Origin of the sequence: Bradyrhizobium sp. LMTR 3 (assembly GCF_001693485.1) — a bacterium.
Lineage (GTDB): Bacteria > Pseudomonadota > Alphaproteobacteria > Rhizobiales > Xanthobacteraceae > Bradyrhizobium.
In genome coordinates this window covers 671,868-787,210 of sequence record NZ_MAXC01000012.1, presented here as the reverse complement: position 1 = coordinate 787,210, position 115,343 = coordinate 671,868, and the positions used below count along the sequence as shown (strand labels likewise).

Genomic DNA, 115,343 nt, shown 5'->3' with positions numbered 1-115,343 from the left:
GGATGGGAAGCACTTTCGCCGGTTATTGGAATAACACTGAAAGAGAGCAAAGTCGCAATGTGGCCTGGGGAGTGTCGGATGATTACGATGCTGAATGCTTGGTGATATAAGTTGCAATTGCGCAGGTGCACGCCGCCAGCGCCGCGATCAACTTATCAGAAGCTCGCGAACACGCGCTTCCACTGCAGAGGACAATCGTTGTCCGGCCGGGGTTGCGGCCCGGAGAAAGCGGCGCTGCGACGGTGTAGCCGCGCAGAGCACCCCTGGTGCGATCTCGTAATGACGTTGTGTACGTTTTGATGAAACTTAGTGAAGCGCTAAGCGAGATTGATCGCACTCGCCGCATCGGTGAATTCTCGGCTGCAGTGCTGAAGCACGACAAGCAGCTGCGGATGGTGGACCACGCAACCTTTCTGCAAAAGGCCGCCGCGGATTTCCAGTTTCGATTTGTGGCATGCTTCGAAGAAGACATCCGCGCCGGGAAATCGTTGGGGTACGCTACGACATGCAACGCGGTGAGCCGGCAGGCCGGAGGTCAGGCAGGTACCCAAGCGTGCGAGCGCATAGCTGCATGTATATCGCGGCTTGATTACGCTCTGATTAAGGAAGTCGGGCTCAGAGCCCTTTCGTTGTTCGCATCATCATTTGGTCGACACGCAAGAGTGGCGGATTGCCGTAGTGCAACGATCAGAATCGCCGAATGTTGTCACGATGAAAGCCGGGCGCTTCAGGAGTTGAACAGCCAAAGTCTAGGATTGCTGGTGAACGGTTTCAGCAAGTGGCCAGAAGAGACGGCCTCTCGCCAAGCCGCGATCGCAGTCGCGGGTGAGGTGTTTCGCCGTGCAGACCGCCATGCCCAGCTCTCTGAGTTTACCCCGCGGGGACTGGCGAACCTGGTGCACGGTTTCAGCAAGTGGCCAAAAGAGGCTGTCTCTCGCAAGCATATTCGCGATTACGGGTGAGGTCCTTCGCCGCGGCGACCGGCTCTCTCATTTCAATCAGCGGGACTTGGCGAAGCTGGTGAACGGTTTCAGCAAGTGGCGAGAAGCGGCTGCCTGTCGCCAAGCCACAGTGGCGATTGCGGGTGAGGTCCTTCGCCGCGGGCGATCAGCTCTCTCATTTTAATCAGCAGGACCTGGCGAACCTGGTGAACGGCTTCAGTAAATGGCCGGAGGAGCCCTCGGCAAGCCACAGTCGCCATCGCGGATGAGGTCCTTCGCTGTCCCGGCCGGTTCTCTGGTTATATTCATCAGGGACTGGCGAACCTGGTGAACGGTTTCAGCAAGTGGCCAGGTGAGGCGGCCTCTCGCCAGGGCACAGTTGCGATCGCGGGCGAGGTCCTTCGCCGAGCCGACGGTTCTCTGATTTAACTCAGCAGGGACTGGCGAATTTGGCGAACGGCTTCAGCAAGCGGCGGGAGGAGGCGGCTTGTCGCCAAGCCACAGTCGCGATCGCGGGGGAGGTCCTTCGTGTACCTCAGCTCTCTCAGTTCACTCACCCTCACTTGGCGAACCTGGTAAACGGTTTCAGCAAATGGCCGGAGGAGGTGGCCTCTCGCCAAGCCGCATTCGCTATCGCGAGCCTTAGCCGGGCCGTCCGGCTCTCTGATTTATACCCAGCAGGACCTGGCGAACCTGGTGAACGGTTTCAGTACATGGCCTGAAGAGGCGGTGTGCCACCGTGCGATAGGAGATATCGCTAGAGCTAGAAGGCCAATATTTCAATCACGATTCCTACAAAAGAGTCGCAGCAAGGAAGCAGAGATACGCTGGATCAAGCGAGCGCCTAGGAGCTCGAGCAGCGCCTGCGAAAGATCAGCAACGAGGTTGCACACCGCCAAGGACATCCGCCACTGGGGAGCCGAAAGGGTATTGCCGCTGGGCAAGCACACCCTTCTGCGAGAGCCGTGTCCGGTTGAAGACGTCAATTTTCAGAGTCCGATAATGAGCAGGTAGTAGTCCGTCGGCGAAGCACATCGTTTTCCTCTTCGAGCAGCCTCGCACAGAAGGTCTTGTGGCACGCCGATTGCTCGGCGACGGTGAAGAATCCGTTATGACAATGACGATGTCGCAGGCACCGGCCCGGGAGTTTAGATGAGGGACTTGCTCAGTTGATCCAAATCAATGCCATAACTGCTGCACTTTTGAGTGCGGTCACGAAATTGAAGTCACGTCCTTCGTGGTGCCGCTGTCATTCGGCCAGCAGCGGCAGTCTTCCTATCGCGTCTGATCGTCGGCCGAGAGGCGCATCCAAGTGGGGCTTCGGTTTCGGGGCGCGCTGGCGAGCCTGCCTTTCATTCCGCCTTGTCCGGAATGGTCGCGTATGAGGCGCTGCGCACTGCCTTCGTAGGGCGCGGCAAGCCGTTCCAGCAGGGCGGGTCGAGGTGAGACAGAGAGCTCCGATCGGCGCGCAAGATTTTTCAACGAAGAGAACGGAGTACAGGTGCCCAGCCAACTTCCACAGCGTGGTGCTGCGCCGTGGCCAGAAAATTTGAAGCGGGTTTATGACCGTCGTGCACCAGGAGAAAGCGGATGAAGTTTGGACTGTTTTATGAACACCAGTTGCCGCAGCCTTGGGAGGACGGCAGCGAGCGAAAATTGTTCAGTGATGCGCTGGAGCAGATCGAACTGGCCGATCGGCTCGGATTCGATTACATGTGGGAGGTTGAGCATCATTTCCTCGAGGAATACTCCCACTCATCCGCACCCGAGGTATTTCTGGGGGCCGTCTCCCAGCGTACAAAGACTATTCGCATTGGTCACGGCATTTGCCTGTCCTCCCCGAATTACAACCATCCGGCGCGGGTGGCGGAGCGCCTGGCCACGCTCGATCTGATCTCTGGGGGACGCGCTGAGTGGGGGACCGGAGAATCCGCGTCGCTGATCGAGATGCATGGCTTTGGGATCGAGCCCGAGCAGAAAAATGCTATGTGGCGGGAAGGCGTCGAGCAGACCGCCAATATGATGACTATGCGGCCGTATCCCGGGTACGACGGGCAATTCTTCACAATGCCGACCCGTAACATCGTGCCAAAGCCGGTCCAGAAGCCACACCCACCGATCTGGATGGCGTGTTCACGGCGCGAAAGTATTTTGCGTGCCGCGCGTCATGGGGTAGGGGCGCTGGTTTTTGGATTTGTGGAGGCGTCGCAAGCGAAAGTTTGGCGCGACGAGTACTATCAGATCATCAAGTCCGATGAGTGCGTGCCCATTGGGCATTCGGTAAACGCCAATATCGCCGCTCTCAACGGTATGATGGTTCATGAGAACGCCCAAGAAGCTATGCGTCGAGGACTCGATGGTTTCAAGTTCTTCGGCTATTCGATCGCGCATTATGCGGTATATGGCGAACACCGTCCTGGGCGCACGAATTTGTGGCGGCGCTTCCAATCGATCAAGGACGAGATGAAGCAGACGCCAGGCTCAGGCAGCATCGGACAGCCGAGGAGCGTTCGCGAGCATCTCATGGGGTATGCTGATGTCGGTATCGACCAGATGATCTTTATCCAGCAGTGCGGCATGAATAAGCACGAGCATATCTGTGAGGCACTCGAGCTGTTCGCCAAAGAGGTCATGCCTGCTCTGAAAGAACGGGAAGACGAGCGCGTCCGACGTAAAGAAGAGGAGCTGGCTCCCTACGTAGAGGCGGCACTTGCCCGCAAGCCATCGATGCCCGAGCTGAGCGAGTCGGACATCCCGAATGTCGAGGCGATGGGCATCGTGCTCGAGCGTTGTACAGGTAAGGACTACGCCGCGGCGGGTGGCACTTTTGCGGACCCGACCCGCGGAGGCGCCATTCCGATGGCTTCACGCGAGTCCTTCGCCAAGTCGACCAATGCCGACTGATAGCACCACGATCGGATCTGCCCGAATGGGCGGGTGGGTTGGTGGCCGGCAGCCACCGAGGAAATCGGCCACCCCTCGCTCACGGTCCGAAAAAGCTTGTGTGCTGGCCCGCACCACGCCGCTGTGTGAGGCATGATTGCCGCGGAACTGCGATCAAGATTAGCGCGCGCGAAGCGCGATCACTCCCAGGATTGTGGCGGTTCTCAAGTTAGCGCCGATTGGACTTGGATCAGATTTCCCGAGCGGTAATTGGGTCGTGTCGCAGCCGTTCCCGCTCGGGAAAATTTCGATGTGCGGAACCTCATTTGGGCCGTAGTTTTCCCGATCGGTAAATTCAGGCCTGCTAGAGTGCCTTTCGGGGCTAATATTCCCGCTCGGGAAAAATGACATGACCATCTCGACCACCTCAGAACTCGGCGAGACGATCCGGAACCGGCGGACCTCCTTAGGTCTTCGGCAGCAGGACCTCGCCTTGGCAGCGAACGTCGGCGTCCGGTTCATCGTCGACGTCGAGAATGGCAAGGAGACAAGCCAGGTCGGTCTGGTCCTCCGCCTGCTGCACGCGCTCGGCATCCGGTTGGCGGCGGAAATGAGCCCTGTGCCGGCGGTTCGGTCGGCCAGCGAGGAATCCGAAACCTTCGACCCTGATAACTTTACGCCGTCATGACGAGCACGCCGAAAGTGGGCGGCACCGGCGAGACCCTGGAAGTCTGGTGCGGCGACAAGCTCGTCGGGCTGCTGCGCCGGCGCTCGGAGCAAATTCAGGACATCGAGTTCGTCTACGATGTAGCGTGGGTGAAGGATCCTCAGGCGTTCGCCGTCTCGATCCGCATGCCGCTCGCTCAGCGCGTTCACGAGCCGGACGTCGTGTACCGATGGTTTTTGAACCTACTGCCAGAAGGCCGGACGCTGAGGACGGTGGGCACCATCCTCAAGATTCCGGAGGCGAACGTGTTCGCGCTCCTTGAGGAGTTGGGAGAGGATCTTCCGGGCGCACTCGAAGTCTACCGGCCCGCCGACCAGCGACCGAAGCGAACGCCGCGTTATAAGCGGCTCACCGAAGCGGAGCTCGCCGCCGCCATTCGGCGCCTTCCGGAGAAGCCGCTTCTCGTCGGCGAGGAGGGCATCCACATGTCTTTGGCCGGCGCGCAGGACAAGCTTCCTGTAGTCCGGTATCCGGACGGCGGCGTCGGCCTCGCGCTCAATGGCGCGCCGACGACGCATATCCTCAAGCCGGCCAACAAGCACTTCAGCAACGCCGTCGAGAACGAGGCCTTCTGTCTTCGCTTGGCGGCCAAGGTGAAGCTACCCGTCGCCGAATGTACGATCGGAAAGGCGGAGGATTTCGACTACCTGCTGGTGAAGCGCTACGACCGCGAGCCCCACGGGCGAAGCCTCCGCAGAATCCATCAGGAGGATTTCTGCCAGGCCACGGGGCACATCCCGTCGACCAAATACGAATCCAATCCGGCGACCAAGCTGCGTGGACCGACCCTGAAAGACTGCTTTGACGTTCTGCGGAACACGCAGGCAGGCGCCTTCAACGCCGCCCGTTTCGTCGATTTCTTTGTCTTCAACGTTCTCTGTGGAAACTTCGATGCGCATTCGAAGAACTATTCGCTGCTGCTGCAGCCGAGCGGCGCCGTCTCCATGGCGCCGCTCTACGACGTCATGAACGGCGACATCTATCCGGACGTCACGCGAAACCTGGCGATGAAGATCGCCGGCAAGAACCCCGGTCACTGCATCTACGCCCGACATTGGGATCGGATGGCGGAGGAAAACCAGCTTTCCGGCGCGCAGGTGAGGCGCCGCGTCGGCGAATTGTCTCAGGCTGTCCTCGATGCACTGCCCTCCGTCGTCGAAGAGTTGAACGCGCTTAAGAAGTCTCCGGTCTACCAGCAAATCTCGGACTACGTCGCCGGCTATTGCCGCGACATGCTACGGAATCTGAAAAGCGATGCCGAGGACGAGCCCGAAAAGAACCCGGATCCCGAGGCCGCTACGCGCCCCCCAGGATTCTCTTGAACATTTTTGCAGAACTGCGTCGCGGGGGTGAGGTTAAGCTTACTCTTCGACGTTGATGGCACATAGGTCGCGCGCCGCAGGTCAGGAAGGGCTAATGTGCACGCTCATCTCATGCTGAGCGGCGCGTGAGTTTTCAATTATCCGTACTGAAAATATTAGCCGGCAGCCGAGGGGCACGCCACGATCCGGGTCATAAAGCAATATCTCGAGATCTTCTACACGAGCGGATCGGATTGGGTCGCACGCATGAAGCGTCTGACTGCTCTCGCGCCAGATCTCGACACCTTCAGTCAGCATTTGGACGTCCGCCAAGCTGAAGAGTAGCGCATCATGGACGACCGTCGAGCGATTCTGGAGGCGCTAGAACATCCGCAAGCGGAAGAGCCGGAGAAACCCGAGCTGGTCGAAGCCACTTCGAGCAAGGCCCCGGTGACCGCGTTGTCGCCGCAACGGCAGGCTTGCCGAACGAAGCGCGCCCCGCGACGTAACGCGAGGGCGTAGGAACGCGCCTAAATTTCGATCTTTGGCCCTTACGAGGGCGGTGCGCGTCGACGATCCGCCTGGCGCTGCCGAATAGAGGGCACGTCATCGCTCCGGAGAGCCTATGGAGGGCGAGCTCCCCCGCCGGGTAATCTCACCGCCACTAGGGTCTGTACTCAATAAATATTCCGGTCTGGGCTGATTTGTGATTCAAGCTTCCAAGCGAAGGGGGCGAAGCAACTGTACTGCCTGAGCGAGTTGGAGTGGAAGCGGATCGAACCGCTGTTGCCACGCGGGCGGCGCGGGGCGCACCGCATGGATGACCGGCGCGTGATCAGCGGGATTCTTCACATGCTGCGATTGGGCGCACGCTGGCGAGACTGTCCGCTAGACTACTGGCCGTACACAACGATTTACAACCGCTTTAACCGCTGGAGCCGCCAAGCTGTGGAGCAATATTCTCTACGCGTTGACCGGCTCGCTCGCGCGGCGGGCGCACCACGCGAGCATCCTAAAGGATGATCTGGAAAAATGGGTACCGGTTTTCGGCGAAAGGATCGCGAAACGTTGCCGCGGCAATGCGGCCTCGCCGGCCTCCCGCGGCGCGGGCTTAAGCGTTTACGGCGTGCTCGCTGAGGAACGCCTGATAGGCAAGCCGGATGCCGTCTTCGAGCCGCGTCGTGGCACGCCAACCGAGCTTGGCCAACCGGCTGACGTCGAGCAGCTTGCGCGGCGTGCCGTCCGGGCGCGAGGTGTCAAAACTGATCGCGCCGGCGTAGCCGACGGTTGCCGCCACGACGCGGGCGAGTTCGGCGATCGTGATGTCCTCGCCGGTGCCGATATTGACCAGTTCGTCATCCGAATAGGTCTTCATCAAATGGATGCAGGCATCCGCGAGATCGTCGACATAGAGGAATTCGCGCCGCGGCGTGCCGGTGCCCCACACCGCGACCTCGCTGGCGCCGGATTGCTTCGCCTCATGGAAGCGGCGGATCAGCGCCGCGACGACATGGCTGTATTCGGGATGATAATTGTCGCCGCGGCCGTAGAGATTGGTCGGCATGACATTGATGAAGTCGGCGCCATACTGGTTGCGATAGGCCTCCACCATCTTGATGCCGGCGATCTTTGCAATCGCATAGGGTTCGTTGGTCGGCTCCAGCGGGCCGGTCAGCATGGAATCCTCGCGCAGTGGCTGCGGCGCCAGCTTGGGATAGATGCAGGACGAACCGAGGAACATCAGCTTCTCGGCGCCATGGACATGCGCCGCGTGGATCACATTCGTCGCGATCGCCAGATTATCGTAAAGGAATTCGGCGCGCAGCGTGTTGTTGGCGACGATGCCGCCGACCTTGGCGGCGGCGAGAAACACCACCTGCGGACGCCTGGCGGAGAACCATTTGTTGACCGCCGCCTGATCCCGCAGATCGACTTCATTGCGGGCAGTCGTCAACACTTCGACGTCTTCACGCCCCAGCCGGCGCACCAGCGCGGAACCGACCATGCCGCGATGTCCGGCGACGTAGACCGTCTTGCCTTTCAGCTCAAACGGTATGCTTGCCACCTGCCGCCTCCCGCCGTGCGTCTGCGAGGTCGCTCGCGACCATCTCCTTGACCAACTGGGCAAAGGAGGTCTTCGGCTTCCAGCCGAGCTTCTCCCGGGCCTTGCTGGCGTCGCCGATCAGAAGGTCGACCTCCGTGGGCCGGAAATACTCCGGATCGATCCTGACCACGGTCTTGCCGGACTTCTTGTCGACGCCGGTCTCCTCGACGCCCTTGCCGCGCCATTCGATGCTGCGGCCGACTTCGGCAAAGGCGACTTCGATCAGTTCGCGCACCGAGCGCGTCTCGCCGGTGGCGAGCACGAAATCGTCGGGCTTGTCGGCCTGCAGGATCATGTGCATGCCCTCAACATAATCCCGCGCATGGCCCCAGTCGCGCTTGGCTTCGAGATTGCCGAGATAGAGCGCCTCGTCGAGGCCGACCTCGATGCGGGCGACGCCACGGGTGATCTTGCGGGTAACAAAGGTCTCGCCGCGGATCGGGCTCTCATGGTTGAACAGGATGCCGTTCGAGGCGAACATGCCGTAGGCCTCGCGGTAGTTCACCGTGATCCAGTAGCCGTACAGTTTCGCAACGCCATAGGGCGAGCGTGGGTAGAACGGCGTGGTCTCCTTCTGCGGCACCTCCTGCACCAGGCCGTACAGTTCTGAAGTCGAGGCCTGGTAGAACCGCGTCTCCTTTTCCATCCCGAGGATGCGGATCGCTTCCAGCAGCCGCAGCACGCCGATGGCATCCGCATTGGCGGTATATTCGGGGCTCTCGAAGCTGACGCCGACATGGCTCTGGGCGGCGAGGTTATAGATCTCGGTCGGCCTGATCTGCTGCATCAGCCGGATCAGGTTGGTCGAGTCGGTCATGTCGCCGTAGTGCAGCAGGAACGGCACGTTGTTGGAATGCGGGTCCTGGTAGAGGTGATCGATCCGCGCGGTGTTGAACGAGGACGACCGCCGCTTGACGCCGTGGACGGTATAGCCGAGCCCGAGCAGATATTCGGCAAGATACGCGCCGTCCTGGCCGGTGACGCCGGTGATCAGCGCCACGCGCCGCGTTGAGTCCAGGGCCGTCATTCTCTCTCCGGTTACGCGCAAGGGAGGGCCGTCATTTGCGAAGTCTAACTGAAAGTCGATTCAAATCAGGCGGTAGGCCGCAGAGTCAGCATCGACCGTGCAATTAGTGCTGGAGCCCACCTTTTGCCTTGTGCTGTGGTGCGCGATCGCATTCTAAAAAGGCACGAGTTGATCGAGAGGTGCACATATCCATCCGCTTATCGTCACGCCGGCACATGCACTATATATACATTGATATACATTGCGCAGGAGGGGCGTGCGTGTAATCGAGAATTCAAAGACAAAGTTCAACGGACCTCCGCGAGGCCCTGTAAGTAGGCAGCTGCCGAGCGCTCCAAAAGTTCTCGACAGGACTGCTGCTAGGCTTCGGCAGGCCTTCTCTAAGAGACTGCATATTTCCATGGAACCCACATCTTCCTTAACAGTACATCAGCAGATTGTCTCTCTTCTTCAAAAGCCGGATCCCGTTATCTTGGACATCGGCTGCAACGACGGAACCGATACGCGAAAGTTTGTCGAGCTCTGCCCGCAGGCTCAGCTCTACTGCTTTGAGCCAGATCCCCGAGCGGCTGCTCGCTTCAAGAAAAACATGGATCGGTACCTCGACAAAGTGAAGCTATTTGAGATCGCGATCAGTGACAGAAATGGCAGGATCGATTTCCATCCAAGCAATGGAAGTGGAGATGCGAAGGACTGGGATCTCTCTGGCTCAATACGCCGGCCCAAGAATCATCTCGTGGAATATGACTGGGTTCGGTTTGATCATCCCATCTCAGTTGAAACTCGACGCTTGGATGACTGGTGCAGTGAGGCGAAATTAAAGCGCATCGATTTCATTTGGATGGACGTGCAGGGAGCCGAATCCGATGTGATCGCTGGCGGCAGACATAGCTTGAGCAACACGCGCTTCATCTACACTGAATACAGCGACCAGGAGCTCTATGAAGGGCAGCAGTCCCTGCAAGCCATTCTTGACTTGCTACCATCGTTCGAAGTCGTGACGCAGTATCCCCATGGAGTCGAGGGTGATGTCTTGCTTAGGAACACGAGCCTGTAGAATAAGCTTTGAGTGCGTGCACAAGGCCGCCGAAGACATAGTCGGCCTCGATCAATATGGCCGGACGCTGATCGTACTTACTTGCAGTTCGGGTCGGCGAGCAGGATTACGACGAAGAGGATGAACAGACGTGATCGAGAGATGGACGCCACGGTTCCGGCTCCTCACTGCCTGCGATCAGCTCTTCGATAACAAGGCTCTCTTGAAAAGATAGCAGAACATGGTGCTGTCCTTCAATATGAGGACAGTATTATTTCTCCCGCCCAATTTTAGACAACCTGAAATAAGTGTCGGTGAATCGCTTTGAAGTGCGTTAAGTCCTGTTCGCCGGCGGGAGTTCTTCATCGCCTTGGTGTCGCTGATTTCGCCTGGGAGGCCGCGAACTCTTTTGTCGGAGATCGCGCTTGTTTCTTCACGACAGTGCGGGGATAGCAGAAGTCGCCGGCAACAGCGGCATACATTCTGGGCTACGCTTTGCGATGGCGGTTTTGGCAGCGGCTACAACTTCGCTTTCTGTTGCTAGGTGATACGGCCATGCGAGGAACACGATCATCGCTGATTGAGCCGTACGATATCTCGTCGATTGGACCACCAACACGCCTGCCGACTTTGGCGTTAGGAACGGTTGTGATTTGGTTACCATCAGTCAGGATGTCGCGAGCAGCCGTTGCACCCATTTGGCTCGATGATGAGCCGGAACAACGGCCATCCGTCGGATAGCTGGTGAAGGCGCAAGTGGTGATTGAGTCGGTCACATTGAAACTGTCGTCCAGCACGATGACGAGTGGGCGCGGCTTACCTGCATAATTCTTGCCGCAAGCGACGGTCCAGATCTCGCCGCGTCTCGTCAATCCAGGTCGGACAGGTCGTCGATCAGCCTGATCGTTGCGGCATGGCTGCTGGCTGCAACAGCAAGTGACTGACGATGGGCCTGCATGCGGAAAGATGGAGACCGCACATCGGGTACCCAAATCCCGAAGGGCCGCAAGCCCGACAAAAGAGCTTGAATCTCACGTTGCGTCAGGTCGTAGGCTTGAAAAATGTTGACCAAAGCCCATCATTAGCAACTCAAGTTTGAGTGCCACGCGACGTTAGCATTGAGAGATTCGTGTCTTCGCGAGCATCCTCGTGACGCTTTCAGTCAGTGTGCGCTTCGAGAGGCTGAGTCACTTCGCGTGATGGCAGGTCGAAACAGATCGGAGTGAAGTTCGAGGATCTACAGATCCAAGAGGGGTCGTAAGAGGGCTCGGTCGTGGTGCGACATGGGACTTAGATCAGTCCGTGCAAGTCGTTGGGGCGGCCGGCCTCCCGTGAGGCCCATGTGGGTGAGGCGTAGGCCGCACTGGCTGAGCCGGGTGGCACGTTTCGGTCTTCTTAGGGGCGCGCACGCGCAGCCGATCTTTGTAACACGTGGCGAGCGCGCCGAATTCTTAAGTGCGGTACCCACTGCGAAGGAGCTTAGCCTCTGTGATGCCTTGCGCTATCTCCTCCTTTCGTGGGGAACGTTGGGGAACCTCAGTCTACTGCTCACCGCGGCTGTTGCACCGGCATGTCACAGCATGTTCGTGTGATTGCGGACCGCCATGCGTGCAGAAGTCGACGCCACCGTTTTCGAGTTCGTGTCACGGCGAAGCGCCCAATCGGTGAGGTCGCGGATCTGGCAAATGTCTCGAACCTTCGAGATCGTATGCTCAAGGTCGTCTTTGAGCCTTGCTCTGCTTACCGCAGCCCCAGAAGTAGATCCTGCAAGTCGACGGAAGCTGTCTCGCGCCAAGTTTCGTGAGCCCGCATGATGTGGCCCTCGTGGCAACACAGGCGCGGAAGCGGAGCGGCTTTGGCCGGACCTTCGACGGCGACCACAACGTCGATAACAGGCGAGCCAACATTCAGAAGGAAGCATTTCTTGACTCAGGCCGAAAAAGACGTGGTCGAGCACATGCTCGCATCATTAGCCATGAGCTCGCTGCAAAGTGGCATTGCGCCCACCAACGAACAGGTTGCGCACCATTTTGAGCTATCATGCGAGAGGGTTGGACTTGTCGTTACACTTGAATCTGCGACCCGGATCTTCAATTGCATCGCACGTGAGATACACAAGGCGCAGTCGGTGCTCGAGTTCATCGGTCGCGGCACGGATCAAATGCAGTGAGCGAACGGAATGGAGCTCGTTGCACGTGCGCGCAGCACAAAGTCGCCCTCGTGGGTCGGCCCCACACGTTAGATTACACATAGACCACATAATTCTGCTCGAGGTCCACAAGCAGAGTACCAACCCGCCTCCGATCTCTGCCTCACCGTTTGTTCAAAGCCGTACCCGTCCACTCTGAGCACTCTGCGACAGCCCCGATAATGTGATGCAATTTGGCCAGCCAGGTGTGGCGCGAGGGCTGTTGATCGCGAAAGCGGGTCGCGTCAGCGCAGAGCTCGTCCGATGCACGCTCGATCGGTCCGATTCTTCCGTCAGAAATATCGAGCGTCGCAGAGCATGATTTCGTCTGTGACGCTGCGGGCCTTGAGTGGCCTGCGGTCTCAGGTTAGCTATCGTAAAGCAAGTGCAGATTTGCAGCTTCACACGTTTCCAGAACAAAGGTTCGCCCAATCTATGAAAACGCTCACGACGTTAGGGGCTGCTATCGGCGCAGCTTTGGCACACGACATCAGCTTTTCTGGCGGATCAATGTATGACCCGTTTCCCCTCCCATTTCCGGCTGAAGACGTCATGTTGGGGAACGTATCGCTTCGTCGTCGGCGTGAGTTCGCCTGGGGACGGCATCACGCTCATGAGGCACTGCGTAAATTGGGTTTCGCTCCTGTTCCGATTTTGTCGAGAGTAGATCGGGCTCCTCTTTGGCCTTCGGGAGTCGTCGGGAGCATTTCACACTCTTCATTTGATTGCGGAGCTGTTGTCGGAATTTCCAAGAATGTGCTCGCTCTGGGATTGGACATTGAAGATCAACAACCGCTCGAACCGGACCTTTTGCCGTTCGTATGCACCTGCGAGGAAATCGAGGGCAAGGAGTGGTCCAGCAGTCGCTTCGGCCCGAAATTGTTGTTCGCAATAAAGGAAGCCGTATACAAATCATATGCGCCGGCAACTGGCGAATTTTTGGATTTTCAAGATGTCAGTGTCAGAACGAATGACCAGTGCGGGGTCTTCGAGGCCGTAATTGTGAACCCAGAAAAGCCTACTAGTTTTGGCAGTCGAACCATAAAAGGAATCTATCGCCCATTTGTCGGAGGAATTCTAGCACTAGCCGTGCGATTTCGAGGCGCGTGATGCAATCTCGGCTCCTAAAATGCCGGAAGGCCACAGGAGACCTTATCGAGTTTGCCTTGCAATTGAAGAATAGTCTTCTGTTCTAATAAGCAAGTGAGGCCGGGCGTTGATTCCGATAAGAAGCTTGATATGTGTGACTCCGTAGCGCCTGGTTCCCCTGATCCCACTAGACAAGGTCCTCCAACGAGCCCTTTCTGATCGAATGCGACCTGAGATGCCGGTCAATCATGTGGGTTCTCAATCAGGAAACCAAGTATCGCCTGGCAGGTCACAACTAGCTGCCGTTATCCGGGTTTCGAGCGATGATGCCCACCGTCGCAATAGCGATGGCCATTAGGGCCAACGTCGAACCCCTATGCAACTGCGGGATGCGCAACATCGATCTCGTGAGAGCGACGCAGGCGAGCTTCAAGCAACAGCCAGGCCAGAGATGATCAATTGGTGGGCGACGGTTTGCCGAGTCGCGATTCGCCTTGGCCTGCGCACGCTTCCGTCCGGAAGCAAACGCGCCGATCGATTAGAGGAGGGGTGCTGCCATTCGGCGTGCCCGGCTCGACGGCGGAGTTACCCTTGGCGAGTTGTATCGGCAGCATGTATTTCAGTTCTGATGCTCAGGCTGGTTCGAAGCGGGCAATCGGCCGTCAGCATTGTGCTGCGTGAGACACCTATCGCTTGCTGTCGTACCGAAAGGGAGAACGGAAGCGTTTCAAAGCCTTCTTCATCAATATGGAAAAGCCGAGCGAATTCATCGGCGGTTCTCTGTCCGTTAAGTGACGAAAAGCGCGAACGCGTCGACCCGCGGGGTGAAACGCCTGCATCAGCGTGTAGTCAATTCTCGGATGGTGTCTCAACTGGAACAGCAAAGCCCGCCTTTACGCGATCCAATACGACCATTGTTTTGAAGCTCTTGATGTCCGGGTTCACATAAAAGAATCGCCGGGTGAACTCCTCATAATCTTCCATGGTGGGCGCGGTGACGTACAGGACAAAGTCCGCGTCGCCGGTGACGTAGAAGCCGTTGACGACCTCAACTGACGATCTGATGGCCTTCTTGAATCTATCGATTATATCTGAACGCTCTCGCTCCAGGGTCACCAGCACCAGCATTTGAATGGGTCTGCCCACCGCTTTCGGCGAAACGATTGAAACATCGGCCTCTATAATGCCTTCCGAACGGAGCCTCTTCAGTCGGCGTTGACACGCGGTAGCAGAAAGCCCTGCCATTGCGCCGATCACCTCGGACGTTAGGCGGTTATTCTTTTGCACGATCTCGAGGATGCGGGCGTCTATCCGATCGTATCGCATAATCGGCTCCCCGGGCTTGAGGTGAATTTCATCCCGAAAATCGTCCAAAATATCCCAAATGCATGCGATGATTTCAACAAATGACCGCGTGGGCGATCGCACCGTCCTGGCCGCTGGGTGATGACTCTGCTCTGCCAGGAGCCGATCATCCTGCCGGAGTAAGATCGGGCATTGAACCTTAACGTCGAGGTGTGAATGGTATGAGGCGTTACTGCGATCACCTGCTGCTCCCACCTTCGGCAAAGATCGTCCGCTTTAAAGAAGCGCCTATGCTGAAATTTCAAGCTGGCTCTGCTTTTTGTTTTGCATCCGGAGATTGCGGCCTCTCCGCTCTGACTTGCTGACGGATTTGCTCAAGCTGGCGGCCGATCGCGGCCTTCCGCAGGCAACGCGATTGCGCCAAAGACCGCGCACAATGTTCACACCCTTCTGAAAACGTTGCTCCACGATGCGGGCCTTCTCCTCGCCTATCCATCGTCGTCGCCGCCGGCGCCCCGGGGGCCATCACCTCGATGCAATGATAGGAATCAACACCCTGCCTAGTATCTTGCATCGCATTTGCCACCATTTCACTTCCATTGATCAACTCAGTGGGCTGGATCGCAGGGGAGCCGAAGGATAGGGAGGATAGGAGCTCATGCTGGTTAAGTTTGGTTAGGTGTTGAGCGGCACAGGCACTGAAGTTGACCTGAGCCTCAACGTGAAGGGAAATGTGGTCGCCAACAGCTGATCGAAAGCAGAACACTGTTCAACCAGGCGTTGCTCGATGATTTTTCGCTGCTCATCAGGCAACTCGTTTTGAAGCAACTTACGACAACGCCAAATGTCGTTCCGCACTGATCTCATCTCACTTAAGCTATCATCAATCGAACTGCTCATAGATGTGGCACAGTGTGGAACAACCAACCCTTGAAAACTTGTCAACAGCGTCATCCTTTGGCGAAGCCGCGCACCGTGGCTTCATCGCGAATTTTCAGGTGTGTTTGGGGGTGACCGGAAGATCAGGCCGACAGTGGAATCCATGTCACCGAGGTAGCATCGTAGATGCAAGCCTCGCGCGCTATCTCGGGGCCACCACAGATCATAGGCTCTCAATCGAGCCAAAATGGAAGCTTTGCGATGTTCGCCTCTAACCGGGCATTCCGTAGATAGCCTCCCTACATTGTCTTCACCGTTTCACCATGCGTCTTCGCCGCTTCCACCATGCCCGCAGGTGAGGTGCAGCGATGCCAAATCTGATGTGCACGTTCTTGGCGAAGCAGCTCGCTGAGCGCTTCGCGAGGATTGCTGAATTTAACGAATGTCTAGATCCTGATTAATGCAATGAGCTGCGCATCTACGGTTAATTTCCGCGTTTTGGCGCCTTTTTTGGTGAATTCAAGCGGCTGGAACGCGTTGGGTTGCGTGTAACAGCACACGGGAAGTCGCCACTGCCAATACAGCCAGGCCAACAAGCTTCAACGGACGAGCCATTTGTTACCGGCGGAGTTTGCGAGATGTCGATCTCGGCCGTCCTGTTTCATTACGGAGCCATAGGAAGCTCACTCTCCACATTTGTTCCGATCATCGTCGTCTGGATGGAAGGAGTGCACTATGAAATCGCTAGTTATTCGGTTTTTACGCGATCGGTCTGGAGCTACCGCCATAGAATACGGTTGATAACGGCGGGTAAAGCTGTCGCTGTCCACCGACTGACTCAGCTCGTCACCTCAGGTAGCGTGTGTGGATAAGCCACTGATTCGAGTCTACATGACGATTCGCGGGTCCCTTCGGGGTACGTTTCGTCGCAGTGAGTTCCGGCTGCTTACGTCCCGCTGTGAATGATACTCAGGCAAGCTGACGACGAACTGACGGGCAGGTGTCACCCAGCTTAGAGGACGAAGGGCATCGGCCCAACGACGAGTTGATGGTGGCGTGCGCTTCACCAATGATGGTCGGACTCAATCTTCAATTTGATCATGCTGGCCGACGCTGTTTCATCGACCTCAGCCTTTGCTCTCAATTCTGCCGATCGGCGCGCGGCGTAACTTGTGCGAACTTGCCACTCCTGGTCCTTCGGCCCATTGGGGGCGAGGCGCTCAAGCACATCGCCGAGTTCTATGTCCTCGAGAAGGACATCCGTTGCTGTAGCCCCGAGGCGCCGTCTCGTTCGGCAACAGAAAAGCCAACCGCTCGTGGAATCTATCAGCGGGTGGCTCCGCGCAACGCTCGCGTTGGCGGGCTGAGGCGCCCTGGCGGACACCGCACTTGAGAAGCAGTTCGACAGGGGAAGGTATTGAATCCGTCGAGGAAGGGCGCCCGAACGCGGGATTTGAGCTTCAACGCCAGGCTCATTGCATTAATCAGGATGAAAGTTTCCTTACAGTCCCAATCAATTTTTCGTTACGTGTCAGCGAGGTGACCGTCGCATGTCGGGAGAGGGGGCCGCATTATGACCGACCATGTGTCCACCGTCCGCCAAGCGCTTGGCGGCTCAAGAGATGCAGCGCTCACGAAGGTGTCCGGCAAACAGCGGATGCTCGACCGGCCTGTTAAGATGCGTCCTCGTACGCGCTCCTTTGTGAAAAATGCGATCCTCGCCAGTCTTTCTCTGCAAGACCTCGCGGCAATAGGCGAGCTCCTTGAGCCGATCGTGCTGAAAGAACGCATGATCCTGCAGGAGCCGAAAAAGCATCTTGATTACGTCTATTTTATCGAGTCGGGCCTCGTCTCGCTGAGAATTGTCGCGGCGGAAAGCATCCTTGAATCGGCGGTGATAGGACATTGGGGTGCCGTCGGCGCTTCGCTCTTAGTGGTAGGGCATATCTCGACGCACCAATCTGTTGTGCTCTTTCCCGGAAGTGCGCACAGGATCCGTGTCGAGGATTTGCGTCGGGTGACGAAGGAGCGTCCTGAAATCCGAGAACATCTTTTTCGGTACGTTCAAGCGCTGACCTTGCATTGCGCTCAGACGGGATTGTGCGGGGTTCGGCACGATCGCGAACAGCGGCTCGCGAGCTGGCTCTGTTTGGCGAGTGATGCTCTGAGCACTCACGTGCTTCCAATTACGCATGACTACCTTTCGCTCGCGTTGGGGTTGCGCCGCGCTGGTGTAACCGAGACGCTAATCCGATTCGAAGAACAAAGGTTAATTCGCAAGATGCGTGGCGTCTTGCAGATCCATGAACGCAAGGGTCTCGAGCAAAAGGCATGTGGCTGTTACAAGCTTCTTTCAGGCGCGTATGCCCTTTCTGAGTCCCTCAGCAAAAGAGCAGGCGGTTAGCAAAATCGCCCAGGCGCTCAGTGCATCTTGCAGACGCGCTGCCGGCGGCAGTGTTGTCTGCCCGGTCGCATTAACATGCGCAGATACACCGTCATGCCGTTTTCGGCTTCGAGGCAGTCCCATACCGGATTGGTCCACATGCACGTCCTGCGTCGCCTTTGGAAAGGGGACTTGCCGCTGCGGCAGGCGTTCTGGAATTGAGCGGTGGCCGGCGGAATTGCGGTCAACGTGCTCACGTCAATTTTCTTCCTGGCACTGATCATGGGCGATCGTAGTGTAGCCGTTGTGTCGGCTACGCAACTGCAGTACCCTACAATATCGTCGCAACGGTCGGCATCTGGCGATCGGCCGCACGAAGGGCGTCACCATTGGGCCGACCTCGCGCGCATCGGTACGGTTGCTGGAATGATCTTGTTAAATGTCATCTGATCGATGACCATTTCCGAACGCCACTAAACGGGCTCTGCATTAATTGTGTCTCGGTGCTGCAACAACCGTTCTGTTCCTCATTAGGAACAGCAAAATATGACTCCACAGTCCTTATTGCGGAGATCAGTATCCGAAATATCGGGCAGGCGGATCGAGCGTTTTTATAATGGATTGTTTAAGCCCGAAGGTCGCAGCGCGAAAATGCCTGCAACCTCTTTTCGCTCGGACTCAGACCAAATATGAACTGAAGAATGGCCTATTTGATCTTTGCCCGCGATGGTGCAAGCTGCATTGTATTGAAGCGAGATAGTCGGGACGGAGCCGAAAAGAAAGCGCGCGAGCTAAGGGACCTTGGCTGGTTCGATGTGCAGATACAAGAAGCCGAGCCAGCCCGAGCGACAGCCCCAAAGGGCTCGGATGGCAATTGAGGTTCGCGATCAGGACGTGCCGCGGGCCTCCAGGTCAAGCTTCCCTAGGAGTCGATCTGCTTAGGCAGGTCATTAATCGAGGTCCAACAAAAAGGGCGCTGTAGGACGGCCTAAAGTTACCTTTTGATGTCCCATCACGGGATAGTTGGTAAAATTTAGCGCTTGTCTCTGACTATTGATTACGGCCGTGCTATTGACGCTTCTCGCTCTTTGGCATGCTGCGCAGTAGCTGTCTTATCCGCTCGTCGCGATCCCGTTTGAGAAACTCGCGCTCGCGATGCTCGAATGCCGAGATTCCGCGCTCATGGTCGATGTCGAGGCGACGCGAGCTATCCGGCAGGCCGAGGTCGGAATTCGTTCAAATACGCCATAAGGATTATGCGTTTTGGTCCTTAGGACTCCAGAGCGACTTTCAAGCGAGCTTTCTCTAGACGATGCCTGAGTGCAGTGAGCCTATTAGCGAACTCACTCAGTTCGTGAAGACCGAAATCACCAAAAACAAAATCATCGAGGACTTCCTGTTGTGCAGCGACGCTAGCGAGATGCTTGTAAGTCTTGTCCGTCAGTGACATCTGGACGACCCGGGCATCGCTTGTGGAGGTCCTACGCCGCAGGAAGCCCTTCTTCTCCAGCAGCTTTGATTGGGTCGTGACGAATGAAGGGTCGACGTGCATAAATTTCGATACCACGTTGACCGGAACACCGTTTTCTCTGTCCAACTCCGTCAAGGCCATCAAGATCATCCACTGTGGCCCAGTAATGCCAAGTACATCGGCCCGGAATTGGCGAAGTTCCTCCAGACATAAATTGATCGATCTTATTTCCCACATGAATCGCCGGACCACCTCCTGACTCTCAGCACAGCCACTGTCGACCGCTCTTGCTAGACTAGGCATATCCTGAGGCATCATATGTCAGCAGTTCATCCTTGGTTCGTTTCCCCTAGCGCAGATTAAGAATACGGACAATGCTGTCCGCGCGAACCCACAGCGCGCTCAGATCGTTCGGGCACTCGGCGAACTTCCGGATCACCTTGGCGTCACTGCAATCGAAAACCGGGGGGCTGGGTTGCCGCGAGCAAAAGTGGACAATTCGGTGTGGTGAAATCGGTCGAAAAAAGCGCGGGACCGCAGAATTTATTCGCCGACGCCGGACGCGTTGCATTATTCAATATCGATATCTCGTTACTATGCAGGCCAAGCATAACCCTGTTTCACGAGCCCGACTGTTTTGGGTGTCGGCAATACAATCGCGAGGTCAAACCCATCTCAATCGGCGAAACGGCATAGGAGTGGGACATGGCTAGGTATTTCTACCGCGGCACGCCTCAGATGCGATCGCAGGGCGCATGTCCAGCCCCAGCGTCATGTCGGCGGATGGAAGCCCCGACTGGGCGCGCTTTTCAATCGTATCGACAACCTATGCCGCTGGAGAGGGCACGAGAGGAATTCCCCGACGCATACCGAACGCTGACGACTTCCCACGTTTCATATTTTTGTCGGGCCGGGAGATCTACTCGAGTGTGGCCACTTCGAGTGCTTTGGCGCCAGCGGGGAGGCTGGCTGCGCGCCCAAACGCGGAGGAGCACGCTGCGCGGCCACCGAAGCGGCTCAGCACGAAGTACTTTGCCTGACCGCATTGCAGTTCAGCCGACGGCGAACGATCAATTCGTTTGGCCGCCCCTTGCTAGCTCTCTTACGCTTTACATGTATGAACGCCGCGCATTTGCTGAATGCAAAAAAAGACCGCGCGAACTTTACACACGGCCAAGTCAGGGAGGAAACGCCCCATGGGCCTCTGAACCAGAGCTCCAGGAACGAATGACCGCATAACGATTTTCTTGCGTCGCTTGGCGGAGAATCTCGCTCAGTTTCGCATCTTTCGCGCAAAAATGACCGACTGATCGCAGCTATTCCTCGAAAGCATCGTACGGCATGGCAGTTTGCGCTATATCGGTCGCAAATTAATGTCCCGTTAATAGGAATCCAAACAACCAGATTGCGTTCGGGTAATCGCGCGTGCTCCTAGCCTGCGAGTTCAGGATTTCGAAACCAGTCTAATTGATTTGCCGGTCGTTATCGACCGAACGAAGTGGGTCAACTCCCGTTTAGCTCAATATGGATAACCCCCGTCGGACGCGCTAGCCGCTGCGCCGGGGGCATAAACATTGGTGTGGCGTGAAGGGGTAGATTTTTGAGTAAGCCCGTTTCGAGTGTTAGTTGAATCCACTTAACATTGAAACGACGCACGGCAGCAATCGCAAGATCAACTTAATTCTGTCACAACACGCCCACGTTGAACGCGTATCTGCGGCGTGCTGCATCGCTGCGCGCGAGTGGAATGCTCTGCTGCGTTGAGTACGCTGAACACGCAGACCGGTGCCTCTGCGCAAGCAACCTAGCCACCAGGCAGCAAGAGAAACTGCGAAAAAAGAAAGAGGAGCTATACGATGGCGGGCGTGTTTCCTGTTCAAGGGTTTGGGTTCCTCTCAAACTATAATGGTGCATTCGTCACCAGTTCCGCGCTCGCCGCTATGAAGGCGATTGCGGGAACGAATGCAAATTCGATTGAGCTCGCCCCCCGACTTTTTATGCAAACCAGGACATCGAACGATGTCTTCGCCCATCCCGCCAAGACCGAGAGCGATGCTAATATTCTTCAGGCCATGGCAAATGCCCAGGCGCTCGGCCTTTCAGTCACGCTGAAGCCCATGGTCTCCGCCCTAGATGGCGGTCTTGCGTACGTACTTAATCCGAGCGATCCCGCCGCCTTTTTCCTTTCCTATAAAGAGCAAATGGTTCACATGGCGGAGCTCGCCGAACAAGCAGACGTCAGCATGCTTGTGATCGGCAATGAACTCGGCAAGCTCTCCGGCCCGCAATATCGAAGCTACTGGGTCGACCTCATCGATTCCATACGCGCTGTGTTCCACGGCGAGATCACCTATGCAGCCGCAACCGACGAAGCCATCAATGTCAGCTTTTGGGACAAGGTCGATGTCATCGGCATCAACGCCTATCCGCCGCTGACGACGACGACCGAGCCGACCGTCGAGGAGATGGTCAATGCGTGGAACAGCATGTCTACGGACGACTACTGGGCGAAGGTGATGAACCACATGTCGCCGGTCGATTTCTTCCACTCGCTTGCCCTGCAGTATGACAAGCAGGTGTTCTTCACCGAAACCGGCTATCGCAGCGTCGACGGAACCAATATCAGCCCGGGCGGCTGGGCCGAAGGCACGACGCAGGACGTCCAGGAGCAGTATGACGCCTTCAATGCCTTCTTTCAGGTGTGGGGATCGGAAGGCGGAAGCTGGTTCAGGGGCGCGTCGATCTGGAACTGGGACACGAACAACAAATACTCGCCGATCGGCTACTCGCCCCAAGGCAAGCCTGCGCAGGAATTGATTACTGAATGGTACGGAGGACAGCACCAGCCGCCCGGCCAGAATCTGACTGGTTCTCCCTCTGCCGATCTGATGGATGTGGGCGGCGGCAATGACGTGCTGTCGGGTGGGGTCGGCAACGACACGATCAAGTCGGGCGGCGGCGACGACAGCATTACCGGCGGCCCCGATATCATTCCGAAACTCGCGGAGACCACTATCACCGTGACGGGCTATGGCTCCGTCGTCGACGGCGTCGGCGCCAAGATGCAGCTTCTGATCAATGGGCAGCAGATCGGCAATACCGTCGAGTTCCGAAGCGCCACCGATGCATCGGGCTTCCAGACCTTTACATTCACCTTCGCCAACCCGGCGACAGTCTCCAGTCTCGATCTTGCTTTCGTCAACGATGTCGCCAACGCCAATGGTGACCGCAACCTCTACATCAAGGACATTACCGTCAACGGTGAGCATCTTGCCGTCACCGACGCCGTCAATCCGAGCTCGCCGGGAACGTGGAATCTCTATCAGAACAAATCCATCCACTATGACATGACCGCTCGGCAGGACCTGTTCTTCGGGTCATCGACGGACGATGACAGCCTTGACGGAGGAGCCGGCAAGGATGCGATCAACGGCGGCGCCGGGACGGACATGATCCAGGGCGGTGCGGGCAACGACACCATCAACGGTGGTCCGGGCGCGGATGTGATTCACGGCGGAGCGGACGCCGACACGATCAACAGCGGCTCCGGCATCACCACGGCGACGGATCAACTTTATGGCGATGACGGCAACGACATCATCAAGGCTGGCACCGGTGACACTGGTGCCCTGCTCGACGGTGGCGCCGGCAAAGACCAGCTTTATGGCAGTTGGGCCGCCAATGTCATGAATGGCGGTGATGGAAACGATTATCTCTCTGGCAGCGGCGGACTGGATACGATGCACGGCAATGCCGGCGACGATCAGCTGAAAGGCGGCCCTGCGGCAACCCAGATGTTCGGAGACGATGGCAACGACAGCCTGCAGGGCGGTACCGGCAGCGAGTTCCTGTATGGCGGCAGCGGCAACGACCGGCTGATCGGTGGCGGCGGAAACGATTACCTGGCTGGCGGGTCCGGCAATGATACGTTCGTTTTTGCCGCCGGCTTCGGCAAGGACACGGTCGCTGACTTTCAGAATACCGATGGTGTCCAGGACATTATTCAGATCGACAAGACGGTATTTGCCGACTTCAGCGCGCTGCAATCGCATATGGCCGAGGTTGGCACGAGCGTCGTGATCACCTTAGACGCTAACAACACGATTGAGATCAAGAATACGACCGTGGATCAGCTCCACGCGAGCGATTTCTTGTTTCTCTGAAGGAGACTGCAGGCTGGGGCAAAGGCGCGTCTTCAAGCCGTGCCCACCATCTTCGTCCAAGTCGCGCCTTCATTCGGTGGCAGCTTTGCTTTGCGCTCCTTGCTGTAACGGGCCTTCGATCAGTCAATCCTTTTTGCGTTGTCCGCTCGCCGGGGTCTCGCTTCTGTACCGGACTTGGTTTCGAGAAAGCTGGTGTTGTCACCTACCGGAAAACTGTTGTGCGTCTCCTCTCAGGCTGCCGGCGCGGCGGCGTTGAAGGGGGTGCGGTGACGAGCATGCGGGTGCATGACTGAATTGAAAACGGTCGAATGTGCTTGTCAGCTTTAAAGCTTCTGCGCGCTGCAAAGCAGCCGCTTGCCCAGCGAAAGTAGGTGTTCCTGTCCGGTGGAACAGAGGAAGACCTAGTGCGTCTTTCGGCACGGGGATGCGAGCCGTGACGTGAGGGCCTCAGGCTACGTACACGGAAATCCCAAGTCAATTCAGCCTAAACTCATCCCACTCTATGGTGCTAAGGACATGCTGCTATTCGGCGGACCGCTGACGCGAAGATGTGGACCTCCTCTATTGTATTATAGTAATGCGGCGAAGCACGAACGATTTCCGGAAGTTTTCTCCGCGTCGCATCTAATGGTGTACTTGTTGGTGGGGAGACCGACACATTGATTTGTTCTATGGCAAGACGACGCATGACCTCACGTGCACCCACGTTGTCAAGAGTGAACGACACGATTGAGGCGCGACGTTCCCCAAGGTCATGGATTGACAATCCAGGAACTGCGCGGAGCAAGGTGCGCAACTCATCAGCAAGTAGACGACAACGTCGTTCGATCTTGTCGATGCCGATTGAAAGTGCGTAGTCGACTGCTATTCCAAGCCCGAGCCGCGACGCATAATTCGCCTCCCATGTTTCGAATCGTCGAGCGTCGGATCTGAGTTCATACCTCTGCGGTCCAACCCATGGTGCTCCGAACAGATCGATCATCGCCGGTTCGATGTCTTTCAGGAAATCGTGACGTACGTACAGGAAGCCTGTCCCTCGTGGACCGCGCAGGAACTTTCGGCCTGTTGCGGTGAGCATGTCGCAGCCAAGTACAGAGACATCGATCGGCATCTGTCCGGCCGCTTGGCAAGCGTCCAGCAAGTACGGAATCCGATATGCGCGAGCGATCCGTCCGACGGCCTCGGCCGGATTCACGAGACCACCGTTGGTGGGCACCCATGTGATGGCGATCAGTCGTACGCGAGCATCAATCATGCGTTCGAGCGCTTCCGGGTCGAGAACATGATTTGCGTCGTCGGGTATTATCTCGACCTGTGCTCCGCTTCGACGTGCAACCTGCAAAAAAGCGACATAGTTTGCCGCAAATTCTGCGGAGGTCGTGAGAATCCGGTCACCCGGGCGGAAGCGTAGCGAGTAAAAGGCGCGCTGCCATGCCAGGGTGGCGTTCTCGGCCAGCGCGATCTCCTCCCGCTTCGACCCAACGAGCCGGGCGATGCTGTTGTACACGCCGTCGAGGCGCGTGCTGTTTTCGGCGCTTGCCTCATATCCGCCAATTTCGGCTTCGCGCTGCAGGTACTCGATCATGCCCCCGACAACCGGCTTCGGCATCAATGCAGCGCCTGCATTGTTGAGGTGAATTCGATTTGCGACGCCGGGTGTATCACTTCGCAAGCGATCGAAGTCGGAATCGGAAAGATCCTCGAACCCTGTATGGCTCGTCGACTGCTGCACCAGAGATCACTTTCTTTAATGGCTTGCTCGAGCCCGGTTGAGCACACGATGCTCTTCGATCATCAGCAATTCCTTTGAATCGTAACTGGAGCTTGAGGCCCAAACCAGTCGTTTTGGAGTGAACAACGCCCAATTCTGCCATGGAATGGCTCAACGTTTGCGGTAATCGCCATCGGCTGTCGGCAGAGTATGATCCCATACAACGGTAATTATTTGCCGGGAGGACGAATTGGGACCGCCCCTGAAACCTGTCAAGGCCGCATCGACGGACCCATCCAGCCATCTTCGACCGGTCCTACTGCGTGCGTCGCGCGGCTTAAACCGGATTCCTTGGTGGTGCGACCGAAACGCAGGGGATGAGCCACTCCGCCTGCTTCGAGCCTGTCCGCGCTATGCTCCTACCCGCCTAATTTCGCTGCCGCGCACAGCCGAGCGGCTAGGCCTCGGCGAAATCTGGATCAAGGACGAGACACAGCGGCTTGATATCGGCAGTTTCAAGGGACTCGGCGGAGCCTACGCCGTGCTGAAGCTCGCCATGAGGTACGTCGGGAGACGGACGGGGCGCAGGATTCTGCCGGCGGAGCTGCTAGAGCTTGACGTACGCACCATGCTTTCAGGGCTCACATTTTCCTGCGCTTCGGACGGCAATCATGGCCGTTCCGTGTCGGCTGGAGCGAGACTTATCGGAGCACGGGCCGTCGTGTATCTCCACGAAGGCGTGAGCGAGGAGAGAGCCGCTCATATCTCGCGGCTCGGCGGTGCGATCGTCCGTGTTGCCGGAGATTATCACGATTCCGTCGAGGCGGCAGCCAGAGCTGCTTCTCAGGATGGTTGGATTGCTGTCCCGGATACAGTTGGCCCCGGAGAGGACGACACCGCCTGCACGTTTGTGGTCCAGGGTTATTCAATCTTGATCGACGAAATCATTGCGGCGACTACGGGACAACCAACGCCGTTTACTCATGTTCTGGTTCAAGCTGGCGTCGGAGGTCTTGCGGCAAGCGTGTTCGGGCATGGCTGGGCGCGAGGTCTACTCGGACCCGACACCCATCTGTGGATCGTGGAGCCAGAGCGGTCGGCATGTCTTTACGAGAGCGCTCGCGCAGAGAGGCCGGTACGTCTTCCGCCGGGGCCGTCTACGAACATGGCCATGCTCGAGTGCCAGAGCCCGTCATTGCTCGTCTGGCCCATTATCGATTCCTTGGCCACAGGCTTCCTCACGATCACAGACGAGCAAGCCGCCGATGCGGTCCGTCTACTCAATGGGAGTGTATCCGACGACGCCCGTCTTCGGGTCGGCGAGTCGGGAGCGGCGGGACTGGCCGGTCTCATCAGAGCGGCGGACGAGGATCGAGATAGGCTTGGGCTCGACCGGTCCTCGAAAGTTCTGTTGTTCGCGACCGAAGGCCCCACCGATCTCTCAGCCTGGAGCGGAAGCCGTTAGTCGGCGGCACGAAACGCTTGCGTCTGCAGTCAGGAGACGTCGAGATTAATGCGTGTAGTAAACTTGACCGTCTGCATCGCAACGAACGTAGTGAACGATTTTATATTCTTATCGGGAAAAAACGCCCTTTCAGTGAAAGCCCCATACTCTTCCATCGAACCCGTATTGACGACCAATATGAAATCGGCTGACCCAGTCACATAATAACATTGCGTAACTTCAGGATAAGCGCTCATTCGGCTCTTGAAGGTGTCGAGAAGAGCGAGATGCTCCTGTTCGAGAGCAACCATGACGATCGACGTCACCCGTTTTCCGGCGACTGACGGGGATACGATCGAAACATCGGACATAATTGCGCCGCTCTCCCGCAGCCGCCGTAGTCGACGTAGGCAAGAAGTTGGCGACAGGCCTACACGCTCCGCAAGCTCTTCGGAGGTCTGCTGATTATTCTCCTGAAGCAACATCAGCAACTTGAGATCGAGACGATCGAGATCTGCGCGCGTGATAGCCACCTAGAGATCCCTCAAAATTGCAATTATCCGGCACGTAAAGAGCAAAAATGGCGAATTCCGCCACCAGCACGTCACATTATATGCACGAGAAGTGCCCGAGCAAGTATCGTCAGCAGGGCAAGGGAGGACAGCCATGGTCGACATCGTAAGGCGCAGACTTCTTCAGGGCACCGCGTTGGTCGGAGGCCTTGCGGCGACCCGCTCGCTGTTTCCCGCTCCGGCGATCGCTCAAATTCCGAAGGGCACCGGTCAAGTTGTCGTCTACGACGGCGGCGGATCCTGGGGTGAGGCAAAGCGGATAGCCTACTTCGAGCCTTTCGAGCGCGAGACCGGCATCAAAGTGATCGCGCAACCTCGCACCGATACGGGAGCTGCGCGCGCGAGCGTTCTTGCGGGAGCGCCTCGCTATGACGTGATGATCTTGCCAGGTGGTAAGGCGCCGACTTTCGAGCGAGACAATCTGTTGGTTCCTATCGATTATGGCTATTTCGACAAGGCCGACCTCGATGCGTTTAGCCCCATCAAAGTCGGCAAGTTCACCGTGCCGGCGATCGTCTATTCGCTATTGATCGCGTACGACTCGTCGAAATTTACGTCCAACGCGCCGAACTCTTGGGCGGACGTATGGGATGTTCAGAAGTTTCCAGGGCGCCGTTCTCTGATGGCAGGTACGTGGGCCTCGGACGGCGGTACGTTCGAGGCAGCGCTGTTGGCGGACGGCGTTGAGCCATCGAAGCTCTATCCTTTGGACTGGGATCGCGCGTTCAAGAGCCTCGCGCGTATCAAACCCAACATCGTGAAATGGTGGAATACGGGCGCCGAAGCACCTCAACTTATTATCGACAAGTTGATCACAGCCGGCAGTGCCTGGAACGGCCGGCTTTCCGCCGCCAACGAGCAGGGCGCGAAGATTGGTTACACCTGGAATCAAGGCATGCTGCAATACGATAGCTGGGTCGTGTTGAAAGGAGCGAAGAACGCCGATAATGCCTTCAAGTTCCTCGCCTTCTCGGCTCGCGCCGAAAGCCAGGCCAAGTTCGTTCAGCATATCCTGTATGCGCCTCCGAATTCGCGGGCCTTCGAATTTATCCCGCCGGAACGGGCCAAGCTTCTGCCCACGTCGCCAGATGCGCGCAAACAACAGTTCGTTCAGGACTATGAGTTTTGGAACGCGCCAGGTGCTGGCGGGCGTGCGAACAACGAAATTGCCGTCGCTCAGTGGGAGCGATGGCTCGCAGGTGCGCGGTAAATCGCGATGTCCAATCCGAGTATGACGATATCACCAACCCGGAGGTGGCCCATTGGGCGGGATAGACTCGCTCCCGTCCTACTGCTCCTTCCGATCGTGGTATTGTTCACGTTCGGTTATCTGATGCCGCTGACGCAGCTCGTGCTCAAGAGTCTGCAATCGGATGGGGTTTGGTCCCTCAAGAGCTATGTCGAAATCGCGAGCTCGTCCTCATTCTTCTGGATCGTTCTGAGGACCCTCACGCTCGCCTTGACCGTGACCATCATTTGCCTAGTCATCGCATATCCGCTGGCCTACACGATCTCTCGATGTTCGCGAGGAGTGGCGACGCTCTTGCTCTTCCTCGTCACGCTCCCCTACCTCACCAGCGTTCTCATCCGCACCTACGCGTGGATCGTGCTGCTCAGCCCGAGTGGGCCGATAAACAGAATGCTTCTCGGGCTGGGCATCGTTTCCGAGCCGCTTCAGATGGTGTTCAATTCCGTCGGAGTCTATATCGGAATGGTCCAGGTCCAGCTTCCGCTAATGGTATTTCCCTTGTATGCGGCGCTGACACGAGTCAATCCGAATTTGACCAAGGCCGCGCAGAGCCTGGGAAGTCCGCCGACCGATGCATTCCTCCGCGTTACGCTTCCGGCATCGATGCCGGGGCTGGTCAGCGGATGTACGCTCGTTTTCCTCTCCTGCCTGGGCTTCTATATTACGCCGGAGCTTTTGGGAGGTCCGGACGACTACCTCATCGCGCAGGGTATTAGCCTGAGGGTCCTGATTCTCGGGAATTTTAACGAGGCGGCTGCTCAATCCTCGCTGCTGCTGCTGGCCGTGATCGTCATCTTTCTCGTATTCCGGCGCCGGATTGCAGAAGAGCTAGATGATCGTCCGCGATCGGATGACATCAATGTATCGAGCGCGCTTGCTTTCGGGTTTGCCGTGAGCCGACCTCTCGTAGAGCGCATCTCAACGCTGTCGCATGGTGCCTCCTTGCATCTACATGAATTGCTCTCGAGCATTCGGAAGCCATTGCTCTACGGCTGCGCCGGATTTGCGCTTCTGCTGCTCGTTCTTCCGTTCGCGGTGGTCATTCCGCTGGCGTTCAGTGATGCCCCCTATCTGACGTTTCCGCCTCCAGCCTATTCGCTACGGTGGTTCTCCCGGTTGTTCAATAACACCCAGTGGCTGGATGCGCTGAGCTTTAGCTTGCGCTGGGCCGGCCTGTCGGCGCTCTTGAGCGTTGTTGTTGGCGTTCCGGCGGCGTTCGCATTGGTCCGTCATCGCTTCCTGGGACGGCTTCCGATCTACCTTCTTCTGATCTCGCCGCTGATCGTTCCACATGTGGTCATGGCCGTGTCGCTATTCTTTGCGCTCGCGGGCTCTCCGCTGATCGGCTCTCCGATAGCATTCGCCCTCAGCTACACAATGATCGGAGCGCCATATGCCGTGGTTGTCATGATAGCCGGACTGAAGCGATTTGATCGTACGCTTGAGCGAGCGGCGTCAAGCCTTGGTGCGAGCCCCTTGACGACCCTGCGCACCGTGACCCTGCCTCTGTTGTTTCCGACGCTCGCGAGCGCGGCGATATTCGCCTTCATTGTGGGCTTCGATGACGTGGTGTTTGGCCTTTTTCTAAGCGGGCCATCCGCTACGCCGTTGCCTATGCGGATGTGGGACAACATCCGTCTGGAGATCAGTCCGCAAATCGCAGTGATCGCGGTCTTGTTCTTGGCCGTGCTGGCTATTCTTTATCTCCTGCGTCTCTTTGTCGGAGCGGCAATTGAAGGTCGCCGGACGCAAGGCGGAGGTCGAACTTGACCATCGTGTGGTTTGGACGTGCCACGTCGCTTTGGAAGAGCCCGCGGGGGTGACCAGGCCGGCGCGCTCGCAAACTGAGCTGAGAGAACTGATCATGCTTTCCTTGATGAATGCATCGGATGGATATCGAACCATACGGTTTGCTAGCGTCGGACCTTTCTGGGGATCCAAAGGCTTGTCGGAGGAATGTGCATGAATCGCGATCTCACCTTTTCTATCGGTGAGTACAGGCGGCGATTGTTCTCAGTGCAGGAGCTGATGGCCGATCGTGGCCTCGATTGTGTGATTCTCGACGAACCGGAGATGATGGCTTGGTTGTCGGGGTACACCGTCTCTGAGAACCTTTGGCGCGCATGCGTCGTTCCGGTCTCGGGAGAGCCGTTCCTTTTGGTTCGCAAGCTCGATATGCCGCCGGCCCGTCAGCGGAGCTGGATGGAAGATATCGTCGGCTTTGGCGACTGGGACGATCCGCTGGTCGCCTTAGTGGATGCGTTGCGCGACAGAAAGATCGCTCACGAGAATATCGGTGTCGAATTCCAGTCGAATTCGTTCACTGTTCGGCGCTACCAGAGCCTTCGCGAGCTTCTGCCCGACTCCGACTTCCGCGATCTCGAACGCTCCGCATGGAGTCTCAGGGGGCGTAAGTCCTCCGAGGAGATTGCCCATATGAGGCGTGCGGGTACCCTCCTGGACGCCGCTCTCCAAGCGACGGTGAGGGAGGTCGGGTGTGGAAAAAGCCAGCGTGACGTCGCCGCAGTGGCCGCGAGCGCGTACTACAAGCTCGGGTTTGACGATGGCTTCGTCGGCCCGTTGAATGTCGGGTCCGGCTGGGACTCTCTACACGGATTTCTGGAGGAGCGACCTCTGGTCGACGGCGACATCGTTCACATTGAGCTCTTGCCACGCCTGCGCTTCTATACGGTACGCATCATGCGCTCTGTCATCGTGGGACGCGCGACAGATGAGCAGAAGGTCGCTGCGGAGAAGCTGATTTCACTACAGGACCAGCAAATCGCTGCACTTCGTCCCGGGGCGCTCGCCGCTGATGTCGATCACATTGTGCGGGAGGGTATGGTTGCGGCCGGTCTGCGTAGTACCTACGACAATATTACGGGCTATACGCTCGGAGTGACGCCACTCGTCTCCCAGCACACGAGCGATCTACATCGCTGTTTCACACCGCGCTCGGATTGGGTGATTGAGGAGGGAATGGTCTTCCACATGTATACCTCGGCCGCAGGTCTTGCGATGAGTGATTCCGTTGTGGTGACCAAGAGCGGCGGTGAACGACTGACTAAAACGCCACGTCAGATCTTCGAAACGGACAAAAAATGACGATCATTGCAGCCATGACCGCCGAACATTCGGCTACAACGCCTCTATCGACCGAGGGTAAGCGCGGTGCAGTGTCAGTCGACGCGATCACCAAGACGTTTGGCTCGGTGAAAGCCGTCGACAACGTTTCGCTCTCGATACAGCCTGGCGAGTTCGTCGCACTGCTCGGATCCAGTGGATCGGGCAAGTCCACGCTACTCATGATGCTTGCCGGCTTTGAGGCTCCTAGTTCTGGAGATATCAAGCTCGATGGTGTCCGGATCAACGATGTTCCCGGGCATCGTCGTGGTTTCGGAATAGTGTTCCAGAATTATGCACTTTTCCCGCAAATGACAGTTGCCGAGAACATTGCGTATCCTCTTCGCAGACGGGGCATGAGCGGTCGCGATGCCGAGCGTGAAGTCACGAAAGCGTTGAAGCTGGTTGCGCTTGACGGTTACGGTGCGCGGCTTCCAAGCCAGCTTTCGGGAGGGCAGCAGCAACGTGTCGCGCTAGCCCGCGCACTGGTGTTCCGTCCACCCCTTCTGTTGATGGACGAGCCACTCGGGGCTCTGGATCGAAAGCTCCGACAACAGCTCCAGATGGAGATCAAGCTCATCCATAAAGAGGTAGGGAGCACGATAATCTTCGTCACTCACGATCAGGAAGAGGCCCTGTCCATGGCCGATCGCGTCGCCGTGCTGGAGCGTGGTCGTCTGCAGCAGTTCGGATCGCCTCGGGATCTGTACGAGGAGCCGGCTACGGCCTTTGTCGCCGATTTCATCGGCGAGATGAACTTCTTGCCGGCGGTGATACGTCGATCCGGTCAGAATGTTGGGGTGAGTGCGCCTGACCTTGGGCTGCTACTCGACCTGCGGAAGGATCAGGTGCTCTCTCAGGAGGATCGCGGTCTGCTCGCGGTTCGTCCCGAATTTATTCGATTAGAGGCTGACGACGCTGCGACAGCGACGGTGCTGGAATCCGCGTACACGGGCACGAACCAGAGCGTTCTGGTGCAAGTGGGAGGGCTTAGGCTGACGGCGCGGACTCCGGTTCATCCAGGGCGGCCATTATTCCAATCCGGTCAGCGGGTCCGCGTTGCGCTTGAGGCTGCGCATACTCGCGTATTTCCAGCCGCGCGTTGACCTCTGACCGTCCCGCATGGTGTAGCAGGAGCTACTCGAAATGACTCGGAACGCCGCGATCGCGCGCGCGAGAGACCATCTCGATTCAGGATGCTTCAAGGCCGTGCTGTCGCGCCTCTTAGCCATTCCTTCCGAGAGTCAGAACCCCGAGCGAAAACTGCAGATCATCAAGTATCTCGACGAGCTCCGGCGCATCTTTGAAGATTTCGGCTGTGACTGCCGGCTTTTGACCGTTGGGAACGCTCATTTCCTGTACGCCGAGCGCATAGAAGGTCGAAAATTGCTGACGGTGCTGGGATATGGCCATGGTGATGTGGTTTGGGGTCACGACGATTGCTGGAGCAAGGGGATTTCACCGTGGCTTCTCGTTGAGGCCGATGAACGCTGGTATGGGCGTGGTGTCGCGGACAATAAGGGTCAGCATGCCATCAATATCGCCGGTCTTCGCGCCGTTCTTGAGACGAGAGGTCGGCTAGGTTTCAACGTAAAGTACCTCATAGAGATGGAAGAAGAGATCGACTCGCCCGGCCTCCGCGAACTATGTACGACGCACAAGGAGCTACTGTCTGCTGACCTTCTCGTTGCGTCCGACGGACCGCGGTTGTCTGAGCATCGGCCCACCATATTCCTGGGTTCGCGCGGATGTCTCACGTTCGACATTTACATCAAGGCGCGTGCGAGCGCACACCATTCGGGCAATTGGGGTGGTTTGCTTTCTGATCCCGCAATCCAGTTTGCACATGCGTTGGCGACGATCGTCTCTCCGACCGGCCGCATTCTGATTCCAGAATGGATTCCGAGTGAGTTGCCTCAGTCCCTACGGCGGGTGCTTGCTGATTGTGTCATTGACGGGGGACTTGGAGGACCTGAGATCGATCCGGGTTGGGGCGAACCGGGACTGAGCCCAGCAGAGCAGGTGTACGGCTGGTGCTCGTTCGATGTTCTCGCCATGAAGTCGGGAAATCCGGAAGCACCGGTCAGCGCCATTCCTCCGAGTGCCTGGGCCCGCTGTCAGCTCCGCTTCGTTGTCGGCGTCGATCATGAAGATATTTTGCCAGCGCTTCGGCGGCATCTGGCCCGACACGGCCTCGACGCGGTTGAGGTGGCGCCAAGTCCCGACGACGGCTTGTTTCTAGCCACCCGCTTGGATCCTGAAAATCCTTGGGTGCGGTGGGCCGAAGCTTCGATCATCCGAACGACGGAAAAGGTGCCGGCCATTCTGCCCAATCTCGGCGGATCGCTCCCCAACGATATTTTTGCCAGTGTTCTGAGTTTACCAACGCTGTGGGTGCCTCACGCGCATCCTGGATGCCGACAGCATGCCAGCGACGAGCACCTGCCGATCGAGCTGGTGCGTGAAGCGCTTGGGATTATGGCCGGCTTGTATTGGGATCTTGGTGAGCAGGATACCGTACCGGAGGCGTCAACTAGTTTGGGCTCAACCAAGGTTCGCTTCGGTCGACTTCCTTGAGCCTGATCGTCGTTGCCTCGGATGAACTAACACTGCGCCTCCGTTCGAAGTGCTAACGCTGCCGCTCGAGGGCCCGGCTGTTGCACTTGACGGTAACCATTTTGCTAACGCGAAATCGGCAAAGCCGCATACTGCCGCTTCGGACTAACCAGCAGGGGCTGCTGCGCAGAGCCTAAAATTCAAAGCGAGTGATAGGGGGCTTTGTACGAACCGATCCGATCTGTCGGGGCAATGCGCTAGGGTGAGGAGCGAGATCATTCGTTCGTTTCGTACGGTACTTGCCGGCGCAAAGCCCTCAGTTTGCCATTGGTGTCTGCGTGAGAGCGCGTCGAATTCGTCATCCGCGCTCACATGGTCGGACAAACGTTCAACATGAATCATGCCGATGGGAATCCGCAATGAAGTATTGGTAAGACAGACGAATAGCGAGAGCTGGAGCGGTGCAAGCAAGAAATTGCGTATCTCAAACAGCTGGTTGTGCAGCTTTCTGACGCTGTCCTACACAACATCGTAGAAGGCGCCGATGACCGGAAAATCGGAACGGACGTGAGCCTCTCAGCGGCCTGACGAATCGCAAGTCGGCGGAACACTCTCCTTCATCTTCAAAGCCGTATTATGTGAGACCGCAGTCCTTCGAACAGAACGATCGGGAGCCGCTGACCGCGCGCGCCCATGTCCTGCTTTAGGACGCCATAGAGAGCGTCGTCATCGTGGGGAAAGTACACACAACTGGATGAATCAGAAGCGTTGTCATATGCGTAATCTTAGCGTTAGAGCCCGTCCGTATCGGAAGCGAGCGCGCATTGTGCCACGATCTCGTCGCGGCGGGTGACCTCATAGCAGCCGAAGGCCAGCCCTCGAATCGACGGACAATCAGGTCCTTGCTTGAAGTCGGACCGGCACATCTTCTTGAGAAAGATGTCTGGGTTGTTTGGTGCTTGAACGCACTCTTTTCCTCACCGCTGGGAGAGCACCTCGTTTTCAAAGGCGGAACATCCCTTTCGAAGGCATACGGCGCAATCCGCCGCTTCTCGGAAGACGTCGACCTTACCTACGACATTCGGGCGATAGCTCCAGATCTTGTGAAAACAAGCGAGAGCAATCCCGTCCCTCAGAGCCGCAGTCAGGCAAGAAGTGGAGTGACCAGGTTCGCGAGCGTCTTCCAGTTTGGGTGAAAGAAAAGGCGCTTTCCGTTGTCAGTCAATGCCTCGAAAACGACAAGCTGGGTGCAAGGGCGGAAGCCGGCGGCGACAAAATCTTCGTAAGATACGATCCCTTGGAGACAGGCAATGGCTATGTGAGCCCCAGCGTCATGCTTGAATTCGGCGCAAGGTCCACGGGCGAGCCGAGCGAGCTTCATGACGTGGTTTGCGACGCCGCCCATTATCTTGAAGCTCTCGAATTTCCAATTGCCAAGCCGAAAACCATGAAAGCGGAGCGCATCTTCTGGGAGAAGGCAACTGCGATCCATGTTTTTTGCGTCCAAGGCAAACTACGAGGCGAGCGTTTTGCTCGCCACTGGTACGACATTGTAAGATTGGACGAGGCAGGGATCGCCAATGCGGCTTTCAAAGACCGAAAGCTTGCCGCAACGGTGGCAGAGCACAAGACATGGTTCTTCTCGGAAAAGGACCGTGCAGGAGCCGTAATTGACTATCACAAGGCAGTCGGGGGCGTCTTGAAGCGCGTTCCCGAAGGACAAACGCGAACCGTGTTGGAGCAGGACTACAATCACATGGTCGAAGACGGGCTTTTGCTCGATGAGCCCGAAGCATTTAATGACCTAATGCGGCGGTGTGCCGATATCGAAAAGCGAGCGAACGACGCGACTTAAGAGCCTCATTACCTGGCAGAATACGCAGGCCATGGCATGCGCCCGTCGCCTTCACCTGGGAAGAGGCGGTCGAGCAGGCAGGCGGAGAAGCAAAGCGTCTCGCTGCAATCGAGCTCAACAAGCTGCACGACCAGCTCCGCAGCCTTCGCGTGAAGGCTGACGGAATGAACCAGAATGGCGTTGTTGCCCATTTTCTGGGGATCACCGGAGTTGCCGGCGTCAACACCGAGTTCGATCTGGAGCTGAACCCGGCCGGACTGCTTGGAGAGGTAAATTCCGATGAACCGGTATTTCGGGCCCGCGCGAAGGCGGTTTTTTTTCAGGCGGCTTTTCTTCGCCCCTGGCCGCTGGCGGGCTGGATGCCGTGGTGCACATCGAGGTGCAACTGACGCGTGACGACGTCGTCGAGGCCGTGCCGCGCATCGAGGTGCCGGCGCTGCCGCATCTCGCATTTCACTTCCCCCATATCTCGCTTCCGGATACCCAGCGCTTCGGCCAGCCGATCGCGAAGATCAATTGTCGGGTTCTCAGATCGCCTCTCAAGGCCACCAATATATCAGCGGTCACTGCCGGCATCTAGGCAAGTTGCTCTTGGGGCACCCGAGGTGCGAGGCTAGTGCCAGTCATGCGGAGCGCGTCTGCCTCGCAAATCAACGCCGCGGCGCTACCGCTTGCTGACCTTGCATCGGCAGCATCAGAAACGCATCCGATGTTGTTATGCTGTAGTGCGAATTCAGGGAGCGCAACATCACCTTTGGCTCAAAGAGGCGCCGCAGCTAGGGGCGTTCTATTCTGCCGAACTGCCGCTCGATGCAGACTTTGGAGTCCGCGCTCATGCACTCCTTTGTTTCCGATTCCCTCCTTGGCTCGAGTGGAGGCTGAAGCATGCGGCGTTCTGCATCGGACCGAGCACGTGGCGTCACGCCGCCTGCTGTCCACTGATCGGGACCGTTCGGGAGCAGGTGGGATCGCTATGCCGTGAAATCCATCGAAGGCGACCCCCCAATGCAGGATTTAGGCGTAATCACGCGGGTCATTGCATAAATCAACATTACAATATTGTTACAGTCAGACCCACACCAACGACAGGCGCTCGCAGAGCGCATGTTCGGCGGGTGTTACCTCGGCGAAGCGTCGATCTTCGTTGGGGTCGGTTCCAGCAGCTTTGCAACAGAGCACAAGGTTCTAAGGAATCTGAAGCCGAGACGACACACTCAGGTGAGAAACGGGATTCTTCGTTCGTTACGTACTGTGTTTGTCGGAGCAAAGGTGTGCCCAAATTTGCCATTGCGTTCTGCGATGGCACGCCCACTTGGCAGGATGTGGGCTGGCAAAGCCAGCCAACCTGCCCGGCGTGAACCTGGAGGAAAAACTCATTATCTTAGCAACGCAGATGCCCGGCGGGCTAAACGAGTCAAGCGATTTGAGATGTTGTGAATGGTCAGCGGCCGGGTTGATTGCTGCAGGCGGGGGCACAGGCCGATCTTGAAAGCCAAAGCAGTTGAGGGTGTGAACCTATCGGTCCGACGATAGTGCATCGAGAGCCTCAGCTGGTGCTCGCAGTATTATTTGGAAAACCCGTGCAGACACTTCGTACTCGCGCGGACCCGCGGGTAGTTTCGCGGGAGTGTGAGATGAGCAATTTCAACCAGGAACGCGTGCTGAGCGTCCATCACTGGACCGACAATCTCGTCAGCTTCACCACCACGCGGGATCCGTCGTTCCGCTTCCGTAGCGGCGAATTCACCAAGATCGGGCTCAAGATCGACGAGAAGCCGCTGCTGCGTGCGTGCAACCTGGCCAGCGCCCATTACGAGGAACGGCTGGAATTCTTCTCGATCAAAGTGCCGGGTGGTCCCTTAACCTCGCGTCTGCAGCAACTGAAGGAGGGTGACGAGATCATCGTCAGCCGCAAGGCTAGGGGGACGCTGGTCATCGATAATCTCGAGTACGGGCGCAATCTCTATCTGATCGGTACCGGCACCGGGCTTGCGCCGTTCCTAAGCGTGATCAAGGATCCTGCAACCTATCTGCGATTCAAGAATGTCGTGCTGCTGCATGGCTGCCGCCGTATCGCGGATCTCGCCTATGGCGAGATGATCACGGGAAAACTGCCGAGCGACGAGCTGGTCGGCGACTTTGCGCGCTACCAGTTGATCTATCATCCAACCGTGACGCGCGATCGCTTCTGCAACCGTGGACGGATCACCGACCTGATCGTGTCAGGCAAGCTGTTTTCAGACATCGAGCTGCCGGAACTCGACCCGCAGCATGACCGCGTCATGATATGTGGCAGCCCCGCCCTGGTGCGCGATGCCCGCGAGCTATTGGTGGCGAAGGGGTTTATCGAAGGCAATCACGGCGAGCCGGCGCAATTCGTGTTCGAAAAGGAGTTCGCCGAACGAAATAATTTGAGCTCTGCTAGGCCAGGGGGTCTACATCCATCATGACGGGCAAGTAGGAATCGCCATGAAGCATCTGAAATGACAGACGAACAGCGCGAGCTGGAGCGCTGCAAGCAAGAGATTCTTCGTCTCACACAGCTGGTTGCGTTTCTCAAACGGCAGGTTGTGCAGCTTTCTGAAATTATCTTTCAACCGTCGTAAAGAGCGCCAGGAGCGGAAAATCGGAAGGCTTGTGAGTCTCTGAGCGATGCCGAAGTGCGCTCTGTTTCCCAGCAGCGTGGCTTCCAGGCTTTGGGAGGCAGGGGACCAGCCACTCCAGTTCCGTGGGGACGGGCTCTTAATTTTAGTCGGAGGCGCGGTCTGTATATGAGGGCTAATGTTCAATCGTGACGGTGAATTCTGGTCTCAACTTGCGGCATATCTCTACGCTGTGGTTGTCGCGTTGTCTGTGTTGTGCGGCATTGGTCAGCTTCTAACAGGGCCAATCTTGAACTATTTCTCAAACTCAGATGAGCGAGCATCGGGCATCATTTTTGGATGGACCGCACGCAGCCCAAGCGAATGACTGGCGGGAGCGGTCGAACGGAATGCGCTAGCGGTCCAACCGGGAAAATGGCATTGCAATGAAGTCATCTCCTCTTCTACGTTTTTGGCAGGACAAGGTTGGGGCGAGCTCAATTGAGTACGCCCTGATCGCGGCTGGGATTTCTGCTACGCTTGTCCTTGCGCTGAATGTTCTTGGCTCCAACCGCAATGTTGATTGCAGTTCTGCACCTTCATCAAACGTTTCGACGCGCCAGTTCGACAAGTTGAATCTCGAATCCAGCAATGATAGGCAAGGCAAATGACCGTCAGCAAATACCAGATCAGGCACGAGCTGCGGCAGCTGATCGAGACGCATGTCAGCTCCTCGAGCACGTTCGAAGACTACGTGCTAATCACATGAGAGAAGAGGCGAAGAACCGGCTGGAGCTGGACGCGAGAACTTCCCGGACGAGGAGGTCGACGCCTCTCAATTGTAGCGCGGGCCCGAGCGCTTCGCACCGATGGTCAATCCTCGGGCGGAGGCTCAATTGGAATACAAAAGGCCGCCCCGCCTTGAGCTTCTGTTGCAGAGTGGTGTTGTCATCATGGCAGTGATGAGTTCCTGTAAGCTGCTGCTGTTTGCGCCCACGTCCATATCGGCCTCCTGCTGACGGATCACGCGCCACAAAGCGCTCACCGCGTTCGCCGGCCCTTACCCGCAATGGCTCGTTCGCGCCCTGCCGCCAAGCGGCGGCATTCCTCGCGAGGCAACAAGATCGCTCAGCCTGCCATCCTCCGCTGACGCTGCGGGCCAGAGGCTGCGGGTCGGTCGTTGCGGCGCTCAGAGATCGCCATCGAGGCCGCGCTGGTCGCGGTCCCCCGAGAATTTTAGCGGGACATTCGCGTTTGTCCCCGTTCCGCCTGTGAATTTCGGCGCGAGCCCGCCGTCATTCGCCGCAGATCAGCGGGAACATCGGGGTAGAGACGATTTGTCCCCGCCCTGTCCCCTCGGCGTCCCAAGCCGGCTTCTCCGGGATCAATCGGGGCGAAATGACTCTGCTGGGGCAACTTCCAATGATGGACAATTACCTTCCGAGCGCGCGCGTCGGCGATCGATCGTATCGGTAGCCGCATTGGCGTTGCTCGCATTGGCGCTATGCGGACTGATCTGGGGTTCTGGCAACCATGCGCCGGGCTGCGACTATGTCGCGGCTTGGTGCAATCGGCAGCGATCGGACGCACCGCGGGTTTTGCGCGACGTTTCCTGTTCGCAATCGGCGTGGTGGCTGTCTACATCGCCGATATGCGTTCCCCCCGGATCGCAAATGAGGAAGTTTAAGATTGCGCTTGCCGTCGCCCTGGCGACGGGCTCCTATTTTTCGCTGGCATACTATTTCAAGGTTAGCTACGTCGAAGAAGTCCCCAACCGCGACGATATCGCTCCGATCTATCTAATTTTGCCGACGGCGACGCCCGGCTCGTTCTTCGCCTGCTTATGGCTTCCTGTCCATGTCAAGCGAGTGGTCATTTACGAGCGGGGCGTTCCGATCGGCTACTCCAACGCGATCTATGATAATCCGTTCAGAACCTACTCCTCTGCTGGCAGGCAATGGAAAAACGTCGAGTTCAACACCAAAGGCGAACACGTACGTCGATGGGTCATGTGGGACAACGAGACAGGCCACTGACGATGCCGTCGGGAGCCTGATCGATCAGCATTTGCACGCCGCGATACCATTCCTGTCAGGTCGGCACCGGTGCCGGCGCGATCAGTCTGGGCTCGAGCTGCTCGTAGGATAGCGAGGTCGCCTCGGCGATCTGTTGCAGGATGTCTCGCTGGAAGGCTTCGTAGTCCGTGGGGTCGGCGGCACGCTCGCGCGCCAGACAAGAGAAGTGTGTCGAAATCCGATTCGCCGGTAATCGACACCTCCATTCTTATCCCTGCTCATCCACAACGCCACCCGATGCGCGGCAATGTCTTGCCGCTCGCCAAGAAAAGGGGTGGCGATGCCTTATATCGATTCAGGTGGAATAAGGCTGTATTTCGAGGAATGTGGGCGGGGCTATCCAATCATTTTCGTTCATGAATTCGAATCCGACCTGCACAGCTGGGAAGCGCAGATCCGTTATTTTTCGCGTGGCTATAGGTGCATTGCCTATAACGCGCGTGGATATCCACCGAGCGACGTTCCTGATGATCCCGCCATATACGGCTGGCAGGTCGCCGTAGAGGACATCGGCATCGTCATGCGCGATCTCTCGATCGGGCGCGCCCACATAGTTGGATCTAGCATGGGCGCCTATGCTGCTCTGCTGTTTGGGTTGCGATACCGCGAAAAGAGCAGCGCGATTGTCGCAGCCGGAGCAGGGGCGGGATCTCCAGCCTCGGATCGTGAAAGGTGGTTGAAGAACACGTCTGTTCTCGCGCGCGCATTGGCGGCGCGAGGTATGGATGCCATGGCAGAGAAAATGGCACGCCACTTCACGCGAATTCAACTGAAACACAAGGATCCGAAGGGCTGGCAGGAGTTTGTAAACCGGCTCAAGCAGCATTCGGCGCAGGGTATGGCCAATACCTTGCTCCAGTGCCAAGCCGTGCGACCGTCCTTGCACAACTTCCGCGATGAATTTTCACGGATGACGGTGCCGGTGCTGCTCACCGTGGGTGACGAAGACAAGCCATGTTTAGAAACCGGCCTGATGCTCAAATCCACAATTCCCGCCGCCGGCATTTGGGTGTGCCCCAATACGGGCCATGCCATCAATCTCGAAGAACCTGCAGCCTTCAACGCGCAGATTGAAGCGTTCTTCAGCGCCGTCGAGCGAGGAAGCTGGGGTCATATCGACCGGCGGAAACAGCCCGTCTCGGGATATGAGAATTCAACGGCCGCTCGATTGAATTTCGACGGAGCGCTTCCATGAAGTCATGGATCGCTATCTACCTTTCCGAGCCCGTCGCCGCGCGGCTCGCAGTCGCAGCGCAACGTCCCGGGGCCACCAAATCGGAGATCATTGAGGCTGCCCTCGCTGATTTCTTCGGGCCAGATCATGACGTCGATGATCCCTCGGTTGATCGCCGGCTGAACGCCATCAACCAGAACCTCGAACAGCTTCATCAAGAGTTGCGGATTGTGAGTGAGACTGTTGCGCTTCAGGCTCGATTTCTTCTCGCCGTCACGCCTCCGCTTGCAGCCGCCGACCAACCTGCCGCCTGTACCCTGGGACTCGCGCGCTTCGACGAATTTGCTGCACAGGTGACAAGGCGGGTTCATCTAGGAACGTCGCTCATCAAGGAAACAATTGAGCGGGTGAATTCGACTGATCCGGCGCATTTTGCAACACAACCGGTGAGGCAAGAAGGGTCGGCCCGCTCCACACACCAGGAACCAAACGGCGTTGCGGCGCCTGTCGCCGGCAACAAACCACAATCTCCGCCTGTTGCTCGAGGCGCAGCCTTCGATCGCGAACTCGATACAAGAGCAGAACAAACAATGGCTGGCGCGATATGGCGGCCGTTTCTGGCGCCATGGCGTGCTACGGGGCCGCAGCTGTCACGAGCCTTCTCCACAGATTGGCTTTTAGTTTTGCGCGTCTTCTTACCCTTCGTCGCAGCTTACTATCTTTCTTTTCTCTTTCGCACCATAAACGCGACCATAGCTGCACCATTAACCTATGAGTTTGGACTGGGTGCCGACGACCTCGGTCTCCTGACGTCCATCTACTTCCTGACCTTCGCGGCCGCCCAGATTCCTATTGGGGTGTTAGTGGACCGATACGGTCCACGAAAAATCCAGAGTGTCGTGCTGATGGCCGCAGCCGCCGGGGCAGCGCTATTTGCCGTCTCCGACAACTTTTGGCTTCTTCTTCTCGGCCGAGCGTTAATCGGCTTTGGCGCTTCTGCAGCATTGACGGCCGGATTGAAAGCCGTCGTTCTCTGGTTTCCCGCCGAGCAGGTGCCTCTGCTCAATGGCTTGATGATCATGCTAGGGTCCTTTGGCGCCGTGACGGCAACATTGCCGGCCGAATACCTGCTCGTGTCGATCGGCTGGCGGGGATTGTTTGAGCTCTTAGCCATTGCATCGGTTGGATGCGCCCTCGCAATTTTCCTTCTCGTGCCAAAGGGCACGTGCTCATTCGCCGCGAAGGGGACTACCATTGGACTACGAATGATTTATTCAGACCCTCGCTTCTGGCGTTTGGCGCCGCTCTCTGCAACCTGCATTGGTACGGCCTGGGCTTTACAGGGGCTGTGGGCTACCCAGTGGTTCGCCGATGTCGAGGGCCTGGACCGATCGGAATTGCTTCGCAATCTCTTTGTCATGGCAATCGCATCGAGTGCGGGCGCCCTGGTTCTAGGCGTTGCGGCTCAAAAGCTTCGTCGACACGGGATAAGCCCTCGACCGCTCTTGGGCTTGGTCGCACTTCTGTTCTTCGTAGCCCAATTGGCAGTGATCCTGCGAGTACCTTTGCCATCATCTGTTCCGTGGATGATTGTCGCTGCCTGCGGGGCGGCGACCGTCCTTAGCTACGCGATTTTGGGCGAGTTTTTCCCAAAAGAGCTTGCTGGACGTGCCACCGCGGCGCTCAACGTCTTTCACATCGGTTGCGCCTTTCTGGTCCAGTATCTGGTGGGTTTCTTGATTCAGTATTGGACACCTCAGCAGGGCCACTACCCGGAAATTGCTTACCAGATAGCCTTTGCAGTCAACCTTGCAGTTCAGCTCGGAGCATGGTTCTGGTTTATTATCCCTGTACCTCTACGAGGCAGTGGTGCCGGGAGCGAGCGGCCGCTCTAGAAGCTCTGCAAGATGTGGACGAAAGCGGCGCCGCCGAGATCCACGGTTGGTGTGGGGCGCTCTTCAGCCTGACGTTCCCGGTTGCTGCGAAGTTGCTATTGCTGGCAGGGCCACTCAACTCTTCAGCCAACGTCTTCAAGTGGAGCTAGTCTTCTTGCGTCAGCCATGTGGTAAACTGCTCAACACTTTTGGCTTTGCGCGCTGAGGGGTTGAATAGGCCGTAGAACCCAGCGCCAATAATGCGTGATTGAGGAAAAAGAATTCCAAGGCGCCGTTCTGCAACGTCGAGCGAAACGAGAGCCTCCGGCACAAGAGCAATACCATAGCCATTGATTGCTGCCTCTATGCAGAGGAAAAAGTAGTCAAAGACTTGGCCACGCGGCGTCTGACTGACATCTATACCAGCCTTACGGAACCAGTCCGGCCAAGCCGAGATACGGCTTTTCATGTGCAGCAGTGGGCACCGCGTCAAATCCTTCGCATGGCGTACTTTCAATTCGGACAGCAGCCCTGGCGAGACGACCGCCACGGCTTCGTCATGCAGAAGATGACGGCAAGCTAATCCGGCCTTTTTCATAGGATAGCACCGGATGACAAGATCGCTCTGGTCGACGCTCGACTCGAACTCATCGGTGTTAGAGGTTTCAAGCCGGATTTCGATACGCGGATTCAGTCGCTGAAAGGCTGCGATACGGGGGATCAGCCATCGCATCGCAAACGATGGCGTCGCGTTGATGCGGATGCAGTGTGCGGAGCCGGAGCTGGCAAAGTCCTCCGAAGCAACGGCCAACAGATCGAGGCTCTTGCGTACATCATGAGCGTAAGAACGTGCTGCAGGCGTCAATTCAATGCGGTTGCCAGCCTTCCGCACCAATTTGCAAGAGAAATATCCTTCTAGCAGCCGCAGCTGTTGGCTGACAGCGCTGTGGCTGACATTCAGTTCAGCGGCAGCTTGCGTGACGCTTTCATGTCGTGACACCGCCTCAAAGGCACGAAGAGCGGTAAAAGGTGGAATTTTGCGCATGCTTAGGTGTTAGATTCTCTAACATTGATCTCAATAAATGATACCTTCCAGATGACGAAAAAACGCGGTTATCTCGCGCGATTGAAAGTTTTTCGACGAAAACCACAACAAGGTTGATTGTAAGAGATTCTCCAGCTGTTGTAAGGCTGCGTTGCAGGTTGTCAGTTAGAAATAACGATTAGATGGCAATTTAGGCTGTTAGCGGGGCTCACAATTCGCACGGCTTTTCCGAGTTCGCTCGAAATCCTGTTGAATGGGTTGCATAAAATAATGCCGGTACATCCGCGGGCAGGGCCTTTACGTTCGCCTCCACCTCGGCCACCCGGTCTCGAGCGCCTGGCTGTTCTGGCGGAAGCTCGTGCGACCTGCTAGGCCGAGCAGCTTCTTCGCCAACGGCGGCGGTGGGGTCATTAGGAAGCACGTGATTATGTTCAAATGGTAGAGCCGGAATGAGCCCGGTCGAATGCATCTTCCAGGAATTTATTGATGCCATCCAAACCGCAACCAGCGAGGATGAATTCGAGCGCGTCGCAATGCGGCTGACACAGAGGCTTGGCTTCCAGCGATTTGCCTACCTGCGCCTGACCGGCGAGACGCCCATGTTGATCTCGTCCTATCCCAAATCCTGGACCAGCCGGTACTTCCAACTCGGATATCAGCAGCTCGATCCCGTGGTGCGCCGCGCGCGTGCCGAGCACGCGCTGTTCAGCTGGGGAGGCGAGGCGTCAGCCGTGGCCGGAAATCGCGAGCAGCGCCGGTTCTTCGATGAAGCGACGACTTTCGGAATTAGGTCAGGCATAACTGTGCCAATCAGGGGTGGATTTGGCCGAATGGCTGCATTTACGCTGGCGACGGGCGACCGCGATCTTCACCCCGAGCGGCTCGTGGCCGACGGGAAGGATCTCATACAACTCGTCGGGTTGCACTTTCATTGTTATGTCGCCGCCAGACTTGACGTACTCTCTGCCAGTAAACTCGTCGCAAGTGAGCTCAGTCAGCGCGAGCGCCAGTGCCTTGCATGGATCGCGCGCGGAAAAACTGTCGCCGATATCGCGGTGCTGGTCCAGATTGCACCGCGAACTGTCGTGTTTCATCTTGATAACGCACGCAGCAAACTAGGTGCAGCATCAATTGCTCAATGCGTCGCCGAGGCGCTGCGGCGCGGTTTGTTGTCCTAATCATCCACACACTCCCATTTCGCGAGATGCACAACAGACCTGGCGCTCGTCGCGCCGGGCATGTTGTATTGTGTTCTGTCCAAAATGGTCTAACGTAATCAAACTGAACAAGAGGTACCTGTAAAATTTGACAGGCGATTAGCAACTCTCTTTCTGGTTTTGAGGCCTCCCGATAATTTCAGGAGGTCGCTATGCATGCCATCGCACTTCACACCTCTCAATTTGGTCGTCATCTGGAGTTGCTCGCGGCGATGTACCGGCTGCGGCGCCGTGTCTTCAAGGATAGGCTCGACTGGTCAGTGTCGGTCTCGGGTGAATTCGAGCTCGATGTGTATGACACTCTCGGACCGACTTACCTCATTCTGGTGGCAGACGCCGGAGAGCCGGTTGGTTCGGTTCGTCTGCTTCCGACGACCGGACCAACCATGTTGGCCGATACCTTTCCCGTTCTGCTCGGCGGGACGCCAGCGCCGCATGCCGAAAGAATTCTCGAAAGCTCACGCTTTTGCGTCGACACCAGTCTTGTTGCGGAGCAGGCGGCCAATAGTCTCAACCGCGCGACGTTTATCCTTTTTGCCGCCATGATGGAGGCAGCACGCGGCGCGCGCGCAGACAGCATCGTGACAGTCACTGATACACGTATGGAGCGCATTCTCCGGCGAGCGGGCTGGCCATTGAGACGGATCGCTGCTCCGCAGCAGGTCGGATCGACCATAGCGGTCGCCGGCTTTCTCGACATGTCAGAACAAACGCTTCACAGGATGTACGAACAAGCCGACGTCAACGGCCCCGTGCTTGTGCCAGCGGATCTTGTTGACGCGGCCGCCTGATGCCCCGCGAGCAGCATCCAGCAAAAGTAATTTGATACGTAAATGCTCGCAGACCCACGACATAGTCGGGTGGTTTTGATCAATATGACGCGCGGCGAGACGCCGGCTTCGGCCGGACTTGCCCCGCGGCATGTCAGTTTCTCATTGCTGCAGACAGGCATGGAGATGTTCGGCGTCGCGTCGACCCTCATCGGCGAATGCCAGCCGTTCGGGATAAAGGGTCAGCAACTCGTGCACTCGATGGCGCAGCTGGACGTGGACGCTCTTTCCATTTGGCACGATCGGCGGTTTACGGACAATCTGGCTTCACGCGAAACCGGTATCATTTTCTTTGGAGGAGGTTGGCTCGAAGAGGATGTCTTCATTGCCGCGCTGCAGGCCGCCGAGCGTGGATATGACGTACGCCTCCTGTCGGACCTTATCGCGACGCGTGTCGATGCGGATCGATCACTTGCGTTGGATCGGATGGCGCTTCATGGCATCTTGGCGACCACGGTGCGCCAGATGCTGCTGGAATGGGCGGTATGTTTGCATGATCCGCTTTTGACGCAAAAGGTTCAGAAGCTTCTATCGTGATCTGGATTGCCATCGGACCCCTAAAGCCGGGGCACCCCGTTCTCGTGAACCTGCAGCCGCCGAATGAGCGCCAAACATTTAGCGCCGCCCCGCAAGCCCACCAGGACACACCAAAGGGCCAAGGACGTAGATGGCTTCCAAACTATTCAACGCTACCAAACGTTTCGCATCGACCCGAGCTATACTATGAACGGGCCTTCGTCAGTCCACTAGCAATAGGGTAGGATACAGCAAACATCTTGAAAACGTACTGCTGCAACATTGCTCGCGATTTTGCCGCCTTCCTACTACCCATATCAAAATTGTACGAGGCGCGCCGTCTGCTAACATTTGCAAATGGTCAATTTCGAGCGGCTAGGAAAGGGCTGGCGCGATGACGGCATGTAGAGCTAGGGCCCCACCTGGTCCGATAAGGAGGAAAACCTTCTTTGGATGGAGCTCGACAGGCTTGCGCGGCTTTTTGGCCTCATCGCGGTGCGCGCCGGCGATGCGATCATGAACGTCCCGCGCCTCCGTTCAACACAAGGACGATGGTTCGCCAGTGACAGTCGCGGACCTTGAAGCCGACCAGATCATCCGTTCGTGTCTTGCGCGAACGCTTCCCGAATTGTCGGTCGTCACAAGAAACATGCGGCTCGAAGCTTATCGCAAGCGAGCGCCGTGCTCGTCGATCCTCGCGACGGAATCATGGAATTCGTCAGGGGCATTCCCGAATATACCCTTGTTTAATTGCGGACGGCGAGGCGGATGTCTACCCCCGACTAGCACCAACGATGGAGTGGGATACGGCTGCCGGGCATGCGGTCCTGCTCGCGGCCGGCGGCAGGGTTGTGGACAGAACATACGCTATGGTAAGCCCGACTTCCGCAACGGTGACTTTGTCGCTTGGGGCGGACGCGCTGCGTCAAACGGCAGCTAACGAACAGATCTGCATCTAAGAAGGCCATATGCTGCCGAAACATCTGCGTCGCCTCGAAGCTGAATCGATCGAAATCATGCGTGACGTGGTCGCCGAGTTCAAGCGGCCGGTCATGCTCTATTCGATCGGCAAAGATTCGAGTGTCATGCTGCACATTGCCATCAAGGCATTCTATCCCGCGAAGTTGCCCTTTCCTCTGCTTCACGTCGACACGACCTGGAAGTTCCGCGAGATGATCACTTTCCGGGATGAGACGGTCAAGCGCCTCGGCGTCGACCTGATCGTCCACGTGAACAAGGACGGCATCGAGTGCGGGATTAATCCGATCGATTCGGGCTCAGCTCTTCATACGCAGGTGATGAAGACCGACGCCCTGAAGCAAGCACTCGATTTCTATCAGTTCGATGCTGCGTTTGGCGGAGCACGACGTGATGAGGAAAAGAGCCGCGCGAAGGAACGGATCTTCTCCTTCCGTTCGGCCGGACACGTGTGGGACCCGCGCAACCAGCGACCGGAGCTCTGGAACCTCTTCAACACCCGAATCAACCAGGGCGAAACTATGCGTGTGTTCGCAATGTCCAATTGGACTGAGGTCGACATCTGGGAATACATCATGCTCGAGAGAATCCCGGTCGTCCCGCTCTACTTCGCGAAGCAAAGACCCGTGGTCCGGCGAAACGGCGCAACGATCATGGTCGACGACAAGCGATTGCCGCTTCAGTCGAACGAGAAACCGGAGATGCGGATGATCCGTTTCCGCACGTTGGGATGCTATCCCTTGAGTGGTGCTATCGACTCCGACGCGACCACGATCGAGGATATCGTCGCGGAAATGGAGACTGCGACGGTATCTGAGCGCCAGGGACGCTTGATTGATGGCGATGAAGCCGCTTCGATGGAGAGAAAGAAGCGGGAAGGTTACTTCTGATGCCGTCCAAAGCGACAACCAAGCTTGTCCAGGCCGGAACGAAGGACCAGCTGCGATTTATCACCTGCGGTTCGGTAGACGACGGAAAGTCGACCCTGATCGGCCGGCTGCTGCATGACAGCAAGATGATTTACGAGGATCAGCTGACGGCGCTGGCACGCGATAGCGCCAAGCATGGCACCACCGGCAATGACATCGATTTAGCGCTGGTCGTCGACGGGCTTGAAGCCGAGCGGGAGCAAGGCATCACGATCGATGTGGCCTACCGCTTCTTTACCACCCTGCGCCGCTCGTTCATGGTGGCCGACACGCCCGGCCACGAGCAGTACACCCGCAACATGGCCACCGGCGCCTCAAACGCCCAGCTCGCCATCATCCTGATCGATGCCCGCAAGGGCGTGCTGGTCCAGACCAAGCGTCACTCCTTCATCTGTTCGCTGCTCGGTATTCGCCATGTCGTGCTGGCAGTGAACAAGATCGACCTCGTTAGCTACAAGAAGGAGGTTTTTGACCGGATCGTCGGCGACTATGTGGCCTTCGCTGCCGGTCTTGGCTTCACCTCGAATGTTGCAATCCCGATTTCCGCCCGCTACGGCGACAACGTCATCAACCGCTCCGGCAACACCCAGTGGTACCAGGGGCCTTGCCTGCTTGATTATTTGGAGAGCATCGATATCCAGTCCGACGCCGCGGGTCAGGCTTTCCGCTTTCCGGTCCAGTGGGTGAATCGGCCCAACCTGGACTTCCGCGGCTATGCCGGGACGGTGGCTTCCGGAAGCATCTCGGCAGGAGATGAGATCATTGTCGCAGCGTCTGGACGGACTACGCGCGTCAAGCGCATCGTGACCCAGGACGGTGATCTCCCCCGTGCTGAGGCTGGCGATGCCGTCACCATTGCCGTCGAAGACGAGATCGATATCAGCCGTGGCGACCTTGTGGCGCGTCCGACCGAGCAGCCGGAGGTCGCCGACCAGTTCGCCGCTCATCTGATCTGGATGGACAAGGATCCGCTCGTCGCTGGACGCAATTACATCCTGCGCATTGGAACGCAAACTGCAGCGGCCAGTATTACCGCAGTCAAGTATCGGATCGACGTCAACACACGAGAGCACCTTGCGGCTAGGACGCTTGGCCTCAACGAGATCGGTTTCTGCAATGTCGCGACCGCACTGCCCGCGGCTTTCGATCCTTACGGGGTCAATCGCAAGACCGGATCATTCATCGTCATCGACCGTTACACCAACCGCACGGTCGGCGCCGGCATGATCGCGTTTCCGCTGCGGCGGGCTACCAATATCGCTTGGCAACCGCTTTCAGTGGGTAAGAGCGAGCGCGCCGCGCTGAAGGATCAGAAGCCTTGCATCATCTGGTTCACCGGCCTGTCCGGCGCCGGCAAGTCGACGATTGTCAACATTGTCGATCAAAAGCTGTTCGCAATGTCTCGCCACACCATGCTGCTGGACGGCGACAACGTACGGCACGGATTAAACCGGGACCTCGGCTTCACCGAGGCCGACCGCGTCGAAAATATTCGGCGTGTCGGGGAAGTCGCCAAGTTGATGGCCGACAGCGGTTTGATCGTGATCTGTTCGTTCATCTCACCCTACCGGGCCGAGCGAGACATGGTGCGCAGCCTGGTTGCTAAGGAGGAGTTCATCGAAGTATTTGTCGACACGCCGATCGAAGAATGCGCGCGACGCGATCCCAAGCGTCTTTATTCCAAGGTGAAGTCGGGCAAGCTCAAGAATTTCACCGGCATCGATGCGCCCTACGAAACTCCGATAAGACCCGAAATTCATCTCAGGACCATGGGGCGGACGCCCGAGCAACTGGCGGAAGCCGTGGTCGATCTACTGAGGGCCCGCGCAATCATCGGCAATCGCTAGAATTTGCCGAAATTTGCCGTCCTTGCCTGAACTCTTGAGCCGATGAAAGAAAAGAACGAGAGTCCAATCCGCAAGCGCTTGCCGTGAGGACCAACCACAACGGTTCGCACACCTGGTCGATACGGGGCTCCATGCCCCGCCTGTTCGCACGCGGCAACGGCATCATGCTGCCCGTGATCCGTGGTCGATGTCGAGCCTTAAGCTTTGTGTTGATCGCCGCGGCGATCGCGTTCCTGCCGGTAGGTCACCTGATTGCTTCGCAATAATTTTCTTTTACAATCTGCGGCGAACGCGGCGTCGCTCAAATGCTCCAACTTTGGTTACCCATTTCATTGAGGGCACGCCCGTTCCGCCAGATATTCCACTATCAGCCGGTGTGCTTCCCAGGGACACCGCAATGAGAACGAACGACGGGAGTTTGATGCGCGACATGTGAAGCCGCATGCCCCATCGCTACGCCCCGGCGGTGACCGGATCGTACTGACAAATCGAAACAGTCGACAATTAGACAGGAGCGCCGAAGTCCGGCGATTGAGTACTCATGTCCCAAGCCGACGTCATCAAAGTATCTAATCAAACCGTGGGCATCGTCGTCCGCGAAGAGCGCGGCTTTCGCTTTTTCTCGTCGGAGCGCACTTTTGACAGCCTTGATGGCGGTCATTTCGCTCTGCGCACGCAGCGGAGCGGGCGGCGAGGGCGCTTGTCGAGCGGCGCGCCGGCAACTGCGGCATTCAGTCTGGGCCTCTAAGCAACCGAAAGATCGTCCACACAACGCGGGGTCTCTTTTTGATCGCCTGCTCCTCTAAAGTCAGCAGATCCCGGTAGATCAGCCCCAATTCAGCCCGCCATGCGGAAGCATGTATCCCAATCCGATCTTCGGGTAGGCACAGCACGAGCCACGCGTGTAGGCGTAGAGCACGGTCAACTGCGGCATCCGCTAGGTCGTGTGGACACTCATCGCATCGATAGCATGATGGCTGCGAGAGTGACGACGGCGCAATAGTTTCGGGCGGTTTCTTCGAAGCGGGTTGCTACGCGCCGGAACTGCTTGAGCTTGCTGAAGCAGCATTCCACAAGATGTGGCTGAGCGTAAAGATGGTTGTCGAGTGGATATTTGAGCGCCCTCGACGGGTTGTTGGGAATGATAGCCAGCGCACCCTTGGCGCGATGGTTTGGCGTAGGTGGTCCGCGTCATAGGCCGTGTTAGGCATGACGACTCCCGCGGACAACCCTCTATCAAGGCTGCGGCTTGTGGTGCATCACCTTCCAACCCGCAGCCCGTGTGAACCGCACAGGGCATCCTAAGCCTCGAACGGCCATGTGGACCTTGGTGGTCAGGGCATCGCGAGAGCGGCCGAGGGCTCGATCTTCAGGGCCCCTTTTTTAGCCCCGGCAGCGTGCTGATGGGCTCGGACGATGGTAGAATCAACGATTAGGTATTATGCTGAGCTAGCAGCGCGGGCGGTAGGGACAGCGCCTCCATTTGGCCCTAAAATACCCCGGCGCCGAGTCGCCCGAGCTGCGTCTAATTAGTTGCATAATCGTCGGTGTGTGGAGCCTAGGCAGCGCGGGGTCTCGCCTGGGACCCCGCAGCCAGGTGTTAGCGAGAGCCGTTCCAGCCAGCCTCATCAGCCGAAGTTTGGATCAGGCCGCAATCGCCGTTGGAGTGCCTGCCGATCCGCCACGAAATTGTCGAGGTACAGCAGGTCTGGCCACCGTCTTTGCGCCAATCATCTAACCAGCTCGCGCGATCGACTGGTCATTCCTCGAGGAACGGTACGGCGCGGTCTACGAGGACAAGTCGGGCCGGCCGCAGCTGCCGACCCGGCTGATGGCGGGTCTGGCCATCCTCAAGCACACTTACAAGCTCTCCGATGAGGTGTTGTGCGCGCGCTGGATTGATCCGTCCACGACACAGACGCCGCAATCATAACCGTTCCGCTGCTGGGCGATGCGGACTGGCTTCAGGCGGACGATAAGGGTAGACGTTAGCTGGCCCAATGCCGGCCGCCGAGTGGGATGGTCGCTAGATTAGTCACTGCCGTGACGATCTGCTGTTCGCCGCCGCCTTTGAGCGTCTCGACATCTTGGTCAAGCGACTTGTCGTCAAGCCGAGCAGCAATTGCTGGCTTGTTGTTCGCAAAGAGCCACTGGCTCAATTTGTGACGATGGAATCACGACGCGCGATTCGACAAAATCATGGAAATGAAATTGCAAGCTTTCAGGCCCTCAGACCCGAAAAGCTTGCAATCTCAAACCTCGCTCCGCCCCAAAAATCGACTCCCGCTCAATCGCTTGGGAGGCTCTTCACGGACGAGTTTCCAACATGCCTAGGAATGGTATCGGGCGACACGAGGCGGGACTCGCTAATTTTCTCAGTCCACAATCCAGCCGGGGCCGAGCCGACAACGGTGGCGGACGTCCTCAAACTGCCCCAAGGACGGGCAGTATTCTAGCCGCATTGCGAGTGAGATTGCTCGCCACAATAGACGCATCGGCAGCGCCACCTCAAGAACGACTTGCGTCGCAATTGCCCGACGAGCGGAGCAAGCCCGAGGGCAGGGCTGCCAATGGTCCAACTGCTGGCGACGAAATTCGACCATGAGGAGCATAACCAAGGGCATCGACTTCAGTTCAGCTGGCATCTGCGCCAGAGTCTTTGTTCCCCGCGGCCATACGGGTCGGTTGTAGGCGGAGTTTCACTCATGATTATGCGTTACGAAGAAAGCCGTGCCTTTGCAAAATTGGTAGCAGCTCATGATGATCATGAATGATGTAATCCGGCTGCGCGCTCTGCAAGCGCGACTCGGAAACAAACCCACCCGTAATGGATATGCTGATGAGCCCCAGCTCGCGTGCAATATGCGTCTCAATGGGCATGTCACCGATGATGAAGGTTGAATCTGGCTGCAGATTGTTTGCTTGCATATGCAGCCTAAGCCGTTCGCCTTTGCTCATACTTTTGAATTGAGTGGCGCGGCTTTCGAAGGCTAGAACCTCCTTGACGCAATCGTCGATGCCAAGCCTGCGAATTTGGGAGCGAAGAGGGTCAACTATGTGGTTGCTGACAATAATGGTTGAGACCGCCTGTTGACGTGCCGTTTCCAAAATGCGGCGGGCGCCTTCGCGCAGATCGGCCTTGCTCGCCAGCGGTTCGTAAGTGTCGTGAAAAATAGCGCTGCCGTCGCTATCCACGATCGCGACTTCACCTTCCGACATTCCGAGATTGCGGTAAAGGACTGAAAGCGGGAGCTCGAACTTTTCCCGAAATGTTTGGATATCGATATCAGCGCGACCAAATCGGCCTAGAATGATATTCATCGTTTTCAGCAACGCATCTGTATCGTCGAGCAGCGTGCCGTTCCAATCGAATACTAGATTAGGTTTCATGATGTGACCTCAGGCAAATGCTGATTCCGGGAGGGGAAGGTCGGAAATCAGCTTCTTCAAATTCTTGTTCGCGCGTTCTTGCCCCGCTGGCGTTGGCATCTCGAACGTAAACGGCGACAAGTCGATGCCATCATGCCCTTGCGGTAGCGCGGATACGAGAACTTGGAAGGGCAGATAAGTGATGCCCGCAGCATTGATGCATGCGGCGATTTTGCTTTCGATGATCCTGAGCATTTGCTGTTCGATGTTATGAAAACGCAGGCTTTGCTTCCGCTGCTCGGGTGACAGAGTTCTCCATACTTGCCAGAACGCCAGCTCGTCGATCGTGTCGATACCAATGCCGTAGTAATTTGGCGCCACTATAGGCGGTGAGCCGATTGCCCAATGCACAGCCTTGGCCCCGGCGGAAAGCAGCATATTCGTGACGGCCCGACTTGTATCGCCGCGAATGAGGGCTTCATCGACCATGAGTATGGAGCTGTCAGCAACGTCCTTCTCTGCGACACAGTATTTTTTGGCTATAAGAGATCTGCGCTCTTCAGCGATACCTACAAGCGTCCTTTGAGAAAATTGTGTTGCGACGACTTCGTGACGTCGGATGGTGGCACCGTATTCGGCCAGTGATGCAAACAGACCATCAGCATACGGCCCTCCCGTTCGTGGCATGGAAGAAACGATAATAGGAGCGGACCCCACTTCTGCTGCCAGTCGCGGCGCAATAAGTTTACCAAGAGCCACTCCGATATTGTAACGGGTTTCGAGATGAGATTGTCGTTTCGACGTGTTGGGGCTTCCTAGGTAAAGCGTTTCGTAGGCACATAGCCTGGTGTTATGTCGAGCATCGCACACCGAGTGATCAAGGCATACTCCCGTTTTTCCGTTCACGCACTTGATGTGGCCTGGTAAAATTTCGCCTGCTTTGCCTTGTAGTCCGGAAAAGGCGCAGTTTTCCGAAGCAAAAAGCAAAAAGCCGTCGTCGGTTTGCATGAATTCCAAAGGTCGCAAACCATGTCGGTTACGGAAAGCAATGAGATTTCCTTCACCATCCAACAAGAGTGCGCTAACGGCGCCATCGATAGAGTTATCGATCTTCCGAAACAGTCTTTGATGATTCACCGGCAGACCATGCCGCCAATAATCACTTTGACAAATGTGCTCAATCAGCTTGAGCAGGAGCTCGGCATCCGTTTCGCCGGCAAGGCTATGCCCTTGGGCGAACAGTTCTTTCTTAAGTTCATCAGCATTGACCAAAGCCCCGTCTAGAGAAATCGCCAAATGGCGGCAACCGGCTTTGTTGTTGTGAACAGGCTGAAAGTCGCTCTCGTCATGTTCCCTGCTAGACGGGCTACGAACGTGTGCAATCGCGACGCGAGGCCTTAAATTCGCATACTGTTCATTATAGCCGATCGTTGTTAGTTCGCGTGGCGGCTGAGACGACTTTGTATATTGAACGCGTTTTTCGTGCATGAAGGCTGCAAGACCGAACCCCGCCTGTCCACGAAGTGCAAGTTTCGGAAGCATGTGCTTGAGCCGATCATAAACCGTCTTTTGTGAATGGCTTGAAGGCAAGAGAACAGCACCAGCAACACCGGACATGCTATTTATCCTTCAATGACGACCATTCTTATCGCCGTCATTCGACACCGCGTGTGTCCTGTTCAACCAAGACACCGCGTCCTGAATCCGACACTAAGGCAGATGTATTCCGCCGGCGCGGCGCGAAGCGCGCCGTTCTGCTCCCTTTTAGCAAGGCCCGTGCCAGTGTCTTAAATGGTACGGCTCACGCGGCAGACCGGCAGATTGCTACGGCTGGAAATAAGAGCATTTTGCTCAAGCGGCCGCGATCCGAGCTGTTGGAACTAGGACACGTTGGCTGAGGCGCGACACGTTTTAGGCAAATAAGCGTCACGAACTGAACGTCCGTATCGGCGCGGCGCTACGGCGCGATATCTCACCCGGCTCACTGACACCACCTTCGTAAGCGTCTGTCTGTGAAAGAAGCCCGCGTCAGCCGAAGAACACCAGTTATAAAAAGAGGAGATGGCTCTGTTCCACAAAAAGGGACCGCGATGCAGCTCATTGAGTATGCGGTCTCGGTCGAAACTGGCCGGCTTACACCGCCGAACATCGGCTGCAACAGCCAGAGGGCGCTTTTCGCTGGTACAAGTGCACGTCCGTGCCGCTCAGAATCTGGCGGTGGCCTTCGGGAACGGTTCATTTGCATCAATGTGCATCACGACAAACTTTGTGGCCGCCACAACGGCCCGTCGAGGCGCATCGGGACGTCAATTGCGGCCGCTGGGCGTCATTCTGAACTGGTCGGTCAAGCAGCTGGCCGAGCGAAGTGGGATGTCCTTGCGCGCTCATTCGCCCGGCCCGAGGAGTACAAGGACACTCGCCGGAAGTTCGACGAGTTGATGGAAGTAGTTTCCGCCGGTTGGCAAGCCAAGTATCCGGCCGCGGTAGATTGAACGCTTTGCCGGCGCAGAGCTCTGATCACCTTCCGCCGTCCTCTTCAGTTGACCCATTCTAAATTCCCCGATAGCTAGGCGACCGCTTCTCAAAAAACGCGTTCATTCCCTCTTGCTGGTCGGACGTCGTGAATGCGTGCCTGATGGCTTGTCGTTCAAATTCTAGACCGGCGTCAAGCGCGGTTTGGTAGGCGGCGAGTACAGCCGCTTTAGCCAGTTCCGTGGAACGGGGCGGCTTGTGCGCGATAGTTTCGGCAAGCTCGAGGGCGCGGCTCTGTGCCTTGCCCTCTGCCGTGACCTCAGCAACAAGCCCAGCCTGATGGGCTGCGCGCGCAGAGATGGGTTCTCCGGTCAGGATCATGAGCATCGCGAGCGATTTGCCGGCCACTCGGGTCAATCGCTGGGTTGCTCCGTCTCCCGGCAATATCCCGATGTTGATCTCCGGCTGCCCGAAGCTAGCGCCTTCACCGGCGATCACGATGTCAGCCAGAAGCGCGAGCTCGTGACCACCGCCAAAGCAAATGCCCTCGACCGCGGCAATAAATGGCTTGGGGAAATTGGCGATATCCCGCCAAGCAGAACGTCGCGCGGAATTGTCGATGGCTTCGAACCCTCGTTGCCGCATTTCCTTGATATCGGCGCCGGCAGAAAAGAACGCATCGCTGCCACGAAGTACGACGCAGCGCACCTGATCATCCAGCGCAGCCTTGCGAAGAGCGGCCGCGAGTTCCGCGATCAGATCATTGTTCAGCGCGTTTCGTTTGGATGCCCTATTCAGCGTTAAGAGCACGACGTGCTGCAGAGGAGACGTCCAAAGAATGAGGTCGGAGTTGGCGTTCAACGTAGCACCTTTGCAGGTTACGGATCAGCGCCATTTACACCGAAATCGTTTTCGCGAACAGCCGTCCTGCAGCCTAGCCAGCTTGCCACTCCTCATCGGGGGCGCTTCGGAAGGCGGTCGGCTTTCGGTGGTGACGCGGTGGACGACCGCACTACCAGCCGGTACGGCAACAAGACGCTCTTGGGGACGGGTCTTCCTGCGATCGCACTGATGAGATAGTCGGCTGCGCCCCGACCGATTTCAGCAGCGGGAATACTGATCGTCGTTAGCGGCGGATCCACCTGTGCCGCCAGCTCCACATCGTCAAAACCGGTAATCGAAACCGCCCGCGGCACGCTCAAGCCCATCTTGCGGGCTTCCGTCATGGCGCCGATAGCCAGCGTGTCGGTGGTGCAGATCACGGCGGTCGTGCCGGGATGGTCAGTGAGCAGTTGACGAAGTGCCTTTCGTCCTTGCGCCAGCGAGTGGTCGGCCCTGATGACCTGAGTCGGCTGGAGTCGGATACCGGCTTCAGAGAGAGCGCGCTGGATGCCATCAAGTCGGGCGCGCGAACGGTCATTCGATGGTAGAATGTTGGCAATTGCACCGAAACGAACGTGTCCCAGGCCGAGAAGAAATTCGGTCATTTCGCGAGTGGCGCGTTCGTTGTCGATGCCAATAGCAGGAATGCCGCCGCCCGCCTTGGAGACGTAAGTCGTAATGACGGGGACGCCAGTTTGCTCGACCAGAGTTCTCAGCTCCCGACCGTGCGAGCCCCCCACCAGCACAATGCCGTCGATGCCACGCTCGATGAGGCTCTGCATCTCCTGCAACTCGCGGCGTTGATCATATTGTGAATTGGCGATGAATAACGTGTAGCCGCTTTCGCTTAGCCGGTTCTGCAGGGCCTCCACGCTTTCGGCAAAGATGCCAAGGCCTAGCGTGGGAACGATCGCGCCGATCGTCCGCATGCGTCCCGATTTCAGTGCCCGGGCCGCGCTATCGGGCGTATAGGAGAGATCGGTGATGAAGCGCATCACTTTATCACGCAGTTCGGGCCTGACAATTCCTGGATGATTTAGAACGCGCGACACCGTCGCCGGCGAGACGTTCGCCTCTCTAGCGACGTCCTCGATCTTCACCCTGGGCCGGGACCGGCCTTTGGGGTCGGCGATCGACTTCTTGTCCATCTGATCTGCTCGGATTGTCCCAAAACGGGCTGTTAACACCATTCGAGTTAAACCACCGGGAGGGCCGCTATCTCAAGCGCACTGTGAACGAGATCGGTGGTTCCGTTGAACAGTATGCGCGCGCCTAAGCCACATCAAGCAGAGCGCGCCGGCGGCCATATTCCGAAAGTGCGGCGCTTAACGCGCTTGACTCCGCTGGGCGGTGGGACCAATAATCCTGAAAACGATTTCAGAAGCGCGGGATGTCGCCGACATTTCGTGAGATAGTTAGAGAGAGCCAAAAAGAACGTATGGTCGATCTTCTCAAGGGCATTCGCGTCCTCAGCTTCAACCACTTCCTGATGGGCCCGATGGGTGTGCAATTTCTGGCCGATCTCGGCGCCGACGTGATCGCTGTGGAGCCGCCGGACGGCGCCTTCCAGCGGAAATGGGGCGGGGCGGACAAGCAGGTAGATGGTCAATCGATGCTGCTCCTGACCGGCAATCGCAACAAGCGTAGTCTAACGCTCGATCTCAAGAAGCCGGACGCGGTTGCTGTTGCGAAAAAACTGATCGCAACGTCGGATGTCCTCACCGAGAATTTCCGGCCTGGCGTGCTCAACAAGCTGGGGCTTGGCTATGAGGACGCCAGGAGCATCAAGCCAGATATCATCTATGCCGCAGCGTCCGGATATGGCGCAGACGGGCCGTACGTCAATCGACCCGGCCAGGACCTCTTGATTCAAGCGTTGGCGGGGCTTGCAACCATCACCGGAAGCCGCGAGCACGGCCCGCGCGCCGTAGGTGTTTCGGCAGTTGATCATCACGGGGCGGTTCTTTTTGCGGCTGGCATCCTGGCCGCATTGGTGAGGAAAGCGCGCACGGGGCAGGGGTGTCGGGTCGATGTCAGTCTGTTGTCAGCAGCCCTCGACCTGCAGATGGAGTCCTTCACCTGCTATCTCAACGGGCAGAGACCGGACGATGTGCGCCAGCCGGGTCCGATCGCAGGATGGTATTACGGCGCACCTTACGGCATCTATGCCACCCGTGACGGACACATCGCGATCTCCCTCGGATCGCTCGACGTGCTGGCGGATGTGTTTTCGCTTCCCGCCGATCAGCGCGTTCCCGACACGGAAGCTTATCGGCGGCGCGACCAGGCATCGGCAGCAATTGCGGCCAACATCGCCAAACGCACGACATCGGAGTGCCTTGCGCTGCTTGAGGCTCGCGGAATCTGGCACGCGCGCATCAATGACTATTCAGATGTCGTCGTCGACCCGCAGGTCATTCACAACAAGAGCTTCCAGGTCGTGAAAGGGGCGACGGGGGCTCCGATTACCCTCGTCAGCCATCCCATTTGTTACGACGGCGAGGTGCCAGAGGTACGTTTGCCGCCGCAGAAGCTCGGGGCGCAGACGGAAGAAATCCTGAAGGAGCTCGGCTACGATGCTCGGCAATTGAAGGATCTCTACGACAGGGGTGCCGTCGGCTCTGTGACATCTCTTGATCCAAAAGTGCTTTAGCTACAGCAACGTTTGAGGGCGCGCAGGCCCTTGTCTCCTCTATGTCCCCCATCGCGCTAGCTCATCGTGAGCAGGAAACCCGCTGGATGCAGCAGGTGACCGCGGGCGCGACTGGTAGCTGTCGCACGTACTGCTCGCATGGTGTCGTTCGGGGATTTCGAGGACCCGCGATCATCAGAACTAAACGGCGGTACAACAGCTTTGCATGATGGTGTCGCGGCGATAGACCGGAGCACGAAAATGGCGTCATATCGGTCCGACACTGAGCGGGCTCGGTGCATTTGCTGCCATGTATCCGATCGCGATGGACAGAAAGCCAACCTGAATGATCCGCATCTTGAAACGCGTGGTCTGACATATCCGTGGTTGAAATGGAGGCCACAGAAATCGCCAACCAATGCATATAAATCATGTTGGTGGCCTAGCCATGATGATGGATTTGATCTTTCGAGCTGCCGCTCCTTTCTCGTGGCCTCGATAATCCGCGAACCCGGACGCAAGCTTCGGCTGCCCGGCACGTGTGGGCTTATTCTTCCAAACCAGTAGAAGATGCTGTGCCTGCATTAGCACAGTATGCGAGTACTTGTACTTTTCGGCATTCGTGCGCAGCGGCTCGTAGAACCCGCGCACTTGTCAGCGCAGAAGTGAGTGTGCGTCGCAGCGAATGGGTCGCCGCACCATCCAGATTGCACGTAAGAAAGTACAAGAAATTCGGAAATGCGTCCTAACGCTCTCCCGCTCCGTTCGCCGATACTTCCGCTTAATCGGCGTCAAAAGCGACAAGGCGCTGATTAGCGTCGTCAGCCGCCCCGTGTGTTACGACGGCCAGGTGCCGGAAGTAGTTTGCCGCCGCAGAACATTCGGGGCGCAGACGGAAGAAATCCTGAAGGAGCTCGGCTAGGCGCTCGGCAATTGAAGGATCTCTAGGAGAGAAGCTGCCGTTGATTCTGTGGCATCTCTCAACCGAACGAGAACATAAGCTTCTGTAGAAGCGCGCTTTGCCGAAGAGGAGGAATGCCATGGGACTAGAGAATAAGCTTGCGCGCGCGCTTCTTGTCGGCGGCGGCTTTTGTGCCGTTTGCTCTTCGACATCGGCACAAGCAGAAACAGCGCTGAGCATCTGTTACATCAACCATCCGGTGCAAGTCGCAAACGTCGCGATCCTAGAGAAATGGGCGGCCAATCAACGCGTTAAGCTGAATAAAACGGTGACGTCCTACACCGTCTATTTGCCGAAGATCACCCAGATGTTGACCTCCGGGGCCAATGACCAATGCGACATCATCTGGAACAATGACGACTGGGGACAGGATCTCGCCCAGTATCTTGAACCGCTTGAGGATGTTCCCAATGCGCGCAAGGTCGAGGTGGGGCAGCTTGAGCCGTTCCACACTGCCGACGGAAAGACGACGGCGGTATCGATGACGACGACGGCCGGCATTCTGTTTTATCGCACCGATCTCATTTCCGAGGCGAAATTGCCTAAGACATGGGACGATCTCGTCAAGATCAGTCAGACCCTGCAGTCCGAAAAGAAGGTGAAGTGGGGTTATGTCGGCGGCATGAGTTACACCAACACTTTCTTCAGCTTCTGGTGGACGCTTTGGAACAACAGTTGCGACGTCTATGCACCCGCCTATGAGCGCGACAACAAGAAGCTTGCGGCAAACGGTTGGAAGCCAATGATCTACTCTCCGTGCCAGGTGCAGACCGCGGAGTTTTGGTGGGATGCTCTCAACAGCAAGAAGATAAGCCCGCCCGGCATGACGACCTATTCGCGCGATGAGGCAAATGCGATCTTCCAGGCCGGTGACGCCGCCTTTACTGTGGCCGATACTACTTTCCTCGGCACCTTCAATAACGCCGAGAGGTCATCGATCGCAGGAAAGGTCGGCATTGCGCCATTTCCGGTCGGCCCCATGAGCAATGGCGTCCACACCTGGATAGACGTGTGGGGCTGGTCAATCCCAAAGACTCTTCCGAATGATCGCAAGACGGCGGCCAAAAAGCTGCTTGGCGCCATGCTCGGCGATCCCGACGGTCAGATCGAGCAGTGGAATCAGACCGGAGGCCCGCCGCCGAACACCGACGTCTGGCGCACACTCGAAAAGAACGACGCGACCTGGCGCAGGCTCCACACGATCCTGTTCAAGCCTGATCATGTCCATGCTGCCTACTATTTCCGCAACTGGGCCACTGTGCACAAGGTCTATTCGGACACCCTGATCCGCGCGATGAAGGGCAAGCGTGAGGATATTGCTGCCACCCTTAAGGCCGGCTCCGATGCCATTCATGCCGGCGCTACGGCCAACGATTGATGACCGCTCGTTCCACGAAATTTGGAGTCGATGAGAAAGAGCGCTTCATGCTTTTTCTCATCGCGCCGGCTGGCATCGTTCTCGTTTGTTTCGAGATCATTCCGATCTTGATCGGAATGAATGCAAGCTTCCGCGAATGGTCGCTTGTTAACCCGCAAAGGACCTGGGTCGGCCCAAAGCAGTACATCGCCGTCTTCACCGACCCTGTATTCTTGAAGATGGTTCTACCCAATACGTTTGTCCTGATGATTCTCTCGGTCGGCGTATCCGTTGCACTCGGCTTAGCACTGGCATCATTGCTCAATCGTCCGTTCTTTGGCCGGGCAATTATGCGGACCATCATCTTACTGCCGCTGACGATTGCGCCTGTTATCACCGCGACCATGATGAGGTGGTCTTTCAACGATCAGTTTGGTGTAATTACGATTTTCCTCTCATGCCTGGGCCTTCCCGATGTCGCCTGGCTCTCCGATCGCTGGCCGAGCTTTGCGCTGGTCATCATGACAGACATATGGATCTGGACACCGTGGTTCACCATCATCCTGCTGGCCGCCATGCAGGGACTGCCGCCCGAACCCTTCGAGGCCGCGCGGATCGATGCCGCAACGCCGTGGTGCATCTTCAGGCGCGTTACGCTCCCAATGCTGCGTCCAGTGATCATCGTCTGTGTCCTGATCCGCGCAATTGACGCGTTCCGCACTTTCGACCAGGTCTGGATTCTGACTGGCGGCGGGCCTGCCCGATCAACGGAAGTGTTCAGCGTCTACGCCTATGTACTGGCTTTCGTGGATTTGGACATCGGTCGCGCCGCGGCCGCTGCCGGGATCGGCGCGCTCATCATGCTGTTTGTTGGGGTTGGCCTCTATAGGCTCGTTAACCGTAGCATGGAGGTGTCGCGATGATTGCGCTCGCCCTTCATGCGCTGCGGCGTGCTATCTTCGCGATCAGCATCGCCGTGATCTTCGTTGTGTTCGTCGGGCCGATTGCGATACTTGGTGTGACATCGATCCGTCCCGCGTCTGGCGTATTCTACATCTGGCGCGGCACAAATTTCACGTTCAACAACTTCGTCGAGGTGCTGCATCAGTCGCAGGTGGTGGAAGCGATGTGGAACAGCTTCGTGCTTTCGACGTTGGCCACCATCCTGTCGCTGGGCATCACGGTCGGCAGCGGTTACATGCTGTCGCGCTTCGGCGGCTGGATCCAGCGCAGCTGGTTCGCCACCATCTACATCTTCCGTACCGTTCCCTACATCTCTTGGGTTCTGCCGCTTTATCTGGTCAATACCCGCCTTGGGATCTACGACACGTATATCGGTCTGTTACTGCCGCACATCGCGGTGCACGTCTGCTTCTTCTCATGGCTGATGAAGGGTTTTTTCGATGGCATCAACCCGTCGATGGAATATGCGGCCCTGATCGACGGCTGCACCCGATGGGGGGCGTTCTACCGAGTCGCGCTTCCTGCCGCGATGCCGGGGATAGCTGCGCTTGCGATCCTTTGCTGGCTCTCGACGTGGAATGAGTTTTTGTTCGCCCTGATCCTATCAGGCAAGCGTACGCCCCTGATCACGTCGACTATGGCGCAATTCGTCACCGAGACCGGAACGGAATGGAATTTGATGAGCGCGACAGCCGTGCTTGCGATGATGCCAGCGCTGCTGGTGACCATCTTTGGTCAGAAATACGTCATTCGCGGGCTGCGCATGTAACCGGCGCGACTCAAGAGGAAGGTTCATGGCAGAGGTCACTCTACAGGACGTCGTAAAAAAGTACGGCACATTTAAGGTTGTGCACGAGGTAAACCTCAATATCGCAGCCGGTGAATTCGTGGTGCTAGTCGGTCCATCTGGATGTGGCAAGTCGACGACGCTTCGCATGATCGCCGGTCTCGAGAACATCAGCGCCGGGACGATCCGGATCGGAGACAAAGTCGTCAATGATCTGCCGCCAAAGGATCGTGACATCGCGATGGTATTTCAGAACTATGCGCTCTATCAGCACATGACGGTGTTCGACAATCTGGCATTCGGGCTGCGAAACCGGAAAGTCCCGGAAACGGAAATTACGAGCGAAGTCACCCGCGCGACGCAAATGCTCGGTCTGGAGCCGCTCATGGCACGCAAGCCGTTTCAACTCTCCGGCGGCCAGCAGCAGCGTGTGGCTCTTGGACGGTGTATCGTACGGCGGCCACAAGTCTTCCTGTTCGACGAACCCCTCTCGAACCTCGATGCCAAGCTGCGTGCGCAGATGCGGATCGAGATCAAGGCGCTGCGCGAGCGCGTGCCTACCACATCGGTCTATGTCACCCATGATCAGGTTGAGGCGATGACGCTTGGTGACCGGGTTGTGGTCATGAAGGAAGGCTGGATTCAGCAGATCGGCACGCCGCTGCAGATATACAATCGACCGGCCAACCGGTTCGTCGCGAGCTTCATCGGGGCGCCTGCAATGAACTTTATGAAAGTCGAGCTTGTCGAAGAACTCGGCGTCATGTCGGCGCAGGCGAAGGATTTCAAGGTCGAGTTGCCGCTCGAACAGGCGGCGGTCCTGCGCAAGCATGGCGCCAAGACGGTGACTCTAGGTATCCGGCCCGAGCATATACGGTTTGGAATTCCTTCAGACAATGCGGGCTCATCCTTCAGCGGCGTCGTCACCGTCACCGAGCAACTTGGTTCGGAACAGGTGATCGCTCTCAACGTTGCGGACAGCACGATAATGGCATCGCGTATTTCGCCCGAGACGGAGGTCAGCCCTCATGCCAGCGTGCAGATGTGGGTGGATGCCAAGGCGCTGCAATTCTTCGACGATAAAACGGAAATGGCGATTAGATAGTCGTCTGTACGCGTCATGCACTTTGAATATCGAACAGCGGAAAGGCAAGAACAATGACTGTGATGCAGGCGAACGTCGGCGATAGCGTTCGATTTTCGAAGACGGTCGGAGAGTCCGATATCTATCTCTTTGCGGGTCTGACCGGTGATCTTTCGCAAAATCACGTCGACGACGAATTCATGAGCCATTCGATTTACGGCAAGCGCATTGCCCATGGCGCGCTGATGGTCGGATTCATTTCAACGGCCTCGACCCGAATGATTGAAGAAAGCCTGCGAAAGGGCATCGATACGACGCCCGTATCGCTCGGCTACGATGGCGTGCGGTTTCTGAAGCCCGTCTACATCAACGATACGGTGACAGTGACCTATACCATCAGCGAAATCGACCAGGAGCGCCGCCGCACGCTTGCCAATGTGGACGTCACCAACCAGCATGGCGAACTCGTCGCCGTAGGCAAGCATCACCTCAAATGGACGCGCAACGCGACGAAGCGGCCTACGTTCTAGGCGATACCGAAGGCGATCGCACATTTATGTAGAGAGAAGAGGTGGCCGGAGAAGGCAACTGGAGGAAATGGTGAGCACAGCCAAACCGCGATGGGAACAGGCAATCGAACGGATGCGCTGCCGAGTCGATCAGACGCTCGAGAGCCTGCAATCGGAGTTCCCGCACTGGGCCGAGGCCGCGACGGGAAAATGGACGACGACTGTCGACGGCGACTGGACCGGCGGCGCGTGGCCGGGCATGTTGTGGTTGTTTGCGCGACGCACGGGGAGCTCCAGATACCTGGATGCTGCCCGACTGTGGAGCAGCCGGCTAGAGCCGCGGGCGCATCTGCAAACTGCGTTCAAGGGCTTTGGGTTCTACTACGGCGTTGCACTTGGCGACATCCTGTGTGCAGACAAGGATGCCGCGACATTGGCGCTGGATGCTGCCCAATCGCTGAAGGGTCAATATGACCCGAGGCTCGATCTCATTCCGCTTGGTGGTGACGCCGAGGAGTCGGAGGACGTAGGCAACTCCTTCAGCAGCATCGATTCCTTGCAAGCGGTTCCTCTCCTGTTCTGGGCGGCAGAGAAGACGGGGGAAGCATCGTTCGCTGACGTCGCCGCGCGACATACCACGCGGGTGCTGGATATTCACATGCGGCCTGACGGTTCGATCGTGCAGTCGAGCGAGCTCAATCCAGCGAACGGCAAGGTCGTCCGCCATTTTACCCACAAGGGCTTTAGCGAGAGCAGCGTTTGGGCGCGGGCCCAGGCTTGGGGTCTCGTCTATGCCGCGGTCGCGCTTGCCCATCGTCCGCAGGAAAAGCGCTGGATGGAGCAGCTGATCGCGGGCGCCGACTGGTGGCTGTCGCACGTCCCCCCCGGCCTGGTGGCGTTCTGGGATTTCGATGATCCGGCAATCCCCAATACAGAGACCGATACGGCGGCTACTGCGATCGTCTGCTCGGCGCTGCTCAAGCTGGGGCGGCTTGCGCCGTCCGCCGATCTCCGCGCGAAATATCAGGATGCAGGCGAGCGCATCGCGCTCGCTCTGATCAACGGCTACCTTACGCCCGTCGGGGCAGGGGAGACCCGCTCGCAAGGCATGCTGGTCGGCGCCTGCTTCAATAAGCGGCGCGACGCTCGTTTACGGGATTCGGCGACCAATGCTGAGACGATCTTCGGCTCCTACTATTTGCTGGAAGCGCTGAACGTTCTGGATGGTTTGATCGAGGCGGAAAAGATCTAAACATATCGATCGAAGTCACCTCTCGCGATACGTGGAAGCATGTTATGACAAGTCTAGACTCTCCGGTCTATAGCGGCCTGTTTCCGGTCGCTCCCACCCCGTTCACGGAGGAGGGTGGCCTCGACCTCGAAGGACAGAAGCGTCTACTGGACTGCATGATCGACCAGGGCGTCGACGGCATTTGCATTCTGGCCAACTATTCCGAGCAGTTCCTGTTGTCGGACGAGGAGCGCGATACGCTGGTCGATCTCTGCCTGTCGCACGTCGCTGGCCGCAAGCCGGTGATGGTGACATGCAGCCATTTCAGCACCCGGATCGCGGAGGAGCGGGCGCGCTATGCGACCGAGCGCGGCGCGAGCCTGTTGATGCTGATGCCGCCGTACCACGGCGTGGGCCTGGGGACGGATGAAGCGGGCATGTTGCAGCATTTCAGCCGTGTTGCCGAGGCTGCGAAGATTCCGATCATGGTTCAGGATGCGCCGCTAAGCGGCGTGACGCTGACGGTGCCTTTTCTGGCGCGTCTAGCGCGTGCGGTGCCGCTCGTCAGCTATTTCAAGGTCGAAGTGCCCTTTGCCGCGGCAAAACTCCGCTCGCTGATCCAAGCAGCTGGCGAGTCCATTGTCGGTCCATTTGACGGGGAGGAGGCCATTACCATGATGGCCGATCTCGACGCCGGTGCCACCGGTACCATGCCGAGCGCGCTGCTTCCGGATCTGTTGCGCGATGTCATCGACAATCACAAGGCGGGACGTCGCTCAGATGCCGCGGTCGCCTACGCGCGCGTCCTGCCGTTGATCAACTTCGAGAACCGGCAATGCGGCTTGCGTGCCGCCAAGAGCGTGATGGCGGAAGGCAAGGTCATCAAATGCGAGGCGGTGCGCCATCCGCTCGAGCAGATCCATCCGGATACAAGAGCCAGGCTAATCGAGCTTGCGCGGGAAGCAAATCCTCTGGCATTGCACTGGGGACGCTGACGCCGAGACGCGGCATGCGAGCACTGGATTTCGGCTCGACCGTTGATGAAAACTTGGGCTGGGGAATTTGCAAGCTGATCCGCTACCGGGAGCGCATGATGTGTGCGCTCCCGCCGTCTACTCTGCTGCCTCGACCGATCGCGAACTGCTCATCAGGTTTCCGGAATTTCGATCTTCTGAACGTGGCGCAGCCATGCAACTCGATAGAATTGATGCTCGTCTTCTTGACCTCGTACAGCGCAACAATCGCCTGACCAGTGAAGAGCTCGGTGCGAAGGTGGGTTTGTCTGCATCCGGAGTTCAGCGTCGACTGAAGCGCCTGCGATCACAACGCGTCATAGAAGGAGACGTTTCAATCGTCTCGCCAAAAGCAATCGGACGGAACGTGAGCCTGTTGGTTCTCGTTTCGTTTGAGCGCGATCGGACCGATATCGTCGATCGCTTTAAGCAGACAATCCGCAAAATGCCAGAGGTGATGAGCGGCTTCTACGTTACCGGTCAGACTGACTTCGTTCTCCTAGTAACAGCAAATAATATGGAAGAGTACGAGCAGTTTACTCGGTTTTTGGTAGACGAAAACCCAGACATAAAGCGCTTTGAAAGTATGGTCGTTTTGGACAGAGTCAAAGCCGGCTTCACTTTACCAATGGCTTCTATCGCATGCTGGTGACCAAGCTAGGCTAGAGCGCAGCGGTTTGAGGTCCAGCTGGAGAGGCCAGCTGGCGGCCGAGCTCAAGCCGTGCGGCTGTAATAAAGCGCGTGTGCAACGACGGCTGAATGTTGCGATCGTTCAGAAAGTGTAGTCGATTGATTGGGAGCGGGTTTGGATATTCCTGGAAGTGGCGCGTGCTGGGCAGATCAGCTCGCGAAAGGCCAGTTCATCTCACGCGAGTGTCGGCACCGCCGTCAGCGGTCGGAACTTACCGGGCAGCATGACGCGGCACAGGGCCTCGGTGAAGAAGAAGTCGCCGAACATGGTCGCGCTGCGTACACCCTCATTGTGCGGCTTCGAGTAGCAGGAATTCTTTAACAAGCCGCGATGCAACGGTTCTCGCGCGAACTCATCGCTGCACAGCGCTTCCAGCATCGCCAATCCCTTCTCAGTCCACGCCGAAGCAGCGGCGCCATCGGGATGCAACCGCCCCAGCTCGAGTAAGGCGGATGAAATCACGGCCGCTGCCGCCGTGTCCTTAATGTCGGCATCGGCCTCCGTCGCATCGAAGTCCCACGGCGGGACCTGACGTCCAGCGAGCCGCTTCATATAATAGTTTGCAAGCTGTTCGGCGAGGTCTAGATATCGGCGCTGCCCGGTCTCTCGCGCGGAGTTGACGAAGCCGTAGATGGCCCAGCCCTGACCGCGGGTCCAGGCGGATTCGTCGCCCGCTCCCTGGAACGTATAGCCGCGCTTCCGCGCGCCGCTCACTACGTCGTACTCCACCGCATGGTAGGTGGAATGATCGGGACGAATGAAGGCCTTTGCGGTCATGTCGGCGTGCGCTTCGGCGGCCAGGCGATAGCTGCGATCGCCGCTGTAATTGGTTGCCCAATACAACAGCGAGAGATTGGCCATGGTGTCAATGGCCGAACTGCATTGCCCGCGCGGGTCGTCCAAGGGCCCCCAGGAGGCGAGATATGCGCCGCTGCGCGTGGTGATGATCCGTGCGCGCAGCTTGTCGGCCGCCGTCATGGCGATATCCGCATACCAGCGATCGCCCGTGATCGCATATGCGGGAATCGCGCTGCTGTCAAAGATGAAGCCGATGTCATGCGTGTTGGGGTCGTCCGCGCGCTGAGCCACGAGCCGCATGCGTTCGCGCGCCCAGATCAGGTATTTCTTCTCGTTGGTATGCAGATAACAGGTCAACAACAGGCCAACCCAGAAGCCGCACAGCCAGTTGCCGTGGCTCCAGGCGTCGCCGCTATAGCCCGCCGACAGCGAAGCCGGCAGCTTAATCCAGGAGCCGTCCGGTGCTGTAACATGCGGAAATTCGACGCCCAATGTCGGCTCGTCTTCCGCCACTTTGCGGGCCATAACGTTCAGGACCTCGGTGAACAGTCGCCGCTGCGCGCCAGTGAGTTCGATCGAATTTGTGGTGGTGTCCGGCATGCTTCTTTCCGAGAGAAAACAGGTGGGTGAGATCTTCGCGACGAGCCCCCGATGGGTTGAGGACTGCCAGTTTCGCTTTGTTTATTCGGCGATGGATCAAAAGTTCAGTGTAGCGAGGCTTTGGCGGAATTCGATTGGCGAGCGGGTGGTGTGCTTCTTGAAACAGCGGCTGAAGTACGCAGGATCCTCGAAGCCGAGACGATCTGCGATCTCAGCCACGCCGATGTCGGTGTGCAGCAGCAGCCGCTTGGCCTCCAGCATGATCCGCTCGCGAATGAGCTGAGCCGCGGTTAAACCAAGGGCTTGCCGAGTGGCTTCGTTGAGTGCACGCTCGGTGACCTTGAGAAGCTTGGCATATTCCGCCGTCTCGTTGATGTTGCCGAAGTTCTTCTCCAGCGCGCTCTTAAAACGGCGTGATAGGAGCAGGTTTCGGGACGACAGGTCGGCGATGGCGGGAGGTACGGCTATCCGTGACATCTTCATGAGGAAGATCCGCAAATAAGACCAGATCACATCCTCATGCCCGGTCTTCTCCGCCGTGTATTCTTCGATTATGGCGTCCATGATCTGGCGGAAACTCTCGGCCTGCATATCGTCCAGATAAAGCGCGTTGTTGAGATTTTCGAGACTGTAGATCGGAATGTCGATGAGCGAATGCCGGTTGTGGACTCTGAAAGCGAAGAATTCCGGGCTGAAGCTGATAGTGTGTCCGAGCGTGTCTTCCGAGAGCGTGAAATCGTGGATTTGCCCTGGCGCCATGAAGAATAGGCTGTTCTGCCGGACCTCGTATTTGACGGAGTCGATGATGTGGCAGCCGGTTCCGCGTGTTACCCAGACGATTTGATAGAAGTCGTGCCGATGCGGGTAGGGCAGCGTCGATTTCAGCTTCTCTACTGGTGCTAAATGGACGTTGAGCGACTTGATCTCGGAGCCGTAATCGTAGTGCTCGATCTTCACGACCGGCGGTGAACAACAAGGGTGGCGGTGCGCTGACTGGCCTCGTGAAAAAAAGGAGCCGGTTGTCGCCGGTCGTTGGCCCAGCCTCGCTCGAATTGGTCCTTCTACGTTTTCCATCGGCTTTGCAGCTACAACTGTAGGTTACCGTTGAAGTCTGAAAACGATTTCAGCCATTTTATAGCCTCAATGGCGGCAATATGCCAGCTCCGTCTTCAGCGAATCCGTCGTCTCGTGAATTTCTGCTGCAGTGCAACGAAGGCCCTATCTGAAACGCAGATACTTGTAAGCCGAAAGTCCGCTAAGGACGGCCTCGCCCGTCTGTTTGCGGACCATCGTGTCCACGATCAAAATCCGCTTGGCTTCCTTCTTGCCAACGATAGTGACCTCCGCCGTGATCTTGTCATCGATAAAGACTGGCTTCAAAAACCGCAGCTCCTGTCCGACAAAGACAAAACCAGGTCCGGTCAGCTCGGTGTGCGCGCGCGAAACCACCGCCGCGGTGAGCAGGCCATGCACTACCCGTCTGCCGAATGGGCAACGCGCGGCGAACTCGTCATCCATGTGCAGGGGGTTGAGGTCTCCGGAGAGATAGCCGAATGCGTCCACTTCCGTTCCGGTGAAGGTGCGCGTCACTGTATGCGTTCGGCCAATATCGAACTTGCTGAAGCTCGGTAGTTGCCAGGATGCCGGCTTTGTTGTGATGCTCACGACGCGGCCTTCTTGGCGATGGCTATTCCGGCATCAGACAATGCGTGGATTTCGTCCGCTGCATAGCCAAGCTCGGCCAGGATTTCCCTGGTATGTTCGCCTTGTCGAGGCGGCAATCGCCGTAGCGATGGCGCCTCGCCGTCGTAGCGGACCGGATGCGCTAAGAGCCGCACCTCGCCCGCTTCAGGGTGATCGACCATCATGATCATCTTGTTATATGCGACCTGCGGATCGGCTTCGACCTCCTCATAGTCATTCACCGGCGCGTACCAGATGTTGTGGGCATCGAAGATCGCCATCCACTCCGCCGTCGTACGGGTCTGCACGCGCTCATAGACAATGTGATGGATTTCGTCCCGCCGACGCATCGGATCCTTAGGGTCATTGAAATCTGCCAGCTGCGGACAGTCGAGCGCCGCCGCCATCTGTGATGTCGGAGTCAGCGAAATCGCGATCCAGCCATTTGCGGTGCGATAAATCCCGTACGGAGCGGGGTGGAAGCGGCTGCCCAGCGGCGGGTCCGTGCGCGCCCAGAGCCGGCCCTTGTTAAGGTAATAGGTAAACGGCTCAATCTGCAGATCCAGGGCCGCATTGAGGAGGTTGCTCTCCACGAGCGCGCCGCGCCCGGTGCGCTGACGCGAGAGCAGCGCCGAAACTACGCCGAACGCTGCAAGCGCGGCGGCGTGCTGATCAACAATTGCAGAGCCGACCGGAGTCGGGGGCGCATCAGCCCCGCCCGAAAGCATCGTCATGCCGCTCATAGCCTGCAGCAACATGTCCTGGCCCGGCCGCTTCGAGTAGGGGCCGGACGATCCATAGCCCGAGCAGGAACAATAGACGAGGCGGGGGTTGACGGCTTTCATGTCTTCATAACCAAAGCCAAGCCGCTCCAGGACGCCCGGACGGTAGTTTTCAAGCAGCACGTCGGCTTCGCGCACCATGCGTAGCACGATCTGTCTCGCCTTGTCGCTGCGAAGGTCTAGCGAGATGCTGCGCTGATTACGGTTGCCGAGCAGAAAGAAGATGCTGACACCTTCCTTGAAAGCATCTAAGCCGGACCAGCCGCGCTCAAACGCACCCCCCGGCGGCTCGATCTTGATCACGTCAGCCCCGGCATCAGCCAGCATCTGCACGGCCGCGGGACCCTGCAGAAAATGCGTGAAACTCAAAATCTTGATGCCTTCGAGCATAGAAACCCCGTCCCGGATCCGCGCAGTCGTTGTCAGATTTCACCACTCACCAGAGTTGGTTCATCACATGAGAAGTTCGGGCGAAATGATCATGTGCCATATTTTGCATGTGCCTTGGAGTGCCGCCTGCGCGATCCGCTTTTTGAAGCTTGTGGTTCTGGCATATTCATCGTTGAGGGCGCCCGTAAAATCGGCAACGACGCTGGCGAATGCGCCTGGACTCATGCGCTGTCACGCCCTTTACGACATCGGCGGCATCGCCCATCGAGCAACAGTCGATCTTACATAGCTTGGCCATGATATTGGATTTGAGCATTCTAGCTGGCATCTGATAGGCATCGCCATCCGCGAATCTGGAAGCAAGCTTCGGCCGCCGCGAACGTATGAGCTTACGTTTCCAATCCTAGAAGTGATCCCGTGCCAGGGTTAGGACAGTTCGTGCGAATATTTGGACTTTTCAGCAGTCGCGCGCATGAGGGCTCGCTGAAGCATGCGTGCCGGTCAGAAGGGATTTGCTTCACAGCGAATAGATCGACACATCTATTCAGGTGCTGATCTCACGTAAAAAAGTACATGCAATCCGGAGAAACGTCCTAACGCAGCACGCTGCCTGCCAATACTTTCGCCGCGGCCTAGGGTTAGCGCTGGCGCATACCCCGGCCGGCTGAGGGAGGGGATTGTGCACGACATCATCATCGTCGGCGGTGGTTCGGCGGGTTCTGCCTTGGCCGCTCGCCTTTCAGAAGATCCGGATTCCCGTGTCCTGCTGCTGGAGGCGGGGCCGCGCGACTGGAATCCTTACATCCACATGCCTGTCGGCTTCTATAAGACAACCAAGGGATCTCTCACCTGGCGCTACCAACTCGCGCCTCAGGTGCATCAAGACGGGATCACTCCTCTCTATCCGCAGGCTCGGGTGCTCGGCGGCGGCTCCTCGATCAACGCGCAGGTTTATATCCGAGGCAATGCGGAGGATTTCAATAACTGGGTCGACATGGGCTGCACCGGCTGGGGCTATAAGGACGTCCTTCCCTACTTCAGGCGCTCGGAGAGAAACGAGAAATTCTCCAGTCCGTATCATGGCACTGAGGGCCCTCTCAGCGTCGTCGACCAGCTGCACCCACACAAGCTGAGCAAGGCTTTCGTGCAGGCCTGCCAGGAGTACGGCGTACCATTCAATCCCGATTTCAACGGCGCGGCCCAGGCCGGTACGGGTCTTTACCAGACGACAAACTACGAGGGCCGCCGCTGCAGTGCCGCGGTAGCCTATCTTAGGTCGGCGATGAAGCGGAAGAACCTGACCGTGCGCACGAGCGTAATGGTCAGCCGCATCCTGATCGAGAAGGGGCGGGCCGTCGGCGTCGAGATCCTCGACAACGGCCGGACCACAATACAGCGAGCCTCGCGCGAGATCGTGGTGACGGCCGGTGCGATCGGCTCGCCCAAGCTGCTGATGCTGTCCGGCATCGGCCCGTCAGCCCACCTGCAGAGCCACGGCATTCGTACGCTCGTCGACTTGCCCGGCGTCGGCCAAAACCTGCACGACCATCTTGACGTCTTCATGATGTACAACGTCAAGGACGTCGAATCATACGACGCCTATAAGAAGACCACCCGCAAGATCATGCCAGGCATCCAGTACATCCTATTTCGCAATGGGCCAGTGGCTGCCACCATCGTGGAGGGTGGCGCCTTCTGCTGGACCGATAAGACGCTGGAAGCGCCGGACCTGCAATACCATTTTCTCCCTGGCACAGGCGTGGAGGAAGTCAACGACACGGCCGAGACAGTGACTGGCAACGGCTGCACGCTAAACGGATACTTCATGCATCCGCGCGCTCGCGGGGCGGTGACGCTGAAAAGTGCCGACCCCCGTGTCGCCCCATCGATCGACCCGAACTTTCTTGGCGATCCCTACGACGTCGAGCGCACGATCGATTGCGTCAAGGTCGGACAGGAGATCATGTCGCAGCCGGCAATGGCGCGCTACATTGTCAATGAGTTCATGCCCGGCTCAAAGGTGCGCACGCGAGCCGAGTACCTGGCCTTTGTTCGCAAGATCGCGCGATCCGGCTACCACCCGGTCGGCACCTGCAAGATGGGCCAGGACGATATGGCCGTGGTCGACCCGCAGCTCCGCGTGCGTGGCGTGGACGGCCTGCGCGTTGCCGACTCTTCGATCATGCCGCGGCTGGTCTCCGGCAACACCAACGCCCCCAGCATCATGATCGGCGAGCGCGCCTCCGATTTCATCAGTGGCAATCGTCCCCCCGTCTCGCAACCGAAGTTTGTTTAGGCGGGCTGAGCGGGCCGCCGAGACTGCTTCAGGGGAAGGAAATTACGATGAACTATGTTTCCACCGTCCGTACCTACCGGCTTGACGTGCATGGTTATGAAAGCGGTGGCGCCGAGACGATCGAGCGCGCGTCGCCGGCCTCGGGACGGTTGGTGTCTCGCTTCGCCCGCGGCACGGCCGCCGATTGCGAGGCTGCGATCCGCGTTGCCCGCAACGCTTTCGACCAGGGGCCTTGGCCGCGCATGTCCGGCGCCGAGCGCGCCGCTGTCATCCGCCGCTGGGCCAACCTAGTGGAGGAGGACAAAGAGCGGCTCGCGCGTATCGAGGTTGACGAGGTCGGCAAGCCGATCCGCACGGCGCGCGGCGACCTCGACGGCGTGGTCGACCTGTTCCAGTTCGCTGCCGGTCTCGCCATGCAGGTGCACGGCGAGACCTTCACGAATCTCGGCCCGGACAAGACGGCATGGGTGCATCGTGAGCCCATCGGCGTCGTGGGCATGATCATCCCGTGGAATTTCCCAGCAATCATCTTTGCTCAGAAGGTGCCCTATGCGCTCGCTGCCGGCTGCACCGTGGTGGTGAAGCCGTCCGAGTTCACCTCCGGCACCGCGCTCGAGCTCGCCCGCCTCGGCCGTCAGGCCGGCATTCCTGAGGGCGTGCTCTCGGTCGTCACCGGCTATGGTGATCCGGTCGGTGAGATTCTGGTGAAGAGCCCCGAAGTCGACTTCGTCTCGTTCACCGGCTCGACGGCGGTCGGCCGTCGCATCGTCACCAATTCGGCCGAAACGCTAAAGCGCGTCTCGGTGGAGCTGGGCGGCAAGTCGGCCAACATCGTCTTTGCCGACGCTGATCTCGACGACGCGATCGACGGTTCGTTGTTCGGTATCTTCTTCAACCAGGGCGAATGCTGCTGCTCGGCGGCTCGCCTGCTCGTCGACGAGACGATCGCCGACATGTTCGTCGAGCGGCTTGCCGCCCGCGCGAAGGCGATGAAAGTAGGCGACGTCCACGCCGACGACTCGGAAGTGGGCGCGATGATCAGCGAAAACCACTTCAACAAAGTCTGCTCCTACTTCGACAAAGGCAAAGCCGAGGGTGCAAAGCTGCTCGCCGGCGGCGAGGCAGACCGTTCCGGCGGCGGCCTGTTCGTGCAGCCGACCGTGTTCGACTACGTCTTACCGAGCATGACGATCTTCCGCGAGGAGATCTTCGGGCCAATCCTATCGATCAGCCGCTTCAAGACGCTGGAGGAGGCGGTCGCGCTCGCCAACGACACCAACTACGGCCTAGCCAACACGATCTGGACCAAGAACTTCGACACCGCACATATGGTCGCGCCGCGCCTGCGCAGCGGTACAGTGTGGATCAACACCACAATTGATAACGGACCGCAGACGCCATTCGGTGGCTACAAGGCGTCCGGCTTCGGCCGCGAGATGGGCCAGCACGGGTTTGACGAGTTCACCAACGTCAAGGCCGTCGTCGCGCGCCTCGGCAAGCGCACCCCCTACTACGCGACGAGATGAGGGCGCCAAGGTCGATCTCCCTAGCAGCCCGCAGCGCCGCCTCGCCCCGCACAAGCTGGAGTTGTTCTCTGTACTGAGCGCAGCCGTCAAGTTGAGCTGCGGCTATCTAGCCCTTGGCGCCCGAGGTCTTCGACTTTGTGAATGGCTTCGCTCTGCAAGTTGCCCATCGGCCTGCGATCCTCGCTATCGAGATTGCCTAGGCTGCCGCGCCAGCTGAAAGATCGGCGCATCACGTCTTTCGCCTCGACGAGGTTGAGGAGTCGGTCGCGGCGAGGAGGCGGCCTGCCGCGGCGCAGCGGCTCCTGAGCGACCGCCTCGGCTTTGGCGGGGAAGGGGGAGGGCCGCCCCCACACGAGCAGCAGCCGCTTGGCCGCGCGCTGCAGGCGCTGCCGCTGAGCGCGGAGCTTCGTCGCGCTTGCCTGCGGTAACTCCGCAGGACGCTGCATGTGTCATAAAGATCTCTGCGGTCGGGCGGTTGACCCTTGCAATGCCATGGCGGCGTGGCCGACGTGTTCGCCGAACCGAGGCGGTCACCGACATGTTGCCGCCCAGCTGGTCGGCTGCGATCACCCTCGCCGCGTCGATACGCACAGCATCGTCATGCCGCATCAACCTGACCTTCAGCGAATCGTCGCTCTTCATCTGCGGCAGCGGCGTGAGCGACCAGTCGGAGATGCCGCGGGTCACGACGGCGCTTGAAATGCATCATACCGTCTGTAAACTCGACGCTGATCGAGGTCGTCAGATCGATCCGCAACATCAGCTTAGCGTCGTAGACCGCTTCGTAAATGCCGGGGGTGAAGTCACCCTCAACGGCGTCAGAAAGGCAGGCCGTCGTCGCGCCGCAAGCCGTAGAAGGTCGTCTGACAGAATCCGTCTTGCTGGCCGTCGAAAGGCACAGCGCCTTGGCGTCACCCTCCAGCGCGGCGGCTCGTTCAGCCACCGAAAGGGTGCGGCTCAACTGTCATCTTCTCGCCTTTCCCTAAGAAAGCTGTCTGGATGCTCTAGGCAGAGGTGATCGGGATGCCTAGCGATCGTTTCCGTCCTTCCAATATCGGGTCGCCCCGCAGCTCTCCCTCTTCACTAGCGTCGGCGGAAAGGTGATGTTGATTGGAGAGCGGCCGGCCTCCATGCTCATCCGGCTGAGGCTATTGGCCACGATCTTGCCGAGTTGGTACGCCGGCGTCGCGATTGTTGTCAGAGCTACCGGCTGGTCGGCCGCCTCGGGGATATCGTCGTAGCCGACCACGGCGATGTCCTTGCCAACCATAAGGCCCATGTCGGAAATCGCGTTCATGATGCCGATCGCGACCAAGTCGTTGTAGCCGAGGAAGGCGGTCGGCCGGTCCGGCCCGTTCAGGAGTCGGCTTGCGGCCTCGCGTCCGAATGCCTTGGTGCTCCCGCCATTGACTATGAAGCCGTCTTCGACGGGAATGTTGTGCTTCATCATCGTTGAGATGAAGCCGACGTAGCGCTCGTGGAAAGCGAAGTTGTTGACGTAGCCGCCCACGAAAGCAATTCGGCGGTGCCCTAGCGCGATCAAGTGCTCGGCTGCCATTACCGTGCCGAGCATCGGATTGCCGCCTATATAGTCCAAGGCACCGTGACCGATGTTGCGCACAACCAGAAGATGGGGGATGTCGGTGTTGGCGAGCTTCTCCAGGTCTTCGGGCTGCGCCCCCGACGCGGGAACGACGATAACGCCATCCACGGACGACTGTGCCAGGTTGTCGAGCACGAGCGTCTGCCGCTCGATCTGGTCCTCCGTGGAAGCGATAGTGACGATCGCCTCGGCCGGATCCAAGGCGTCTGTAATGCCCTTATAGAGCTCGTGAAAATATGGGTTGCGAATGTCGTCGACGACCAAGCAGTACATGCTCTGCCGCCTCCGACGCGGGCGACCCTCGATGCGCCGCGGCTCGTAGCCGACCGCGTCGATCGCCTCCATCACCCGCTCGCGGGTCGGCTTGGAGAGCTGTCCCTTATCGTGCACGACGAGCGACACCGTGGCCGGCGAGACGTTCGCCGCCCTTGCAACGTCGTGGATCGTCGCTCTCTTGCCAGGGATCTCGGAATTGACCATCGACTTCGCCTCGGCGCCGGCAGTGATGTCCGTGGACCGATGCTGCGGCACATCCATGTTATGCGGCACCGTGCAGCATTTGCTCCCCGCGGACCAAGGCTGCGCCCTTCTCGCCTATCATAATCGCAGGGGCGTTAGTGTTGCCGCTGTTCAGATACGGCATGATCGAATTGTCGATCACGCGAATCCCGGCCATCCCGTGTACGCGCAGTTCTGGATCGACCACAGCGTCCAATCCCGTGCCCATCCGGCACGTGCCGGAGGGATGATAGTCGACGGAAGCATATTGTCTAACATACGAGATGATCTCTTCGTCGGAATTTTTTCCTGTCCCCGGAAAACGTTCTCGCTTGATGTATCTAGCGATCGCAGGCTGTGCGAGGATCTCCCGGATGCGGCGAATGCTCTCCAGCGATATCCGGCGGTCGTACTCGTGGTCAAGGTAGTTCGGGTCGATCAGGGGAGCGTCCTCCGGATTGGCCGAGGCGAGCTTCACCGTGCCGCGGCTCTTCGGCCGCATGGCGCAGGAGTTGATCGTGAGCCCATGCCCTTCCAGGCGGGTCCGCGCCGCGTTGACCACATAGGCGGGCAGCACATGGGTCTGTATGTCAGCGCGTCCGCCGTCGACGCTGATGAAGCAACCGGCCTCTGCGACGGGCGAAGTCGGCGCGCCGGTCCGATAGAGGAAGTACTGGATGCCATGCTTGATGTTGCGCGGGAACTCATGCTGCCTGTCATAAGAAATCGGCTCCTTGAGATCGCAGACCAAGTACGAATTGAGGTGGTCCTGGTAGTTGCGGCCCACTCCCGGCAGGTCGTGCAATGGCGTGATGCCAAGCGCCTTCAGTTCGTCCGCGGGCCCGATCCCGGAAAGCAGCAAAATCTTCGGCGAACCGATCGCGCCAGCGCTGAGCAGTACCTCGCGGCCGCAGTACGCGGTTTGAGCCCTCCCGCGGCGGCTGTACTCTACGCCCACGACCCGATTGCGTTCGACAATTAGCCTGCGCGTCATCGCGTGCGTGAGGACGGTGAGGTTGGGCCGCCTCATCGCCGGCCGAAGATAGCAGACGGCGGTGCTCGCCCGACGCCCATCATACTGGGTCACCTGATAGAGGTTGGTGCCGAGCTGCGTGTCGCCATTGAAGTCCGGATTAAACGGGTGCCCGGCCTGTTGGGCGGCGCGCACATAGGCCCATGCCAGCGGATTAGGCGAGCGCTGGTCGCTGACGCGAAGCGGCCCATCGCTCCCGTGGTAGCGATCCGCGAACTTCTGGTTGCTCTCCGCTCGCTTGAAGTAAGGCAGCACGTTCTCATACGACCAGCCGGAATTGCCATCCTGGGCCCAAGAATCGTAGTCCTCCTTCTGACCGCGGATGTAGATCATGCCGTTAATTGAACTCGATCCGCCGAGGGTTTTGCCCAACGGGAACCACAGACGGCGGTTGTCGAGGTGCTTCTGCGGGACAGTGGAGAAGCACCAGTTCACGCTCGGCTTCTGCAGCTTAGCGAAGCCGCCGGGAATGTGGATCATCGGATCCCGATCGGGGCCCCCCGCCTCGAGCAGAAGGACCTTGATCGCCGGATCAGCTGTCAAGCGGTAGGCGAGAACGCACCCGGCCGAGCCGGCCCCAACGATCACGTAGTCATACATTTCGGTCCTCCGAGATGCGCGCGCCGGGCGCCCGCGCGCCCAGCGCGCTAATGAAATGACGTAAAATGCTGGCATTTTTAGTAAAAGCATTCAAGCTAGTTTTCTGCACCCAGTGTGGCGATGGGCGAATTTTAGGTGATGAAAGGACCTATATCGCGATCATTTCAGGGGCTGAGAACTGATAGATCGAGTTTTATGGCGGTATTTTACTAAAATGCGCTTGACAGCGGGGCAGAGCTAACCATCATGGGGCAGCTGGTCAGCGGGGAGGCTGCCGGCGAGAGAGCGGGCTTCCGGTTCGGCCTCAGCGGCCGCTGGAAGATCTCTTTTGAAAACGGCCGGTCAGGCCCCAGGGAGGATGTTGGAGATGAACAGACGTCAGTTCAGTCTATTCATGGGCGCCGCAGCGCTCGCGATGACGGGCAGCGCCGCCGCCGCGAATGTGCGGCAGAACCCGTTCGGCCCACCCCCGTGGACCATCGGCTTCTCGCAAGACACGATGGGACATCCTTGGCGTGCCTTCATGGTGACCAGCGCGGAGGCGCGGGCCAAAAAGTACCCTGAGCTCATCAAGGAGTTCATCTTCACGGACGGGAAGGGGACCAACGAGAAACAAATCGCGGATATCGAGGATCTGATCTCGCGCAAGGTCAATCTGATAATGATGAGCCCACGCGAGGCGCGGGCATTGGCGCCTGCCGTCCAGGCGATAAAGAAAGCAGACATTCCGCTTATCGTCCTCGATCGCGAGGTGGTCGGAGACGACTACAATGTCTTCATTGGCGGCAACAATCTTCATATCGGCGAAGAGCTCGGCAAGTACGCCAAAGGCAAGCTTGGCGAGACTTGGAATTATCTGGAGCTTGAGGGCGTCCCGGGCGCTACGCCCACGATCCAGCGCCATGAGGGCTTCACGTCTGTCCTCACCGGCAACAAGGGCATCAAGCGTCTCGACGGACAGCCCGCCAATTACGATCTGGCGCCGGCCATTCCCATCGTCGAAGATTGGCTCACGCGCTACCGTGGTCAGTTCCGGGCTATCTATGCTCACAACGATCCCATGATTCTTGGCGCGATCAACGTGCTCAAGGAGGCCGGCTTCAAGCCAGGCGAGGTCTTTCTGATCGGCGTGGACGGCCAACGTGAAGCCTTTCAAGCGATCAAGGAAGGATGGCTGCAGGCCACCGCGATCTATGCGACCGGTGGTTCCATCGGAGTCGATATGGCCATCCGCGTGCTGAAGGGTGAGCCCGTGCCGAAGCGCATCATCACCGAGACGCCAGTCATCACGCGGGAAAATGTCGACGAGTATTACAAGGCGGACCTCCAGTACGTCCGCTAAGAGTCGCCGAGAGTGGCCAGATCGTGGGTTACGCCCCACGGTCTCATCTCCGCCGGGCTCGTTACTTCAATAGACATGGGCTATTCACGCGGCGCGCAGTGCTTGGTTCGTCCGCCTGCTAGCCCGAGTGGTCGTTTGGTGGCATTGCTCCCATCGCCGAGTGAGGCATCCTCAATGACAGTTGCGTCAATTGATCGCCCCCGTGAACGAAACGTGCCCAAGCCTGTATTCATCCAGGCCAGGGGCATCACGAAATCCTATCGCGGCGTGAAGGCGCTGCGCGGCGTCGACCTCGACGTCCATCCTGGCGAGACTCTCGCCGTGGTTGGCGAGAACGGCGCTGGCAAGTCGACCCTGATGAAGATCCTGTCCGGTGCCGTGGAGCCGAGCGGGGGCGAGCTCCGGATTGACGGCGAACCGGTGCGGCTGTCGACGCCTCAGGAGGCGCGATCGCGCGGGATTTCGACGATCTATCAGGAGTTGATGATCGCGCCCGCGCTGACCGTGCTCGAGAACGTCTTCCTGAGCGACTTGCGTCGCGGCCGCTTCGGCCTGCTCGACTGGGACGGCATGCGGCGAGAAGCTCAGCGCATCCTTGCCCGCCTCGGCTTCCCTGCGTCGGTTGACACTACTGCGAAGGAACTCAGCGTCGCCGAGCTCCAGCTCATCGAGATCGCCAAGTCGCTGATCCACCGTTCGCGCCTCATCATCATGGACGAGCCGACCGCATCGCTCGCTAAGGAGGAGGTTGACAATCTCTTCCGCATCGTCCGCGAGCTCAAGTCAGAAGGCATAGCGATCATCTTTATCACCCACCACCTGCACGAGATCTTCGAGATCTGCGACCGGGCCGTGGTACTGCGCGACGGCTCCTATGTCGGCCAAGCGATGATCACGAGCCTAACCGAGGATAAGCTTGTCACCATGATGCTCGGCCACGCGATCAGCGAGGTGCAGCAGCGTTCGTCCAGCGCGGTCCGCGAGAACGAGGTCGTGCTGTCCATCAAGGATCTGCGTCGATCGCCGGACCTCCAGGGTATCAACTTGCGCCTGCGCCGCGGCGAGATACTGGGCATTGCAGGACTCATGGGGGCGGGCCGCACCGAGTTGGTGCGCGCGATCTTCGGTGCCGATCGTGTCGACAGCGGCGAGATGCAGATCAAGGGCAAGGTCGGCATGTTCGCCTCGCCGCGCGCCGCGCTTGATGCAGGGGTTGGCCTGGCGCCCGAGGATCGTAAGAGCGAGGGCCTGATCCTCTCCCTGCCGATCGGCCAAAACATCACGCTGCCCTCGCTCGGTCAGTACGCCGGTATGCTCGGCCTGCGACTCGGTGCGGAGCGCCGCCGTGCCGGCGAGCTGAGCCGTCAGCTCAATGTCAAGATGGCAAGCCTCGACCAGCTGGTCGGAAACCTGAGCGGCGGCAACCAGCAGAAGGTGGTGCTGGCCAAGCTCGTCGGCGCCAGCGCCGACATCTACCTGCTCGATGAGCCGACCCGCGGTATCGACATCGGCGCCAAGGAGTCGATCTTCGATCTGATCTGGCAGCTCACCGAAAAGGGAGCCTCGGTCATCGTCATTTCGTCGGCGATCAACGAGTTGCTGCGCGTCTGCGACACCATCGCTTGCATGCATCTCGGCCGTATCATCCGGACCTTCGAGCGTGCCGACTTCGATCTCAACGCCATCATGCTGAGCATCATGGGTAAGACGGCCGGCCACACACCGAATCACAATGACTCAAGACTAGAGGCAGTTCGGTCATGATTGCTGATGCCAAGCGGATGCTGCTGAACAGCAATCTCGTCGTTCTGATCGTCGTTTTAGTCGCTGCCGGCCTGGTTTCGCCCCACTTCTGGACCAGCGAGAACCTACTCAACGTCGTCCGAGCGGCCTCGTTGATCGGCATCGTCGCCATCGGGATGAACGTTGTCATCCTCTCGGGCGGCATCGACCTGTCAGTCGGCTCGATCGTCGCGCTGAGCGGCGCGGTCGCCGCGAGCGCATGGGTCGGCAATGCCTCCGTACTCACCTTCATCGGCCTGCCGCTGCTGCTTGCCGTGCTGGTCGGCCTCAGCAACGGCTGGCTGGTGACCCTTGCCGGCCTGCAGCCCTTCGTGGCAACGCTCGTCACGATGACGATCGTCCGCGGCGCCGGCCTAGTGTTCACCAAAGGTCAGCCGGTCTACGCCAATTATTCCGAGGAGTTCCTCTATCTATCCCGCGGGTGGATGATGGGCGTGCCGGTGCCCGCGTTGCTTTTCGGCGCCATCGCCATCATCACCTGGTACCTGCTGAAATGGCGCGTGATCGGTCGCCAGATCTACGCCATCGGCGCAAACGAGACGGCGGCGCGGCTCTCCGGGGTGCCCGTCAATCGTGTCAAAGTCGCGGCCTATATCTACTCGGCCCTGCTGGCAGGCGTCGCGGGGTTGGTGCTCACCTCCCGCATGGGCTCCGGCGAGCCCGGCCAAGCTGGCGTGTTCTGGGAGCTGGACGCGATCGCGGCCGTGGTGATCGGCGGCACGTCGCTCATGGGTGGTAAGGGCTCGGTCTGGGGCGCGGTCATCGGCGCGCTGATGATCAGTATCGTCTCCAACTTGTTCAACCTGATCGGCGTCGAGCCCGAATGGCAGCAGGTCGCCAAGGGCAGCATCATCCTGATCGCCGTCGGTATGCAGATGATCAGCGACGAGCTCGCCGTCTTCCGCTCGACGTTCCGCACAAGCAGCGCGGTCAACGGAGAGAAGTCATGACACAGTCAATTGATGTCCCCCTCTACCACAAGCCGGCTTCCAACAGCGGACGTCGCGTGCTGGCCTGGGTGCTGACGCCCGTCATCATGCTCGGCGGCGTCAACGCAGGGCTATACTACACGGCGCCGGACCTTTTTACGGTCGACCTGGCGAAGGGGCCGTACACCGAAGCCAACAACCTCGAGCTGACGCGCGTCTATGCTCGCGCCATCACGCTCTACAAGCAGGTCATCGAGCGCTTCCCGGCGTCGGAATACGCCATCCTGTCGCGCATCGGCATCGCGAACTCGAGCATCGGCTTAGGCCGCCCGCAGGACGCGCTGGAGCACTATACGGAGCTAATCGCCGAGTTCGGCGACGACCCAAATTTCAAGAAGTACCGCTACACGGTTCTCGAGAAGATGTCCGGCCTCTACCGGGATGCGGGTGACAATGAGAAATTCCAGGAAGTGTTCGCGTCGCTTAAGAAACAGTACCCGGACAGCAGCGCCGTGCGCGAGGGCAGCATCTACCTCGAGCAGGTACAGGCGGGCAGCGGTGGGGGCGCGGCGGAGCTGCCGGCCGACTTCCCCTTCGCGATCGCCGATGCCGACTTCGTCGTACCCCAGCGCGCCAACGTCGGCGAGGATATGGAGATTCGCGTCGTGGTGAAGCCCGTCAAGGGCAAGACGCCGGATTTCTCGCTTATGACGACGCTCGGCCTTTATAAGGGTTTTAATGTCGTCTCGATCACACCGGTGCCGCGATCGACGACCGAGTACTGGGGCAAGCGCGCCTGGAGCTATCCCAGCATTGACCAGCCGCTGGAAGTGAAGGCGATCTTCAACGCAAAGAAAGCCGGCAAGTACACCTTCGATCTCGACTTAGAAAGCAACTTCAACATTACCGAGCTGGGCCTGTCCCGCGAGATCACCGTGGAGTGAGCCATGGGTACGGCAGTCATCAACATCTTTCGTCGAAATCCGATCATCTTCGTCCTGATGCTGCTCGGCCTCATCTTCACCTGGTTTAGTGCGGGCTTCATCGCGCCAGGCAACCTCCTCAACATCGTTCGCCAGGCGTCGATCGCGGGATTCGTGGCGCTTGGCATGTCCTTCGTCATCTTGGCGCGCGGCATCGATCTTTCTGTCGGCTCGACGGTGGCCCTATCGTCCGTGCTGCTCACCGGGCTGTCCTCGACGCTTCCGCCGATCGTCGGCATCCACGTCGCACTGCTAGCCGGTATCGCGGTCGGAATCTGCAACGGCGTGCTCGTCACCAAGTTTAGATTCCAGCCAATCATCGTGACGCTCAGCACCATGGCGATCGTGCGCGGCCTGGCAATGGCCTATTCGCACTCCCGTCCGATCTTCGGCACGCTGCCCAGCGTCTACTTTGAGCTTTCGGACGGCATGATCTTCGGCCTGCCTGTGCCGATGGTGCTGTTCGTCGGTGCCAGCCTGCTTGCCGGCCTTGTCCTCAACTATACGCGCACCGGCCGGCAGATCTATCAGGTTGGCGGCAACGAGGAGGCTGCCCGACTCTCCGGCGTCAACCTTGATCGCATCCGCATCATCACCTACGCGGTAAGCGGATTTCTGGCCGCCTTCGCGGGCCTGATCCTTGCGGCGCGCATGCAGTCAGGCGAGGCGGTGCGCACGGGCGTAGGCTGGGAGCTCGACGCCATCGCCGCAGCGGCGATCGGCGGCATGTCGCTCGCTGGCGGCGCCGGCACGGTGCTGGGCACGTTCTGCGGCGCGATGATCATCGCCATGATGTCGAATGCCTTCAACCTGCTTGGCATCAACCCCTATTGGCAGCGCATCATCATCGGGGTCGTGCTGGCGCTGGCCGTGGCCACCTACAGCAGCGAACACGGGAAGGCGGCACTGAAGCGCATCATGCGTCTCAAGCCGCGGACGGGCAACATTGCGCTGCTGAAGACGTCGAGCGATGTCCGCTGAAGCCTGGCTTCGCAATAACGAGTCGCTTTGCCGACCGGCGTGCGGGCGCTGAACACGCCACCCCCGGGGACCGCCCGCCCGTAACCGTACGAAGAATGGATTGAAAGATGGTCGAGAATGTGAGGCTCGAGACAGATGGTGGGGTGGCGCGGATCATCCTCGAACATCCGCCGCTGAATGTTCTTAGCGTTGCACTGCGCCGGGTATTCTTCGAGCACGTGAAAGCGCTCGAGAGCCGCGACGACATCCATGTTGTCGTCGTCGAATCGGCGCTGCCGCGCTCCTTCTCGGTCGGCTCCGATCTGCGCGAGTTCCCTGAGGACGAGCTCGGCGGCGTCGCCAAGATCCGCTTCGAGCAATATCTCCTCGATCACCTGGCGGGGCTGCCGCAGGTGATCGTGGCGAAGCTACGGGGCTTCGTGCTGGGCGGTGGGGGCGAGATCATGCTTGCCTGCGATCTCAGGATCGCCTCTCGCAATGCCCAGTTCGGCTTCCCGGAGATCAAGGTCGGCGGTCTCCCCGTGGCGGGCGGCATCAAGCGTCTGATGCAGGAAGTCGGACCTGTGCACGCGCGTCAACTCGTGCTGTCGGGCGAGCCTATCCCTGCCGACAAGGCACTCGCTATCGGCCTCGTTACGGAGGTAGTCGACGACGAGAGGCTCGACCAGCGGGTCTACGATGTCGTCGCGCAGCTTCTGGCACGGCCCCATAACAGTTTGCGACTTGCCAAGCGAACACTACGCGCGGCGCTGCCCCCGACGCTCATCGACACGGCCGAGGCCGATGCCTTCGGGGCTCTCTACCGCGGCGACAACCTGCGCGAGGGTGTCGCAGCCTTCATCGAAAAGCGTGAGCCTCGCTTCAACCCGCCGGCGAAAGGCTGACCGGGCAGGGATCGAGAAGAAGACGGGAGAGGAACGATTCGGAAGAAGAAGTCGAAGGAGTAGTTGGTGCCGGCTCGACCGGCTGCGTGTGCCAGCTGATTGTCCGCCGATCCGTCAAACCTCGTCTTTGTCGCTCCGCTTAGTTGCAAGAATGCACTGGCTTCCGTTCAAGTTGGGATTTGATTTGAGTCTTCTTCCGAGTGGCGCTCTCGTTATCAATGCCGCGGAAATGCATCGGCCCTCTGGTGGGGAAGGGGGAAAGTCCGGCATAAATTTTATTCAGGCAAGGAGAACTGATGTACCCGAAAGTAAAAATGTTCATTGCCGGGAATGAACGAGGGTCTTCGGGCAAGTCGGAGAAAATTCTCAATCCGGCCAGCGGACAAGCCATCGGCGAAACCCGGTACGCCTACGAACCGATTTTGATCGTGCGCCCGAAGCTTCGAGCAAGTGCTTAGAGACGTGGCGCAAGATGTCGGCTTATGATCGCTCCAAGGCTACGCGCAAGACCGCAGATCTCCTTCGTTCGCGCGGAGCAGAAATTGCCTCCGTCATGATCCTAGAACAGGGGGCAAGTCTCTAGCAGAGTCTAACGCTGAAACGGTGCTCGCGGCCGCCATCATTGAGTAGTTCGCCGATGAGGCCCTCCGTGCCTATGGGAGATAGTGCCGGCACGCTTGGCCACGTGGCCCGGCTCGTGACAAGGGAGCCCGGTTGGCCCGTTGCAGCCTTCACGCGCTAATTGTGGTGCAATTGAAGCCCTTCTCGAAAGGAGTGCAGGAATTCCTGTACTTTGAGAGGCTGGCCGAGCCGCGCACTTTCGATGGCGGAGAACACCATCGCCACCGACTGTAGGTTGTCCTCGACGTTGGTAGCCATCGCCGGGCCGCCGTCGAGCCAATGGCAGAATTGCTCGATCAACAGTGAATTCCCCCACTTCTTACCAGCGAGCAGCGACACATGCTGCCCTTTCCCTTGCCGGCTCCTTTGATAGATCCGCTTCGGATCCCGATGGAACACCTCGACCTCGCGATGATCGAGGATAGCCGTCCCGGATGCCGTTTCCACCCGAAAATATTCAAACGTCCAGTCGTTGAGCCCCGTCGATTGTGCGGAGGACCCTTCGTATACTCCATGCGCGCCGTTGGCGAATTCCATGGACACTATGACGTCCGTATCGCCCTTGTATTCCGCCCATTCCGGCTTCCAAGAACGGGCAAAAATTGACGTGCAGGGTGCCCCCGCCAGATCGGCCAGGATATCGAGGTGATGCACCGCGCCCTCGATGAGCATAGGATGGACCATTTCGTGGCGAAAACGACTCCACGAGTCGTAAATGCGGTAATCGCCAGCGAACCGGCACGATACCGTATTGACCCGACCGAGAGTGTCTGCACTGACAAGCTTTCTCAGTGTCGATTTATCCTGATCAAACCGGTGGCTCATGGTTACTCCCATCTTGCGGCCGGCTGCTTTCACTTTGTCAGCGATCCGCACAGAAGCCTCCATTGTGTCAGCAATCGGTTTCTCTGACAGGATATGCATTCCTTGAGCAAGGGCGAGATCGACGATGAGCTCGTGCAGAGCAGGCGGGATCACGATAGTACAGAAGTCGGCCTTTACCGCCCGGAAAGCCTCTTGTGCCGAGGTGAAGCACTGCTCCGCCTTCAAACCGAGATGCCTGCGGCCCTGTTCCAGGGCTTTGGTATCGATATCGACCAGGCCCACCACCTCGATCGTCCCGTCTGTCACGTTTGGCGGCAGGAACGTATCGCACCAGCGCGCTCCAAACCCGCCAGCTCCAACATGCAGGACGTTATAGGTCATGAATGTTCCTTCAACGGGTGGGACTTGAGCCGAATCACACCCGCTCGGCGCGAATGTCAGCAGGTCCGTGCTTGTGCTCCCAAAGGTGCCCCAACCGCTTCTTGCCTTCGAGTGTTGTCTCGAAATACGCTCCCTTTACGTCGGCCCGAAGGTGAGCAAGATCGTGGTGGTGGCCCATGCCAATGGCAACGCAATCACCCGGCTCAACTTCGAAGCTGCGCGATCCGACCACAACCGTGCCTGCCCCTTCCAAGATGACCCAGTATTCGTCACAGTCATGATAGTGAGAATCGAAATTGGTCGACTTGGGGTAGTTAACCGGGTCGCCCTTTGCCGCTATTGGAGTGCTCGGAGCTAACTTGAAAATGCCGCAACCGCCCAACTCGGTGCCCCACCTGCCGGAAAAGATGAGGACCTGCGCCGCCCCATCGCCAGCGTCTGCACTAAAGGGACCGTTAGTCTCATCGAGGTCACAGAACTGACCTTCACAGAGCACTTGCGCCCCCTCCGCGCTCGTCAGCCGGCAAGATCCCCGTGTGACGAGTAGGCGCTGTTTTTTGGCATTGATCGCTATCGGCCGGCGCTGCCCAGCGAGCTCGACAAACTCGAAGCCGGTGAGTTCGCACCAATGTGATGCCTGTTCTCCACTTCTGAAAACCGACATAGTATTCCTCTCCATTCTGCAGTCAGGTTGTTTGGCGGCGAATCGCCTCAAAGGCGACCGTCTGGGACTTGATCGCCTCCTCGATAGGCAATCGCTCCATGCTGCTTGCTTCGTAAAATCCTTGGCGCCCCGGGGGAGGCATCGAGGATGAAGCGGGCATCTTCCGGGTTGGCACTCGGACAGCATGGCAACGGAAAATTCTGTCATCAGACCGACGCTTGGGAGATTCTGCACGCCAGAGAACCCGATCTCCTTTAGTTACGCGTAAGATGCTTGGAATGACGGAACCGATCCGTGTCGTTGATCCTAGCAGGAGCCGGGCTGTGCTTACGATGGCAGAACCTCGCGCGCTATGTCGACAACGGTCTGACTAGCCTTTCCGTAGGCGAGAAGTCCGGCAAGTGAACTGCATAGCAGCCCGGATACATGTGACGAGATCACTATCACTCGCTCACTCGCTTCTCGGCCCGTGGGCCGCTGCCGGCGTCCCTTCAGCTCGGATCTTCTTTTGGAAAAGGTCGATCCGCTCCGACGGGGTCGGAGCTTGGCGCATCTATCGGTGCTCACGAAGGGCCTCTTGGAAGTCGCAACAATTAGTTTCGCAAACTGCGGATCGCTTATGTGGAGATGGATGCGCGTCAGCTGTCGCGTGTCGGTGGCGAGGTAGGGTAAGCTCAAGCGCCGAGAATAGGGCGGCGACGGCTATCGCAGCCAAGTGAAAAGGATTACTGTGATTACACAGAGCCAGCAAAGTCCGATCCAGCAAGGCTGACAATGTCCTTCCGTCTGCAAAGTGGTTATCGCTTGGCATAGGCTCGTCCTGCCAGCCTCATAGAAGAGGCCCATAGCAATGGATATCAGTCTCGAGGAGCTTCTAACTGACCTGAGCCCCGCAATCTCCTCCAAGAATCGGTAGGTCATCAAACTCGGTGGGCTGAGGCCGGCAAACTGCAGCGCTTTTGATTAGCGTTTTGCGCTGCCGAATCGCCTCGGCTGGGAGAAGTGGGAGACGAAGAAGGCCTCAAAATTCTCGGACACTAAAAAGGCGTTCATTTTGAAGCAGGGTGAAGTGGGCAGGTCGCGAACATCCGCCGGTGGTCCGTCGCTAGTACACGCAGGCAGACACAAGGTAGTGCCGCAAGGACGCGCCGCTTCCCACTTCTGTCGGACGCCACGGCATCTTTGTCCAGCGACTTGTCGGAAATCCGGACCAGCAATCCCGAGCTTGTTGTTTGCACCGAGCCAACGCCCGAACTGAAAAAGAATTTACATTGTTTGGCGGCGCGCTCACTCAAACCGCGCTTGATAAAGGCCTGCCTCAACGCTTCGATGAGGGGCGATCCTCGGCATAAAGAGGAGCTTCGCTGCCAGCTACGAAAGTCAAGATTGCCTGGCTCGGCTGCAGGGCAGGGGACCCCGCGTCGCATCTCCAGCATGCGGCGCCGAGGTATACTCGAGCTCACGCGCCTTGCATGATCGGCTGCTGCTGCGATCGCGAGACATCAATTCGCGCGGTTGACTCCAGAGGCGACAAGGGGACCGGCCTCGTCCACGATCCTTAAAGGAAAGTCGCAGTTTCAATCGCATGGGCGCGTTCGTTGTTCCGTTGCGCGTACATGTACGACCCGAAGGAGCAAGCTGGACGCCTGCGGTATCACTCCGCGGCGGTGCGAAGGCGTTGAGTTCAACTTGGCCGACTGAGTCCGTCTCGCTCTGCAGCCGTCAGCGGCTTGGCAACATTTCTCAGGATTGCAGCGCGGCAGTTGGCTAGCATCTCCTTCGTGTACTTCTCGCCGAAGTAATCCAGAACGAAGGTCCCGCAGTAGTTTGACTCATCGGCGACACTGCTGGTGAGGCCGTCGAGGATTGTGCCGACTTCGCCGATGCGATCGGAGTATCGGGCGCGGATAACGTTAACCGCGTTCATCGAGTGAACTGCCTCGTCGACCGTCACTTCCCTTAGCCAACGAACGAATCTATCGCTCCCAAGTCCTGCGTAGAAACCCTTATCCGCAGCATAGGCGTGGCAGGTGCACATTTCATCAAAGGCTATCATAACCATCACAGAGAATTCGTCTTTCAGGTATTCATTGATTGCACAAAAATTGTGTGATCGAGCGTCCAATCTTTCCCAAAGATCCTTTTCGGATCCATCAGCGACGAGCTCCATAATCTGGATAAAGCCATCGGCGTGACGCTCCTCGTCCGTGGCCCAGGCATCAAAGAATGCCGCAGCCTCCTCGGTAGCGATCACGTTGCGGATGGACAACTCCTTTTTCAGATACCTCGCGTCATGTTCAGTATATAGTTCTGGCCACAGCTTGTTCCAACGTGCGCGCAGAACTGATGGCTCGGCGGTGAACATCACCGGCGTCAGAGCATTGAACAATTCTTTGGGACTCCAATTCCGTCGAACCAGCGTGATCATCCGACTCCTCCGAATCACGAACGGTACGAGCGGTCTGGCAGACGCATTTTTTCTTCCCGAACGCTTGCAAAGCGTATTAGCAACGCACAGATGCTGTCGCCTGCTTGTTTTGGTGGGATGCAATTTGAGGCCGCACTCCTTCAGACTAGCCTGAAGCGTCGCCTTAACGACTCAATAGAAGCCCAGCGCGCCCGTCATTGAGTTCAATCAACTCGATCACCAATACGAATTCGAGTGTACTGTCGAGGACGACGTCGCATGGCCCTTTTTCACAAACGGCTCACGTCAATTGCTCGGCGGCGCTCCGGCAAGTATCTTCAGATCAAAGCAACGGCACTTCGCGGCAGTGTTGACTCTCAGCATGCGGGCCTTATTTAGACGCAGCCCGGCTCGATGCGCAGCATCGAAGTGCCGGTCCCTCCTGAGCAGCCACCCGTCTTGGAAATGCCAAGCCAATCATAAAAATCTCTGTCTCGAGGTACTGACACCCCATGAACAACCTTGCGTTTAACTACGGAACAGATCTCGCGTGCCTAGGCGGCACGGCAAAGTGCGCGAGGGCTGCTATGCCAGACTTTTTCGGCTAACCGCGATCGCGCAAGCTGGACCGCTGACATCAGTGCTAACGGAGGAGGGGCGCATTACAAACTTTCGTATAGCTTTCAAAACCGTTTCAATATCGAAGGTTTACCTACGTACGATTGAGCCATCAGTCGCAATAGTTTTAGTCTCGTCGAGAATCAGCCGGAGCGTCCTGAATGGCTCTCGGCGCAAGAAAGTAAGACGAGCTGACGGACGATTATGAAGTTCTATCGCAGGACGCCACGCGGTCCGTCGATCTGCATCGAGTGTCGTCGATCCCTGGTGTCACGCTACCAGCGAGATATCTCCACCCAGCAGCTCTATTGCGACTACGATTGCTATCTTCGCTACCGGACGAAGAGTCTGTTTGCGCCATGGCTCGGTGTTGCACGGGACCATGGACTCGCGCCTGAGTACTTGGCTCACCTCGAAACTCTCAGCTCGTTTGCTGCGCTGGCTACCGCTTCGTATTGGTATTCGATCGTGGTCGCCAAAGCCGCGCTGGGGTTGGGCGAACCGATGATGGTTGAAACTTCTAAGACCTAGCTCACGCGTGTGCACGCGGCGAGACCAATTGCTCTGACAGCGAATTCCAGAGTTGAACCGTCAACGACGTCGCCATCCGCAATGAGTATTGAATACGTTCAGACGAGTGAATTTGGTTAAGAAGTTTCTGCGATTTTGAAGATGATTTCCTTGAAGCTGGAGGGCATTGATCAGCATGTGCGGGATTGTCGGCATCTTGGGGCGTGGTCCGGTCGCGGGGCAGCTGGTCGAGTCACTCAAACGACTGGAATATCGTGGCTACGACTCCGCAGGCGTCGCGACGCTTGAAGGCGACCATCTCGAACGCCGGCGCGCCCAGGGCAAGCTGAAGAAACTCGAGGCGCGGCTACGCGGCGATCTGCTGTCGGGTCATGCCGGTATCGGTCATACGCGCTGGGCCACCCATGGCAAGCCGACTGAGCGCAATGCCCATCCGCATATGACGGATAATGTCGCCGTCGTCCATAACGGGATCATCGAGAATTTCCGCGAGCTGCGCGCTGAGCTAGAGCAGAATGGCGCTAACTTCGCCTCCGAGACCGATACTGAGGTGGTGGCGCATCTCGTCGAATCCCATCTAATGAATGGCCGCTCGCCGCAGGACGCAGTAAAAGTGTTGCTGCCGCGGCTGCGCGGCACGTTCGCGCTGGCATTCCTGTTCAAAGGTCATAACGACCTCATGATCGGCGCGCGCAGGGGTTCGCCGCTCGCGATCGGGCATGGCGACGGCGAAATGTATTTGGGATCGGATGCTATCGCGCTCGCGCCCTTCACCGATAAAATCACCTATCTTGAAGACGGCGACTGGGCCGTGCTTACCCGTACGATCTGCGTCATCTATGACTCGGAAGGCGCCATCGCCCACCGGGAAATGCTGAAGCCCGGCGCGTCATCGCTCCTGGTAGACAAAGCGAATTATCGCCACTTCATGGCCAAGGAAATTCACGAACAGCCGGAAGTGGTCGGGCAGACGCTGGCGCGTTATGTTGATATGGCCGCCAAGCGCATCGCGCTGCCGTTCGAACTGCCATTCGACTTCAATGACATTAGGCGCATCTCGATCACGGCTTGCGGTACCGCAAGCTATGCGGGGCACGTCGCCAAGTATTGGTTCGAGCGGCTGGCGCGTATACCGGTCGAGATCGATGTCGCCTCTGAACTCCGCTACCGCGACGCGCCTTTGCGCAAAGGGGATCTCGCGATCGTCATCTCGCAGTCCGGCGAGACCGCCGACACGCTGGCCGCGTTGCGCTACGCCAAAGCGCAGGGTCTGCACACGGTTTCCGTGGTCAACGTACCGACGTCGACGATTGCGCGCGAGAGCGAAATCGTGCTGCCGACACTGGCTGGCCCAGAAATCGGCGTCGCCTCGACCAAAGCTTTCACCTGTCAGCTGATGGTGATGGCCGCCCTTGCCATCGCCGCAGGCAAAGGGCGCGGAGAATTGTCGGAAATCGATGAATTGAAGCTCGTAGATGAGCTGATCGAAGTTCCGCGGCTGATCGCTGAGGCGTTCGCGATCGAACCGCAGATCGAGAAGCTCGCGCGCGATATCGCCAAATCGCGCGCTGTTCTCTATCTCGGCCGCGGCACGTCGTTCCCGCTGGCGCTGGAGGGCGCGCTCAAGCTGAAGGAAGTCTCCTATATCCACGCCGAAGGCTATGCCGCCGGCGAGCTCAAGCACGGCCCGATTGCGCTGGTCGACGAGAGCATGCCAGTGGTGGTGATCGCTCCTTACGACCGGGTTTTCGAAAAAACCATCTCAAACATGCAGGAAGTCGCCGCTCGTGGCGGCAACATCATCCTGATGACCGATGCGACAGGGGCTTCGGAAGCGACGGTGGATTCGCTCGTGACCATTGTGCTGCCAGACATGACTGCAACCTTTACACCCATGATCTATGCCATTGCGGTGCAGCTCTTGGCCTACTATACCGCTGTCGCAATGGGAGCGGACGTCGATCAGCCACGCAATCTCGCGAAATCGGTGACCGTAGAATAGGCGGGCAGGGCCAAAGTCGCGGTGATCGTGAGCCTCCAGCCAATAGGCCTTCGTGTTTGGTATGTCCTTTCTGTGGAAGCCAAACCCGAGCAGACCTCAATTTCTCTCCTATCCATCTTTGCCGATCGTCGTTGCTGCGTGCGTCCATATCGCCTTCCGGACATGAACGGTTCGCACTTCGAAATGCGATAATGACCTCAAAAGTAAAACTGAAGTTCAGCTCCCGGACCGGGATTCACGGATGGCGCGATCTATAGGAACTCTGTCTGCCGTGCATCGATAATTGAAGGTCCGCTTGAATTAGTCGGCTACCACCACAGCCGGGCGCTGCTGATCCGGCGGGCCAGCGCGGCGACTTCGACGAAATAGCCATCCAGGTCCCTCCGCAAATTCGGCCTCGTGAGCTCTTACTCGTGTTCGTTGCGGCAAGCTTCGTGACCTTGGCGCTTTTAGTGTGGGCCCGACCGCTCCATCGCTGGCTGCAACGCTTTCCCATCGTCGGCGGCCATGTTCGATATCCGCGGTGTGCATCATCAGTATCCACGGTGTGCAATTCCTATGGCAAGGCCGCGAATTGAAGGTGCGGCATCCATTCGTTCTTGTCTCTACGAAGAAATAAGGGGATTCCCCGGACTACTGAAAGTCGGAAGGCCAATTTGCTCATAAATACCGCTTCGCGACGATTCACACAGACTGATTCTGCCGCTGGCGCGATTTGAGCGACTCACGCTAGGCTATTCTCCTCCACAATCACAATGCGAGACGAGACACGAAATGGTTGCTGCCGCCCACAAACTGCCCACGTCAGGCGACGCGCTCGAAGTGGATGGTCGATTGAAAGCCGAATTTATGACCAAGGTCGGAGCAAAGACAGGGGCAGAAGATCTGAAGAAGCGCTTTCCAATGCTTCAGATCAGAATTTACGATGCGCAGACGATGACTCGAGAAGAGGTATCGCTTCCGCCAGCTTAGGTGCTCATCGAAAAAGGTTTTTTGGTGCGCGTGCGGCAGGGACTACCTCCGAGCCGCACAAGTGTCGGCCCCTATGGCTTGGTCCCCGGTGGTCGTCCGTGAAGAGCTGTCCAAGCCATTGAGCGGCAGTCGATTTTGGAGCGGAGCTCTCAGGTTGTTCTGCGCGTCATCATTGCGCCTTCTGCGAAGCAGGGTACGGATCGGAGTCTCGCGTGGCGGTGGCCCGCTTGCACAGCTGGCGTCGGTTCAGTTCGCCGACATAATCGCCGCCCGCGTCTACAACTTGATGCATCACATTCGTCCCTCTTCGGGATTCGAAGGAGCGGGTCTCAAACGAATCGGAGTTGCTGAAGTAAAGTCGAACTGATCAGTGCGAACTGCTAAAGTCCATTCGTCCGCACTGAGGATCTGCCGTCCTATCTATCCTGGCGACGTGCAAGTACGGTGGGGCCGGCTGCTTAAAACGCAAGCGGCAGCACCGATTCAGCCTAATTGGGAACTAAAGCGCCGCCGAGACCGATCGCTACCGACTCGAAAGTGACGAAGTCGCCGAAGCCCTTCAGCTCTTTAGGCTCCTTGTTTTCGGAGGCGAGGGCGAGGCCAACATAGCCTGTTTCGTCGTCCCTCCTGATGATAGTTCTGTGTCCTCACGAACAGCGGCGGCATCCCCACGAAATGGCGGCGCCTTTGTTCTCAGACAGATCAGAGACTGTCGTGTTAAGCCGTAAGCGGTCCAAATCACACGACCGTTAACGCGCGCTTAGAGCGTGGCTTGCGGCCATCAGCGACCATCTCATCGAACTTGCTCGTGCCCCACGTCGATGTAGCGGGCCGCTCTCGTCGCGGGACATGCGGCGCGGTCGGTAGATGATCGGGGCTTAGACTCATCGTCTTCGGGATAATCGACAATGGGCAGCTAGATTACTCTCCGGCATCTTTGTTGCCCCGGGAGCGTCTGAACGGAGGCGAGGGCCACAAGACTCTCGCGAAGTGGAAGCAACTGAGGCCGTCGCCCGCAGATCGGGCGCCGAGGTCACGATCGGGCACGTTGATCCGCCACACAGTCAGCGGCCCGTGTGAAGGCCAAGCTCGTCCAGTGTTTTGATCTCCATAAGCGCTCCTGTCTGCTGGTCAGAGACGCAAACCGTGGGTGTGGCGCAGCGGCGACCGCCAGATCCACAGCACCGACGCCGCGCCAGCACGCTGCTGGCCAGCAACGTGGCACGAAGAGCCCAATGCGGCACCCGCCGTGCCGCCGAACAGCGAGCCAGTGGCGCCAGCCCCACACCACGCTCCGGATGCTCGCGTTCACCCGGCCCTGCAGCCGGTGCGTGGCCAGCCCATATCGAATGGCGACCTGCTGCACGTTGTAAATCCCGTGGCCAACGACAGCAGGAACTGACACAGAGCCACGCACGTCACCGCGGCCGGTCCACCATGGCCGGGTGAGAAGCGCAGCCAAGCTCATGCCTCCAGCGCTGGAGCGCGACCATGAGCACCGGCCTGAGGCCGATCGCGCGTCCCGCTGACGGTGCGGTGACCGCCGACGCCGCCGCCGAGTGCACCGATGCCGAGCACCATGCCGACAGTCCCGCCCTCAAATCCAGATCTTTCGTCAGGTGCAGCAGGAAGACCGCCGAATATGCGTGGTATTCAAAAGATGAAGGTGCCAGTGGCCAACACAGAATCGGGGTGCGCGAACACAGTGGTTAGCCCTTCAGCCATTTAGCCGAGTAGCTGGGTCGACCCGGCCGCTGAGCGCGCGGCTGCCATCGGCACGAGCGTCAGCAACGCAGTGCGAGCAGGAACGAGGCACAGTCGGCCAGGATCGCAGTCGGCGCGGAGAACGCGCTCACCAACCAGGCGGCCAGGAACGGACCCGCTGCCAATGCGCTCGCCTGCGGAGCTCCAACAAACTCTGCGCCTGGACCAGCCGAGTCCGGTCCATCAGCATTGGTACGCACGCCAGATAGGCCACCTCGGCGATCACCGCCGCCACCCCGACCAGCGCCGTCGCCGTACACAGCTGGACCATTCCGATTGTCCGAGGCCCACCAGCAGCGGAATCGTGGCCAGCGTTGCCGCCAAGTTGGCGATCAACAGGATCCACCGGTGCGGGATGCGGTCCACGGTAACCCCGGCGAACGGGCCCGCCACCAGGTACGGTGCCCGACCGCAAGCCAGCAGCAGCCGGTCTGCACGGGCCCCACGCCTAGCAAAGTGATCGCGGTAAGCGGCAGCACCAGCATGGTCACCTGGGAGCCAGCAAAATACCGTCTGGCCACGACCTGGGCTTTGAGAAGGATGGGACTCTGGATCGCATTCACTGTCGAGACCAACCGAGATGGCCGAGACGAGGAGATCTCCAGAGCAAAGAGTGGCGGCCTTGATTGCCGTGACGGGTTTATAGCCGCGAGAGAGGCTCGCGGTGCCCGTCGCGGAGAACCGCGATGTCCAGGCACAATCAAGTTTCGCAGAGCAGCCCCGGCCGAACCAATTTTTATGACGAGATCACAAATAGAATCATTGCCGAACTAGAGGCGGGGTGTGTGCCCTGGGTCCAGCCGTGGGGAACGGCCGCGGCGAAGGCGCCGATTGCCATGCCTTACAATGCAGCAACACATCGGCGATATAGCGGCATTAACATCCTGATCCTCTGGGGCGCTGTGGTCGAGCGGGGCTTCTCCGGCCAGAGCTGGCTCACCTTCCGGCAGGCATTGTCGCTGGGTGGCCACGTCCGCAAAGGAGAGCGAGGAACGACTGTCGTCTATGCTGACCGCTTCGTGCCCGCAGAGGAGAGGAAGCGGGCGATCGAGGCGGCCGACGAAGCCCAAGCGATTCCCTTTCTGAAACGTTTTACGGTCTTCAATACCGACCAATGTGACGGGCTGCCAGCCGAGGTGTCGACTATGGCGCCTCTCCCGTCACCTCACATGATCGAGCCGCAAGTCGAAGCGCTGATTAGTGCCAGCGGCATCGATCTTCGAATCGGCGGTAACCGAGCTTTCTATTGTCCTTCTGAGGACTACGTTCAGGTGCCATTTCCGGCTGCCTACTTTGAGCCGATCAATTGGCACCGCACGGCTCTGCACGAGTTGGCTCATGCCAGCGGACATTCCTCTCGGCTCAACCGGGATCTATCCGGAAGTTACGGCACCAAGAAATACGCCTTCGAGGAAATCATCGCGGAGATATCCGCTGCATTCTGCTGTGCTTCGCTCGGCATCGTGCCGACCGTGCGGCATGCGGACTACATTGGTTCGTGGCTTGAGGTTCTCCGCGATGACAATCGCGCAATCGTCCGCGCCGCTTCGCAGGCCAGCAAAGTCGCGGATTATCTGCTCGCGTTCTTGCCTGATCTCGCCTTGAGCCCGGTGGAAGAGCCTGCCCACTGCGAGGCCGCCTGATGCTGTTCGATGCTTCCGAACTGGCACACCGCCTCGCGCGCGAGGCCGAGGCGGTGTGCCGCCATTATCTCTCCAATGGCCGGCGCGTGGGGCGCTACTGGCTGGTCGGCGACGTCCGCAACACGCCAGGTCGCTCGATGTTCGTGCGGTTACAGAAATCTCCGAAGGGACCTGCGGGCAAATGGACCGACGCCGCCACGGGCGAACATGGTGATCTCCTCGACATCATCCGCGAAACCTGCGGCCTCATAGAATTCCGCGATGTCTTGGACGAGGCAACGCGCTTCCTTAAGCTGCCTCGGGCGCACCCGGAGCTCCCAACGAAGCCCGTCCGCGCAACAGTGAAGGCAGGGTCGGCTGAAGCGGCGCGGCGGCTGTTCGCGATATCTCGGCCGATCGAGGGGACCCTCGTGGAGGCATATTTGCGCGGACGCGGCATTGTAGAGCCGCACCACGGAGCGAGCCTGCGTTTCCACCCACGCTGCTATTATCGGCTGGATGAGGACGCGCGGATCGAGATTTGGCCTGCAATGATTGCCCGCGTCACCGATCTCGATGGTCGGATAAGAGGCGCGCATCGGACCTGGCTCAATCCCGAGGGTTTTGACCCAATCCGGCTCGGCAAGGCGCCGATCGACACACCACGAAGGGCAATGGGCAATCTGCTCGGCAACGCAGTTCGTTTCGGTACGGCGAATGATGTGCTTGTTGCGGGTGAAGGGATCGAAACCATCCTGTCGCTGCGCAACGCACTGCCTACGTTGCCAATGGCCGCCGCACTATCCGCCAATCATCTCGCTGCCATGCTGCTCCCGCCGACGCTGCGTCGCCTCTACATCGTCCGGGATGCGGATGCGGCGGGAGACGCAGCGACGGCCGCCCTCAGGCAGCGCTCGGAGGCTGCTGGTATCGTGGCGATCGCCTTGTCTCCTCGGTTGGGAGATTTTAATGAGGATCTCCGCACGTTCGGCATCCACGAGCTTCGAGCGGCCATGCGCATTCAGCTCGCGCCGCAGGACGTTACCCGCTTCTTGGTGATGGCGGAGGAGCGTTAAAGCCGGCGTTGCTGGCGCCGTCGTCACGGCAGGTCGATGGGAGGTCCATGGTGCCGAGGAGAGGCCGCGCCCTGGCCTTCTAGAGGGCGATCGGACAGCAACCGGAGCGGACCGGCAATGGCTGCGCCCGGCTATTTTCCGCCGGCGGTGCTCACCCCACGAAGAAAGCTTCGCGGGGCCCCGGCCACGCGCCTTTGCATCGCGAAACAAAATAGCCGGACTTCGCCATCCTCCGCTGTCGCTGCGGCCCTTCGCTTTGCTTCGGGTTCTGGTCCGTTCCGCCCGCCGCCTGAGTGATCGCCACGAAGGCCGCGATGGGCGCGGCCGATCCGGGCAAAGGACCTCGACCATGACATCCGATCGCAACGACCTCGATTTCGAACCAACGCACGGCTCATCGCCGATTGATCACGTCATTAGCGAACTTCAGCTCTTTGGCTACCGTCCCTTCAACGACGAGCCAGACCCGAGGCCGCTTCCCGAAAGCAACATGATTGTGGGTGCTGTCGTCGATGTCTTCGACGCCATCGTAGCAACCCTAAGCGACACTCGGCTCGAGCCGGATCTCGAAGACCTGCTCTGGTCGACGGTCAACCTGTTCCACCGTGCAACAGAGCGCATTGAGCGCGACCTCGACGACAACGAGCAAGCGCAGCGGAAGAGCCAGCGTGAGCAGGACGGCTCGGAAATCAGATCGGTCGAGCTCGAGCGGCTCACGGCTGAAGGCATCACGCTGGTCGAACGTCGCAATTGCATGGAGTTCTTCCGCGATCAGTCCATCGAGCGCTTCCAGATCCATACCGGCTCGCCATGGCGTCCTCGCTCTGGATCGCTGGTCAATCACCGCAAGCTTACTGGGGCGATGATCGACTCCAGGGATTTTCTCGCCGCCAAACACCGGGCGGAGACCGAAGTGTTGCTGCCGGCGGGCCCCAAAATTGCCCTAACCGGTGGGCTCGACTTCAACGACCATCATCTGATCTGGGAACGACTTGACAAGGTCCACGCCAAGCATCCAGACATGGTGCTGCTGCATGGCGGCTCGCCGAAAGGCGCCGAACTGATCGCCGCCAAATGGGCGACCAATCGCAAGGTGCCTCAGATTGCTTTCAAGCCTGACTGGACCAAGCACGCCAAGGCAGCACCGTTCAAGCGCAATGACGCGATGCTGGAGATCTTGCCGATCGGCGTCATGGTCTTCCCCGGCACTGGCATCCAGAGCAATCTTGCCGACAAGGCGAAACGACTCGGCATCCCGGTCTGGAAGTTTGGGGGCGGCGCGTGAGCGCCGTCGATGCCGATTTCGAAATCTCCCTGAACAGGGTAAGCGTCGTAACCGACGCAATCGCGCCCCCGAGCACATTCGCCACCTCGAAGGTGGTTAGACAGTGAGCCGCACTTCTAACTAGTTCCGGCTTGAGTAACCTCGCGTCCAGGTGATCGTGGAAGGCGCGAATTGCTCTCGAACTTCCTCAATACCTTCGCATCGGTCTATTCTGCTCAGATCTTTGCTCTCGCTGTAGACTCCCTTTCATTCCTGGTTAGGTTCACTGCCGGCGTGATGGTATTTCATAGCGCGGGCGCCATCGGCGCGTTGCTCGTCGGCATCGCTCCCGCCGCGATGATGCTCCTCCTCGGTCAGATCACCTTTGCCATCGCGCGGTCATTTGTCTTGCGCGTAGCCATCGCGGCAGTCTTTGCCATTTCGGCCGCCGTTGCGTTATTATGTGATATCTCGGATATTGTATGTTGGGGTGCCATCCCCGCTCTGGCACGAGATCTTTGGCTGCATCGGCTCGATCTTCATCGGTGACACGGGGGCGGGCGCGCATGACCGTCTTGGCCGAGCTTGGCCCGCTGCAGTCAGTCAGGGCAGGGCGAACCAACGTCAACCAGTTCTCGCGGCTAGCACGGCTATAGCCCTTCGGCTCGGCGCCCAGGGTTCTCCTCAATCATTAGGCGCGTCGAGATCGCCAATGATCGGCATCGCAGGGAGGGGTGGTCTCCTCAGAGCACTACACGGCCATTATGCCAATCATCGGCAACTCTGTTAGTGTCGGGGCGGGCGTTCTCTAACGGCTGTTTCGGGGCGGCCGACGCCCGACTTTTCCCGCACGTTGTTTCCTTTCTTGCCTGAACCTCTCGACCTCTTGTACAGGACGGCCGACGTCCGCCGCCCCGTCTCCTTAAGGCTGTTCAGCGCACGGACGAACCTTGCCTCTTGATGGCTTGATCTGGCCGAAGACCGGCTCCGCCTCGATCGTCTGAGCCGCAACGCCGCCGTTCAGACTTTCTTCCCTTGGGCTGACGCCCATTCCTCGCGAGCCAAGAAAGTCTTCCGGCTAGCGTCCTCCGCCACGCTCCGGCCCGCGAGCGGGTGCGTCGCCGATCGTCATTCGGCCTCTCGATCACCATCGAGGCCGCGGTGGTCGCGGGCTCGAAAACTCAAGGAGAAGTGACATGGCTAACATCGGTTCCTTTAAGAAGGTCGGCAACGATTTTCAGGGCGAGATCGTCACGCTGAGCGTGCAAGCGAAGGGCGTCCGCATCGTCGCCGAGCCCAACCGCACCAACGAGAACGCGCCCAGCCACCGCGTCTATGTCGGCCGGGCCGAGATCGGGGCAGCCTGGTCGAAGCGGTCAGAGGAGGGCCGCGACTACCTTTCGCTCAAGCTCGATGATCCTTCGTTCAACGCGCCGATCTACGCGAACCTGTTCGAGGATGAAGACGAAGGTCATACCCTGCTCTGGTCGCGGCCGCGGAAGAACGGCGACTAAGTTCTCTACACCGAAGCCCCGCCCGACCCACTCGGGCGGGGCCCTTTTAGCCGCGCGACGGAAGCCGTTAATCTTTTGTTTACCTGAACTTAGGCCAACCGATTCGGCGCGACATCTCAATTCGTTCCCCCGAGTTTGCCGCAGCCGAGTCGGTGAAGAGTCAAGCTTATGGGCAACAAATATACTGCATCGCGATCGGCGCGACTCACCCTATTTCTCGGCCACTACAAACGCGTTCACCGCTTCACGGAGCTGACGATGGCGAGTCCGTTCATGTTGTTTCCCGATCCACAAGCGGTGACGCTTAAGCGCACTTGCCTGGCGCAAATGATTGTCAGCCTTGCCGCGTTCACCTCGACCGGCGTCCTGCTATCGAATGTCGTGACGGTGATGAATGGAATGCATTAGAGGCGTCGGCCAACTTAGAGCAGAGCTGCCAGAAAGGCTGTAAGAATCCTAGGGCCGGACTGCACAGTGCCCATGGCGCCATGCGGCCCGGCCCAACCATTGATCGATCCATTCAGACCAAAGCGAGGTCAACTATTGCAAACGTTGCCGCAGCAGACATCTTGCTCGGAACGAGCAGAAGGTCGTTGAAGACTTACTTCTTCATCTTCTTCTTTTTGGCCTTTTTCACGGTGGTCTTCTTCGCCTTCTTCGCTTTCTTGGCCATATGCCCCTCCGTTAAATCTCAAATGAGATCGCTTACTGCGCAGACCGGAATCGGCCCGCACACGAGAAAGCGTACCACAGAATATGCAAGATTGACATTGAGACGTCTTGTTCGTGAGGCTACCGCGTTCGAGTGTCTGCCGTGGGGTCAGCACGGGGCAAGAGAAGGTTCTCGCAACCACCGCCGGTTGTCCTTATGTGATCCGGTCTTGGGCTATCCGCAAAGAACACCAGCAGAAACTTGCGCGGGCATGATCTGGACACTGGCGGACTGATGCAATCGGCGCCCGAAGTACCCGCTGGGCCGTTCTGTTGCCCCATTTGGCCGAAACGATCAGCAATCCGAAGTCCTTTCTAGCTTGGGGCAACCCCTGAACCATCCCGTCATGTCTTCGCACCGCCCTACGCGCGATGGCGTCGCTCGCCTTGATCCGGCGGGCTACGACGCGTGCGACTGGGCGTGGGAGTTCTTGCGCCGGAACAAAGACTATATCGCCGAGTGGCGAGGCTCCGTTCCTCGACGTCTGCCGTACATCAGACTTAGTGATGGGATGTGGCTGTTGCGGCTGCGGCGACGCTTTCCTCGCGCCGAACGATGGGGACTTTATGCCTTTGCCGACCCCGCGCTATGCGCCCGGCAGGCACCGGTGTTCTGGCACGTCGATGCCCTGAAGCGGGTGATCCGCCTCAACGCCCAAATGCGAAATGGCAACGAAAATACGCCGCCGTCCACGCTTGCGGACTTCAAGTTCAATCGAACGGCGGTCATCGGTGTCGACAAGGTCCCGTTGGTGTTGGTGAAGGGAGCGGGCGTTCATGTCCCCCTCGAAATCCGCGGTCTTCCTGCCCTAACTGCGCCATTTGCGCCGGTCTTCGAGCTCCATGGCCTCGGCGACCTCTCCACGCAAATCGAGCTTCTGAAGCGCTTGAAGCGTTTCACCGAGCCTGGCCAGAGGACAATACAAACGCCGCCATTCGCAAGCGACGAACGTATGCATCACGCCCTGATCGCGCTCGATGAAAGCCTGGAGGGCAAGACCTACCGCCAGATCGCAATCACGATTTTCGGGGAGAAAAAAGTTGCGGAGGAATGGTACGGGCATAGTCAATTCTTGAAAGATCGCACGCGACGGCTTGTTGCCAAGGGAACCGAATTGATGAAGGGCGGCTATCGCGATCTCCTGAGCTAGCCGCTTCTTGTCGCGGCTGCTTGACGAGACTTGCTTTCGCAGGATGGCGAAACAGACCCTGCCGCATTCGCCACTCCCAATCAGGTTACTAATGTGACGACGCTTCTTCTCACGCCTCGTGCTTGACGAGGTAGGTGAGAAGGAGCCTCGGAAATGACGAACAGTGACGACAAAGGGTCCGATAAGCCGTTTCTCAACACGGTAGAGGCTGCCGCCTGGCTGCGCCTCACCAAGAATACCCTTGAAAAAATGCGAGTGAACGGCAGAGGGCCCGCCTACCGCAAGCACGGACGCTATGTCCGCTACCACATCGAAGACCTCATCGAATATTCGCAAGCCAATAAGCGGAGGTCAACCTCCGATGCTGATTGATCGTGCAAGACCCTGGCGCCAACTGGCCGTGCTCTCGGCAATGTGCGCCAGCATCATCGCAGTGCTGATTTCCTTCGCGAACGGGATGCCGTTTTTGATCTACAATGCCTCGGGCAGCGCGCCACTCGGCTTCTACTATCTGGAGCAACGGCTGCCCGTGCACGGTGAACTGGCGCTGTTCAGACCGCCGCCGGCTATTGAGCTTTTGATCATCGCACATGGCGTTTTGCCGGGCCCGGTACCCCTTTTGAAGCAGGTGGCTGCGGCGGGCGGCGATGAAGTGTGCCGCGCCAAAGCACCGGTCGAATCGGTTTTGGTCAATGGAAGGGTCATTGTAGAGGTGCTTCAGAACGATCGACGGGGACGGCCCCTGCCAACCTGGGAAGGCTGCTTGCGGCTTAGTGAAGGAGAATTTTTCCTGCTGCAGCCGCACCCTCATTCGTTCGACTCGCGATACTTCGGCCCGGTGCTGCGCTGCGACATCCTGGGCGTGGCGCATCCGATCTGGACCTGGAATCCGGATATTTGAATTTCCATGACAGCGATGTACGTGTCAGAAAAGGGCGCGCACCTTTCTCTGGTATGCCGCTGAGCCTTCGTTCGGGCAGATCGCGAATCTGCGGTGAAGCAAGCTCTTCCATCGAGATCAACGGGTGAACCAGCGAAGCGGGAGGGCAAGATAAAAGCACTGTCGCTTCACCGTGCTTAGGTCCTTGTCTGCACATCCAAGAATTGGCGACATCGCCGGGCGCGATGTCGCCAATTGCGGCTTAAGGCAATGCCGTCGTTCGTTGATTGCGTCTGCGTCTTGGCAGCCGCGCGCCGGCTTAACATATCCGCGGTCTTCCTGAAGGGGACCTCGCGTCATGCACGGCGTCGACGACGATGAATTCGAAGTTAAGCTTGGCCGGATCGGCAACCGCAAGGCCAGAAGGGCAACCAGCTATCTCCGCCGTGTCCGCCAAGCGGCGGAGAAGACCGGCGCCAGTTCGCGTCGCGCGTCGGACTTCTCGGGCGGCCGGATCGGCCGCGGATACGGGCAAGGTGCGGTGCTGGCCGGGCGAGGGAGAGGCAAGGGCCTTCGTCGCGTCGTGATCAAGGCACGCATCGTGCGCATCAAGGCAGGCGACACAGGGGCCGTCCGGGCACATTTGCGCTATGTGCAACGCGACGGCGTCACGCGGGACTTTGAGCCAGGCGAGCTCTACGACGCGACCAATGACCGCGCAGACGGCAAGGCCTTCACGGAACGAAGTGCCGGGGATCGTCACCAGTTCCGGTTCATCGTGGCACCGGAGGACAGCGCGGAGCTCTCCGACCTGAAGCCCTTCATCCGCGATCTGATGCGTCAGATGGAGCAGGACCTCGGCACCAAGCTCGACTGGGTAGCGGCCGACCATTTCAACACGGGCCATCCGCACAGCCATATCGTCTTGCGTGGCAAGGATGACACAGGACATGACCTCGTGATCGCCCGCGACTACATCGCCCACGGCTTTCGTGCGCGGGCTGCGGGCCTCATCACCCGGGAGCTTGGTCCAGAGACCGAAATCGAGACCGCGCGCAAGCTCCAGCATGAGGTCGCGGCCGAGCGCTTGACGCGCCTTGATAGGGCAATCCTTCATGAAGCGCGGGAGGAGCTTTTTCAGCTTAGCGCGCAGCCCACGAAAGATCCCGTCTGGCAATCCGCGCGGATGGGGCGGCTTCGAACACTCGAACGGTTGGGACTGGCTGTGGAGGAGAGCCCTGGCCGTTGGCGCATCGATAACGAACTGAAAACGAAGCTCCGGCGTATGGGCGAGCGTGGCGACGTCATCAAGACCATGCATCGCGAGCTTGCAGTGGCTGGAGTTGCACGAGCTGTCGGCAGCTATGCGATCTTCGATACGGAACGGAGTGGCCAGCGCTTGGTCGGACGGGTCGTGGGGGAAGGGTTTGCGGACGAACTGACGGAGCGCCGGTATGTGGTGATTGATGGATTAGATGGGCGCACACATTATGCCGACATCGGCGCTATCAGTCCGAACGAAGAGCCACTGGTCCGGAACGCGATCGTCGAACTCAAATCGCGAACTGCTGAGCCACGCGAGATCGACCGGACCATCGCAAAGATCGCCGCGGCCAATCATGGCACCTATAGCGACCGACTGCACCGCCAGTTCGATCCGCAAGCGTCAAACGAATATGTCGGATCCCACGTTCGGCGTCTGGAGGCGGTGCGGCGGCAAGGGATAGTGACCCGTCGTGCCGACGGTAGCTGGAATGTCGGGAAGGACTATCTCGATCAGGCGGTTCGATACGAGGAGCTGAAGCGGTCGCGCAATCCGGTGCGGGTCGCGATACTATCATGGCAAAGGCTTGAAGATCTGCCGTCCGCGCTGGGGGCGACATGGCTCGATCGCCAGCTTCTTGTCAAAACGCCGGAAACTCTCGGGCCAAGCGGAATGGGTGCAGAGGTCGAGACGGCTCTGCGGGCGAGGAGGCAATGGCTGATCGAGCAGGGCCTTGCGCGCGAGGAGGGTGGGCAGCTGCGGTATGCCAGAGGTCTGCTGCGGACACTTGAGGCCCGCGAACTTGCCAGGACCGCAGCGGACATTGCGGCGCGAAACGGCCTCGAGCACGTCGAGGTCCAAGCAGGAGACCGGCTCACGGGCGTCTACCGGCGTATGCTGACGCTCAACAGCGGGCGCTATGCCCTGATCGAGCGGTCCCGAGACTTCGCTCTGGTGCCCTGGCGCCCAGTTCTCGAGCGCGCGCGGGGACAAATTGTGACAGGAAGCGTTGGTAGGGAGGGAATATCCTGGTCAATCGGCCTGAAGCGCGGCCTTGGACGGTGACGCTACTTCGTACGGCTCCGGTTTGGCATCTCCTCCGCTATCGTTCGATCAGTATCTTGGCGCGACCGGTCGTCCCGATTCGGTCGCTGAGCCAGGTCTCGTAACCCCACAATCCGACCACGGGCTTGTTCAGATAGACGAACAATTCGCCGTCGCGCTTGGGCGTCAGCCCTTCGGCGAGCGTCTCGGACTTGTCCGAGACGGCAAAATCCTTTTCGTCCGGGAGCAAACTGTCGCTCTGCCTTGGCGGAGCGCGGTCGAGAAAATCCTCCTCATTGCCCCTCGAGCCGATCCGAAGAACGATGTTGCCCCACGGACGGTCAAAGCTCCTGCGAAATGGGAACAAGACAGTCATGATCACGGACTTCCACCCGGACAAGTGGGACACCGGCTGACCGCCCATGTAGGACTCTTCGCCAAAGAACGTCCACTTGCCCGAAGGCGGATTGGTCTCAGGGTCGGGGAGGCGTTTGAAGACGACGCGATACCGAACGCCGGTTTCCAGAAAGACGCCAGTGGACACACAAAGATTGTTCGGTTTGTTGGCGGCGTCATCAGAAGTATCGAAGATGAATTCGGCCTGCTGCTTGCCGCCGACATTTTTGAACCCGTTACGGTTGGCATCAAGGCCTGCAGTTTCCGTGCAAAAAGTCCCGAATGAGTCCCGGATCGAAAACAGGTAGTGGCTTCCGAACGCGAGCGCCAAATACAGCATGCCGAGTGCCGAAGCTGCCGGCGCGAAGTAAAATTTGAAGCCGTGCAGGATGGCTTGATAGATCCAGAATTGTCTGAGTTTCCTAATCGCAAACTCTGGCAGGAAGTAAAAAACTAGAAACGCAATCAGAACACTGCGGACCGGCTCCGCCGTATAGGCAAGCAGAATTTCATTCCATGTCGGGGGCAGCACCAGCCAGCCAAATCCAGGCACGCTGCCAAACTGCGGGTAGAAAAGTACATAAAGGATGGCGGCGACGAACAGGATGCTCTGGAGCGGTGAGGCAACCAACGGAGCTTTCGGCTCGGCAGGCTTGTTCGTCGCTGGAAGATACTCGCTCCATAGCAGCCGCATTCGATCACTGATCGATTGGCCGAGCCGAACGCCAATCCAGATCAGGAAGGCAACGAGACCTGCCCAGATCAGGAACCATGCTGGATCCCGGGCATAGGCATCGATCCACCGAGACGCCAGTCCTGGAAGGACTGTGCCAAACAGTCGAATGGTATCGGAGACCATCCGAAGTGGGGTCCGAAGCTCCTGAAAGGCATAGCTGTCCCTCAGGAGCGGATAGAGCAGGAGATAGCCGGTCACGAAAACGGTCAGGAAGTAAATCGCGCGCTTCCGCCAGACGATGTCCCAGATCGCTTCCTGGGCCTCGTGTCGCTTCTTCGCCTGCTCGCCCTCCGCGATCGCTTTTGTGTTGGGCTCGATGGTGGAACTTACATTGGAGATCGCTGGCCCCGTCGGTGAGTAAGTTACCGCGGCGTCTGTTGACTTCACGACCTCGTAGTCCTTTGGAAATCCGACCGGCGCATAAAAATGCGCACCCATCCTTATCCGGCCGAACACCGCGTCGTGGATCTTGGGCGGACGCCTCGGGTGAGGCTTTTTGTCATCGTCGAGAGTGACCGGCATCGCGTCATAGAAGTCGGCGATTTTTCGGGGACTATATCGGTAATAGCCGCCAAGCCCGCTTCTTGAGTCATAGAGCCGTCCGTCCTTGTCCTTTGCCGAATCCGTGCTCAGCAACGCGTCTGGCTCATTGTCTGGCATATCCTTGAAGGAGAGGCCGGCTTCTTTCGCTTCCGCCATCATCCAGGCAAGGGAGACGTTGGCGAGGGAGTCGTCCGGGTATCCGCCGCCGACATTCGAGTGCACACCTGCAAACCATACCTGCAGCAATTGTTCGCCGCTGGTCGACCGGCTGGCACCGCTCGGCTGCGTGTTGGTCTCATCCTCATTCCATAAGACTGGATGGAAGGTTGCGCGTTCGTCGTCGATTGCTAGCGCGTGCCGGGCTTTGACGATTTTCTTGTTGAACTCCTGGTTTGGCAACTCCAGTGGCCAGATCCACTCGCTGACGCCTCGCGTCATCTCGTCGATCGGCAAGCCATAGGCCGCAACGGTGTCCCATACGCCGACGAATTCGATACTGTCGACCGAGCGCTCACAGGACGTATAGAACAGCTTGTCGAGCCAGAAGCGCGCGAGCCGGAAGGGATATTGCAGATTCCAGGCGGGGTATTTGTCGTGTCGGTAGGCGCGATAGGCGGCCCGTGCCTTCTTGTCGAGCTCGGCCTCGTTGGCAAATTTGACGAGCCCTTGGTTCAGCACAAGGCCAACCAGGATTCGGATCGTGAAGGCGCCACGGCTAAACCCGAAGGCATAGATCTTGTCACCAGGCTCGTAGTTGCGGCACAGGAATTTATAGAGATTGAGCACATTGCGCTTTAGACCGTAGCCGAACGCGCCACCCAGAATGGCGAGCGGCTTGAACGACGACGTTCCGACGCCGTCGTCATAGATTGCGATCTGATTGGAGCCTTTGAGCTCGAGCGCCTGGAATACCCGCCATACATTTGTGCGCCAAACCTTGCCTGCGGAGTTCCCCGTGCCATCCGAAAGCAAAATGATCTTTTTGGCCATTGCTGTTCTCCAGTAGAACTGGTTGCAATCGATAGTCGCCGTGTCTCGCTCAGATCGGCCTGCCGAAAGGGATGAAATACGAGAGCAAATTCAGCGCGCCGAGGAGGATGACTTGGGCGATCGCAGCCTTTACAGATGCAATCTTGATCGCGGTGAGGCTGCTCAGCAGCCGGAATGAGTCTGCCGTAAGTGGAACGAACGATTTGAAGATGGCTGCAATGACGATGTCTTCCGCAATATCGAAGGCCATGTAGCAGATCGGAAGCATCCACCAGATCCAGACTGGCAGGCTCGACAGGAATTCCAATCGCTCCGCCAGCGGCACCGACGCAAATCCAAGGAAGAGCCCGAGGCAAATCAGGAAAAGAAAGTCGAGCGGGAACAGCACCGGAAAGACGTAGCCGCGGATCGCGCCTGATTGCGTTTTATCAGCGAGCCAGCGTGCGAGGGAAGCCTGGCTGAGCGCTTCGTTCTGCGAGGGTATGTACTTCAGATGCTCGAGAAAGCGCGCCGCAACATCCTTGCCATATCGCGGTGCAACGAAAAACTTGAGTGCGAGATTAAGTGCAAGCGTCAGCGCGAACAGAATAACGATCTTGGCCATTGCGTTCCCGGCTCAAAGCGGCGTCCTGATAAAAAAGGATCTGGTCTCAACGCAGCATCGGGCGTCGCAATCTGGCTCGCCCTTGCGGATGCGTTCAGATTCTAAACGTTCTGATACTGCACGCTTTCAGGTTGTTTGGCTATATTAATGCACGCTTGATGCAGAATTGCCTGTGGGTATGTCTGCGTTCGGCAGCAGCCTCGTTGCTGAAGGTATCCTTGTCGGCGGCTGCGACCGTCGCCTGTGGCGGCGGAAGCGTCGGGTGCGTTGACGATCGCCCGTTGCGTGCAGTGTATCGCGGGTAGGGGCCGTCAAGCCGAGGCGAGGGAGTAGCTCGTGCTTCTTCCGCCCCCCTGATCTTTGGTCAGGATACCCTGATCAACAAGGCCCTGGATGTCGCGCAACGCTGTATCGGGCGAGCATTTTTCGATCGTTGCCCACCTGCTCGAGGTTATCTTTCCCTCGAAACCGTCAAGCAGACGATTCAACATATCGCGCTGTCGATCATTGATGCTGGCAGAGGTGTGCCGTTTCCAGAAGTCCGCCTTCTCAAGCACAGCTGCGAGAATGGTTTCAGCCCCACTGAAGGCGCGGTCGAGACAATCCAAGAACCACTCAAGCCACGGCGTGATGTTGAGGTCGCCCTTCTGGGTGCTCTCCAGCATATCGTAGTAGGTCTTTCGTTCTGCGCGTATCTGGGCCGACATGCTGTAGAAGCGCTGCGGAATTCCTTCTGACCGGGCAAGCGACATGTCGGCGATGGCGCGCGCGATACGTCCATTGCCATCCTCGAAGGGGTGGATTGTCACGAACCAAAGATGTGCGATTGCGGCCTTGATGATCGGATCGATCTTCTCTTCGGCGTTGTACCAATCGAGAAACGCGGCCATTTCAGCATCTAGCCTTTCGGCGGCCGGTGCCTCGTAATGCACGCGCTCACGTCCGTAGTCGCCGGAGACGACCTGCATCGGTCCTGCCGAAGCGTCGCGCCAGGCTCCCACAGCGATCTTCTTCATGTTGCTGCGGCCTGTCGGAAAGAGCGACGCATGCCAGCCGAAGAGCCTCTCTGCCGTGAGCTCGGCTTTGAACTTCTGAGTGGCGTCGAGCATCATCTCGACCATGCCTTCGACGTTGCGATCCGCCGACGGTAAGGCGCCCGCGTCCACGCCGAGCCGCCGCGCGAGCGATGAGCGCACCGCATCCTTGTCGAGTTTTTCTCCCTCGATTTCGCTGGACTTGAGGACTTCCTCGGTCAGGGTAGTCAGGACGGCCTCTTCCTGCTGCGGGAAGCCCAGTGCCTGCATCCGGCCTATGAGCTGTCCCTGGCGCAGGCGTACGGCCGCGAGCTGCTTCGCAAGGATCTCAGTATTCCAGGAAAAGTTAGGCCAATCAGGCAGTTGGTGAATATATTCGGACATTCTCCGCACTCCTTGCGGAGAATATGGCGGGGTTTCTTCGCATTCACAAGGGATTTCCTGCAAAATATGCGGAGAATAGCCTGGCTAATCTCCGCATCGTAGAAACTACGGTATCATGGTAGGTCAATAGACTGAGGCTTTCTCCGACGTTCTCCAATTCGGCCAGTGTCGCCTGACTTCCTTTGGCGGACTATTTTGCCCGCACCCTAACGGCAGAGCGACCGCAAGTGTCCGCGACTGAATGGCTAAGCGGGGCGTTCGTTCGCGCCCAGCTAAACTCGTTTCGCAAAAACGAGTGGAACGCGCGCTCTTCGGCGCAATCAGGCGATGCGACCAGTCGAAGACGAATGCTCAAACCGGGTTCGTTCGATTCGTTCTCTCACTTCGGGATAGGCGTGCGCGCGGAGCAATCAGAGCCGGGCTGAACAATTGATCCAATTTGATCATGCCGTTCACCTTCTATTGAGGCGCTTCCTCAACTACGCTGAAATTGGCGTACCGACGATCTCTCATCGATCAGTTTGATCGGGGCGGATTTCGTTGTCCCAGTCGATTTTTATTCCGGTTGAATGCTCGGCGCACTCCCGCTTTTCATCTCGCCGCACTCGTTGCGAGAGTGAGTGGGGCGGAAAATGTTTCCGGCAAAAATCTACGTCGGTCAGATCACTGTCGTCTTCGGCATTGTCATCGCGTCAACGTGGACAGCGACGCAATGGACCGCGGCGGCCCTCGGCTTTCAGGCGCGGCTTGGCGCGCCCTGGTTTTTGATTGCAGATCATCCCGTCTATCTGCCCTGGCGATTGTTCGAGTGGTGGTACGCCTACGAGGCCTATGCACCCGAGATCTTTGAAACAGGTGGTGTCATTGCTGGGGCCGGCGGTGTCGTGGGCGCACTGTTTGCCGTACTCAATTCGGTGTGGCGGGCGCGGCAAAATCAGCTCGTAACGACTTATGGCTCGGCACGCTGGGCGACGCCAAAGGAGATCAAGGAAGCCGGCCTGTTCGCGCCAAAAGGCGTGTTTCTTGGGCGGCTTGCAAGCAACTACTTGCGTCATGATGGAGCGGAGCACGTCATGTGCTTTGCCCCGACACGCTCCGGCAAAGGCGTTGGACTTGTGCTGCCGACGCTATTGTCCTGGACTTCGTCCGCGGTGGTGCATGACATCAAAGGTGAGAATTGGGAGCTAACCTCTGGCTGGCGAACAAGTTTCTCGCATTGCCTGTTGTTCAATCCGACCGACGCGAGAAGTGCCCGCTATAATCCGTTGCTTGAGGTCCGAAAAGGCGCTGCGGAAGTGCGCGATGTCCAGAACATCGCCGACATCCTGGTCGACCCGGAAGGAGCCCTGGAACGCCGCACCCATTGGGAAAAGACCAGCCATTCCCTGTTGGTCGGCGTCATCCTTCATGTTCTTTATGCGGAAGAGCAGAAGACGCTCACCCGAGTGACCGAGATCCTGGCCGATCCCGCGCAGTCCTTTGAGAAGACGCTGCGGATCATGATGGCCACAAACCATCTCGGAACCGAGGCTGAACCAAAGGTCCATCCCGTGGTCGCCGCGACCGCGCGCGAGCTTCTCAACAAGTCC

General features: G+C 58.4%; 90 protein-coding genes and 5 pseudogenes (1 of these 95 only partly in view). 66 read left to right on the top strand and 29 right to left on the bottom strand.

What is annotated here, in order from left to right; translation table 11 throughout:
* The first annotated feature begins 299 nt into the window (after window positions 1–299).
* From LMTR3_RS13185 to LMTR3_RS36260, 5 genes and pseudogenes are all read left to right on the top strand, one after another.
* Window positions 300–962 carry a hypothetical protein gene (locus LMTR3_RS13185; RefSeq protein WP_065745414.1) on the top strand — a complete coding sequence of 221 codons (663 nt, stop codon included), beginning with the start codon at window positions 300–302 and terminating at the stop codon, window positions 960–962.
* 1,569 nt (window positions 963–2,531) lie between these two features.
* Window positions 2,532–3,845, top strand: a complete 1,314-nt coding sequence (locus tag LMTR3_RS13180; RefSeq protein ID WP_065745413.1) for an LLM class flavin-dependent oxidoreductase — start codon at window positions 2,532–2,534, stop codon at window positions 3,843–3,845.
* 388 nt (window positions 3,846–4,233) lie between these two features.
* Window positions 4,234–4,512 carry a helix-turn-helix transcriptional regulator gene (locus tag LMTR3_RS13175; RefSeq protein WP_065745412.1) on the top strand — a complete coding sequence of 93 codons (279 nt, stop codon included), beginning with the start codon at window positions 4,234–4,236 and terminating at the stop codon, window positions 4,510–4,512.
* Window positions 4,509–5,873 (top strand): type II toxin-antitoxin system HipA family toxin, encoded by a 1,365-nt coding sequence (locus LMTR3_RS13170; RefSeq protein WP_065745411.1) that lies wholly within the window; start codon window positions 4,509–4,511, stop codon window positions 5,871–5,873. Before LMTR3_RS13175 ends, LMTR3_RS13170 begins: the two co-directional genes overlap by 4 nt.
* Before the next feature lie 720 nt (window positions 5,874–6,593).
* Window positions 6,594–6,797, top strand: a pseudogene (locus tag LMTR3_RS36260) (transposase); the annotation flags it as partial.
* A 166-nt stretch (window positions 6,798–6,963) separates the two neighbouring features.
* On the opposite strand, the gene fcl reads toward LMTR3_RS36260, so the two are convergent.
* Entirely contained in the window at window positions 6,964–7,917 is a 954-nt protein-coding gene (gene fcl, locus LMTR3_RS13165) for a GDP-L-fucose synthase (protein ID WP_084029569.1), read from the bottom strand.
* Window positions 7,898–8,983 carry a GDP-mannose 4,6-dehydratase gene (gene gmd / locus LMTR3_RS13160; protein ID WP_065745409.1) on the bottom strand — a complete coding sequence of 362 codons (1,086 nt, stop codon included), beginning with the start codon at window positions 8,981–8,983 and terminating at the stop codon, window positions 7,898–7,900. The genes fcl and gmd overlap by 20 nt, the downstream gene beginning before the upstream one ends.
* A gap of 400 nt (window positions 8,984–9,383) precedes the next feature.
* Here gmd and LMTR3_RS13155 point away from each other — a divergent pair, with 400 nt between their 5' ends.
* Window positions 9,384–10,040 (top strand): FkbM family methyltransferase, encoded by a 657-nt coding sequence (locus tag LMTR3_RS13155; protein ID WP_065745408.1) that lies wholly within the window; start codon window positions 9,384–9,386, stop codon window positions 10,038–10,040.
* 467 nt (window positions 10,041–10,507) lie between these two features.
* On the opposite strand, the gene LMTR3_RS40220 is transcribed toward LMTR3_RS13155, so the two are convergent.
* Window positions 10,508–10,891, bottom strand: coding sequence for a type II toxin-antitoxin system PemK/MazF family toxin (locus LMTR3_RS40220; RefSeq protein ID WP_084029568.1), 384 nt, complete (start codon window positions 10,889–10,891; stop codon window positions 10,508–10,510).
* Window positions 10,888–11,091: an antitoxin MazE family protein gene (locus LMTR3_RS36250; RefSeq protein ID WP_502686625.1), complete on the bottom strand. Its 204-nt coding sequence runs from the start codon at window positions 11,089–11,091 to the stop codon at window positions 10,888–10,890. The genes LMTR3_RS40220 and LMTR3_RS36250 overlap by 4 nt, the downstream gene beginning before the upstream one ends.
* 852 nt (window positions 11,092–11,943) lie before the next feature.
* Here LMTR3_RS36250 and LMTR3_RS13150 point away from each other — a divergent pair.
* Together LMTR3_RS13150 and LMTR3_RS36245 are read left to right on the top strand one after the other, a co-directional pair.
* Entirely contained in the window at window positions 11,944–12,189 is a 246-nt protein-coding gene (locus tag LMTR3_RS13150; RefSeq protein ID WP_245319843.1) for a hypothetical protein, read from the top strand.
* A gap of 336 nt (window positions 12,190–12,525) precedes the next feature.
* Entirely contained in the window at window positions 12,526–13,317 is a 792-nt protein-coding gene (locus LMTR3_RS36245; RefSeq protein WP_176721879.1) for a 4'-phosphopantetheinyl transferase family protein, read from the top strand.
* A gap of 828 nt (window positions 13,318–14,145) precedes the next feature.
* Here the strand turns inward: LMTR3_RS36245 and LMTR3_RS13140 are convergent.
* The gene (locus LMTR3_RS13140) at window positions 14,146–14,622 is read right to left on the bottom strand and encodes an Lrp/AsnC family transcriptional regulator (RefSeq protein ID WP_065745659.1); all 477 of its coding nucleotides are present in this window, start codon (window positions 14,620–14,622) and stop codon (window positions 14,146–14,148) included.
* A 2,431-nt stretch (window positions 14,623–17,053) separates the two neighbouring features.
* On the opposite strand from LMTR3_RS13140, the gene LMTR3_RS13130 reads away from it, so the two are divergent.
* Window positions 17,054–17,884, top strand: a complete 831-nt coding sequence (locus tag LMTR3_RS13130; RefSeq protein ID WP_065745405.1) for a Crp/Fnr family transcriptional regulator — start codon at window positions 17,054–17,056, stop codon at window positions 17,882–17,884.
* 1,249 nt (window positions 17,885–19,133) lie between these two features.
* Here the strand turns inward: LMTR3_RS13130 and LMTR3_RS13120 are convergent.
* Entirely contained in the window at window positions 19,134–19,571 is a 438-nt protein-coding gene (locus tag LMTR3_RS13120) for a MarR family winged helix-turn-helix transcriptional regulator (protein WP_349643799.1), read from the bottom strand.
* Window positions 19,572–21,190: 1,619 nt separating this feature from the next.
* Between LMTR3_RS13120 and LMTR3_RS39795 the strand changes: the two genes are divergently transcribed.
* A complete protein-coding gene (locus tag LMTR3_RS39795) occupies window positions 21,191–23,497 on the top strand; it encodes a glycoside hydrolase family 113 (protein ID WP_065745403.1) in 2,307 nt (768 codons plus the stop codon).
* Window positions 23,498–24,005: 508 nt separating this feature from the next.
* Here LMTR3_RS39795 and LMTR3_RS13110 read toward each other — a convergent pair.
* Window positions 24,006–25,229: an aminotransferase class V-fold PLP-dependent enzyme gene (locus LMTR3_RS13110; RefSeq protein WP_065745402.1), complete on the bottom strand. Its 1,224-nt coding sequence runs from the start codon at window positions 25,227–25,229 to the stop codon at window positions 24,006–24,008.
* Between the two features lie 229 nt (window positions 25,230–25,458).
* On the opposite strand from LMTR3_RS13110, the gene LMTR3_RS13105 reads away from it, so the two are divergent.
* Window positions 25,459–26,673: a diaminopropionate ammonia-lyase gene (locus LMTR3_RS13105; protein ID WP_176721878.1), complete on the top strand. Its 1,215-nt coding sequence runs from the start codon at window positions 25,459–25,461 to the stop codon at window positions 26,671–26,673.
* A 29-nt stretch (window positions 26,674–26,702) separates the two neighbouring features.
* Here the strand turns inward: LMTR3_RS13105 and LMTR3_RS13100 are convergent, their stop codons facing one another.
* Complete coding sequence (locus LMTR3_RS13100) at window positions 26,703–27,185, bottom strand: Lrp/AsnC family transcriptional regulator (RefSeq protein ID WP_084029564.1); 483 nt, start codon at window positions 27,183–27,185, stop codon at window positions 26,703–26,705.
* Between the two features lie 133 nt (window positions 27,186–27,318).
* Between LMTR3_RS13100 and LMTR3_RS13095 the strand changes: the two genes are divergently transcribed.
* From LMTR3_RS13095 to LMTR3_RS13055, 9 genes and pseudogenes are all read left to right on the top strand, one after another.
* Complete coding sequence (locus LMTR3_RS13095) at window positions 27,319–28,434, top strand: ABC transporter substrate-binding protein (RefSeq protein WP_084029563.1); 1,116 nt, start codon at window positions 27,319–27,321, stop codon at window positions 28,432–28,434.
* Window positions 28,435–28,557: 123 nt separating this feature from the next.
* Entirely contained in the window at window positions 28,558–30,243 is a 1,686-nt protein-coding gene (locus LMTR3_RS13090) for an ABC transporter permease subunit (RefSeq protein WP_176721877.1), read from the top strand.
* 192 nt (window positions 30,244–30,435) lie between these two features.
* On the top strand, window positions 30,436–31,578 hold the full coding sequence (locus LMTR3_RS13085) for a M24 family metallopeptidase (RefSeq protein ID WP_065745655.1): 1,143 nt from the start codon (window positions 30,436–30,438) through the stop codon (window positions 31,576–31,578).
* Window positions 31,575–32,702, top strand: coding sequence for an ABC transporter ATP-binding protein (locus tag LMTR3_RS13080; RefSeq protein WP_065745399.1), 1,128 nt, complete (start codon window positions 31,575–31,577; stop codon window positions 32,700–32,702). The genes LMTR3_RS13085 and LMTR3_RS13080 overlap by 4 nt, the downstream gene beginning before the upstream one ends.
* 40 nt (window positions 32,703–32,742) lie before the next feature.
* Window positions 32,743–34,173 (top strand): M20 family metallopeptidase, encoded by a 1,431-nt coding sequence (locus LMTR3_RS13075; RefSeq protein WP_065745398.1) that lies wholly within the window; start codon window positions 32,743–32,745, stop codon window positions 34,171–34,173.
* 836 nt (window positions 34,174–35,009) lie between these two features.
* Window positions 35,010–36,007, top strand: a pseudogene (locus tag LMTR3_RS13070) (nucleotidyl transferase AbiEii/AbiGii toxin family protein).
* Window positions 36,008–36,171: 164 nt separating this feature from the next.
* On the top strand, window positions 36,172–36,396 hold the full coding sequence (locus LMTR3_RS38470) for a hypothetical protein (protein WP_176721876.1): 225 nt from the start codon (window positions 36,172–36,174) through the stop codon (window positions 36,394–36,396).
* A complete protein-coding gene (locus LMTR3_RS38465; RefSeq protein ID WP_176721875.1) occupies window positions 36,375–36,587 on the top strand; it encodes a hypothetical protein in 213 nt (70 codons plus the stop codon). Before LMTR3_RS38470 ends, LMTR3_RS38465 begins: the two co-directional genes overlap by 22 nt.
* A 1,054-nt stretch (window positions 36,588–37,641) precedes the next feature.
* Window positions 37,642–38,457 (top strand): ferredoxin--NADP reductase, encoded by an 816-nt coding sequence (locus tag LMTR3_RS13055; RefSeq protein ID WP_065745394.1) that lies wholly within the window; start codon window positions 37,642–37,644, stop codon window positions 38,455–38,457.
* Window positions 38,458–39,004: 547 nt separating this feature from the next.
* On the opposite strand, the gene LMTR3_RS40215 is transcribed toward LMTR3_RS13055, so the two are convergent.
* Window positions 39,005–39,313 carry a hypothetical protein gene (locus LMTR3_RS40215; RefSeq protein ID WP_502686624.1) on the bottom strand — a complete coding sequence of 103 codons (309 nt, stop codon included), beginning with the start codon at window positions 39,311–39,313 and terminating at the stop codon, window positions 39,005–39,007.
* Window positions 39,314–40,262: 949 nt separating this feature from the next.
* Here LMTR3_RS40215 and LMTR3_RS13050 point away from each other — a divergent pair.
* From LMTR3_RS13050 to LMTR3_RS13035, 3 genes are all read left to right on the top strand, one after another.
* Window positions 40,263–40,625 (top strand): hypothetical protein, encoded by a 363-nt coding sequence (locus tag LMTR3_RS13050; protein ID WP_065745393.1) that lies wholly within the window; start codon window positions 40,263–40,265, stop codon window positions 40,623–40,625.
* A gap of 319 nt (window positions 40,626–40,944) precedes the next feature.
* Complete coding sequence (locus tag LMTR3_RS13045; RefSeq protein ID WP_065745392.1) at window positions 40,945–41,859, top strand: alpha/beta fold hydrolase; 915 nt, start codon at window positions 40,945–40,947, stop codon at window positions 41,857–41,859.
* Window positions 41,856–43,733, top strand: coding sequence for an MFS transporter (locus LMTR3_RS13035; RefSeq protein WP_245319842.1), 1,878 nt, complete (start codon window positions 41,856–41,858; stop codon window positions 43,731–43,733). Before LMTR3_RS13045 ends, LMTR3_RS13035 begins: the two co-directional genes overlap by 4 nt.
* 145 nt (window positions 43,734–43,878) lie before the next feature.
* On the opposite strand, the gene LMTR3_RS13030 is transcribed toward LMTR3_RS13035, so the two are convergent.
* On the bottom strand, window positions 43,879–44,757 hold the full coding sequence (locus tag LMTR3_RS13030) for a LysR substrate-binding domain-containing protein (RefSeq protein ID WP_065745389.1): 879 nt from the start codon (window positions 44,755–44,757) through the stop codon (window positions 43,879–43,881).
* A 449-nt stretch (window positions 44,758–45,206) separates the two neighbouring features.
* On the opposite strand from LMTR3_RS13030, the gene LMTR3_RS13025 reads away from it, so the two are divergent.
* The 8 genes and pseudogenes from LMTR3_RS13025 (at window position 45,207) to LMTR3_RS38460 (ending at window position 51,822) form a co-directional block, all read left to right on the top strand.
* Entirely contained in the window at window positions 45,207–45,935 is a 729-nt protein-coding gene (locus tag LMTR3_RS13025; protein WP_065745388.1) for an autoinducer binding domain-containing protein, read from the top strand.
* A gap of 191 nt (window positions 45,936–46,126) precedes the next feature.
* Window positions 46,127–46,765, top strand: a complete 639-nt coding sequence (locus tag LMTR3_RS13020) for an acyl-homoserine-lactone synthase (protein ID WP_065745387.1) — start codon at window positions 46,127–46,129, stop codon at window positions 46,763–46,765.
* A gap of 69 nt (window positions 46,766–46,834) precedes the next feature.
* Entirely contained in the window at window positions 46,835–47,341 is a 507-nt protein-coding gene (locus tag LMTR3_RS13015; protein ID WP_065745386.1) for a cysteine hydrolase family protein, read from the top strand.
* 722 nt (window positions 47,342–48,063) lie between these two features.
* Window positions 48,064–48,260: pseudogene (locus LMTR3_RS39150) on the top strand (inositol monophosphatase family protein); the annotation flags it as partial.
* Window positions 48,261–48,288: 28 nt separating this feature from the next.
* Window positions 48,289–49,188, top strand: a complete 900-nt coding sequence (cysD, locus tag LMTR3_RS13010; RefSeq protein WP_065745385.1) for a sulfate adenylyltransferase subunit CysD — start codon at window positions 48,289–48,291, stop codon at window positions 49,186–49,188.
* Entirely contained in the window at window positions 49,188–51,074 is a 1,887-nt protein-coding gene (cysN, locus tag LMTR3_RS13005) for a sulfate adenylyltransferase subunit CysN (protein ID WP_065745384.1), read from the top strand. Before cysD ends, cysN begins: the two co-directional genes overlap by 1 nt.
* A 131-nt stretch (window positions 51,075–51,205) precedes the next feature.
* A complete protein-coding gene (locus LMTR3_RS39790) occupies window positions 51,206–51,340 on the top strand; it encodes a hypothetical protein (protein ID WP_283809280.1) in 135 nt (44 codons plus the stop codon).
* 275 nt (window positions 51,341–51,615) lie between these two features.
* Window positions 51,616–51,822 (top strand): hypothetical protein, encoded by a 207-nt coding sequence (locus LMTR3_RS38460; protein ID WP_065745383.1) that lies wholly within the window; start codon window positions 51,616–51,618, stop codon window positions 51,820–51,822.
* 206 nt (window positions 51,823–52,028) lie between these two features.
* Here the strand turns inward: LMTR3_RS38460 and LMTR3_RS36225 are convergent.
* Window positions 52,029–52,513 (bottom strand): annotated as a pseudogene (locus tag LMTR3_RS36225) (IS5 family transposase); the annotation flags it as partial.
* Between the two features lie 302 nt (window positions 52,514–52,815).
* Here LMTR3_RS36225 and LMTR3_RS37470 point away from each other — a divergent pair.
* A pseudogene (locus LMTR3_RS37470) lies at window positions 52,816–52,977 on the top strand (transposase); the annotation flags it as partial.
* A gap of 806 nt (window positions 52,978–53,783) precedes the next feature.
* Here the strand turns inward: LMTR3_RS37470 and LMTR3_RS12990 are convergent.
* The 4 genes from LMTR3_RS12990 to LMTR3_RS12975 form a co-directional block, all read right to left on the bottom strand.
* Complete coding sequence (locus tag LMTR3_RS12990; protein ID WP_065745381.1) at window positions 53,784–54,464, bottom strand: HAD family hydrolase; 681 nt, start codon at window positions 54,462–54,464, stop codon at window positions 53,784–53,786.
* Window positions 54,465–54,473: 9 nt separating this feature from the next.
* Window positions 54,474–56,060 carry an amidophosphoribosyltransferase gene (locus LMTR3_RS12985; protein WP_245319841.1) on the bottom strand — a complete coding sequence of 529 codons (1,587 nt, stop codon included), beginning with the start codon at window positions 56,058–56,060 and terminating at the stop codon, window positions 54,474–54,476.
* Window positions 56,061–56,993: 933 nt separating this feature from the next.
* Window positions 56,994–57,776: an enoyl-CoA hydratase-related protein gene (locus LMTR3_RS12980; protein WP_065745380.1), complete on the bottom strand. Its 783-nt coding sequence runs from the start codon at window positions 57,774–57,776 to the stop codon at window positions 56,994–56,996.
* A 92-nt stretch (window positions 57,777–57,868) separates the two neighbouring features.
* Complete coding sequence (locus LMTR3_RS12975; RefSeq protein ID WP_065745379.1) at window positions 57,869–58,945, bottom strand: LacI family DNA-binding transcriptional regulator; 1,077 nt, start codon at window positions 58,943–58,945, stop codon at window positions 57,869–57,871.
* 290 nt (window positions 58,946–59,235) lie between these two features.
* Between LMTR3_RS12975 and LMTR3_RS12970 the strand changes: the two genes are divergently transcribed.
* The 9 genes from LMTR3_RS12970 (at window position 59,236) to LMTR3_RS12925 (ending at window position 68,986) form a co-directional block, all read left to right on the top strand.
* On the top strand, window positions 59,236–60,450 hold the full coding sequence (locus LMTR3_RS12970; RefSeq protein WP_065745378.1) for a CaiB/BaiF CoA transferase family protein: 1,215 nt from the start codon (window positions 59,236–59,238) through the stop codon (window positions 60,448–60,450).
* Window positions 60,451–61,469: 1,019 nt separating this feature from the next.
* Entirely contained in the window at window positions 61,470–62,768 is a 1,299-nt protein-coding gene (locus LMTR3_RS12960; protein ID WP_065745376.1) for an extracellular solute-binding protein, read from the top strand.
* Between the two features lie 47 nt (window positions 62,769–62,815).
* A complete protein-coding gene (locus LMTR3_RS12955) occupies window positions 62,816–63,670 on the top strand; it encodes a carbohydrate ABC transporter permease (protein WP_245319839.1) in 855 nt (284 codons plus the stop codon).
* Window positions 63,667–64,479: a carbohydrate ABC transporter permease gene (locus LMTR3_RS12950; protein ID WP_065745374.1), complete on the top strand. Its 813-nt coding sequence runs from the start codon at window positions 63,667–63,669 to the stop codon at window positions 64,477–64,479. The genes LMTR3_RS12955 and LMTR3_RS12950 overlap by 4 nt, the downstream gene beginning before the upstream one ends.
* 25 nt (window positions 64,480–64,504) lie before the next feature.
* On the top strand, window positions 64,505–65,602 hold the full coding sequence (locus LMTR3_RS12945) for an ABC transporter ATP-binding protein (RefSeq protein WP_065745373.1): 1,098 nt from the start codon (window positions 64,505–64,507) through the stop codon (window positions 65,600–65,602).
* Between the two features lie 53 nt (window positions 65,603–65,655).
* Window positions 65,656–66,111, top strand: a complete 456-nt coding sequence (locus tag LMTR3_RS12940) for a MaoC family dehydratase (RefSeq protein WP_028349877.1) — start codon at window positions 65,656–65,658, stop codon at window positions 66,109–66,111.
* Window positions 66,112–66,181: 70 nt separating this feature from the next.
* On the top strand, window positions 66,182–67,342 hold the full coding sequence (locus LMTR3_RS12935) for a glycoside hydrolase family 88 protein (protein WP_176721874.1): 1,161 nt from the start codon (window positions 66,182–66,184) through the stop codon (window positions 67,340–67,342).
* 44 nt (window positions 67,343–67,386) lie between these two features.
* Window positions 67,387–68,316 carry a dihydrodipicolinate synthase family protein gene (locus LMTR3_RS12930; RefSeq protein ID WP_065745371.1) on the top strand — a complete coding sequence of 310 codons (930 nt, stop codon included), beginning with the start codon at window positions 67,387–67,389 and terminating at the stop codon, window positions 68,314–68,316.
* Window positions 68,317–68,509: 193 nt separating this feature from the next.
* The gene (locus LMTR3_RS12925; RefSeq protein WP_065745370.1) at window positions 68,510–68,986 is read left to right on the top strand and encodes an Lrp/AsnC family transcriptional regulator; all 477 of its coding nucleotides are present in this window, start codon (window positions 68,510–68,512) and stop codon (window positions 68,984–68,986) included.
* Between the two features lie 213 nt (window positions 68,987–69,199).
* Here the strand turns inward: LMTR3_RS12925 and LMTR3_RS12920 are convergent, their stop codons facing one another.
* The 4 genes from LMTR3_RS12920 to LMTR3_RS12905 form a co-directional block, all read right to left on the bottom strand.
* Window positions 69,200–70,423: a glycoside hydrolase family protein gene (locus tag LMTR3_RS12920; protein ID WP_065745369.1), complete on the bottom strand. Its 1,224-nt coding sequence runs from the start codon at window positions 70,421–70,423 to the stop codon at window positions 69,200–69,202.
* Window positions 70,424–70,519: 96 nt separating this feature from the next.
* Complete coding sequence (locus LMTR3_RS12915; RefSeq protein ID WP_084029558.1) at window positions 70,520–71,497, bottom strand: helix-turn-helix domain-containing protein; 978 nt, start codon at window positions 71,495–71,497, stop codon at window positions 70,520–70,522.
* Between the two features lie 144 nt (window positions 71,498–71,641).
* Window positions 71,642–72,088, bottom strand: coding sequence for a MaoC family dehydratase (locus LMTR3_RS12910; protein WP_210184693.1), 447 nt, complete (start codon window positions 72,086–72,088; stop codon window positions 71,642–71,644).
* Entirely contained in the window at window positions 72,085–73,278 is a 1,194-nt protein-coding gene (locus tag LMTR3_RS12905; RefSeq protein ID WP_065745367.1) for a CaiB/BaiF CoA transferase family protein, read from the bottom strand. The genes LMTR3_RS12910 and LMTR3_RS12905 overlap by 4 nt, the downstream gene beginning before the upstream one ends.
* Window positions 73,279–73,957: 679 nt before the next feature.
* Here LMTR3_RS12905 and LMTR3_RS12900 point away from each other — a divergent pair.
* Window positions 73,958–75,574, top strand: coding sequence for a GMC family oxidoreductase (locus tag LMTR3_RS12900; RefSeq protein ID WP_065745366.1), 1,617 nt, complete (start codon window positions 73,958–73,960; stop codon window positions 75,572–75,574).
* 47 nt (window positions 75,575–75,621) lie between these two features.
* Entirely contained in the window at window positions 75,622–77,100 is a 1,479-nt protein-coding gene (locus LMTR3_RS12895; protein WP_065745365.1) for an aldehyde dehydrogenase family protein, read from the top strand.
* 86 nt (window positions 77,101–77,186) lie between these two features.
* Here the strand turns inward: LMTR3_RS12895 and LMTR3_RS12890 are convergent, their stop codons facing one another.
* The 4 genes from LMTR3_RS12890 to LMTR3_RS12875 form a co-directional block, all read right to left on the bottom strand.
* Window positions 77,187–77,546, bottom strand: a complete 360-nt coding sequence (locus LMTR3_RS12890; protein WP_065745364.1) for a hypothetical protein — start codon at window positions 77,544–77,546, stop codon at window positions 77,187–77,189.
* 152 nt (window positions 77,547–77,698) lie between these two features.
* Entirely contained in the window at window positions 77,699–78,061 is a 363-nt protein-coding gene (locus tag LMTR3_RS12885) for a hypothetical protein (RefSeq protein ID WP_065745363.1), read from the bottom strand.
* Window positions 78,062–78,127: 66 nt separating this feature from the next.
* Window positions 78,128–79,240 carry a substrate-binding domain-containing protein gene (locus tag LMTR3_RS12880; RefSeq protein ID WP_065745362.1) on the bottom strand — a complete coding sequence of 371 codons (1,113 nt, stop codon included), beginning with the start codon at window positions 79,238–79,240 and terminating at the stop codon, window positions 78,128–78,130.
* 1 nt (window position 79,241) lies between these two features.
* Window positions 79,242–80,834: a GMC family oxidoreductase gene (locus LMTR3_RS12875; RefSeq protein ID WP_065745361.1), complete on the bottom strand. Its 1,593-nt coding sequence runs from the start codon at window positions 80,832–80,834 to the stop codon at window positions 79,242–79,244.
* Between the two features lie 394 nt (window positions 80,835–81,228).
* Between LMTR3_RS12875 and LMTR3_RS12870 the strand changes: the two genes are divergently transcribed.
* The 8 genes from LMTR3_RS12870 to LMTR3_RS40210 all read left to right on the top strand — a co-directional run bounded on the left by LMTR3_RS12870 (window position 81,229) and on the right by LMTR3_RS40210 (window position 88,339).
* On the top strand, window positions 81,229–82,176 hold the full coding sequence (locus LMTR3_RS12870) for a substrate-binding domain-containing protein (protein WP_065745360.1): 948 nt from the start codon (window positions 81,229–81,231) through the stop codon (window positions 82,174–82,176).
* A 267-nt stretch (window positions 82,177–82,443) separates the two neighbouring features.
* On the top strand, window positions 82,444–83,940 hold the full coding sequence (locus LMTR3_RS12865; RefSeq protein WP_176721873.1) for a sugar ABC transporter ATP-binding protein: 1,497 nt from the start codon (window positions 82,444–82,446) through the stop codon (window positions 83,938–83,940).
* Entirely contained in the window at window positions 83,937–84,929 is a 993-nt protein-coding gene (locus LMTR3_RS12860; RefSeq protein ID WP_065745358.1) for an ABC transporter permease, read from the top strand. The genes LMTR3_RS12865 and LMTR3_RS12860 overlap by 4 nt, the downstream gene beginning before the upstream one ends.
* Complete coding sequence (locus LMTR3_RS12855) at window positions 84,926–85,852, top strand: tetratricopeptide repeat protein (protein ID WP_176721872.1); 927 nt, start codon at window positions 84,926–84,928, stop codon at window positions 85,850–85,852. Before LMTR3_RS12860 ends, LMTR3_RS12855 begins: the two co-directional genes overlap by 4 nt.
* Window positions 85,853–85,855: 3 nt before the next feature.
* Complete coding sequence (locus tag LMTR3_RS12850; RefSeq protein ID WP_065745356.1) at window positions 85,856–86,872, top strand: ABC transporter permease; 1,017 nt, start codon at window positions 85,856–85,858, stop codon at window positions 86,870–86,872.
* A 107-nt stretch (window positions 86,873–86,979) separates the two neighbouring features.
* Window positions 86,980–87,756, top strand: coding sequence for an enoyl-CoA hydratase/isomerase family protein (locus LMTR3_RS12845; protein ID WP_065745355.1), 777 nt, complete (start codon window positions 86,980–86,982; stop codon window positions 87,754–87,756).
* A gap of 296 nt (window positions 87,757–88,052) precedes the next feature.
* Window positions 88,053–88,214 carry a hypothetical protein gene (locus LMTR3_RS38455; protein WP_176721871.1) on the top strand — a complete coding sequence of 54 codons (162 nt, stop codon included), beginning with the start codon at window positions 88,053–88,055 and terminating at the stop codon, window positions 88,212–88,214.
* 14 nt (window positions 88,215–88,228) lie between these two features.
* Complete coding sequence (locus tag LMTR3_RS40210) at window positions 88,229–88,339, top strand: hypothetical protein (RefSeq protein WP_502686622.1); 111 nt, start codon at window positions 88,229–88,231, stop codon at window positions 88,337–88,339.
* 155 nt (window positions 88,340–88,494) lie between these two features.
* Here LMTR3_RS40210 and LMTR3_RS12840 read toward each other — a convergent pair whose 3' ends face one another.
* The 3 genes from LMTR3_RS12840 to LMTR3_RS12830 form a co-directional block, all read right to left on the bottom strand.
* Window positions 88,495–89,583 carry a Gfo/Idh/MocA family protein gene (locus LMTR3_RS12840; protein ID WP_065745354.1) on the bottom strand — a complete coding sequence of 363 codons (1,089 nt, stop codon included), beginning with the start codon at window positions 89,581–89,583 and terminating at the stop codon, window positions 88,495–88,497.
* A 34-nt stretch (window positions 89,584–89,617) separates the two neighbouring features.
* Window positions 89,618–90,247 (bottom strand): cupin domain-containing protein, encoded by a 630-nt coding sequence (locus LMTR3_RS12835; RefSeq protein WP_065745652.1) that lies wholly within the window; start codon window positions 90,245–90,247, stop codon window positions 89,618–89,620.
* A gap of 1,684 nt (window positions 90,248–91,931) precedes the next feature.
* The gene (locus tag LMTR3_RS12830; RefSeq protein ID WP_245319838.1) at window positions 91,932–92,675 is read right to left on the bottom strand and encodes a hypothetical protein; all 744 of its coding nucleotides are present in this window, start codon (window positions 92,673–92,675) and stop codon (window positions 91,932–91,934) included.
* A gap of 801 nt (window positions 92,676–93,476) precedes the next feature.
* Here LMTR3_RS12830 and LMTR3_RS12825 point away from each other — a divergent pair.
* The 14 genes from LMTR3_RS12825 (at window position 93,477) to rlxS (ending at window position 109,088) form a co-directional block, all read left to right on the top strand.
* The gene (locus LMTR3_RS12825) at window positions 93,477–93,803 is read left to right on the top strand and encodes a hypothetical protein (protein ID WP_065745353.1); all 327 of its coding nucleotides are present in this window, start codon (window positions 93,477–93,479) and stop codon (window positions 93,801–93,803) included.
* A 175-nt stretch (window positions 93,804–93,978) separates the two neighbouring features.
* Window positions 93,979–95,805 carry a glutamine--fructose-6-phosphate transaminase (isomerizing) gene (glmS, locus tag LMTR3_RS12820; RefSeq protein WP_065745352.1) on the top strand — a complete coding sequence of 609 codons (1,827 nt, stop codon included), beginning with the start codon at window positions 93,979–93,981 and terminating at the stop codon, window positions 95,803–95,805.
* Between the two features lie 774 nt (window positions 95,806–96,579).
* Window positions 96,580–96,777 (top strand): hypothetical protein, encoded by a 198-nt coding sequence (locus LMTR3_RS12815; RefSeq protein WP_065745351.1) that lies wholly within the window; start codon window positions 96,580–96,582, stop codon window positions 96,775–96,777.
* Between the two features lie 1,491 nt (window positions 96,778–98,268).
* Window positions 98,269–98,490: a hypothetical protein gene (locus LMTR3_RS38450; RefSeq protein WP_176721870.1), complete on the top strand. Its 222-nt coding sequence runs from the start codon at window positions 98,269–98,271 to the stop codon at window positions 98,488–98,490.
* Between the two features lie 737 nt (window positions 98,491–99,227).
* A complete protein-coding gene (locus tag LMTR3_RS12805; protein ID WP_065745350.1) occupies window positions 99,228–100,184 on the top strand; it encodes an ArdC family protein in 957 nt (318 codons plus the stop codon).
* A complete protein-coding gene (locus LMTR3_RS12800; protein ID WP_065745349.1) occupies window positions 100,184–101,239 on the top strand; it encodes a DUF7146 domain-containing protein in 1,056 nt (351 codons plus the stop codon). Before LMTR3_RS12805 ends, LMTR3_RS12800 begins: the two co-directional genes overlap by 1 nt.
* Window positions 101,240–101,588: 349 nt before the next feature.
* The gene (locus tag LMTR3_RS12790; RefSeq protein WP_065745347.1) at window positions 101,589–102,524 is read left to right on the top strand and encodes a DUF2493 domain-containing protein; all 936 of its coding nucleotides are present in this window, start codon (window positions 101,589–101,591) and stop codon (window positions 102,522–102,524) included.
* 171 nt (window positions 102,525–102,695) lie between these two features.
* The gene (locus LMTR3_RS12785) at window positions 102,696–103,052 is read left to right on the top strand and encodes a hypothetical protein (RefSeq protein WP_065745346.1); all 357 of its coding nucleotides are present in this window, start codon (window positions 102,696–102,698) and stop codon (window positions 103,050–103,052) included.
* Between the two features lie 647 nt (window positions 103,053–103,699).
* Window positions 103,700–104,017, top strand: coding sequence for a DUF736 domain-containing protein (locus LMTR3_RS12780; RefSeq protein WP_028349841.1), 318 nt, complete (start codon window positions 103,700–103,702; stop codon window positions 104,015–104,017).
* A 258-nt stretch (window positions 104,018–104,275) separates the two neighbouring features.
* Window positions 104,276–104,425 carry a hypothetical protein gene (locus LMTR3_RS38890; protein WP_210184692.1) on the top strand — a complete coding sequence of 50 codons (150 nt, stop codon included), beginning with the start codon at window positions 104,276–104,278 and terminating at the stop codon, window positions 104,423–104,425.
* Window positions 104,426–105,249: 824 nt separating this feature from the next.
* The gene (locus LMTR3_RS12770) at window positions 105,250–105,879 is read left to right on the top strand and encodes a DUF2285 domain-containing protein (RefSeq protein ID WP_210184691.1); all 630 of its coding nucleotides are present in this window, start codon (window positions 105,250–105,252) and stop codon (window positions 105,877–105,879) included.
* A gap of 153 nt (window positions 105,880–106,032) precedes the next feature.
* Window positions 106,033–106,251: a helix-turn-helix domain-containing protein gene (locus LMTR3_RS12765; protein ID WP_065745343.1), complete on the top strand. Its 219-nt coding sequence runs from the start codon at window positions 106,033–106,035 to the stop codon at window positions 106,249–106,251.
* Window positions 106,241–106,780, top strand: a complete 540-nt coding sequence (locus LMTR3_RS12760) for a S26 family signal peptidase (RefSeq protein WP_176721868.1) — start codon at window positions 106,241–106,243, stop codon at window positions 106,778–106,780. Before LMTR3_RS12765 ends, LMTR3_RS12760 begins: the two co-directional genes overlap by 11 nt.
* A 337-nt stretch (window positions 106,781–107,117) precedes the next feature.
* The gene (gene rlxS / locus LMTR3_RS12755; RefSeq protein WP_065745341.1) at window positions 107,118–109,088 is read left to right on the top strand and encodes a relaxase/mobilization nuclease RlxS; all 1,971 of its coding nucleotides are present in this window, start codon (window positions 107,118–107,120) and stop codon (window positions 109,086–109,088) included.
* A 37-nt stretch (window positions 109,089–109,125) separates the two neighbouring features.
* Here the strand turns inward: rlxS and LMTR3_RS12750 are convergent, their stop codons facing one another.
* The 3 genes from LMTR3_RS12750 to LMTR3_RS12740 all read right to left on the bottom strand — a co-directional run bounded on the left by LMTR3_RS12750 (window position 109,126) and on the right by LMTR3_RS12740 (window position 113,754).
* Window positions 109,126–111,732: a T6SS phospholipase effector Tle1-like catalytic domain-containing protein gene (locus tag LMTR3_RS12750; protein ID WP_065745340.1), complete on the bottom strand. Its 2,607-nt coding sequence runs from the start codon at window positions 111,730–111,732 to the stop codon at window positions 109,126–109,128.
* A gap of 49 nt (window positions 111,733–111,781) precedes the next feature.
* Window positions 111,782–112,336, bottom strand: a complete 555-nt coding sequence (locus tag LMTR3_RS12745; RefSeq protein ID WP_065745339.1) for a hypothetical protein — start codon at window positions 112,334–112,336, stop codon at window positions 111,782–111,784.
* A gap of 311 nt (window positions 112,337–112,647) precedes the next feature.
* The gene (locus LMTR3_RS12740; RefSeq protein ID WP_065745338.1) at window positions 112,648–113,754 is read right to left on the bottom strand and encodes a Fic family protein; all 1,107 of its coding nucleotides are present in this window, start codon (window positions 113,752–113,754) and stop codon (window positions 112,648–112,650) included.
* Between the two features lie 632 nt (window positions 113,755–114,386).
* Here LMTR3_RS12740 and LMTR3_RS12735 point away from each other — a divergent pair.
* Window positions 114,387–115,343 carry the beginning of a conjugal transfer protein TraG gene (locus tag LMTR3_RS12735; protein WP_065745337.1) on the top strand. 1,071 nt of this gene lie beyond the right edge of the window, so 957 of the gene's 2,028 nt are visible here — the first part of the coding sequence; the start codon lies at window positions 114,387–114,389; its stop codon lies off the right edge, out of view.

Coding starts and splice junctions, on each gene's coding strand:
- LMTR3_RS12975 (WP_065745379.1), bottom strand. CDS start 58,945: ATGGACAAGAAGTCGATCGCCGACCCCAAAGGCCGGTCCCGGCCCAGG.
- LMTR3_RS12925 (WP_065745370.1), top strand. CDS start 68,510: ATGCAACTCGATAGAATTGATGCTCGTCTTCTTGACCTCGTACAGCGC.
- LMTR3_RS12905 (WP_065745367.1), bottom strand. CDS start 73,278: ATGCTCGAAGGCATCAAGATTTTGAGTTTCACGCATTTTCTGCAGGGT.
- LMTR3_RS13120 (WP_349643799.1), bottom strand. CDS start 19,571: ATGTGGGAAATAAGATCGATCAATTTATGTCTGGAGGAACTTCGCCAA.
- LMTR3_RS12870 (WP_065745360.1), top strand. CDS start 81,229: ATGGGCGCCGCAGCGCTCGCGATGACGGGCAGCGCCGCCGCCGCGAAT.
- LMTR3_RS12815 (WP_065745351.1), top strand. CDS start 96,580: ATGGTTGCTGCCGCCCACAAACTGCCCACGTCAGGCGACGCGCTCGAA.
- LMTR3_RS12880 (WP_065745362.1), bottom strand. CDS start 79,240: ATGGATGTGCCGCAGCATCGGTCCACGGACATCACTGCCGGCGCCGAG.
- LMTR3_RS13050 (WP_065745393.1), top strand. CDS start 40,263: ATGAGGAAGTTTAAGATTGCGCTTGCCGTCGCCCTGGCGACGGGCTCC.
- LMTR3_RS13155 (WP_065745408.1), top strand. CDS start 9,384: ATGGAACCCACATCTTCCTTAACAGTACATCAGCAGATTGTCTCTCTT.
- LMTR3_RS13085 (WP_065745655.1), top strand. CDS start 30,436: ATGAATCGCGATCTCACCTTTTCTATCGGTGAGTACAGGCGGCGATTG.
- LMTR3_RS12830 (WP_245319838.1), bottom strand. CDS start 92,675: ATGATCACGCTGGTTCGACGGAATTGGAGTCCCAAAGAATTGTTCAAT.
- LMTR3_RS12860 (WP_065745358.1), top strand. CDS start 83,937: ATGATTGCTGATGCCAAGCGGATGCTGCTGAACAGCAATCTCGTCGTT.
- LMTR3_RS13075 (WP_065745398.1), top strand. CDS start 32,743: ATGACTCGGAACGCCGCGATCGCGCGCGCGAGAGACCATCTCGATTCA.
- LMTR3_RS39790 (WP_283809280.1), top strand. CDS start 51,206: ATGCCCCGCCTGTTCGCACGCGGCAACGGCATCATGCTGCCCGTGATC.
- LMTR3_RS12970 (WP_065745378.1), top strand. CDS start 59,236: ATGGTCGATCTTCTCAAGGGCATTCGCGTCCTCAGCTTCAACCACTTC.
- LMTR3_RS12840 (WP_065745354.1), bottom strand. CDS start 89,583: ATGACCTATAACGTCCTGCATGTTGGAGCTGGCGGGTTTGGAGCGCGC.
- LMTR3_RS12760 (WP_176721868.1), top strand. CDS start 106,241: ATGCTGATTGATCGTGCAAGACCCTGGCGCCAACTGGCCGTGCTCTCG.
- LMTR3_RS40210 (WP_502686622.1), top strand. CDS start 88,229: ATGTCGGCTTATGATCGCTCCAAGGCTACGCGCAAGACCGCAGATCTC.
- LMTR3_RS12985 (WP_245319841.1), bottom strand. CDS start 56,060: ATGTCCGGTGTTGCTGGTGCTGTTCTCTTGCCTTCAAGCCATTCACAA.
- LMTR3_RS12745 (WP_065745339.1), bottom strand. CDS start 112,336: ATGGCCAAGATCGTTATTCTGTTCGCGCTGACGCTTGCACTTAATCTC.
- gmd (WP_065745409.1), bottom strand. CDS start 8,983: ATGACGGCCCTGGACTCAACGCGGCGCGTGGCGCTGATCACCGGCGTC.
- LMTR3_RS12750 (WP_065745340.1), bottom strand. CDS start 111,732: ATGGCCAAAAAGATCATTTTGCTTTCGGATGGCACGGGGAACTCCGCA.
- rlxS (WP_065745341.1), top strand. CDS start 107,118: ATGCACGGCGTCGACGACGATGAATTCGAAGTTAAGCTTGGCCGGATC.
- LMTR3_RS12765 (WP_065745343.1), top strand. CDS start 106,033: ATGACGAACAGTGACGACAAAGGGTCCGATAAGCCGTTTCTCAACACG.
- LMTR3_RS12960 (WP_065745376.1), top strand. CDS start 61,470: ATGGGACTAGAGAATAAGCTTGCGCGCGCGCTTCTTGTCGGCGGCGGC.
- LMTR3_RS13045 (WP_065745392.1), top strand. CDS start 40,945: ATGCCTTATATCGATTCAGGTGGAATAAGGCTGTATTTCGAGGAATGT.
- LMTR3_RS13020 (WP_065745387.1), top strand. CDS start 46,127: ATGCATGCCATCGCACTTCACACCTCTCAATTTGGTCGTCATCTGGAG.
- LMTR3_RS38890 (WP_210184692.1), top strand. CDS start 104,276: ATGGCGAGTCCGTTCATGTTGTTTCCCGATCCACAAGCGGTGACGCTT.
- LMTR3_RS12790 (WP_065745347.1), top strand. CDS start 101,589: ATGACATCCGATCGCAACGACCTCGATTTCGAACCAACGCACGGCTCA.
- cysN (WP_065745384.1), top strand. CDS start 49,188: ATGCCGTCCAAAGCGACAACCAAGCTTGTCCAGGCCGGAACGAAGGAC.
- LMTR3_RS13090 (WP_176721877.1), top strand. CDS start 28,558: ATGCCGCTGACGCAGCTCGTGCTCAAGAGTCTGCAATCGGATGGGGTT.
- LMTR3_RS12945 (WP_065745373.1), top strand. CDS start 64,505: ATGGCAGAGGTCACTCTACAGGACGTCGTAAAAAAGTACGGCACATTT.
- LMTR3_RS13170 (WP_065745411.1), top strand. CDS start 4,509: ATGACGAGCACGCCGAAAGTGGGCGGCACCGGCGAGACCCTGGAAGTC.
- LMTR3_RS13175 (WP_065745412.1), top strand. CDS start 4,234: ATGACCATCTCGACCACCTCAGAACTCGGCGAGACGATCCGGAACCGG.
- glmS (WP_065745352.1), top strand. CDS start 93,979: ATGTGCGGGATTGTCGGCATCTTGGGGCGTGGTCCGGTCGCGGGGCAG.
- LMTR3_RS12920 (WP_065745369.1), bottom strand. CDS start 70,423: ATGCCGGACACCACCACAAATTCGATCGAACTCACTGGCGCGCAGCGG.
- LMTR3_RS13140 (WP_065745659.1), bottom strand. CDS start 14,622: ATGCGATACGATCGGATAGACGCCCGCATCCTCGAGATCGTGCAAAAG.
- LMTR3_RS12850 (WP_065745356.1), top strand. CDS start 85,856: ATGGGTACGGCAGTCATCAACATCTTTCGTCGAAATCCGATCATCTTC.
- LMTR3_RS36245 (WP_176721879.1), top strand. CDS start 12,526: ATGATTTCGTCTGTGACGCTGCGGGCCTTGAGTGGCCTGCGGTCTCAG.
- LMTR3_RS38450 (WP_176721870.1), top strand. CDS start 98,269: ATGAGCACCGGCCTGAGGCCGATCGCGCGTCCCGCTGACGGTGCGGTG.
- LMTR3_RS12990 (WP_065745381.1), bottom strand. CDS start 54,464: ATGAAACCTAATCTAGTATTCGATTGGAACGGCACGCTGCTCGACGAT.
- LMTR3_RS13035 (WP_245319842.1), top strand. CDS start 41,856: ATGAAGTCATGGATCGCTATCTACCTTTCCGAGCCCGTCGCCGCGCGG.
- LMTR3_RS12845 (WP_065745355.1), top strand. CDS start 86,980: ATGGTCGAGAATGTGAGGCTCGAGACAGATGGTGGGGTGGCGCGGATC.
- LMTR3_RS12740 (WP_065745338.1), bottom strand. CDS start 113,754: ATGTCCGAATATATTCACCAACTGCCTGATTGGCCTAACTTTTCCTGG.
- LMTR3_RS12950 (WP_065745374.1), top strand. CDS start 63,667: ATGATTGCGCTCGCCCTTCATGCGCTGCGGCGTGCTATCTTCGCGATC.
- LMTR3_RS40215 (WP_502686624.1), bottom strand. CDS start 39,313: ATGCGTCTCGATCAGCTGCCGCAGCTCGTGCCTGATCTGGTATTTGCT.
- LMTR3_RS12835 (WP_065745652.1), bottom strand. CDS start 90,247: ATGTCGGTTTTCAGAAGTGGAGAACAGGCATCACATTGGTGCGAACTC.
- LMTR3_RS12780 (WP_028349841.1), top strand. CDS start 103,700: ATGGCTAACATCGGTTCCTTTAAGAAGGTCGGCAACGATTTTCAGGGC.
- LMTR3_RS13180 (WP_065745413.1), top strand. CDS start 2,532: ATGAAGTTTGGACTGTTTTATGAACACCAGTTGCCGCAGCCTTGGGAG.
- LMTR3_RS12890 (WP_065745364.1), bottom strand. CDS start 77,546: ATGCAGCGTCCTGCGGAGTTACCGCAGGCAAGCGCGACGAAGCTCCGC.
- LMTR3_RS13080 (WP_065745399.1), top strand. CDS start 31,575: ATGACGATCATTGCAGCCATGACCGCCGAACATTCGGCTACAACGCCT.
- LMTR3_RS12825 (WP_065745353.1), top strand. CDS start 93,477: ATGAAGTTCTATCGCAGGACGCCACGCGGTCCGTCGATCTGCATCGAG.
- LMTR3_RS38470 (WP_176721876.1), top strand. CDS start 36,172: ATGAACCAGAATGGCGTTGTTGCCCATTTTCTGGGGATCACCGGAGTT.
- LMTR3_RS12915 (WP_084029558.1), bottom strand. CDS start 71,497: ATGGAAAACGTAGAAGGACCAATTCGAGCGAGGCTGGGCCAACGACCG.
- LMTR3_RS39795 (WP_065745403.1), top strand. CDS start 21,191: ATGGCGGGCGTGTTTCCTGTTCAAGGGTTTGGGTTCCTCTCAAACTAT.
- LMTR3_RS13030 (WP_065745389.1), bottom strand. CDS start 44,757: ATGCGCAAAATTCCACCTTTTACCGCTCTTCGTGCCTTTGAGGCGGTG.
- LMTR3_RS13185 (WP_065745414.1), top strand. CDS start 300: ATGAAACTTAGTGAAGCGCTAAGCGAGATTGATCGCACTCGCCGCATC.
- LMTR3_RS12800 (WP_065745349.1), top strand. CDS start 100,184: ATGCTGTTCGATGCTTCCGAACTGGCACACCGCCTCGCGCGCGAGGCC.
- cysD (WP_065745385.1), top strand. CDS start 48,289: ATGCTGCCGAAACATCTGCGTCGCCTCGAAGCTGAATCGATCGAAATC.
- LMTR3_RS12955 (WP_245319839.1), top strand. CDS start 62,816: ATGCTTTTTCTCATCGCGCCGGCTGGCATCGTTCTCGTTTGTTTCGAG.
- LMTR3_RS38455 (WP_176721871.1), top strand. CDS start 88,053: ATGTACCCGAAAGTAAAAATGTTCATTGCCGGGAATGAACGAGGGTCT.
- LMTR3_RS13055 (WP_065745394.1), top strand. CDS start 37,642: ATGAGCAATTTCAACCAGGAACGCGTGCTGAGCGTCCATCACTGGACC.
- LMTR3_RS12940 (WP_028349877.1), top strand. CDS start 65,656: ATGACTGTGATGCAGGCGAACGTCGGCGATAGCGTTCGATTTTCGAAG.
- LMTR3_RS13095 (WP_084029563.1), top strand. CDS start 27,319: ATGGTCGACATCGTAAGGCGCAGACTTCTTCAGGGCACCGCGTTGGTC.
- LMTR3_RS12855 (WP_176721872.1), top strand. CDS start 84,926: ATGACACAGTCAATTGATGTCCCCCTCTACCACAAGCCGGCTTCCAAC.
- LMTR3_RS12875 (WP_065745361.1), bottom strand. CDS start 80,834: ATGTATGACTACGTGATCGTTGGGGCCGGCTCGGCCGGGTGCGTTCTC.
- LMTR3_RS13130 (WP_065745405.1), top strand. CDS start 17,054: ATGACCGACCATGTGTCCACCGTCCGCCAAGCGCTTGGCGGCTCAAGA.
- LMTR3_RS12930 (WP_065745371.1), top strand. CDS start 67,387: ATGACAAGTCTAGACTCTCCGGTCTATAGCGGCCTGTTTCCGGTCGCT.
- LMTR3_RS12895 (WP_065745365.1), top strand. CDS start 75,622: ATGAACTATGTTTCCACCGTCCGTACCTACCGGCTTGACGTGCATGGT.
- LMTR3_RS13025 (WP_065745388.1), top strand. CDS start 45,207: ATGAGCCCGGTCGAATGCATCTTCCAGGAATTTATTGATGCCATCCAA.
- LMTR3_RS38460 (WP_065745383.1), top strand. CDS start 51,616: ATGTCCCAAGCCGACGTCATCAAAGTATCTAATCAAACCGTGGGCATC.
- LMTR3_RS12805 (WP_065745350.1), top strand. CDS start 99,228: ATGTCCAGGCACAATCAAGTTTCGCAGAGCAGCCCCGGCCGAACCAAT.